Source organism: Mesorhizobium alhagi CCNWXJ12-2, assembly GCF_000236565.1.
Lineage (GTDB): Bacteria > Pseudomonadota > Alphaproteobacteria > Rhizobiales > Rhizobiaceae > Allomesorhizobium > Allomesorhizobium alhagi.
The window spans coordinates 1-87,657 of sequence record NZ_AHAM01000149.1 but is presented as its reverse complement, the minus strand read 5'-3'; the positions used below and the strand labels follow the sequence as shown (position 1 = coordinate 87,657).

The window sequence follows — 87,657 nt, the reverse complement described above, 5'->3', positions numbered from 1 at the left end:
CCCCCCCAGCCGCTCGCCGTCGGCCGTCACGACGTCGGCGGCGAGGAGGTTGTCGACCGCGAGGCCATGCTTGCGCATCAGCCAGCCGATGCCACCGCCGAGGGTGAGTCCGGCGACTCCGGTATGGCTCACGATTCCGCCGGTGGTGGCAAGGCCGTGCGCCTGCGTCTCGCGGTCGACGTCGCCCCACAGCCCGCCACCCTGCACCCACGCCCTGAGGCCGGCGGGATCGACCCGCACGCCCCGCATCGCCGAGAGGTCGATGACGATCCCGTCGTCGCAAACGGCGGTGCCCGCCACGCCGTGGCCTCCGCCCCGTATGGCGATCTCCAGATCGTGGTCGCGAGCGAAACGCACGGCCGCGACCACGTCGGCGGTCCCGATACATCGGGCGATCAGATGCGGGCGCCGGTCAATGGCGCCGTTCCAGATTGCACGGGCGACATCGTAGTCGGCGTGGCTGGCATTGATCAGCCGGCCTCGGAACCCGTCGATCTCCACGACGGTTGGCTGCATGCTCCCGTGGTGGGCTTCTGCGTAAGTTGTTGTCGTCACAGGTGTCGTCATCGTGTCCTCCTCTCATCGAGAGAGGCCACATCGGACCACGGCGGGCAGCTGCCGTATAGTCAACAATCTGGACTCCACAATCGGAGGCGGATGCGCAACACTGCTGTTGTGAGGACGTCTGTCATGAGGACATACGGCCAGTACTGCCCCATCGCCCGTGGCGCCGAGATTTTCGCCGAGCGCTGGACGCCGCTGATCGTCCGAAACCTGCACCTTGGCTGCGGAAGCTTCAGCGAGATCCTGGAGGGCGCGCCCGGGCTCTCCCGTACCCTGCTCTCAGAGCGGCTCAAGCAGCTCGAATGGGTCGGTGTCGTCGAGTCGAATCCCAAGCCCGACGGGCGCGGGCGCCATTACGAGCTCACGTCCGCGGGCCACGACCTCTTCACGGTCTGCCAGTCGCTCGGCGAGTGGGGCGCGCATTGGCTCGAGATCGCCCCCCAGCACCTAGACCCCTTTGTGGCCCTGTGGTCGATGTGCAAGGCGCTCCGCCGGGACCGGCTCCCGGACCGACGCGTCGTCATCCGCTTCGACTTTACCGGCCGCCCACACCGGGAGCGCTATTGGCTACTCATCGAGCTCGGAGACACAGAGATCTGCAAGACTTACCCTGGCTTCGACGAGGATCTCTACATCACGGCGGAAGCCGAAGCTTTCGTCAAATGGCACGCTGGCCAGCTCAGTTGGGCCCAAGCCACCCGCGATGACCGCATCCAACTCGATGGCGACCTGTCGCTCGCAAGAGCCTTCCCGACCTGGAACGCCCGCAGCATGTTCGCCCACAACATGCCGGTCTCCCGCACCGCCACTAGTCATGCAGATTGACATTCCGGATGCGGCCTCCCGATGCGGCACCGCACCGCCGACGTGTGACGCGAACAAGCTCCCATGTCTCAGATGCTATCCGGAATGGAAGCCGCCGGATTGCCGATCGAACCACTCGCCTGAAATTCACATAGTTCGACGCACTGATGCCGAGAGCGGGCGTATTACCAAGGTCCGAAGACCTCCAGTGTTTTGCCATTGGCTCCACGATTGCGAATGACAGAAACGGGTCGACTAAAGCCGTAGCGCGAACGGCGGCTCTGGAGAAGCGCCAGGAAGGTCGGCAATTGGCGCATTGCGTTCGAGTGGCACTAACAGGTGACATCCATTCCTCCACGAAAGACATGGACGGGGACGCAGCCATTTCACATGATGGCGCGGCTAGGCGAATCCGGCGTTAGAACCTTTGAAAGCTCTCCGACCATCGGGTCAGGGAACTATGCCCCGGCAGGCCCAGGCGACGTTCGCAAAAGACCTCGGGCCGTCCGGCCGGCCGGCCTCGTACGCGTCGCGCACGGCGGCGTCGGTGCGCGCCCGCTCCGCGGCATCGAGCGTGGCCACATATTTGCCGAGCGGCCCTTCGCCCGCGGCAATTGGCGTCCAGTAGTCTTCGAAGTCTTGGTAGTCCATGCGGATCATCAGCTGGGTTTCGGTGACCTCCACGAGACCCTCCTCGACGAAAGTTCGCTTCATTTCGCCCGGCTGCATCATCGGCTGGAAGCAATAGCGGCCGCGCAGCTGGCGTCCGCCTTCGCTGAGGGCCGCCACGGTGTCGACCGTCATGCGCATGCCGGGCATGCCACCGAGATGGTCCCACACGGCCGCCGCGACCACGCCGCCCGGCCGCACGACGCGGCGCATCTCGGCGACTGCCTTACTGGCCTCGGGCACGAAGTGAAGCACGAGCAGCGCCAAGGCGCGGTCGAATGTGCCGTCCTCGAAAGGCAAAGAGCAGGCATCCGCCTGCCGGATTTTTATGCGCGGGTCGGTGTTGCGCCGGATCGCCTCCTCGACAAAGACGGGCGAATAGTCGATCGCGGCGATCTCTTCGAGATCCGCGGTCCTGGCGAGCGCAAACGTCAGGCTGCCGGTGCCGCAACCAACGTCGAGAATCTTTTCGCCGCCGGCAACTCCCGCGAAGTCGATGAACAGGGGCGCGAGCTTTCGGCTCCAGCGGCCCATGAGCTGCTCATAGCCGGCCGCATCGTGGACGTTGAAGCTTGAGGTCATCGAAGTCTCCATGCGTTGGGCGTATGCTAGACCTCGACAGGGTGCCTGCCAAGGCGCGAGAACGATCCCCACTTGGGATAACCGCTGACGAAAGGAGGGTGGAAAGCGGAAAGTCGCGGCCAATGGAGGCGCGTTCTGCCGCTCGCCGAAAGCCACCCCTTTTGCGGGAAAGGCCACGGCGGGTCACTCCGAGACGGTTTCCAGATACACGCGGCGCGTGACGTCCAACGGCACAAGCCCTGCACCGGGATCCCGGGTCTCGAACTACAACAGTGATCCAAAGTTCGCCTGAACTTCCGCTTCCGGTCGAGTCGGACTTTCGTGGTCGTGTTCGCGAGCGTCCGGACATGGCGCAATCTTCCTGTTCAAAAACCGGAGGGATTGACTCTTTCGCGACCGTGGCGCCGGCGTGACTTCTACCTACGCTGGCAGGCGGCGCCGTGCATTCTCAAATGCGGCTCGATCGATCAGGCCCGTCCGCGATATGTCTTTGAGCGTTCATTGGGTCGGCTGGGTGAAATAAAGCGCTGCAAGTGGGACAAAAACATTGAAAAACATTGGAACAGATTTGAAAGCTGCGCGGTCCCACCGTTCCCTAACCAATTGATCTTGCGTGCTTTCCAAACATCCTCCGGGCCCACCATGTTTGTACGAAGAAGCGCAAAGTTTTCCGGTATCTTTCGACTGGCTGGTCATCTCGACGACGCAGTCACATCAGTTGCAAGGTGATCAGGAAGACACCTACGCTCTGGCGCTGTTCAAACTTGGCGCACGCCAGGCTGCAGGCTAACTGGCGACGGCGTTCAGGCAGCGATGAAGATGGCCAGGCGCCACCTCACGCAATTCGGGACGAACCTGTCGGCATTCCTGGGTGGCGATGGGGCAGCGGGGGTGGAAGTGACACCCGCTCGGCGGCGCGAGGTGCGAGGGAATTTCGCCCTGGATCGGCAGAAATTCCCGCCGCTTTAGTGAAATCCTGGGCATCCCCTCCAACAGCATGCGGGTATAGGGATGGGTTGGGGCGGCGAACAGGTCCTCGGTTTTGGCGAGTTCCACCACACGCCCCAGATACATTACCGCAACCCGGTCGCAAAGGTGCCGGATCACGCCCAAATCGTGGCTTATGAACACCATGGTCAGCCCGCTGTCGCGCTTGATATCCATGAGCAGGTTGATGACCTGAGCCTGCACCGAAACGTCGAGAGCGGCCACCGCCTCGTCGCAGATCAGCATTTCGGGCCTGACCGCCAATGCACGGGCGATGCCCACTCGCTGGCGCTGGCCGCCCGAGAATTGGTGCGGATAGCGGCCGGCCGCTTCGGGAGGCAGGCCGACGCGGGCGAGAAGGTCGGAGACGTAATCGCGAATTTTCGATCGCGGCACGATGCCGTGCACGACCGCAGCCTCACCGATAATGTCACGAACCTTCAGCCTCGGATTGAGCGAGGAGAGCGGGTCTTGGAACACCATCTGGATCTTGAGCGCATCGCGTTTGCGCGACAGCAGGCTCTCGTAGGATTCGCCGCGGAACCGCATCCGTCCCGAAGAGATCGGCAGAATACCGGCAATCATGCGGGCGAGCGTGGACTTGCCGCAGCCGGATTCGCCGACGATTCCCAGCGTCTCTCCCGGGCTGATGCTGAGCGTGACATCCTCGACTGCCCGCACAGTGGGCGGCTCGATGCCGGAAAGCCAGTCCGCCAGGCGATGAAGCGGGTCGCGTCCGCTACGAAAGCTGCGCGACAGGTCCTGAACCTCAAGGATGGTCTGTTGCAAGGCTCAATCCTCGAACGGGTGATTGCACCAGATGCGATGCGTGTCCGACAGTTGCATCGGCGCAACCGTCTCGTTGCAGATCGCCGTGGCGCGCTCGCATCGACTGGCGAAAGGACATCCCTGCCCCAGAGAAAGGAGCGAGGGCATATTGCCCGGTATCTGCTGCAGCTTCTCCCCGGGCTTGTTGCGAGAAGGGACGGATTCGAGCAGCCGACGCGTATAGGGATGGCGCGCGAGCCCGATGACCTCCCCGGTGGTTCCGATCTCCATCGTGGCTCCGGCATACATGACCATGATGCGGCCGGCGAGTTCTGATAGTGTGGACAGGTCGTGCGAAATCCAGATCATGCCGAGCCCGCGCTGGTCGATCTGCCGGCGCATCTGGTAGATGATCTGGGCCTGTATGGTAACGTCGAGCGCGGTCGTGGGTTCGTCCGCGATGATCATGTCGGGCCCGAGCAGCAGGGCCGTGGCGATCACCACGCGCTGGCGCATGCCGCCGGACAATTCGTGCGGATAGGCGTTGAGGCGTTCCTCGGGTGACGGGATGCCGACCGCCGACAGCGCATCTACGCAGCGGCGGTGTATTTCCTTTCGCGGGATGTTTTCGTGCTCGCCGATGGCCTCGGACATCTGGTCGCTAATGCGCATGACCGGGTTGAGCGTCATCAGCGGGTTCTGGAAGACCATGGCGATACGCTTGCCGCGATAATGACGCATCTGGGTGAAACTGAGGGTGGTTAGCTCCTCGCCGGCGAGTTTGATCGAGCCCGAGACGATCCGGCCCGGCTCATCGATCTGCCCCATGATGGACATGCCGGTGACCGATTTTCCCGATCCGGATTCCCCGACTATCCCCAAGACCTCGCCGCGGCGAAGATCGAAGGAAACGTCCCGCACGGATTTGACGATGCCTTTGCGGGTATAGAACCAGGTGTTGAGTTTTTCCACATCGAGGAGTGCTTCCGTCATCGCACACCTCACCGTGCCAGCCGCGGGTTGTTGAGGTCTCGCAGCCTGTCGCCGAGCAGGTTCACGGCCACGATCATCACCAGCAGCACGATGCCGGGATAGAGGCTGATCCAGTACTTCTGCGAGAAGATGAATTCGTAGCCGTTGGCGATCAGCATGCCGAGCGAAGGCTGCGTGAGGGGCAGCCCAACACCCAGGAAGCTGAGCGAGGATTCAAGCGATATTGCCGAGGCGATGTTGAGCGTGAACAGGACGATGACTTGCGGCAGACAGTTAGGCAGGACGTGGCGCAGCATGATACGCACGGGCGACAAGCGAAGGGTCTTGGCCGCTTCCACATATTCCTTGCCCAGTTCCGCCATCGCCACCGACCGGGTCGTGCGCGCGTAATAGGACCACTGCACGATAATGATGGCAAAGACGACCTTGTCGACTCCGTTGCCCAGGATGGCAAGCACGGCCAGCCCAACGAGCAAAGCCGGAAAGCCGAGCATGAAATCGACCGCGCGCATGATGACGGCATCTACTGTCCCGCCCATCCAGGCCGCCAGCAGGCCAAGGCCGATCCCCAGGACCATGGCCGTACCGGCCGCGACAAGGCCGACGATGACGCTGATCCGGATGCCGTAGAGAATGGCCGAGAGCATATCGCGGCCAAAACTGTCCGTACCCAGGCTGAAGACAAACCCGGTCTCCTGCGGCGCGGATTTGACGATTGCGAGAAAGCTGAAATCCGAAGGCAGGGCGCCTTCGGCAAGGATTCTAGCTTTGCCGTCGTCAGGAGCCGCAATGGTCCACCAGGGCTGGACCGGGTGCTTGCTCGCACCTTCCACGCTTAGCCCCGGCGGCAGACCACGAATCTGCAGGCTTTCGAGGGCGACATCGGCGGGCTTGACGCCGACGTCGAGACATTTTTCTCCGCAAGCTTCCGCAGCGATGGCCTTGATTGCGCTGGCTTCGGGCAAATCCTCGAAGGTGGCGGCGCCGTTCGCAACTGTTACCCTTACCCGCAATTCCTCGCCGGGCACGACCTTCGGCGAGCCGACGGGTTTCAAGGCATCGGCAAGCTGGAGTTGGGAAAGATCGTAGGGATTCGTCGGCGCGATCACCGGGACAAAAATGGCGCAGAACAGGAAGGTGAGGCTCACCAGCAGGCTCACCACCGCGACACGGCTTTCGGCGAAGTGGCGGCCGAATTCGTCCATCGTGGCCAAACTCATGTCGCCTGCCGCCCCATGACCGATTTCACGCGCGGGTCGATGACCGTGTAGAGAACATCGACGACAAAGTTGATGAAGATGAAGAGCAGCGCCGTGTAGGTCAGTTGCGCCACGATGAGGGGACGGTCGAGCATCTTGATCGAATTGATCAGAAGCTTGCCGAGCCCCGGCCAGGAGAAGACCGTCTCGGTGATCACGCCATAGGCGAGCAGGTTGCCCAGCTCGATGCCGATGACGGTGACCAACGGGATGAGCGCGTTGCGCAGGATGTGCCTTATTACGACCTTCCAGGTCCGTACGCCCTTGGCATGGGCGAACGTGACAAAATCAAGATGCGACACCTCGACCGTCGCGGCGCGGGTGACACGGATCAGCAGCGACATCTTGAGAAGCGCGAGGCTGAAGGCCGGCAACACGACATGCGACCACCCGTCGAGCGTCCACAGGCTGCTCGTGATGCCGAAATGGGTGGCGACGTCGCCGCGGTCGCCGACCGGTAGGATGGGTATCGCGATGCCGAAGGCGATGATCAGCAACATACCCTGCCAGAAGGTCGGGATGCTGACGCCGACGAGCGAGAACGCCATGATTGCGCGCGCCGGTGCTGAATCGGGCCGCAGGCCTGCATATAGCCCGGCGGGGATGGAGACGGTGATCGCGATGACGAAGGCCACCGCCGCCAGTTCGACGCTGGCCGGAAGGCGCTGGAGCAGGATGGTGGTGACCGGCTCCTTGTAGACGAAGGACGTACCCCAGTCTCCCTGGACGGCATTGCCCAGGAAGATGAGATATTGTTGCCATAAGGGCTTATCGAGTCCGAGAGCCCTTATCGCTGCGAGCCGGTCGGCTTCGGTCGCCTCGGAAGAGATCAACACGTCGGCCGGATTGCCGATCAGCCACACGCCCACGAAGATGACGATCGAGAGCAAGAGCATCACGATCACGCTTTGCAGCAAGCGCTTCAAGACGAAGGACAGCATTTACGGTTCGGCCTTGAGAAAGGCGTTTATCCGGCGCTCCCCGATTGCAGGCAAGGAATTCATCGTCATGTCCTCGACCAGCGAACCGAAATAAATGGCATATTCGGCGCATATTCCGTTGGCGCCATTGCCCTCCAGCCTGTGTTTGATCTCCGCCCTCAGCGAGGGCCCGCCGGGTAGATGCAGGATTTCGTCGAGGAATGACACGCCCCTGGTTTGAGCCGCTATGGCCGCCTCATGGACCAGTTCGTGGCCGGTATGCTTGCCTAGCGTTTCGCCCAGCCGCATCATCGCCATCTCGCCGAAGATGGCGCCCTGCGACAGGTCGAGATTGTGGCGCATCCTGACCGTGTCGACGTCGAGGTCCCTGACCAGCAATTCGGTCCGGACCAGTATCTCGCCGACGGTCTGGACAACCTCCGCCAGGCTGTCCTCGAAAAGCTGGTTGGTGCTGCCGTCCGACTCGAAGGGTCGATGGGCGCTGGCCATCAGCATCCCGGCAAGAGCATAAAGCTTGTTGCTTCCGCAAATGATGCCGTAGCCCAGGATCGGATTGATCTTCTGGGGCATTGTAGACGAGCCGATCGACCCTTCGACCCGCCGTTCGTGGAGTTCGCCATATTCTTCCGAGCCGCTTTGATAGATCTCCTCGGCAATCTTGTGACATGCGGCGGCCAGCAGGCTCAATGCGTTTACATATTCGCAGATATGACTGCGAATAGCCCGCGACGGGATGGCCATCTCCTCCATGCCGAGCAATTCCGCGACCCGCGACTGGAAAGCCGGCCCTTTTCTTCCCAAGGCCGAAAAGCAGCCCACCGCGCCACCCGTCATGACGGCGAAGGTGCGCTTTTGCGCTTCGTGCAGGCGGTCGATAGCCTGCAGGAATTCCTCGATCCAGACGGCGACCTTGAAACCGAAGGTGATCGGCACCGCATGACGGTAATGGGTCCGGCCAGCCATGGCCGTCGTCGCATGCGTCCGGGCGTGTCGCCCCAGATGCCGCAGGATGTCAGCTACGATTCCGTCCAGCGTTTCCTGCGCGCGCTTGGCCAGCAGCAGGAGCCCTGTCTGAACGACATTCTGCGTAGTGATGCCCCAATGCACATAACCGCCATGCGTCGGCCCGCAAAGCCGGACGAGCTCGTTGATGAGCGGCATCAACGGATGGCGGGTGGTGCTGTAGCCTTTGGCCAGCCGGTCCATGTCGAGCCGCTCGTACCGGCAGTTCTGGGCGATCACTTCGGCCGACGCCGCAGGGATCATGCCTAGTTCGGCTTGCGCCGATGCGACAGCTTTTTCGACATTGAGAAATGCCTGGTATGTCGACGCAGGCGAGAAGGCTTCGCGCAGACCCCGGTAGTCATATTGCGACGACAGTGCGTCGTTGAATTCAGTGCCCATTTGGCTTGAAGCTTTCATGAAAGGGAAGGCGGGACAACCGGTAGGCCCGCCTTCCCAAAGCGTCTCATTCGGGACGCGCGGTGTAGAAGATGTTGATGAGGTTAGCGTTGGCTTCGTATTGGATGCCGTTGCGGACCGCCCAGACGCCGAGCTCGTGGTAGAGCGGTACGTAGCCGTCGTCTTCGTAAACCTGCTTCGAGGCGGCCTGGATCAGCTTTTCGCGTTCGGCATCGTCGAGCGTGGCCTGCGCCTGCGCCAGATGCTTGTCGGTGACCTCGCTCGAATACCGGCCACGGTTAGCCCCACCCCACCCGCGATCCGGATCGCGGGTGCCGGCCAGATTGATCATCTGGCTCAACCCTTCGCCCGTGTCGGCCGCCGCACCGGCGAGATAGAGGCTGAATTCGTAGTCACTGGCCTTGGTGAAGTAGATGCTGCGCGGGAACGTCTCGAGCGTCACCTGGAGGCCGATCTGTGAGAGCATCGCGGCCACCGCCTGCGCAACCTGGGCCCCATTTACATACCGATCGCTGGGCGCACTCAGTACTAGAGAGAAGCCGTTGGGATAGCCGGCTTCGGCGAGCAGCGCCTTGGCCTTGGCCGGATCGTAGGGATACGGCGCCAGATCCGGATTGTGCCCGAACACGCCGTCCAGAATGATCTGGCTGGCTGGCTGAGCCATGCCGCCCATTACCGTTTCGGCAATTTCATTACGGTTGATCGCCAGATTGAGCGCCTTGCGCACACGCGGATCGAGGAACGGGTTCTTGCCGTCGGTGCCGGAAACCTTGGGCGTGGGCTCCTGATTCTGGTCAGCCAGCAGGAATATCAGCAGGGTCGAAGGCGTCGAGGCAAGATGGAACTTGCCCGCGGACTGGACGCTTTCCACGGCGTTGATCGGCACGGAATTGATTACGTCCACCGCATCGCCGAGCAGAGCCGCGATGCGGGCGCTGTTGTCGGGCAACGCCTTGATCACCACCGTGTCATAGTGCGCCGGCTTGCCGTAATACTGATCGTTGCGCTGGAGCACTATTTCCACGTCGGGCGTGAATTTGGCGACGCGATAATGGCCGATGCCTGCCGAGACCGCGCCATTGTTGAACCCGTTGGTGTCGAGCCAATTGTCATTGCCGCAGGTCTTGTCGTCATAGGCAAGCGTGCGGCCGGTCGGGTTTTCGACGATGCCGATATTGCTGAGGTTGCGCAGAAGGTTGGGGTCCGGCTCCCGACTTTCGATCATTATCTTGCCGTTGCCCGCGTCGGTGACATTGGCGACCGTCTCGATGAAGCCGCTGTAAAGGCCAGGACTGTTGGGGACGTTCCGCACCCGGCAGAGCGAATATATGACGTCATCTGCTCCCAGCGGATTGCCGTTGTCGAACTTCGCCTTGGGTTCGAGGATCACCAGCCAATTCGTATCGCTGGTGATTTCCCAGGATGCTGCCAACCGCGGCTCCACTTCTCCCGTGACCCCGTTCGCATAGACAAGTGCGTCGGAAATGTTTTCACGAAGATCGAAATTGTATCCTGCGCGATGAAAATGCGGATCCACCGACGTTGCAATCGCCGCAAGTCCGACGCGCAATTCCTCGGCCCCGGCAGAAATCGGTGCAAGCGACAGGGCGGCGGCGAGAGCCAGCCCGAACATTGTCTTTTCCATACTGTCCTCCCAATCAACCGTCGGAGGCCAACGGTCGCGCCAGACGATAGGAAGCCCGCAGGCTGGCGAAAATCGAAATTTTTTGCGTTCAATTGAGTTTTACTCAATGATCGCCTACTTTCTGCCGGGAGAATTCTTACGGGTTCAATGTGGGGCGGCAGCAGGCGGTACTTGTTGAATCGAAAGCCGATCAGGACCCTGCCGCCGATGACATCGCTTCCGGTATTCGAAGCGGTCGGGCGGCATCTGAGCGTCGCCAAAGCGGCGGAAGAGTTGTGCCTGACGCCCGGCGCGGTCAGCCGCCAGGTGCGCAATCTCGAATCGTTTTTGGCCTGCCCGCTTTTCAAGCGCGCCCACCGCCGTATTGTTTTCACCAAAGCCGGCGAGCAGTATTGGTCGAAAATACATGCCACTTTGGGCGAAATCCGCTTCGTCACTCAGGATATTTCGGCCACCTCCGACAGCCGGCCGCTCGTCATCGGTTCTCCGCGGGTCTTTCTCCAGAAATGCGTCTTGCCGGTGCTCGGGACGCTCTACACGAACCATCCGGAAATTGCGGTGAAGTTCGTCGTCGGCGGAGAGGACGATGACGTCATGGACGGGGCGATCCGGGTCGGGACCGGCGCCGCGCCCAAGGGTTACGTGTCAGAAATCCTGGCCGACGGAGTCTTTGCCCGGTTTGCAGCCCATCCTATCTACGCAAGGCTCCGCCGCTTGCCGATCCCGACGATCTGGAGCACCACGTCCTTCTGCGCTCAGCCGAATTCACCAAGAACTGGGAGCGCTGGCTCGGCCCGCGCGCCGCCAGGATATTCTCCAACACACGCTTCATAGATTTTGAAAGTTCCGGGTTGGAACTGCCGGCCGCAATCGAGGGGCTCGGCATCGCTATCGTAAGGCTGACGCTGGTCAAGCAGGAACTCATGAACAAGCAACTGGTCGTGCTGTTTGAAAGCGACGTGGTGCGCGATCATTATTCGTTCGTCTTCCACGAATCAAAACTGCGATCGAACGGCTTCCGGAGTTTTCGCAACTGGCTTCGAGAGGCCGTGGCCCAATAAAGGTCAAGGAATCACCCACATCACAAGTTCAACCAAGATATTCCAACCGTATCGATCGACGCTTTTTGACCGGATGGGAGCGCTGCATGAAAAAGCACGTATCGGCCGATCCGCGGTCACGATCGGACGAGCTCATGAGAAATGGGAAGCAGCATCCTTGGCATCGGCAAGGATTCGCCGCGTCGCCAGAACCGTTCTGCGGAATGGGCGTGCAGCTCAATCGGCAAGGTCACCACATCAAGGAGGGGCAGCCACCTGCCGCTCGCCTAGCGCCAACGCGGTCAGCTTGGCCGAAGGCGGATGCGTTCCGGCGCGGCCGTGAGCATGCGCAGCTACGGCTATGGCAGTTTGCACAGAAAGTCGCCCAGCTTGAGTGCAAGCGCGACGGCCGGAAGCGTGGGATTGGCTTGCCCGGCGGTCGGGAACACCGAACTGCCGGCAACAAAGAGGTTGGCTGTGCCATGCACCCGGCAGTCGCGATCGACGACGCCGTCCGTCGGGTCTTCGGACATTCGGGTAAGCCCGATCTGATGATAACCGTCGAGCGCCTGGTTGAGAACGATCTGGCTGCGGTCTTCCGGGTCCGCCAGAAAGTCGAGACGCCCGATACCTTGCTCCTGCAGCCAACTGTCCAGGATCTCGTGTGACCTGACCACCGACTCGATGTCCTGCGGGTGAATCCTGAAGTCCACACGCAGGCCAGGCGGCGATCCCACCTGCCACTCGCCCAGTTGGACCCTGCTGTCCGGATTCGGCGCTTGCTCGGCGTGGTAGCGCAGGAGGTGACGGTTCCCCGGATTGAACAGTGCAAACATTTTTTGTCCGAGGCGATTGCGCACAAGCTGCGACAGCACGTGCAGCATACCTGTAATCAGCTTCGGGTCGCTGCGCACATTCGACAGATGCAGCCCGTAGCTGCGGGATTGCGGCTCGGTCGGCGAAGGCGCCATGCCGCTGCCGAGCCGGGGGTGAAGCCCCAGCATCGAGAGCCCGACATAGAGCAGGGACAGGGCGCCGCTGCCATGCGCGGGATCGGCTACGGAAAAGCTGTCCAACCAGAACGCCGCGTTCAGGAGCCTGTGTTCCAGCTGCGCGTGGTGGCTGAGCGCCAGCCGGCGTCTCAGATGGGAGCCGTTACGATTTCGCTTGTACCACAAATCTCTCGCGAAACTCTGATCTTTGAATCGGACCGCCGCCAGATAGCCGGTCAAATGTCCACAATAGAAGCGCCCGAGAGGGCCATCCGGTCCGCCAAACTTCTGAGGCCAATCCCGCTGCGCAGCCAGAAGCAGCCGTGCGTTCTCCAGACCGCCCGCGGCCAGTACAAACGATTTGGCTTCCACTTCCACGGAGTGGCCGCTACGGGATTTGACAGTCAGCGCCGTCGCCCGCTCGCCTTCGGCGTTCAGCCTGATCCCGGCCACCGTGCGGTCAGCATAGATCCTGACATTTGGCGATGCGCGCAGGCTCGCCCCGTGGAGGCGCCTTATATCCGGTGCGGCGCTCCATCGTTCCAGCATGGCGGTGTCGATGTCGCCTCCCGCTTTCGAAGGTTCGTCCGGCCACATTCCGGCGCTGGCGCCGCATCCCAGAAACGTCAGCGCTTCATCATAATATGCGGCGATCTCTGCATGCGGAATCGGCCAACCTGAAAACGGCACATGGTCCCGCCGTTCGAAGTCGATGTCGTCGAGCGCCACGCAGCGGCCGCCCCACAAACGCGAAGTGCCGCCGATCCCTTGAGCCCTGATGAGTTCCGCCGCGGCATGATGCGGCGTTACGATCTCGACTGCGCCAAGGCCGGTTTCTTTGCGACTGGCTCCTTCGCTGCTTCCGGATTCGAGAACAACCGCCGAAAGTCCTCGGCTTGCGCATTTCATAGCGAGCGCCAACCCCACGGGTCCCGCGCCCACAATGCAGACATCCGCATTGGATGGGACGTCCACGTCGGGTTTTTCAAAAATCATGTCAAGAAAATGTCAGGTTGGCCTCGGCGACCTATCGCCTAACGTCATAAACAACGCAATGACGTACTACGGCACAATCGTGACCTCGCGTGTGCTAAGTTGGGTGGCCATTGCTGCGCGGTTTGACCATCGAGAACCGAGACAGTGGTCCGGAACAAGGTCGCGCAGGAAACATTATTGCCCGCTTGATCCTCTTACCAATACTGCGGAAGATCAGGCTACCTCTGAAAGGGAGCGACGTGGCGCCCGCTGAAATGATCGTAAGGCACGGACCAACGCCGCGTGAGTTCTGGATTGGTCTTGGCCGCGCCTTCGCCGGAGCATTGATCTTCGCCGTACCGGTGCTGATGACTATGGAAGCTTGGGCGCTGGGCTTTAACCTTCACCCGTGGCGGCTCGCCCTTCTGCTGGCTGTCACTTTGCCAATGCTGGTGTTGCTGCATAAATATGGAGGCTTTCGCCAAACGGTGGCGCTCCAAGACCGGGTCGCCGACGCTTTTGTGGCCATTCTTGTGGCCGCCGTAGCGGCTACTGCGGTGCTCTTTATTTTCGGCATCGTGACCGTCGAAATGCCGCTGCGGGAGGTGATTGGCAAGATTGCCGTGCAGGTCGTCCCAGGCAGCCTCGGAGCATCTTTGGCCCGGGCCCAGCTTGGCTCCAGTTCGCTGGAGGAGGAGGAGATTCCGGAGCCCGGCTATGCCGGAGAGCTGTTCCTGATGGTGGTCGGAGCGCTGTTTCTATCGGTGAACATCGCACCAACGGAAGAGGTCGTCCTTATCGCTTACAAGATGCACCCTTGGCAGGAAATCGCTCTGGTGGTGGGAACCCTCGCTCTCATGCACGCCTTCGTCTATGAATTCGAATTCCGCGGCTCGCACAGCCCGGAACCAGGCGCCGGGTTTCTCAGTATCTTCTTTCGCTATGCGATCGTTGGTTATGTCCTGGTGATGCTTGTGAACCTCTACATTCTTTGGACCTTCGGCAGGACCGATGGCGCCGGGTTTTCGGAGACACTCAGCGCAGTCGTGGTTCTCTCGTTTCCAGGCGCGCTCGGTGCGGCCGTCGCGAGGCTCATCCTGTGACAAAGAATTCCGCAAAGGGCGACAAGCAACAAAAGCAGTCTGACAATAAAGGAATAACCCGGAAACCGGGGACTTCGGTCCTGGAGTGGATCGTGGCGGGGATAAGCTGCGTAGCTCTGCTTGCAGTGCTCAGCTATCTTGTCATCGATGGTTTGAGCGGGCGCAACGGGATCGCCCGGATCGTTGTACTGCCGCTCGAGGTCGCCGCCACCGAGGGCGGCTACGTGGTCGAGTTCGCCGCCGCGAACAGCGCGGGACAGTCAATTGCTGCTGTCGAGATCGAAGGCGAACTCCGCAGTGGCGATGAGGTCGTCGAGGAGAGCAGTGCTACGCTCGACTATATCCCACAGAAATCCCGACGGAAGGGCGCGCTGATCTTTCGTCGCAATCCCGAGGCTTATGACCTGCGCCTCTTCGCCAGCGGATACAGTGAGCCGTGATCGGCGGGTGGCTCCAATTCTCGGCAGCCTCGGCGAATGGGCACGGCACCTACGCACTGTGCGGATATGCGCAGCGGGGGCGGCGGCGCTGAAGGCGTGAAAGAGAAGGTGGAGCATTGGGCTGCCGGGGCAGCCACATGAGACAATCTCGTGCTGCCGCGCCGGGCAAAGAGAATGTCGGAAGCTGATTTGTTGCGCCTCAATCTCTCTTGGCGCATGCCGTCCCGATGCCCAGTTTAGTTCTTGCTCTTGGCACGCCTCTTCAGTTCCACCGGCTCTTGCTTGTCCCCACGGGCCCTGTCCGGGAGAGAGTCGGCTACGAAGAGCACCACCGCGGTGACTATGCCGACGACGAGCCCGAGCCCCCAGTAGGAGGTCCCGATCGCAAGCCCGAGTGCGCCGGTGATCCAAACGGCCGCCGCTGCCTTGATGCCCTTTACGTCGAAGCCGCTCTTGAATATTACGGCCCCACCCAGAAAACCGATGCCAGAGAGAAAACCTTGAAGGGTGCGGCTGAGGGAGCTTGGATCGGTCTCGGCCAAATGGCGGCCGAGCAGCATGTAGGTCGTCGAGCCGATCGCGATCAGCATCATGCCAGCGATGCCAATCGCCTTGTGGTGCACACGGCGCTCGAAGCCGATAGCCGCGCCGAGCGCGGCGGCGACTCCCAGCCTAAGCAGTATGTCGAGCGCTTCCGCCGGCAGCTCGGTCATGCCGATACTCCTTCACAAGGACCCATCCAGCTTCATTGCAGCGCTCAGGCGAAATTTGCCGCGACTGCAAAGGTTCCGTCGCAAACTTTCCGTCAAGACGGCATCAGGCGAAGCGATCGGGTTCTACCTACCCGTCAGTTTTGCCTTGAGGCGGGGGGTCGCAAAATCAAGGAAGGTGCGGAGCTTCAAAGGCAACGGTCCCTGGCCAGTGTGGACAAGACTTACAGGCCAGGGTTTCAGCTCGAATGTTTCGAGGCACGTGACGAGTGTCCCTGCGGCGACAGCGTCGGCAATCTGGTAGGAAAGAACGCGCGTGATTCCGCCACCCGCAATTGCAGCGTCGATCGCGGCTTCCGCCGTGTTGACGACAAGCCGCGAACTGACGGGGACGGAGACCTCTGATTGGCCGTCCCGGAACGTCCAGATTGTCGACGATGCGAGGTTCTCGAAGGTGACGCAGTCGTGGTTGCTGAGATCCTCCGGTCGCTTCGGACCACTGCGTTGCGCGAAATAGGCTGGACTGGCGCATAGCACCCGCCGGATCTCACCGACCCGGCGGGCAACCAGGCTGCTATCCGGCAATTCGGCGATCCGTACCGCGAGATCAACATGCTCTTCCAGCAGGTTAATGACGCGATCCATCTGCGCAATGCGGATCGAAATCTCCGGATACAATTTAAGAAATTCGACTACGACCGGAAGAACATGAAGACGCCCGAACACGACCGGCGTCGTGATGACCAGATGGCCTCTGGGAACGCGGAATTCGCCTTGGGCCGCCTGTTCAGCCTCCGTGACCTGCTCCAGGATGCGCCGGCATGACTCCACGTAGGACTGCCCAGCCTCGGTCAAGGCGATCCTTCGGCTCGAGCGGTTAATGAGGCGCGTCCTGAGATAGCCCTCGAGTTCGGAAATCCTGCGAGAAACAGTCGCGAGCGGCATTCCGATCTGGCGGGAGGCCGCGGATAAGCTGCCGGTTTCGACTACGGCCAGCAAGACCGACATGGCATCGAGGCGATCCACAGCACCCTTCCAGAAATTGAGAACCTCGTTCCCAAGTGTGGCAGGTTTTCACGAATGTTGGAAGCAACTAGCTTTTCACCAGCCACAATGGCAGCGTCAGAAAGGAAGCTTTGATGTCTCGCATTCCTATCCCATCTACAATTGAATCCGCACCCGCTGCCTCGCAGCCGGTGCTTGCGGCAGTGAAACAGCAACTCGGCGTCGCGCCGAATCTCTTCCGGCTGATTGCCAACAGCCCCGCAGCGCTCGAAGGCTACGTCGGTTTGTCCGCTGCTTTGAACAAAGGTGCGCTCCCGGCACCAACGCGTGAGCGCATCGCGCTCGCCGTCGCCGAGATTAACGGTTGCGATTACTGCCTGTCGGCTCATACCTATCTCGGCAAGAACATTGCCAAGCTGGATGACGCAGAGATCGCGGCCAATCGCGCTGGATCGTCCACGGACCCGCGCGCCGATGCCGCCGTACGCTTCGCCGACAAGGTCGTGCGCCAACGCGGTCACGTCAGCGAGGACGATGTCGGCGCTGTCAAAGCCGCAGGCTACGACGATGCGCAGGTCATCGAGATCGTGCTCCACGTCGCACTCAACACATTGACCAACTACGTCAACGAGGTGGCCAAGACCGATATCGATTTTCCTGTCGTTACCGCTCGGAAAGCAGCATAGGCGCGACCCAAACCAGGCAACCCGAGTCTGAACCAGTTCAAGGAGCCACACCAATGACCACGTTCACACGTCGCGGCTTTGCCACCACCATGCTGGCAGCGCCGCTCATGGCGGCGCTGCCGAGCCCCAGCCTTGCCCGGGCCCCGCAAGGTGCCGTGGAGAGTCTAACGCCGCTCGCCCGCATCAATGTCGGGCGGTTCGAGATTACGTTTCTCTCGGACGGTTTCATCGATTTTCCCTTCAACTTGTTCACCGGCATGCCGGCCGACGAGGTGGAACAACTGTCAGCGGCACACTTTGTCGCTCGCCCGAACGGAGTGCGCCGGGGCTTTACCGTGTGGCTGATCCGCGATGGAGACCAGCTGATCCTTGTAGATTCCGGTCCGGCCGGCACTGTTAGCAAGACCTCCGGGCGGCTCCCCGCAGCGCTTGCTGCTGTCGGCGTAGATCCGGAGATGATCGACGCCGTTATCGTGACCCATATGCACGTCGACCACATCGCGGGTCTTGTCGCTGGCGGGCGGACGAATTTCCCGAACGCCGAAATATATATCGACCGGCGGGATGTCGCCCATTTCACCGATCCGGCCAAGGCGGCGGGCGCGCCGGATTTGCTCAAGAGCAGCTTCGCAACGGCCGAGCAACTGGTGAAACTTTATCCAAGGCTTCAGCGGATCGACGGTGAGCGGCAGATTGCCCGGGGGATCTCGACGGTTGATCTGTCCGGCCATACCCCGGGCCAGATCGGGGTGCGCATCGAGGACGGCGGCCGCAGCCTGTTGCTCGTGGCTGACATGATCTTTCATCCGGCGCATCCGGGTTTTCCGGAACTTGGCCTCCTGTTTGAAGCAGACAAGGCTGCTGCCGATGCCGCACGCCTGCGGTTCTTTCCCCGCGTCGCCGACGAAAAGGCACTTGTGGCGGCGACGCATATGCCGTTCCCGGGGCTGGGCCGAATCGTGAAGGACGCAGGCAGCCTGCGCTGGGTAGCTGCGGATTGGGAATACGCTGAGTGAAAGCTTCGAGGATCGGGTGCGCGAGCACCCGATCCGCCGTTTCCAACTTGGCAGGACACCGACGGAGGTCGCAATTCATGTCCCTAGATGTTTCATTGGTCGAGACCAGACCGCCCTTGCCACCGTTCACCGCTGAGACGGCGGCGCAGAAGGTTCGCATGGCGGAAGATGCCTGGAATACGCGCGATCCGGCGCGGGTCGCGCTCGCCTATTCGAGCGACAGTCGCTGGCGCAACCGCGCGGAGTTCCTGCAGGGCCGTGACGCCATCGAGGCGTTCCTGACGCGCAAATGGAACCGCGAACTTGACTATCGTCTCATCAAGGAACTTTGGGCGTTTCGCGAAAATCGGATCGCCGTGCGCTTCGCCTATGAGTGGCACGACGACAGCGGCCAATGGTTTCGGTCTTACGGCAATGAGAACTGGGAATTCGATCAGGCCGGGCTAATGCGCCTGCGGATCGCCAGTATCAACGACGTGCCGATCGTGGAGAGCGAGCGCAAGTATCACTGGCCGCTTGGTCGTCGTCCCGATCACCACTCCTCGCTCAGCGAGCTTGGTCTGTGAGAAAGTGATGCCGCACCGTCCCTCGATCTACGCAAGTGATGTAGCTTTCTCACCTCCCGTCAAGGCGGCGCAGGCTATCAAAGAATCCAGGAGGACAACGTGAACGAACCCACGTCCCTGCGGCATTCCGCTACGGCGGGTGCACTCGGCACAGGCCTATTGGCGGCCGCGGATATCGAACGCATCGTCAAGGCTGTGGAGGCCCGCTTCGATGAGCAGATTGAATTTTTGACACAGCTCGTTCGTGCTGACTCGCTTCGGGGGAATGAAGCTGCTGTTCAGAAGATTGTCTCCACCGCTCTCGCAAGTCGCGGCTATGATGTTCGCAGCTTCGCAATCGATCCAACTCGCATCGGCGAGGACCCGGCTTTCTCTCCCACCAAATTTGACCTCAAGGATTCCAGCGTTGTTGTTGGTTTGAAGCCGGCATCGGGAGAAGGCGGTCGGTCTCTGGCGCTCAATGCACATGTTGATGTGGTGCCAGTTGGCACAAGCGCCCGTTGGAAATACGAGCCCTTCTCAGCTACTCGTGACGGTGATTGGCTGTACGGCCGTGGTGCGGGCGACATGAAAGCCGGCTTGGCCGCGAATCTCTTCGCCCTTGACGCATTGTCAGCAGCAGGTCTCGATCTGCTGGGGGAGGTTCAATTCCAGTCGGTCATCGAAGAAGAGATCACAGGCAATGGAGCGGCAATGGTTCTCGCCGAGGGCTTCCGCGCCGATGCTGTTCTGATACCTGAACCTACCGGCGAACAGCTCGTCAGCGCGAATACCGGCATAATGAAGTTTACTATCACAGTCCAAGGCGTCCCCGCTCACCCATTCCAAGTCGACAGGGGTAGAAGCGCAATCGACATCGCATTCCGAACCATCGAAAATCTGCGTCAGCTCGAACAAGAGTGGATTGCCCAGCGTCCACCAGATTTCGCTAGCGTCGACAACCCCATAGCTTTGACAATCGGTACGATATCGGGAGGTGAATGGATTGCATCGGTGCCGAGCGAGTGCCGCTTTGAAGGCCGCATCGGCTTCTACCCCGGCGACACGGTAGAGGCGCGCGTAGAACGCTTTGAGAGCTTTCTCAGAGAGGCGTTTCTTAATGACCCGCAGCTGGAAGGATGCCCCGAGCCGAACGTTGAGTGGCTCGGCGTCAAGCAGGGAGGATATGTCCTGGCGCAAGGAAGCGAAGCAGAAGCACTCCTGGCAAAGGCACACTCATTTGCAGACGGTTCAGGGAAGGACCTTCAGCGCTTCATAATGCCTTGTTATCTCGACGCCGCTATCTTTGCCTTGCACGGCGACATGACTAGCCTCGTCTACGGACCAGTTGCCGAGAACATTCATGCCATTGATGAGCGTGTAAGCCTTCCGTCGTTGTTGCGGGTGACCAAGGCTATTGCTCTGTTCGCTGCAGCCTGGTGCGGAGTAAAGGACCGAGCGGAGCAAGGGTAATCCAGAATGTGGAATATGCTTCCGGCCAGTCTACGGCTTCTGCCGTAGCTGCTCGGCATTGGGCAGCGGACGTGGGAACAGTTCCTGGAAGAGCGCGCAAACTTGGCATCATCGCTTTAGGTGAACCGCGCGAGCGTCGGCGATGCGTCCGCTCTTTCACCGCAACGAAAGCGGACGGACCGGATTCGGCCCCAGGCGGGACAAGCTGTTGGCGTCAACTGGTGCTACGTTGCCGTTGCCGGAGCTACGCTTCTTCCTCAACTTCTATGGTAATGTGTGACAGGGTAGCGATTTGCGCCAGCTTCTCGCGATAGTGCGAGGGGGCCTTGGGCTCGGGGGCCACGAGCGAGACGATGGCGCCGTGATGGCCGGGGCCGAGCTGCCAGACATGCAGGTCGGTGATGCTGGCTCCTTCCGTTTGGACCACTGCGCGGATCGCGTTCGGCAGATCCTCGCCGGGCGGAATGTAATCGAGCAGGACGCCGCCGGCGTCGCGGATCAGGCCCCACGACCAGCGGGCGATGATGAGCGCGCCGACGATGCCCATGGCCGGGTCGAGCCAGATCCAGCCGTAGACACTGCCGGCGAGCAGCGCCACGATCGCAAGTACAGAGGTCAAGGCGTCGGCCAGCACGTGCAGGTAGGCGGCCTGCAGATTGTGGTCCCGGGTCGTGCGACCGTGATGATGAATGTGGCCGTGGTGATGATGGCTGTGGTGATCGTGACCGCGGTGATCATGCGCATGGCCATGGCCGTGATGGTGATGATCATGATCGTCGCGCAACAACCAGGCGCTCGCCAGATTGACGGCGAGCCCGATCGCGGCCACCCAGATCGCTTGGGTGAAATCGATCGGGACGGGCGCGCTGAAACGCAGGGCGCTTTCCCAGCCGATAAGGATGGCGATCAGCGCCAGCACGATTGCGCTGGCGAAGCCCGCCAGGTCACCCATCTTGCCGGTGCCGAAGGTAAAGCGCGGGTTGCGCGCGTTCCTGCGGGCGTAGAGATAGGCAAGCGCCGCGATAAGCATCGCGGCGGCGTGAGTGGCCATGTGCCAGCCATCCGCGACGAGGGCCATCGAGCCGAACAGCGTTCCCGCGACGATCTCCGCAACCATCATCGTCGTAGTGAGCGCGATGACCAGCCATGTGCGGCGTTCGTTGCGCTCGTGGCGATCGCCAAGAAAGACATGGTCATGGCCGCCAGCCGGGGCGACGCCGGGGGAAAAGCTCATTTCAGATAGCTCCTCACGACTTCGATCAGTTCGTCCGCGCCTTGCCTGCGCGCGCGCGCGTCGGCCGCCTCCACGACATGCTCGCGCACATGGTCCTCGATCAGTTCCGCGGTGAGGCCGCTCACCGCACCGCGGATGGAGGCGACGAGGTTCAACACCTCGGCGCAGGAAGCCCCGGTGTCCAGCGCGCGCTCGACAGCTTCCATCTGGCCCTTCAAACGCCGAACCCGGGCCAGCAGTTTCGCCTTATTCCTGATCGTATGGGTCATAGGGTAGGGGGGTATCCTATCCGAAAGCCAGTGTCTACGGTCTTCGCCGGGTGAGGGGTTTGCGAGTCTGGACCAGGCACCCGGCGAGAAGGAGGCATCGCGAATGAAATTTCGTTCCGCTTTCATGCTAGTTTTGGATTATATCCCATTGCCCATACGAAATTCGCATGATTAACTTATGAGATGGAGCTAAAGCAGCTGGAAGCGTTTCTTGCCGTTTTGTCCGCCGGCAGCATCACTGCGGCAGCCCGCTTGCTCGACCGCTCCCAGCCGGCTGTGAGCCGGCTGATCCAGGAACTGGAAAGCGACATCGGCTTCGAACTGCTGCACCGCAACGGCCCGCGTATAACTCCGACGGAGCGTGGCATCCGCTTCCACGCGGAGGCCGAGCGCCTCGTCACCGGGATCGGCCGGCTGCATGAGCGCGCCAAAGCTATTGCGGCCGAGGAAGCGCTGCCGATCGAGATCGTCGCCATCCCGGCCTTCGCCGCCGGATTCGTGCCGAAGGCGCTGTCGCGCATGCCGCAGCAGGCGTTGCCTTCCCGGCTTCACCTGCGCAGTGCGCCGGCGGAGTCCGGCATCCAGTCCGTTCTGGCCCGCACCGCCGATCTCTGCGTCGTCTCGCTGCCGGCCGAACAGCCGGGATTGGAGACCCATGTGCTTGCCCAAGCGCCTTGCGTGGCTGCCGTGGCTACCTCCGATCCCCTGGCCCGGAAGGAAGTCGTCTCCATCGCCGATCTGATGGGGCGGAGCCTGATTACCATGGCTAATCCTTTCCGGCTTCGGCGCCGTGTCGACCAGGCGCTCGAGGCGCATGGCATCCAGGCGTCGAAGGTGATCGACACCAATGCCGCGATGATTGCCCTGCAACTGACCGCCTGCGGCGCAGGCGTCGCCATCATCGAGCCGGTGACGGCCTACGGGGTCGCGCTGAAGGGGGTCGAAATCCGCCCGCTCGACGTCAATATTCCGTTCCTGTGGGGCGTTTTTTCCGCGGTTTCGCGCCCACTTCCGGAAACCGCGCGGGCCTTCATCCATCAGTTCATCGAGACGACCGCTTCGGCGATACCCGGACTGGTCGAGCACGACCCGCGCAGGGCGGACCTGGTGACCGACGCAATCTTCGGCGCCGGTGCCCACAACCGGGCAGGAGCGGCCTAATGAGTGTCGTGGCCATGGACGGAACCGCCGGTCTGGCCGCATTGCGCGAGCGGCTTCATCACGATCTCAGCCTGTTGGAACTGCCGGCCAAGGCGTGGGTGCCTCCCCGCGCGGTAAACGGCGAACACGTACACGACATCGCGATCGTCGGCGGCGGCATGTGCGGACTGGTCGCCTATTTCGCGCTCCAGTGCGGCGGCATGCGCAATGTGCGCATCTTCGACCGCAATCCGGCAGGGCGGGAAGGACCATGGGTCACCTACGCCAGGATGGAAACGCTGCGCTCGCCGAAGCAGCTGGCCGGTCCCGCCTTCGGCATCGGAGCTCTGACCTTCCGGGCATGGTTCACCGCCCAGTTCGGCGACGCGGCCTGGAATGCGCTCGACAAGATCCCACGCCCGATGTGGATGGACTATCTCCGATGGTACCGCAAGGCGCTCGGCATTCCGGTCGAGAACGAAGTGCAGGTCGACTCGATCCTGCCGGAAGGCGAATATCTGCGCCTGGCACTTTCCGGCAGCGGCGCGAGGGAGGCGTCGATCCTCGCCCGCAAGGTGATCATGGCTACCGGCCGGGACGGAACCGGCATCCCCAACATTCCCAATTTTGTCACCGGCTTGCCGAAATCGTGCTGGGCGCATTCGTCCGAAGACATCGATTTCGGCGCGCTCAAGGGCAGACGCGTCGTGGTGGTGGGAGTCGGGGCCTCCGCCGTCGACAATGCGGCCGAGGCGCTCGATGCGGGCGCGGCGGAGGTCCGTCATCTCATCCGACGCAAGGAGATGCCGACCGTCAACAAGATGATGGGCATCGGTTCGTTCGGTTTCATCAGCGGTTTCCCCGAATTGCCGGACGAATGGCGGTGGCGCTTCATGCACTATTCCTTCGTCACGCAGACGCCCTCGCCGCGCGGGTCGACGCTGCGCGTCAGCCGCTACAGGAACGCCTATTTCCACTTCGGCAAGGCGATCGAACGGGTCGAGAGATCGGGCGGCGAACTCTTGATCGAGACGAAAGACGGGAGCCGCCTGGCGACCGATTTCCTCATCCTCGGCACGGGCTTCACCGTCGATCCGCTCGCGCGCGCCGAGATGCCCGGCTATGCCGGCGAGATCCTTCTGTGGAAGGATCGCTACACGCCGCCGGAAGATATGCAAAACCGCGAGCTGGCGAATTTTCCCTATCTAGACGCGGATTTCGCCTTCCAGGAAAGGACGCCGGGAGCGGCCCCGTGGCTCAGGCACATCCACTGCTTCAACTACGGAGCGACCGCCAGCCTTGGCAAGGTCAGCGGCGACATTCCTGGCATCAGCGAAGGCGCTCAATGGCTTGCTCGCTCGCTGGCGGCCAGGCTCTATGCCGAAGACGTCGCCATCCATTGGCAGGGGATGCTCGACTATGACAAGCCCGAGCTCCTGGGCGACGAATGGACGGCCTCGAAAATCGAGGAAACGGCCGACGGCGGCGCTCTGCAGGCCGCAGGGAAAGGAGGCTGAACGGGAAGATGTCAGGGATTGCAGGAAACGATGTGGTGACCAGACAGGCCGGCGTGCTTCCGGGCGAGGCCGCCCATGATGCGCTGGCCGCTCGCGCCGAGATTGTCGCCATGACCCAGGCCACGCATGACGCCGCGCTCAAGCCAAGGCATCCAGGCGGCTTGTCGCACGCCGAACGGGCCGCGCTGGCAAGCCGCATAGCCAGGCTGAATGCCGATCCCGCTCTTGCCGAGCATTACGACGCGCTCATGCGCGAAGCATCCGCATCCGCCGAAGTGGAACGCATCGCCGATCCGGCCTTCAAGGGCAGCGGTCGCATCGCCGCGCTGATCGCCTACACCGACCTTGCATCGACGAGGCCGAAGGACGCCGGGCCGGGGGACATCGATGCGCTGAAGCAGGCGGGCATCGGCGATGCCGATATCGTGCGCCTCGCCGAACTGAATGCCTTTCTGGCCTACCAGATCAGGCTGATCGCCGGTCTGAAGTTGATGAGGGAGCAGGGATGAGCGAAGCCTTGCACGCGTTTACAACGCAGGTGCCCGAATGGCGGCCGAGGGTGAAGCCGATCGAGCTCGCGGAGGCGACGCCCGAGCAGCTCGAAGCGTTGCAGGTGACGCCGTCCAACACCAAGGTTTCCGACTATGTTCTGGTACTCGCCAACGACGTCGAGACACTCAAGGTAAGATCACCGCTCTTCAATGCCATCATGTACGGACGCGGCGGGCTTTCGCGCGCGGAGCGCGAACTCGGGGCGGTCGGCGCCTCCATCGTCAACCGCTGCATCTACTGCGCCGCCGTCCACGCCAGCCGCTACAACCAGCTGACGAAGGACGAGACCGTCATCGCGAAAATATTCGCCGATGGCGAGGAAGCCGAACTGGACGAGCGACAGGCGGCAATACTGAACTTCGCGACTAGGCTGTCGCGCGCACCGAGCGAAGCCCGCCCCGAAGACATGCGGAGACTGCGGGATGCCGGGCTTTCGGAAGAGGAAGTCCTCGACCTGATCCTGTCGGCGTCACTGTTCGGCTGGGCGAACCGGCTGATGCACACGCTCGGCGATCCGATTGCGAAGGATGGATTCGACAGCGGGAACGGACGATAGATGGCAGGCGCAAGCGAGATGGATGTGAACGACAAGGGCGTGGCGGTCGGCATCGCCGGCGCGGGCGCCATCGCGTTCGGCGCTGCCGCTTTTCTCGAGAGCGCCGGCCATAGGCCGATCCTGTGGTCGCCTTCGGGCGAGGGGACGAAGCGGCTGGCTGCCGGCGAGAAGCTGGTCGCCAAAGGTGCGGTCGAGGGCACCTTCCGGCCTGGCGTGGCGTCGTCTGCGAAGGATCTTGCCGAGCGCACGGACGTTCTGATGATCGCCTTGCCGGCCTATGGCCACAAGAGCGTGATGGATGCCGTAGCGCCGCATATCCGGTCCGATCACGTTGTGCTCATCAGTTCGCATGCCTCGTTCGGCGCGCTTTATCTTTCCAGGCTGCTGGCCAGGCGCGGCATCGTCGTCCCGATCGTCGCCTGGGGTACGACAGTCACGACCGGACGCCGGCCAAGCCCGGTCGAGGCCAGCGTCAACACGGTGCGCAGCAAGGTTGACATCTGCACCGTGCCGGCCGCGCGCAGCGCCGAAGGCCTTGCGGTCTGCCGAAAGCTTTTCGGCGACCGCTTCGTGGAGCGCGAAGGACTTCTGGCGCTCGCGCTCAGCAACCTCAACCCCCAGAACCATCTCGGTATTGCCCTCTGCAACATGACCCGCATGGAGCACGGCGAAAGCTGGGGGCAGGGGCTCAACGTTACCCCCAACGTAGGGCGGCTTCTCGAAGCCCTGGACCGGGAGAGGCTGGCCATCGCCGAGGTGCTGGGGCTGTCGGTGCGGACGATTTTCGAGCACTTCCATCTGTCCTTCCATGTGCCGGTGGACAATATTTCGAACATGAACCAGCAGATGCACCGCGAGGGACGCGGCGGCGTCGGCCCCGCTACGGCGGATTCGCGTTACGTGACCGAGGACGTGCCTTACGGTCTGCTCGCCACTGTCAAGCTCGGGGCGCTGACCGGCAGGCCAGCCAAACTGCACAGGGCCGGAATCGAGATCTTTTCGGCTTTGTATGGGCGGGATTTCTTTTCCGAGAACCAGCTTCTCGGCGCGCTCGACCTGGACTCGATGTCGCTCGACGAACTGAAAATGCTGTCGCGCGATGGATACGCCGCTGCCGCCAGGCGGCCGGCGGAAACATAATTCGATGCAATGGGAGAAACGGAAATGACAAGAATTACCGCCAATAGACGCGCATTCATCAAGACGAGCGCAGCCGGCGCCGCCGTGCTTGCGGCCCCTGCCATATTTCGCGGCACGCCGGCCCGCGCCGCCGGCGTCGTCAACGTCTGGACCTATGCGAACTTTCTTCCGAAGGAGTTCAAGGAAGAGTTCCAGAAGGAGACCGGCATCCAGGTCCAGGAACGCCTGGTGGACGACCAGGGCAAACAGTTCAACCTGTTGACGGCCGAGCAGCCCAACCCGACGGTCGATATCGTCACCGTCGCGGGCCACCGCTTCCTCCAATTCATCGATGCGGGCCTGCTTGCGCCGATGGATACAGGCCGGCTGAAGAACTGGGGCAACATCAACCCGGTGTTCTCGGAAAGCGACTGGGCCATCATCAAGGACCAGAAATGGGGTGCGCCGATCCTCTCGGGCGCGGAGGTTCTGGCATACAACACCGAGATCGTGACGCCCGAGGAAGCCAAGAGCTGGGATGTCATGTTCGACAAGAAGTATGAAGGCCAGACGGCCTACATAATCCAGGACATGATGTCCGTCATGATGCTCTACAAGGGCTATGACGGCAACATGATCGAATACATCGACAATCCTGAAAAGGCTGCCGAGATCGTCAAGGAAACCCGCGACTTCATGATCGCGAACAAGTCGATGGTGCGCAAATTCTACGATTCCGGCGCCGAGATCCAGCAGATGTTCGTTAATCAGGACGTCGTTCTGGCGCATGCCTGGAACGGCCCGATCTCGAAGCTCATCATGGACGGCCTGCCGGTCGCCATGACGATCCCGAAGGAAGGCTCCTACGGCTTTGTCTACACCTTCAACATTCCGGCGAACGCGCCGAACGCCGACAACGCCTATACGCTGCTCGACGCGTTGCTGGCCCGGCCCGAAATCGGCGCTAACATGACACGGACCTCCGGCTTCATCTCGACCATCAACGGCGCCGAGCAGCATCTGACCGATCTGGAAAAGAAGGCATCCTCCTTCACGGAAGTAGAACTGGCGGGCTTGCAATTCTTCCGCGCCGAAGCGAACGACATGAAATACAAGCTCGTCGACCCGGCGGTCGAAGAGATCAAGGCCGCGTGATCGAACTTCGTCGGCCTGGCCCGGCGTCCGGCCGACTGTCTCCCGATTGGCCATGCACGTGCATGGCCGGTCTCGCTTGAAGTTAGCTTCCGGCAGCCAGCAGCCGGGGGCGGACGGGAATGTTTGCGATGACACAGACTGATACGCAGCGCGCCGGCGGGCGAGACGCGGTCCCGCGTTCGATGCGGCGCAGCTTCTGGGGCGCGGTGATGACCAACGGCGCCTACGGCTCCGTCACCGGCTTCCTGTTCAAAAGCCAGCGCAGGCAATTCCTCCTTCTGGCAAGCCTTCCAATCTTCTGGATCCTGTTCGCCAATATCGGCCCCATCCTGCAGATGGTCAGGATCAGCTTTCTCGATTCCTACCCACCGACGGCCGGCTACCAACCGCAGCTTACGTTGCGCAACTGGAACAATTTCTTCGCCGAACGCATCTTCATCGTTCCCTATTTCCGGACGCTGGCCTACTCCGTCGTATTCACGGTCGCGACGCTGATCATCACCTATCCGGTCGCCTATTTCCTGGCCAAGCATGTGAAGCGCAGCAGCCAATTGCTGTTCCTGCTTCTGCTCCTGATCCCGTTCTGGGTCGGAGAAATCGTGCGCACCTACGCGATCATGATCCTGCTCGGCAACAATGGTGCTGTGAACCTCATCCTGAAGTCGCTGGGACTGATCGAACGGCCGATCCCGTTCATGTATACCAGCTTCTCGCTCGGCGTCGGCATCGTCTATCTGACCGCGCTCTACATGCTGCTGCCGCTCTATTCGGCGCTGGAAAAAATCCCCAACACCTATCTGGAGGCCGCGGCTGACCTCGGCGCCGGGGCGTGGACGCGCTTCAGAAGGGTCACGCTGCCGCTCTCCAAGGAAGGCATCGCTTCCGGCTGCACGCTGGTCTTCTTGATTTCGACTGGCTACTACGCCGCGCCTGTGCTGCTTGGCGGGCCGAGCACGACCGTCTTTGCCGAAACCATTGCCGGCTTCTTCCACGTTGCCGGCGACCAGTGGCCGACGGGCGCGGCCTTCTCCACGATCATGCTGATCAGCGCGCTGGTTATCGCCGGGCTCTTTCTCAAGCTGATGGGCCGCAGCGGCAAGGGATTGATGCAATGACCAGAAACACCCGCATCCTGATGTCGGTGATCTATTGGGCGTTCGTCGTCTATCTGTTCGTGCCGCTGGTGCTGATGGTTACCATGGGCTTCAAGGATTCCAAATTCATCGGCTTTCCGATCCGTGGCTGGACGCTCGACTGGTATTCGGAAATCTTCCGCAGCGACGAGGTGCTGGGCGCCTTCGGCTATACGATGGCGATCGCGCTTTCGACGACACTCCTTTCTCTGGTCATCGGCACCTGGATCGCCGCATTCCTCGGCCCACACAAGTTCCGCGGCAAGCTCATCGTCTTTGCCCTAGCCTGCATGCCGGCCGTCATTCCAGGCATCATCTCCGCCATTTCGCTGCGTATCTACATTCAGTTCCTGCAGCTTGACACCGGCATGGCAGCGATCATCCTCGGTCACACCATCCACAACGTGCCCTTTGTCGCGCTCGTGGTGATGGCGAGACTGGCCACGTTGCCGCAAAGCCATATCGAAGCGGCCCGCGATCTCGGCGCTGACCAGTTCGTCGCGTTTTCGCGCGTCACGCTGCCCTACCTCAAGCCGGCGCTGATCGGGGCCGGCGTCTTCTGCATGCTGCTGAGCTTCGATGATTTCGTCCGCTCCTTCTTCCTCGGCAGCTATCAGCCGACCCTTCCGGTGCTGATCTTCGCCAAGTTGCGCTCGGGCATGTCGCCGGAAATCAACGCCATTTCGACCGTCGTGCTTGTCATCACGGCCATTCTGGGCATTTGGGCGGAGCGCTCGATGCGTCGGATGAACAAGGGAACCTCGGTATGAGCAACGACGCGCAAACCATCGTCCACATCGACAACATGACGAAAAGATTCGGCAATGTGGCAGCGGTCGACCATCTGGACCTCAAAATCAGGGCCGGCGAATTCGTGACGTTCCTGGGCCCGTCGGGCTGCGGCAAGACAACGACGCTTCGCGTGCTTGGCGGGTTCGAGATGCCGACTGAAGGCCGCGTCATCCTCGACGGCGCAGATGTCACCCGCCTGCCGCCGAACCGGCGCAACGTCAATATGGTGTTTCAGGACTACGCGCTCTTCCCGCACATGACCGTCGGCCAAAACATTGCCTTCGGCCTGGAACTCAAGGGCAAGACCAAGGCCGACATTGACGACCGTACCGGGGAATTGCTGGATTTTCTTCAGCTCGGAGGTTTTCGCGACCGCACGCCGGATCAGCTTTCCGGCGGCCAGCGCCAGCGCGTGGCTCTGGCGCGGGCGCTTGCGCCCGATCCGAAACTCCTGCTGCTCGACGAGCCGCTCGGCGCACTCGACGCCAAGCTCCGGGGGCAGGTCCAGGTTGAGCTCAAGGACATCCAGAAGCGCACCGGAAAGACCTTCGTCTTCGTCACCCACGACCAGGAGGAGGCGCTGACCATGTCCGACCGGATCATCGTCATGAACCGCGGCAAGGTCGAGCAGGACGGTACGCCCGAAGATCTCTATTTTCGCCCGCAGAGCCGCTTCGTCGCCGAATTCATCGGCGATACCAACCTGATTGGCGGGACCGTGCGCGGCATGGAAAACGGCTCCGTCCTGATCGACTGGAACGGCATCGATGTTCGCGGCGCCGCGCACGGACACCGGCCCGCCGACGGCTCTGAAGTGACGGCGTCACTGCGTCTGGAGAACGTGCTCTGCCATCCGCAAAAGCCGTCTGACAAGAATGCGATCGAGGGCCGGATCGTAAACCGGCTCTTCAAGGGCAGCCGCACTTCCGTCGATATTCGCGTTGGCGGCGAGGGCGCGCTGCTCAAGGCATATCTCGATCCTGAGGATGCGGGCCGTATCCAGGACGATCGCCTCTGGGTGAGCTGGGACGCCCTCCATCTTTCGGTGCTCCAAGCCTAAAATCACTCGTTCCAGTTGGTATTTTCACCTGCCTGCTCGTAGACTCTAAATAGCTCGCGACACTTTCGCGGTCAGTTCCGGCGCCTGAATTCGATGCCGACACATTCTGGCTGTCCGGCTTCCAAATGCCGACGTCCCGCCAGCAATCGAACGGCTTGCTTGGAGCGGATTGAGTGTGAAGCGTTCTGGCTGAGAGGCCTATGCCTTGCAGATGAACTCATAGGGTGTGAGGCCTTTGAGGCCGCTTTGCGCAAGCGGATTTCCCGATCTGATGCAGATGGGCGGCGGACACTTACAGGGGGCGAAGCGGAGTGACTTCGGCCAGTAGGGAGTCTAGGCTCGAATGCCATTCTGCCAGCACGAAGAGCGCGCCGCATGCCCCGCTTTCTCGCCGTCTACACCATGAAACCCGAAGACCTTGCCCGCTTTCGCAGCCTGCCCAAGCCGGAGCAGGACGCGATCGACACCGTCGGTTTGAAGCAGTGGGCGGACTGGGAGGAGAGGAATGCCGCATCGTTCCCCGATCGTGGCGGCATGGTCGGCAAGACGACGCGCGTGACCAAGGACGGCGTCGCCGACGCCGTGAACCCCTTCTGCGGCTACATCATCGTTGAGGCCCAGTCCATCGAAGCCGCCGCCCGCCTCTTCGAGAACCACCCGCATTTCTCTGTCTTTCCAGGAGACGGCGTGGACATCATGCCCTTCCTCACCGACCCTACGCCCAAGCCCTCCGCCTGAGTCGCATACGCCACAACCCATCGACTGTCCGCTACTGCTTCACACCGTGCCGGAGACGTAGCTCGATGACTTCCGCTTCGCGCCTCATCTACGACATCTAACGCCCTGGGTGTCGCCGCCCTTGTTGTCGCGGTCGATGGCCAGCCGGGGTGGTTGCTCTGCTGGCGCGCACGATACCGAATGAAGCCGCCTTGATCGACATTGGAACGGGGGACGGTGAAGTTCCGGTTTCGAGGTCGCAGGCGCTTGCCACCTGGACAGGTATAGCTATGCCGTAAGCGGCACTGCGCCTCGTCAGCGGTCCTGTCTGATGGCCTCGATGTGCCGGGCAAAGTCCGGCTTCTCCATCAGCGCCTTGCATCGTGCGAAGCGGGTGTCGGCATAGGCGCGGAAATCATCGGCCGGATTGCCATTCGCGAGCTGGATGAGTCCCCAGAGCGTCCACAGGAGATCGCACAGGGCCTTGTAAATGACGATGCGGCCGAACTCCGAGGCGCTCGGTTCGCCGCCGAAATAGGCAAGGATCATTTCCTCATCCTGGGCAGCATCGAAGCCGGCTTCTACCGAGAGGTCGCCGAGATCCCACATCGGGTCGTTCATCCCGGAGTATTCCCAGTCGACGATCCACATACGCTCGCCGGTGTCGAGGAAATTCTCGCACAGCGGGTCGCAATGGCAGGCAGTGAGTGGCGCAGGGTGAGTTGCGAGCGCGCTGCGCACGCTCTGCGCCTCGCGGACCACGTCATGGTAGCCCGCCGGCAGCGCGACATCCTTGCTGGACAGAATGCCAAGATAGCCGTCGATCATTGTGAAGAGCTCGAACCGAAACGGAAATACCGCTCCGGAGGTGTGGAGCTTCCGGAACGCCATTCCGGCACGCCCCGGTGCGCCCTCGACCGACCTGAACGTTTCCGGCGTCATAGTCTTGACCGCGGGCAGGAACCGCGTGACCATGACACCGCTCCGGTCGTCGAAATGCAGCACCTCGGGGCTGACGCCGGCCCTTGCCGCCTCGCTCGCGGCTATCTTCTCGTTTGCCCGGTTGATATATTCTTCCGTGCCTTTGCCTGGAATGCGCAGGCAGTGGTCGCCGACCCGAAAGACCAGGTTTGTGAGCCCGCCCAGCCGTTCGACAGGCCCGTCATATCCTCTCAGGAACGGAACGGCCTCGAGCGCCGCGCGTAGTTCGGGCTTGTCGAGCATGGCATCCCCTTCGATCAACATCACCCGAACGGTTCCACATTTTCACCTGTTTGGCTATGGTGCCGGAGCATTGAGCAGGGAGAAGCCGCGGCATGGGAGAGGGACGTAACGACAGCGCTTTGGCGGCTGTGTATGAAGCCAAGCGGCCAAAGGAAGTTGCCGCGCTCTACGACCGCTGGGCGGAGACCTACGAGTCCGACATGGCTACGGCAGGCTATCGTCACCCAACCATCTGCCTCGCCCTTCTTACCCGCCACCTCCCTCGTGGCGCATCGCCCATCCTCGACGCCGGCGCCGGTACCGGATTGATCGGCGAGTGGCTGAAGATCGTCGGCTATCCCCGTGTGGAAGCACTCGACATTTCAGAGGGAATGCTGGCGCAGGCCGCCCGCAAGGGATGCTACGACGCCCTCCACCATCTGGCGCTGGGCGGCGCGTTGCCTTTCGCCGACGATCGGTTCGCCGGCATCGTTTCAGCCGGCGTCTTCACGTCAGGCCACGTGGGGGCGGAGGGAATGGATGAGCTGATCCGCATTTGCCGCCCCGGCGGAGTGCTGGTGCTCACGGTGAAGAACACGATCTGGGAAGAGGGTTTTGCAGCGCGGGTCGCCGAGCTTGAAAGCGCTCTCGTGGTCGCCCGCCTCGAGGAAACCGAGCCCTACGTATCCATGCCCGGCGAGACGGGCACCATTCCGAGCAGGGGCCTGGTGCTGCAGGTTCTATGAGGCTGCGCTGACAGCGACCGCCTGCAGCGGCGTGCGGAAATCCGGAGGGGCATCACACCAGCCCCATCCTGCGCTTCGCCCGCATCGCCCCCGCCGAGATCAGCCGATCGGCGATGATGGCAATGAACGCGACCGCAAGCCCCGCAACGATGCCGCGTCCGGTGTCCGCCTTGGTCAGCGCGATGTAGACCTCCTGTCCCAGGTCGCGCGTGCCGACCAGCGCGGTGATGACCAGCATGGAGAGCGCGAACATGATCGTCTGGTTGATGCCGAGCAGGATCTCGGGCAAGGCCAGCTTGAGCTTGATCTTCGTCAGCAGCTGCCAGCGCGTGCAACCCATTGCGCGACCGGCCTCGATAAGGCCGGCGTCCACCTTCTGCAGGCCCAGCGCCGTGTAGCGGACCGCCGGAACGAGCGAATAGGCGACCACCGCAATCATCGCCGTGAAATCGCCGACCCGGAACAGCATGACGGCCGGCATCAGGTAGACGAATGACGGCAGCGTCTGCAGCGTGTCGCTGACGACCTGCACCCATCGCCACAGCCGATCCCTCTCGGCAGCCGCGATGCCGATCGGGATGCCGATCAAGGCGGCCGCAACCGCGGAGACGCCGCAGAGATAGACGGTGATCATCGCCTTCTCCCACTGCCCCGTGGCGGCGATCAGGGCCGACAGGACTCCGGCCAGCATCGCGAGCCGCCACCCGCCGAGGCGCCATCCTAAAAAGGCGAGGAGGCCGACCACACCCAGCCATGGAAGCTCGCCGAGGAAACGCTTGAAGGGAACGAGCATGTTGAGAAGCACGGCGTTCTTCAGCGCCTCGAGCGTGTCGAAGAAGTTGATGTTGATCCATTTGACGCCCTCTTCCCAGAACGTCCCGGTCGAGATCTCCAGGGCTGGCGGATAGGCCTGCACGGCGGGAACGGCCAAGCCCACAAGCCCCGTCGCCAGTATGAGAACCAGAGCGGCCAGGGTGAAGGGATGACGCGCCACCAAACCCCTTTGCTCCGAGGCGGGGCTGCGCTGGCTAAGCTTCCGCGCAAAACCCTGGCTGAGCCGATCAAGCGCCACAGCCAGCGCCACGATCGCCAGCCCTGCCTCGAGCCCTGCGCCGATCTGCAGGCGGCGGAGCGCAGCGAGCACATCGAAGCCGAGGCCGCCGGCGCCGATCATGGAGGCGATGATGACCATGTTGAGCGACAACATGATCACCTGGTTGACGCCTACCATCAGGCTTTCTCGCGCGGAAGGCACCAGCACCCGCCATGTCATCTGCCGGCGTGTGCAGCCGATCATGCGACCGAGGTCGATGATCTCCTGGGCGACACCGCGGAGCGAGAGCGTGGTGATGCGCACCATCGGCGGCATGGCATAAATCAGCGTGGCGATCACCGCGGCGGTCGGCCCGAAGCCGAACAGCACAAGGATAGGGACCAGGTAGGCGAAGACTGGAATGGTCTGCATTAGGTCCAGCAGCGGCGTGATGGCTTCCTCGAAGCGCGGCCACCGATAGGCGGCGATTCCGATGAGCAGGCCTCCCATGACGCCTATCGGCACGGCGACCAGGATCGAGGCGAGCGTCACCATGGCGCTGTCCCACTGCCCGAAGACCGCCAGCAACAGGAAGCATCCGCCGGCCAGCAGCGCCAGCTTCACACCTCCCGCATAAAGCCCAAGAAGCGATACGACGCCCACAACTGCGATCCAGGACAGCGGCGGGAGCACCTGCGTAGCGCTCGACCCCCTTCCGGACAGCAGGCCGCTCGACAGCAGGCTGCGGGCCGCTGTGTACGGCGTATCCACAAGCGCGGCGAGGAAGCGGGTCAGGTCGGTGAAGGTGAACAGACCGAAGCTCGCTTCGTTGACGAGCCACTTCATGAAGGCGCTGACCCAGCGAGCGGCTGGCACCATCCACGTCTTCGGATACTCCTGCGCCCAAGACGCATAGAGTTCTGCCGTCTGCCAGACGATCCCGAAGGCAAGGAGTGCAACCACCCACGCCACCAGCGTTCCCGTGCCTGTTGCGAGGCCCATCCGGCGGAGGCGGGAGGATCCCGCGCCGATCGTCGGGGCCGGAGAGGCCATGCCTCAGCCTCGCATCATCATGTCGACCACATCCGAACGGTACAGCGCCCCCGCCGTTTTTCCTGCGTCATCCTGGACGCGCAGGACATCATTCCCCTCGGCGAACAGTGGCGCGGCCTCGGCGACCGTGGCTTTCGCATTGATGGCGATGCCGTTCAGCCCGGCACCCGCCGGTTTCATGAGCGAAGCGACCTTGACGACCTTCGCCTTCGACACGTTCCGTGTGAACTCGGCGACGTAGTCCGTCGCGGGGCTGAGCACCAGTTCGTCCGGAGTGCCCGACTGGACGACGGCGCCGTCCTTCATGATGGCGATACGGTCGGCCAGCCGGATCGCTTCGTCGAAATCGTGAGTGATGAAGACGATCGTCTTTTTGAGCACGGATTGCAGGCGGATGAACTCGTCCTGCATCTCGCGACGGATCAGGGGGTCCAGCGCCGAGAACGGCTCGTCCAGGAACCAAAGCTCCGGCTCCACCGCGAGCGAGCGCGCGATCCCTACTCGCTGCTGCTGGCCGCCCGAAAGCTGGCGGGGGAAGAAGTCCTCCTTGCCCGAAAGTCCGACGAGTTCGATCATCTGGCGTGCGCGCGCTTCGCGCGAGGTACGGTCGATGCCTTGGACCTCCAGCGGGAACGCGACATTCGCCACCACTGTCATGTGCGGCAGGAGCGCGAAGTTCTGGAAGACCATGCCCATCTGGTGGCGGCGGATCTCGATCATGCGCGCTTCGCTCGCCGCGAGCAGGTTCTCCCCATTGAAAAGGATTTCGCCCGAGGTGGGCTCGATCAGGCGTGAAAGACAGCGGACCAGCGTCGACTTGCCGGATCCGGACAGACCCATGATGACGAATATCTCGCCGGCGCGGACGTCGAGATTGACGTCCCGCACGGCGCCGACGAGGCCCGCCGCGGACAGCTCTTCGAGGGTCGGCGCGGGATGCGAGGCCATGAACTCCTGCGCTCCCGAGCCGAACAACTTCCAGACGTTCCGGCAAATGAGTTTCGGCTGCGGCAAACTCATTCCTGTCTCAGAGCAGCAAGCGGGTGAGTTGTTGATCGAGAGGTCTACTTCTTGATCCACTCCGACCAGCGCGCCTCGTTCTCGGCCATCCAGGCCTGCACGACCTCACTGACCGACTTTCCCTCCAGGTCGACCTGAGTGATCATCTTACCCATTTCACTATTATCGACGGTGAAGGCCCTGACCGCCTTGTAGGCGCCTGGCCACTTGTCCTTGACGCCGACCCAGCCGACTTTCCAGATCTCGCCGAAGGGCTTGCCGCAGTCGTAGAGCGCGTCGGGATTGCTGCCCCAGGCGGGGTCCGTGTAGCATTCCTTCGTAAATTCGGGGAATTCGACCCACTCGCCCTCGTACTTCGCCGGCGCCCAATGCGGTGCGTAGATCCAGAGCAGGATCGGCGCCTGCCGCTGGTAGGCGCTCTCGAGTTCTGCAAAGAGCGCGGCGTCCGTGCCGGCATGGATGACCTCGAATGGCAGGTTCAGCGCCTCGACCCGTTCGTCGTCGAAGCCGCCCCAGGTGACCGGTCCGCCCAGATAGCGTCCTTTCGGAGCGGTTTCGGCCGTGGAGAACGCCTCTGCGCAGGCCTCGTCCTTCAGAGCCTCCCAGTTCGGCAGGCCTGGGCATTTCTCCTTCATGTAAGCTGGGTACCACCACTCTTCCTTGGCCTTCATGCCGGTCGGCCCGAACACTTCCGTCTTGCCGGTGGCAGTGGAAGCATCCATGGCGTCGCGGCCGGTTGTCTCCCACATCTCCATGGCTACGTGAAGGTCCCCGGTTTCCAGACCGGCAAATTGCGCGAGATAGTCGGCTTGCACGTATTCGACGCTGTAGCCTGCCTTCTTCAGGACTTCCCCCATCAACTCCGTGGTGATCAGCTGGCCCGTCCAGTCGTGCAGCGTCAGCTTGATGGGATCGCTGGACTCCTGCGCGAGGGCAGGGGCGGCACAGATACCAGCTGATAATAATAACGCCGCCGTGGCGTAGCGTAGACCGGGCATGGGTGAACGCATCTGAAACCTCCTGCTGCTCGGGCGAGTGATCCCGCCGGTTCCGTCGTCCGGCTGTTCTTTGTTCCCGCCGTCACTCTCACGCTGCGGCAACAGGCTTGTCAACGATCAGCTGTGGCTTTTTATGCGTTTTTGACCGCATCCGATCGCAGTTGGCCGAATAACAGGAAACCAGTCCGAGAAAGCGGGCAAATGGACCAGCTCGCATCTGATCGACGCTCGGTCACAGCCGGGCAATTTGTAGCCAACCGCCAGCCCATCCTGCCCGAACCTAAACCAGCATTCTTTCAAGGCTTCCACACTTCGCCGATGCCGGGCAGGCGCGCGTCCCCGATTCATGCGTGACCCTTAAGACGCAGCTCTTTGCGATCGCCGGGGCGAGATCCACGCTACCGGGTGGAGAGAAACGATTGCCCCCACATTCGGGGGCGGGGCGTGCTCCTGATGCGACGTGCCGCGCTCCTTTAGAGCAGCTTGTCCGGCGTGACGGGCAACTCGCGGATGCGTTTTCCGGTGGCGTGGAAGATTGCGTTCGTGATTGCCGGGGCGACGCCGACCATGGCGATCTCGCCGAGGCCCTTCACGCCGAGGGGGTTCACGTGAGGGTCGTGCTCCTCGGCGAAGATCACGTCCATCACCGGCGGCGCGTCGGCATGCACCGGAACCGCGTATTCGGCGAAGTTGGCGTTCGGAACCCGCCCGTTGCGGGCGTCTACTATCGAATGCTCCATGAGCGCCATGCCGATGCCGCCGATCATGCCGCCGACACACTGGCTGCGGGCGGTCTTCGGGTTGACGATGCGTCCGGCTCCATAAGCGCCGACGATGCGGCGCACGCGTGTCTCGCCGAGATCCGGATCGACTGCCACTTCCGTGAACACGGCGCCGAACGAGTGCATGGAAAAGCGCTTGCTCGCATCACCTGGCGCCGAGTCCGCCGTAGCCTCGACCGCCTGGCCAATACGGCGCATCGCTGCCGCGAGGTCGTTTGCTCCCCCGCGGGCAAGCGCATCCTCCCTCGCTTTGCGGCAGGCTGCCTGCACGGCGCTGCCGACGCTCGCCATTGTCATCGAGCCGCCATGCGGAGGCGTCTTCGGCAGCCGGCTATCGCCGAGGCTGAACTTAACCTGCTCAATGGGCAAACCGAGAGCCTCGGCTGCCACCTGCGTCATCGATGTCCAGGTACCCGGACCCATGTCGCTTGCGGCACTCGCCACCTCGGCGGTGCCATCCGGCAACAGGCGCGCCATGGCGGATGCGGGCGCGAAATTCATCGGATAGGTAGCGGTCGCCATACCCCAGCCAATCAGCAACCGGCCGTCCCGCATGGAGCGCGGTTCGGGGCTGCGCCGGTCCCAGCCGAAGCGCCCGGCGGCGAGCCGATAGCATTCTCTGGTCGAGCGGCTCGAGAAAGGCAGATTTTTGAACTCGTCCTGCTCCGGCTCGTTGCGCAGCCGGAGTTCGACCGGGTCGATGTTCAACGCCACGGCCAGCTCGTCCATGGCGGCTTCGAGGGCGAACACGCCGCTCGCCTCACCTGGCGCGCGCATATAGGTCGGAGTGTGCACGTTCATGGGCGCGATACGATGGCGCGTAAAGACGTTCGGGCAGGAATGGAGAAACTGGCTTGCACTCAGGAGCGCCTCGGAGAATTCCTCGTAGTTGGACGTCTCCTCGTATCCATCGTGCAGGATGGCCGTGAGGCGGCCATCGCGCGAGGCGCCGAGCGCCACCCGCTGGACCGTGTGCGGGCGATAGCCGACGCCGTAATACATTTCACGCCGGGACAGCATCAGCTTTACCGGCCGGCCGGCTGCGCGCGCGCCGAGCGCCGCCAGGGTGACGTGCGGCCAGGTGCGCAGCGCCGAACCAAAGGCGCCGCCGACAAATGGCGAGACGACATGGATGTTCTCGGCCGGAATGCCGAACACGGCGCCGATCTCATCGGCCACGCCATGCACCCACTGCGACTTGTCCCACAGCGTCAGGTGGTCGCCCTCCCAAGCCGCGATGGTGGCGTGCATCTCGATCGGGTTGTGGTTCTCGCGCGGGATCACATAGGTCTCATCGACATTCACTTCGGCGCCGGCCAGCGCTTTTTCATGGTCGCCGCGCCGCGTCTCGGGCGGCTGGGTCGAGCCTTGGTCGGTCTTCTGTTGCGTGGGCAGTACCGGCTCGACCCGGGTAACATCGGTGGTTCCGGTTTCGGGCGCGTAGGTGACCCGTACCAGCGTCGCTGCGTGGCCGGCCTGCTCGAGAGTGTCGGCGACCACGAGTGCGACTGGCTGGCCTTGATGGTTCACCCGGTCGTCCTGGAGTACGTGCAGACGCTCACCGACCACTGGGTCTGTAAATCCCTTGTGCGGAGCGTAGGCCAGCTTGGGCGCATTGTGATGGGTGAGGACGGCGATGATGCCCGGCGCCTGCTCTGATTCCGCCGTTTCGATCGAGGCGATGCGGCCGGCTGCGACCGTGCTACGTACGACCGCTGCATAGGCCTGGTTTGGTTGATCGAACTCGGCCGCATAGGTCGCCTGGCCCGTCACCTTCTGTCGCCCATCGACGCGGCTGAGAGGCTTTCCGATGATGGCGGTGGTCATGCGCGAGCCGCGGTTTCGACAGCGCGGACGATGGCGCGCTGCATCAGTTCGATCTTGAAATCGTTGTGGCCACGTCCCTGTGCACCCTCGGCGGCAAGCGCCGCCGCCTGCTGGAGCGCCGTCGAATCGAGACTGGCGCCCGCCAGCGCCGCTTCGACCTGCGGGACACGCCAAGGCTTCGTGCCGACGCCGCCGAGGGCGACGCGCGCTTGGCGGATGCGGCTGCCGTCCATCTCGATTGCCCCCGCCGCCGAGACCACCGCGAACTCAAACGAGGCACGATCACGCACCTTGAGGTAGTGCGAGCGCCGCGCCGCCGGATTTGCCGGAACCGTGATTGCGGTGATCACTTCGCCCGGTTCAAGGATTGTTTCGAAATGCGGCGTGTCCCCGGGGAGACGGTGGAGATCGGCGAGCGGCACAGTCCGTTGCCCGCCGACGCCGCGAATCTCCACTTCGGCGTCCAGCGCCACCAGCGCCACCGCCAGGTCGGAGGGATGGGCGGCAATGCAGTTATCGCTCGTGCCGAGCACGGCATGCCAACGGTTTTCGCCGCCGATAGCAGCGCAGCCGGAGCCCGGTGCGCGCTTGTTGCAAGCCTCGTAGCCGACGTCGCGAAAATACGGACACCGCGTGCGCTGCAGGAGGTTGCCGCCCATGGTCGCTTGATTACGGACCTGCGGGCTCGCCGACTCAAGGAGCGCCTCGGAAATGACGGGGAACTGTTCGATCACGCCAGGGTGAGCCGCCACCTCCGCCATCGTGGCTCCGCCGCCAAGCCTGAGACCCTGCGGGCCGACTTCGATGCGGTTGTCCAGGAGGCCGGCAAGACTGACCAGCCGCTCGGGCCGGCGGGCATACTCCTGCAGAAGCTGCACCATATCGGTGCCGCCGGCGATATATTCGACAGGCGCGTCGTTTCGCCCGGCTTGGGCGCGTAAGGCCAGGGCGGCTTCGAGATCGCGCGGACGTTCGAGGATAAACGGATGCATGACTCAGCCTCCTCCCACCGAGCTGGACACGGCCGCCGCATCCTGGATGGCCGCGACGATATGGTCATACGCGCCGCAGCGACACAGATTGCCGCTCATCCATTGCCGGATTTCCTGCGGCGAGCCGGCATGGCCCTCGGCGATGCAGGCGACGCCGGCCATGATCTGCCCGGGCGTGCAATAGCCGCACTGGAATGCATCGCGCTCGATGAAAGCCGCCTGCAGCGGGTGAAGCTCTTCGCTCTGGGCCAGCCCCTCGATCGTCGTAATCTCACGCCCCTCCGCTAGGGCAGCAAGCGAGAGGCACGATTTCACGCGTTTGCCGTCCATCAGCACCGTGCACGCGCCGCACTGTCCAAGGCCGCAGCCCTTCTTCGAGCCAGTGAGGTGCAGGTGCTCGCGCAACGCATCGAGCAGCGTCGTTCGCGGGTCGAGGGTCAGCCTTTGCTCGGTTCCGTTGACACGCAGCACGATATCGAGCGGAGCCGCTGCCGGCGCCGCATCTTGCGCCGCCGCCAGCGACGTGAATTCAGGCATGAGATTTACTCCCGCAAGAGCGACGCCAGCCACCGCGGTGCCTGCCAGCAGCTCTCGCCTCGTCACATCATAACTGGTCATGTCTGGCTCCTTGCTAGAGCGGGATTCATCCGCGACAGAGCATGCGAACCGGGGGAGGATCGGATGGAGTGGAGGTCGCCGCTACAGGCGGGACCCAGCCCTCGCGTCCCAACAATGGCCGCAGGCCGATGTTCCCAGCCGCGGAGATTTTTCTCCGTGGAACCCTGATTTGGGAGTCTCCCGTCGCTGATGAGCCTTTTTATGCGCGATGAGGCCGTCATCTGTCTCCTTCAGACCAGATCGCGACTGACCGTTGCCTTCCGCGTACCGTGCGCGTCCGCTTGGGCCGGAGACCTTGGATGATGGTGGTCAGCTCATGGCCGCGTGATTGCACGGCTCGAACCAGTTCGTCGCCGAGCATCAGCCTTGTGCCGGTATGGCGGGTCAGGCGTTCGAGCCGGCTGGCTATGTTGACTGCATCGCCCTGCACCGTGAACTCGAGGCGCTGGGCATGGCCGACGTTGCCGACGACCACCTCGCCGTAATGCAGACCGATGCCGATCTCGATCGGCTCCTGGTCCTCGCGAGCCCCGCCCGACCGTCGGCGTCGCATGCCGCCGATGACAACGAACCGGCTTCTAGGCAGCTTATGTACTGGACGGGCTAACATGTGTGGCAAATATCACAGACTATCGGAGACTGTGGTCGTACATGTTCGGCATGCGCCGAGCTCGGGCATAGTAATTTTTCCGCTCCCGAACCCTCGCATTCTCGTTACTTCAGGTAGCGAGGCCATGTGCACCTTCACGGGAGGCCAGCATGAAACTGTTCAAAGCTCTTCTGGTTTTTGGATTCCTATCCGCGCTGATCGGCTCGGTAACCCTTCTTGAGGCAATACCCGAAGCGTATGCACAGCAGTGCCCGAACGGCGTTTGTCCTTAGGGAGCGAGGGGGAAAATGCCATGGACCTGCTTCACTCTACCGAGTTCTGGGCCGGCGCTGCTCTGCTCGGCGCCTATCAGTTCGCAAAGTTCAACGAGCTCAGATCGCCAGATCAGGATTTCGCCGCCCGCTCCGCCCTCATTCCAAATTTGCGGGCGATCGACTTTGCCGGGCGGCTGACCTATTCCGCCACGCTCGCGGCTTTCCTCGCCGCGACATTCGTCATCTATTTTATCCTGTGCAAAATTTCTCCCACGATTCTATCCGGTTGGGCCCAAATATCCGGAGCAACTCCGAGCGATGAACTTAAAAAATTCGTCGATACGATCAATTATCCTCTTTACATTGTTGCCGTATACATGGGCCTTGCGCAGCAGAGCATTCCGATGCTCTCCAACATCGGGAATGTGCAGCGGAATTTGTTCCATGCCTGGATGGGCATCCCAACCAGAGTCTTGAGAGCGTCCAGCTTTTTCGCCAATCAGATATTCACGCGCAGCCCGAACGCCGAGAAATTGGCCAAGGAGGTTGAGGTGTTGAGAAGCGACGCATGGGTGGGACGGATCGACGCCTATGCCGACGCGGAACTCTACGCGACTCATCTCGCGCGGCTGAAGCTCGATGACGAACCCGAGCTTCACAAGGCGACACGGCGGGAACTGAAGATTCTCACGCGACAGCTCGTTGACGTGGCGGCTGTCGCGACCGTGCGGGAAAGCGGCGTGGCGTCGCTTTCGCGCCTGGCCGACGACCTTCGCGTTTCCATGCTTCCGAATTCCGGCTGGCCGAAGGCCTTCCTTGCGGGCGGCATTCTGTTTCTTGTCGGAATGACATTCCTGTGGAACCTCATTCCGGCGTTTGACGGTCTGGCAGCGCAGTTCCTGGGCGCCGTACCTGACTTCTGGCCAAACAATCTCGAGTTCTCGGGCCAGTACCTCATATCGCAGGCCGGGCCGATCTTTCTGGCCACCGGCATTGCCTTGGGGACATGGGTGAGCGCTTTTGGCCGAAGACAAATCGCCAAGCTCGACGAATCTCAGCGCTTCGAAGGAACGACAGCCCTTTTTAGCCGCTATGCGGGCCTGTTCGCGTTCGTCCTGATCGGCACCGTCCTTTTCGACACTTGCCAGGCGTTCTTTCAATACGGAGCCTACGGGCCTGGAAAAACCACAGAATTCATGGCCTTGGTTAAGCTCAGCCTGCCCATCTACCTGCTACACTCTTTCATAGCGCTGTTCGTCTGCTTCATGCTGCTGCGCTATATGGACGACGGCATGGAGCGGATGTGGTGGAAAACCATATCCACGATCCTGATCCTGGCGGTAGGGGTGGCCTTGGCAGCGCTTTTTTATGCAGCGGCACAAGTGCAGCATCAGTTGCGACTGTCTTTCGGCACCAACGGCGTAGACCTGGCCGCGCTGATGATCATCATCAACGTATCGGCAGCATCGACGGCGTTCGCGTGTGCGGCCCTCTGCAAGCGCCAGGCCGAAATATCGTCCAACCGTGCGCAGCCGCCTGCGCGACGGGATCCGCCTCGAACTCATGCAAGGGCGGCCACAGTAGCTCCTGTGAATGCTCCGCTGGCTCCGGCTACTCCAGCCGGCGAGTGAGCCGAAGCGTGCGTCAACAGCCCCGAGGTCTGGCTGGGGCCAGCACCTCGGCAATCGCAACCCAATTTTCTGCGAGGAAGAGCCATGAGCCCCCTTATCGCAATTGCTGCAACTCTGTTTCCTGAAATAATAAAGGCAATCGCAGGTGATCGCGCCGGGACGGTAGCAGATCGCGTCACCAGAGCGGTGACCGATTCCGTCAAGACCAAAGATCCCGTCCAGGCACAACAGCAGTTGACCCAAAACCCGCAGACTGCGGAGAGCCTGCGCGAGAAACTGGCGCAGATCGCCCTCGAGGAGACCAAAGTTCGGCTCGACGACGAGCAGCGCCAGCGCGAAGCCGCGCTCGCGGATCTAAAGGTTCGCGCCGAGTTCGAGGGGCAAAGGCGTCAAACGGAGCTCGACAGCCGTCGGGTCGACGGGGAGGACCGCAGCGGAGCGCGAATTCTGCAAAGAGACCTGAGTTCTGGGCAATCGCCTGTGGCGTGGGTTGCCCCAACCCTTTCCATGATAGTGACGGTCGGCTTCTTTGTCGTACTGGGCCTGTTCATATTCAACAAAAACAGTCTTGAATTGACCTCGCTGCCTGTAGTTCCCGCCGGTATGGGGCTTGCCAATTTAACCGAAGCTCAATTTTCAACGGCTGCTCCGATACGCAGTGATTTTGTTCTTCAGATAATAAATATCTGTGTTGGAACGCTGACGGCAGCATTTGCGACAGTCATGAGCTTCTGGCTCGGGTCCTCCCAGGGTTCTCGTTCGAAGGATGAGCTCGTCGCCCAAATTCAGACCAGACAGTCCGCTCAGGCCTCGGAAGTCCTCGACAGGGCGACGGACGTTGTCGTTCGGCGCTCCTCCACCGTTGATCTACCACCGCCTTCAAAGCCGGTCATTCCGGAGAAAGAGCCTGACAGCGAACCGGCCGGAGATCCCGTCAAGCCGGCTGCTCCTGGCCTGTTGGACGAACTTCTCCCGGGTCTGTTGAAGCCTCACCGCCATTTTCCTGACGGCGTAAGCTGGGCGCTTTCACCGAGGGGTGTCTCGATCGATGGAGCGCCGGCCCAGGGAACGCCCGGGAAGCCTACGACCGTTCGAACCATCTGGCAGCGTTATGGAGCGCTTTGCGCTGCGGCTGCAAAGCAATACGGCGTTCCCGTGGAGTTGATCGTCGCCACAATCGCGACCGAGAGTTCGGGCGATTCAAATGCACGACGGCCGGAACCGAAGATCAATGACGAGAGCGTCGGCTTGATGCAGACACTCGTGGCCACGGCCCGCAGCGCTACCGGAAGAAAGAATTTGCGCAGCGACGACTTGCTCGACCCCCGGACCTCTATCGAAGCAGGAACGGCCTACATCGCCCAGCAGAGAGGCTCGACATGGTTCGATCCTCCTCTGGTTGCAGCCGCATACAACGCCGGATCGCTGCGTCGTGACGAAGCAGACGCCAATCGGTGGAAGCTTGTTTGCCATCCTCGCGGGACTGGCAAGCACATAGACAAGTTCGTAGCCTGGTTCTCGGATTGCATGGTCGTGGCGATGGAAGATGGTTGGGCGACCGACCCGGCCGTGCCCAGTTTTGCGTCCGCGATGGGCGGTCGGAGCCCCAATGTGGAACTGGCCGGCTCTGCACCGCGCTCCAACCTTTCTCCGCTCGTTGGCACTGCGGAACGTCAAAGACTTTTTGGTACCTTCACGTTTGTTGCCGATCCGAAGCCGGGAAACAAAGAAAACATTCGGATCACAAACGATTGGCCGGAGAAGAACATCGCCAAGGTCAGCATCCCGGTTAAGTCCGTCCTTGGCCGGAACGGTCCGCTTGAGTTCGAATTCCACAAATTGGCTGCCGATCAACTGATCGCAATGTGGCTGCAGTGGGAGAAAGAGGGGCTTCTGGACCGCATCCTGACCTTTGACGGCTCATTTGTGCCGCGCTTTATCCGGGGAAGCACGAGAACCCTGAGCAATCATGCGTTTGGAACGGCCTTCGACATCAACGCTCAGTTCAATCCGCTCGGCCGGGAGCCGGCGGAGATTGGAGCGAAAGGCTGTGTGCGAGAATTGGTTCCCATAGCAAGCCGGTTCGGATTCGCCTGGGGCGGCCATTTCAACAAGCGGCCGGACGGTATGCACTTCGAAGTGGCCAGGATCATCCGGCCCGGCGAAATGGAATAGTCAATCGCGCCGGATTCGGGAGGCTGGCGTTCCAGCCTGAAGATATCGAGGATTGGAACGCCAGCCGTAGGGCTGCTCGGCGAGGATGCGATGCCAAGAAACATTGTTGTTTTCGCGGACGGAACGGGACAGCGCGGCGGAATCTTTTTCGACGAGAACCGGAGCAACATCTACAAGCTCTACCGGGCGACCCGATGCGGGCCAGAGTATTCGGTCAATCCCGCTGAACAGCTGGCCTTCTACGACCCCGGCGTCGGCACCGAACCCATCGAAGGCAATGTCTTCCTCAAGCTGTTCCGCCGTCTCCACAACCTCGTCAGCCAGGCAACCGGGCTCGGTCTGACCTTGAACATGATCCAGTGCTACGCGGCCATCATAAGGATGTGGAGGCCGGGAGACAGGATCTTCCTGTTCGGGTTCAGCCGCGGGGCGTATACGGTCAGGGCGCTAGGCGGGGTACTCACCTATTGCGGGGTGCCGACCCGAATGCCGGACGGTACGCCGCTCCTGCGCGATGAAAACTCGACCATCCGTATCGCAAAGGAGGCGGTGAAGGACGTCTACCAGTTCACAAGTTCAAGATATCGGGACAAAGCCACTCCCGAACAGCTGATGCGCCTGGAACAGCGGGACCTGCTGGCCGCGCAATTCAGGGGGAAGTACGGATCGGGCGACGGCGATATGTCGAACACCGTTCCATATTTCATCGGGGTGTTCGACACTATCGCTTCGCTGGCCAATCCGCAGGCGCTCGGCATGCTTATGGCCTTGCTGGCCGCCATCCTCATGGCTGCGGCCTGGGTACTGTCGTTCTTTGCCTTCTCGTTTCTTTGGTGGACGGGAGTTCTGGGCGGCCTTGCCATTGTCCTCGCCGCGATATGGTACGCAGGCGAACACCTGAAGGCTCCCGGCCCCTTGCCGGGCTACAGCGCCCGCCAGACCAGGCACTGGACCGAATTCCGCATGAGATTTCACGATTTCAGGCTGTCGTCGCGAGTCCCCTATGCCCGACACGCGATCTCGATCGACGAGAACCGTGCCGAATTCAACCCGGTTCGGTGGATGGGCGACGAGGGAGCTGATGACAACGGTCTCAAGAGATTTGAGCAGGTCTGGTTCGCCGGGAACCATTCCGATGTCGGGGGCAGCTATTCGGAAAACGATTCACGCCTTTCGGACACGGCGCTCAAATGGATGCTGGACGCCGCGGCGGCCGTCGGACTGATCCACGACCAGGCCTGGTTGAGCCTTTTCCCCGATGCAGCCGGCCCGCAGCATGACGAGAAAAGGACCGGCATCTACAGGCACACCCGAACTCGGGTCCGCAAGATTCGTCCCGATGCGGCGTTGCACCAATCCGTTATCGACCGCTTCGAGCTGCCCGAAGTGCTGCAGTACAACATACTTAAGCCTTACCGGCCCGAAGCCTTGCGGGACCATGAGCTGGTGAAGCATCATTACAAAGCTTCCGTCGCCTCATGAGGCGACGGCGGCTGCAGCGCAGCCTCGCCTCGCTGTCTACCCTTGGCGTGAGTCGCGCTCCCCATAGTCCGTTCAGGCGCAAGGTGCCGCGAGCTTGGGGCGTTCGGCCGCCGAAAAGACCAAGGACTTTGGTCGTATGGACATCCTCGGATTTCGACCGTCCGTTCGGATACTGCCCGATCTGGTCCAGCAGTGCGATCTGGCTTTCGATGGAGGGCCGAGGATCGGTCACGGCTGTTCGTCGTGGTAGTCGCCGGGGCCACCGTCGAGCCAGGCGGAGAGTTATTCAGCGTGGCGTAGCAACAAAAGGCAGCGCTCCAGAGCGCGCCAAACGCGGCAATTGAAATGTCCGCGGGCCAGATACCGTCGACCAGCGGCTGGATCAGTTTAGCGCATGAACCAGCCAGAATGAGAGGACGGGGAAGGCAGTCACAACGACAAGCCGGACGATGTCGGCGGCTATGAAGGGCAGTACGCCGCGATAGGTCTGGGTCAGCGGTACGTCCGACGCGATCTTGTTGATGACGAAAACGTTGAGCCCGATCGGCGGGGCGGTGAGCCCGATGGCCACCACCACAAGGATCAGCATGCCGAACCAGATTGCCACATCCTCCGCGCCCATTCCAAAGTCGAGCGACAGGACGATTGGGATAAAGATCGGCAAGGTGAGCAGGATCATCGCGAGTTCATCCATGATCGCGCCGAGCACAATATAGCTCAGCAACATCAGGCTCAGTATCAGCCAGGCAGACAGGCCCGATCCGGCAATCATCTGGGCGAGTGTTGTTGGCATCTGCGACAGGGCGAGGAACGCGCCAAACACTTCCGCCCCCAGAAGGACGAGGAAAATCATGGCCGTCGTCTCCGCGGTTTGCCGCAAGGCTTCGACGATCTTCACCCGACCGAGACGTCGCTGCAGCAATCCCTGGATCAGCATGATCACGACGCCGACGGCAGCGCCCTCGGTCGGTGTGAAGATGCCGCCATAGATGCCGCCGACTACGGTGATCGCGATTCCCGCCGCGGGCAGGATTTCCGGGTCGGCGAATATGAGGAGCAGACCGATCAGAGCCATGAGAATTGCGCCGGCGATGGTCGCCCAACCCAAAAAGTACAACACCAGGGCCGCAACGATAACCGCGGCGCCAGCCGGTGCGGTCCAGGCCGCCGGCAGTGTCGGCGCGAATACCTCGTTGGAAACCACCGGCGGAGCGAGTTCGGGCCGGCGGTGGACCACGATGGCGATGGCGATGCAATAGAACACAGCCGCCAAAAGCCCCGGGACCAGCGCCGCCTGGAACAGCTTCGCGATGTTCTGTTCGGCCGTGATGGCATAGACGACCAGGATGACCGACGGAGGAATGAGGATGCCGAGCGAGCCGCCGGCGGCAATCGTGCCCGTGGCAAAGCCCGCATCCACCTTGGCGCGGCGCATCTCGGGCAGCGCAGCACGCCCGAAAGTCGCGGTCGTTGCCACCGACGAACCGCAGATCGCGCCGAACGCCGTGCAGGCCAGGATTACCGCCATCGGCAACCCGCCACGGAAGCCCGCGGCACGGCGCTCGGCGGCCTTGAATAGCGTCGCGGCCATGCCGGAGCGTTCTGCCAAGGCGCCCATCATAATAAAGAGGGGGATGACCGACAGCGTGTAGCTGGCAAACTGGTGATAGCTGTTCGTCTGAAGGTAGTAGAAAAGGGCGCTGGGGCTGGACAGCCAGGCATAACCGGCCGCGCCCACGACCAGCATGGACAGCGCGATCGGCATGCGCAGCGTGATCAGCGCCAACATGGCGACGAAACCCCAGCAGGCAATGGCGAAGCCGCTCATTGGGGTCGACCCAGGCGAAGAAAGGCGGTGGCGAGCGCCATCAGGCAGGCGAAGCCGCAGAGCACCGCGCAGACCATATAGACGGGCCAAATTGGCCAAGTGAGCTGCACAAGGGTCTCGCTGGCGTCGCGCGCTTCAATGCCCCCGCTGACAAGCCCCCAAGTGAAAAAACCGAGAAACGCCGCGAGCACAAGGCTCCAGAGGGCGTCAATCGCCGCGTTGACGGCCCGTGGCAGACGGCTGGTGAAGGTATCGACCATGATGTGGCCGTTCCGAAGCTGAGCGTAAGACAGATAGGCGAAAACCGAGACGGCAACGCTGATCTCTACCAGTTCGTAGTCGGCGGGCACCGTCGCGTTGAACTGCCAGCGGCCAATCACGCTCAGCGTCACCAGCACCGCGGAAGAAAGTGTCACGATGCCCCCGGCTATGGCCAGCGCGCCGGCAAACCGCCAAAGCAGCCGCTCTATCCGGCGGCCGCTTCCAGATTCATTCATCGCCTGCCTCCTTCGGATTTGAACGGGCGGGCCTGCCACGGAGCCGCCCCGTGGGGTCAAGCGTCAACCATTGGCGTGTTTGGCCACAAGCGTGCGCACTTCATCGACAAGCGCTGCGCCGTCAATGCCCTTTGCCTTCATTTCCTCGACCCATTTGTCCTGGGCCGGCTTGGTGGCATCGATCCACTTCTTCTTTTCGTCTTCCGAAATGGTTGCGACTTGGCTCGAGCCATCGGACTGGATCTTGGAGAGCACATCCGCGCCGACATCGTCCCACATCTTGCCAGCCAAGGCGGCAAAGCTCTTGCCGGAATTGTTGTCAATGACTGCTTTCAGATCGTCGGGTAAACCGTTGTAGCGATTGAGGTTCATTGCCAGGAAAAAGGTGGCCGTGTAGAGGGTGGGCGAGCCGGGGATCTGGGTGTGTATCCTGGTCAGCTGGTCGATCTTGAGGCTCGGAACAACCTCCCATGGAATAACGCAGCCGTCGATCGCCTTTTGCGCCAGCGCTTCGGGCACTTGCGGCAGCGGCATGCCGACAGGCGTGGCGCCAAGCGCCGCAAGGGCCTCGCCCGCGAGGCGCGTTGGGCTGCGCAACTTCAGGCCCTTGAGGTCGTCCATGGACGAGATGGCGGCGTTGGTGTGAATAACTCCGGCATCGTGCGCCCAGCAGGAAAGCAGCTTCACGTCGGCGGTTTCCTTGGTGAGATGTTTGTCTGCAAATTCCTGGCAGGCGAGCGCATTTTGAATGCCTTTCGCGCCCGCCACGAACGGCAGTTCGAAAGGCTCGATCGACGGGAAACGGCCAGGCGTTGCTCCCGGCAGAGTCCAGACGATGTCGACCACACCATGCTTGGCCTGATCGTAAAGCTGCGGCAGCTTTCCGCCCAGTTGCAGGGCGGGAAACAGTTCGACCTTCAGCTTCTGCCCGCTCTCTTCCTCGATCTTTTTCGCCCAGGGCGCGAGCACGAGCGAAGGGAAGTTGGCGGCCGGCGGCAGATAGTGATGCAGTCGCAGCACGGTAGCCTCCTGCGCTCGCGCCCCACTCACGCGGAGTACAGCTGGAGCCGCCATGGCGACGGCCGAATACGTCATGAATTTGCGACGTGTCAGTTCCATGATTCCTCCCTTTGGAATGCGTGTCCTATGTGTTCCGCCCGGATGTCGCGGCGAAAAGCCGGTCGAATATTTAAGCTCTGCGCGCGTCAGCCGAAATTGCGCCGGCGCCTGCAACGAAGAGCGCCAGGAAGCCTCCCGCCATTGACAGGTTCTTCATGAAGTGGATCATCTGGTTGCGGTCCGCGAAGTCGGTGTGAAATATCAAGGCTGACACGACGCAGAATGCCGCCAGTATAAGTGCCACCTCGCGCGTGCGCCAGCCAATGAGAAGCAAGAGACCGCCGACCAGCTCCAACGCAATTGCCGCCGGAAGAATTGCGCCCGGGACGCCGAAATTTTCCATGTAGCCGGTGGTTCCCGCATAGGCCATGACCTTTCCGAAGCCGGACCACAGAAATATGGCTGCGAGAAGGGTGCGCCCTATCAGAAGCACCCATCCATTATTGCTGCTCATCATCTGACATTTCTCCATTGGACATCATTTCCAGGCATTGTGGGGGCGTCGACGATTACGCCGCGGCATTCGCCAAAGCCGATGCTTGCAAATCCGCTCTTGACGGCGCGGGCGCGCAGCAGAATTTCGTCGCCGTCAAGCAGGAATGTCCGTTCTTCGCCTGTAGGTAGACGAATCGGATCACGGCCTCCCTCCGTGGCTTCGAGCAGACTTCCGCGCTGGTCATTGGCCGGCCCGGAGATTGTGCCGGACCCCATTAAATCGCCCGCCCGAAGATTGCAGCCGTTGCTCGTGTGATGGGCGACCATCTGCGCCACCGTCCAGTACATGTTGCGCGTATTCGACAGGCCGAGCTTATGTGGGGGCAGCCCGTCCTCTCTCATCTTTGTCGTCGTCAGCAGCACTTCCAGTTCGATGGCCATCCCGCCGCACCGTTGATCCTCGGCGTTGAACAGATAGGGCAGGGGCGCCGGATCTCCGGCGGGTCGCTCCGGCTGTGGAATTCGAAATGGGGCGAGCGCCTCGGGCGTGACGATCCAGTTCGAGATGGTCGTCGCGAAATTCTTCGCGAGGAACGGACCGAGCGGCTGATATTCCCATGCCTGGATATCGCGCGCCGACCAATCATTGAGCAGGCAGAAGCCGGCGATGTGCTCGCTTGCCCTGTCAATGCCGATCGGGTCTCCAGGCCCGTTGCCAGTGCCGATCCAGACCCCCAGCTCAAGCTCATAATCAAGCCGTGCGGTGGGCGCGAATTTCGGCTCCTTGTCCGCAGGCTTGGATTGTCCGAAGGGACGGCGAACAGGCGTTCCAGAGGAGACGATCGAGGACGCTCTGCCGTGATAGGCGATTGGAACGTATTTGTAGTTCGGCAATAGTGGATTGTCGGGCCGGAACAGCTTGCCTACCTGCCTCGCATGGTGGATGCCGACATAAAAATCCGTGTAGTCGCCGATCTGGGCCGGCAGGCCCAAGACGCAATCGGCAGCCCGGTGCAGAAGGCCGCTGCGGCCGCCGAGCGTGGCATTTTCTTCGGACAGCAGCGCCGATAACCGTGCGCGCAAGGCGCGGCGCGGTCCTGCTCCAAGCTGGAGAAATGCGTTGAGGGACGGCGCGGCGGCACAAACTGCCACGGCCTCGGTCTCCTCATCGAAGAGGCCGGCGCGAACCGCCTGCACAAGATCAAATATTTCGTCGCCGATGGCGACCCCGCCGCGTGGAGGCTCGTTAGGAGGGGTGAATACGCCGAACGGCAGGTTCTGTATCGGGAAATCCGCGTGCCCATTGGCCGAAGCGACCCAGCTTCGCAATTCGGGGTTATGCGTGTGATCGATTCCAGTCATGGCAAGCTCGCCGGAAAGGCCCCAGATCGGAATTTGCGGCTTCGGCAAACTGCCATCGTCAGATTCCTCCCATGTCCGTACTTTGCATGCGAACTTGCATGCGGTCAAGTATGCCGATATCTTCCGTTCCTGTGACCACTGCGCTATTGTTCGAAAATGGTACGAACAAAATCAAAAGATACTCTGCCCGACGTCGAACTACGCCTGTCGACGGCGCAGGAAAGCGCCCGCCGCAGCCAAGGCGCCGCGTCGGAGGTATACAAACGGCTCCGACGCGCCATTGTGGAAGGGGAGATTCGCCCGAACGAGCCGCTGATCGAGGCGGATCTGGCGCAGGCGCTACAGGTTTCCCGCACGCCCATACGCGAGAGTCTTCAGCGCCTGGCGGCTGATCAGCTCATCACGCCCCGCAAGCGCGGCTGGGCGGTTCGTGAATATAGCCTGGAGGAAATTCGCGAGCGCTCCGAGGTTCGCGCCGCACTTGAGGGCTATGCGGCGCGGCTGGCCGCAACCCGGGCGACAGACGCGGAGATCGCAGCGATTGTCGCCATCCAGGACGAGCGCGACCGCACCGCCGATCTCACGCCTGCCTACCGTGTCGAGGCCAACCGCCGGTTCCACGATGCGATCATCGCCGCTGCGCGAAACACGCGTCTCGCTGACGATATTTTCAGGGTAGGCCAGTTCTACTTCAACAAGCACATCGCGAAGCTGACAACGGACGAGGAGCGCCGGCTGAACCAGCAAGACCACCGCGAGATCATCAATGCGATTCAGGCGCGTGACGGGCGTCGAGCAGAAGACGCCATGCGCTCGCACATAATGCAGACATTTACCGTGTTCCAACGTATCAGCGGCAACTAGGTCGTGGCGCCGCGAGCCCAATTCCGTTCAGCCGTATGACAGTGATTTCTTCGTATTGGCCGTCTGGCGATCGAGCCGGCTGGACGACGCGGTTACGAGCATACGCCTCCACCGACTAGGCGATGATGATCTTTCCGCCACGCTGCTTGTCCTTGCCAATTCGCTCGAAGCGACCGCGAATCCTTGTTCCAATCTCTTCCACGATAGCGCGTTGAGAGGCCGCCAATTCGCCTTCGCGATCGTCAACGAGTCCTTTCGGCACCGAGGCTCCGGCATGTGTTTCGGCGTCCAAAAGGGACCCCTGTAACGCAGGGGCTTCTGCCTCCGTCGCTTCCGCGCCTCGATGGTCGAAAGCTGACAGTCTGCAATCCCCATGCAGCCGTTGTGGCTTGCATCAGCAAAGGGTGAACCCTCCCTGAATGGCCGGTTCAGCGAAGGTTCCGACGGTCTCTGTCAGGGTCGGGTCGTTCTCAAGCGGAAATGAACCCACTGCAAACCCAGGAGGAGCAAATGACTCCCAAGCTCATCATCACCAGCGCCGTTGCCGCGATCATCGGCTTCACCTCCATGCCCGCCATGGCCAACAGCATCTGGATCGAGCAGCACGGCTGGTCGCATTCGGTCGGCGGATCCCAGGACGGCCGCCGCAACGAGATCGGCATATACCAGAACGGCGCCCGCAACAGCGCCATCGCCAAGCAGCGCGGCCGGGGCAACGTCGCCGCAGTTGGCCAGGAAGGGCGGCGCAACCGCGGCCAGGCCGAACAGCGCGGCCGCAACAACGCCGCCGGCATCGGCCAGTTCGGCTCCAGCCACAACAGCATCATGGTCCAGGACGGCAACGGCAACATCGCGGCCGGCGTTCAGGTCGGCCATGGCTGCGACGCGGCAACGTCGCAGTCCGGCCGCGGCAACGTCGCAGCGATCGTTCAGACCTGCCGCTGACCAGCAGCCCGGATCGCATGCCGGCCGGGATTTCCAAAGCCCGGCCGGCCCAATGCTCAGAGGAGATCATCATGTCGAAGCGAGTCATCCATAGAGCCCTCGGCGTCATGCCGCTCATCGCCGTGCTCGGCGTAGCCGCCGCGCTTGCAGGCCAGGCCGCGTCCGCCGACGGCCTGCTCGCCTGTGAGTTCCGCGCCGGTGCGGCAGACGGTATGACGACGATCGAGGGCATCGTTCACGCGACCGATGCGGTCGAGGGAAGCTACCGACTGTCCGTGGACGGCGGCGGCGGCGCGGGAAGCGTGCGCATCAACCAGGCCGGCGCATTCTACGCAACGCCGGACGCGCCGGCCACGCTCGGCCAAGTCATGCTGGACAGCGGCGGAACCTACGACGCCCATCTCGAGGTCAGCGGCGCCGGCTCGACCGTCATCTGCGAAGAGCTGATCGGCGGCCGGATTTGACCGTCTAAGCTCTGACCTTCGAAAAAGGCGCCCTGATCCGGGCGCCTTTTTCGTTCCGCCTGCTCCGCCGCTGCAATCGGCCCTCGTTTCTAAACGAAATCTGAACGCGCCGTTCCGGGCCGGTTCAGCCCGCCTGGTTCATGATCCACTCCAACGGCCGGGAGAGACCGGCTGTATCCGAGACACCAAGAAGGAGAACACCGATGACCCGCAAGCCCATCAAAAAACTCGCCGCCGGTCTCGTGGCGGCGATCGTCGGGCTGAGCGCGCTTTCAGCTCCCGCCGCTGCCGGTGGCTCGTTGAGCGTGCATATCGCACCCAGCAGCGCCGATTCCGGGCGCGCGCTGCGTACCGGCCTTCAACTGTACTCGTTCTACAACGCTATCAAGGGCGGCGCGAGCATCCGCCAGCGTGGCCGCAACAATTCCGCCGGCATCGGTCAGGACGGCCGCGGCAACTTCGGTGTCGTGCATCAGGAAGGCAGTGGCCACCGCGGCACGCTCCAGCAGAACGGCAACGGAAACGCCTACGGCCTGTTCCAATTCGGCCGTAACACCGACGGCCATGTGGTGCAGAACGGTTATGGCCGCGCCGGCGCGAGCTTTCAGATGGGCTGGTAGTTCGAGCGGTAGTTCCATGATGCCGTGAAGATTCAAGCGACCGAGTGTCAGCTTGCGTCCCGGATTCAGAAATTCTGAGCACGATTGTCGATGCGCCATCGCGGACGCCACGCTTCCCACATGACAAGGGCGGAAAGGTAAGGGCGAGGACCGTCAGGTCTGACTATCCACGCCTGATCATCTCTGCCGAAACGCGCCGTTGAACGAAGCCGTGAGCGGGCCGAGCAGATAGTCGAGCGCGGTGCGCTCCTGGGTTGTTATCATCACCGTCGCTGGCATCCCGGGATAAAGCTGGATCTCTGGGCTGGCCGCCAATTCCCCGGTATCCACCGCGACCATAGCGTTGTAATAGGCGAACCCTTGACGCTCGTCCGTCAGGCGGTCGGCGGAAACCTCAACCACGGTTCCGTTGATGGTCGGCGTGATGCGTTGCTTGTAGGACGTGAAATGAATCTCGGCCGGCATTCCGGGCCTCACCTCGGAAATATCCTCGACCCTGACCCGCGCTTCGACAACCAGCGAGGTTGCGTGCGGCACGATGTCCAGGATGCGCTCGCCTGGCTGAATGACGCCGTTGACCGAGAAGAAGCTTTGGTCGACGATCTTGCCCGAATAGGGGGAGCGGATCGCGTTTCGCTCGAGCGCATTATCCGCGTTGCGCAGGCGCGGCTCCACGTCCAGAAGCCGTGATTGCACGTCGTGCAAAGCGGCAGTCACTTTCATGGACTGCTCCTTCTGAAGCTGGGTGATCTGTTCGGAGAGCTCTCCCAATGCCTCCCGGCCTGAAGCGATTGCTGCTGCAGTGCTCGCTATTTCTCCCTCGAGACTTGCCGCCGCCCGGTCGAGCTGCAGAATTCTCGGCTTGGTGACGAGCCCCTTCTTGAGCAGGTCGGCGAGGCTCTCCGTCTCGTCCCGGACGGAAGTCAGTTGCTTTTGCTGCGCCTCCAGCCGGGCCTTATGCCCGACAATCTGTTCCTGCAACTGGGCCGCGCGCTGCTTGAGCATAAGCTCCTGCCCACCAATCGCCTGCCTGCGGCTTTCGAATTCCTGCCGCTGCCCTTCCATGGCCGCGTCGACGTACGGCTCAGTGCGAACGAGGAGGTCGGGCGGGAAGTCTATATGCGGGCTGCGGCTGAATTCGGCGTACAGGCGTGCCTCAGTGGCGCGCAGCACCGCATATTGCTGCGAGAGCACGTCATGTTCGGCGCGTGTTCGGCTGTCGTCGAGAACGACTAGAACATCGCCGGCCTCGACCAGATCGCCTTCACGCACCCTGATCTCCCTGACGATGCCGCCTTCGAGATGCTGCACGCTCTTGCGGTTGCCTTCCACCTTGACGACCGCTTCGCCGACGACGGCTCCGTTCAGCGGCGCCGTCGCCGCCCACGTGCCAAAGCCACCGAAAAAGAGAAGCAAGGTGATCCAGCCGGCGAAAACAGCGCCGCGCGCCGAGTCACTCGGTGGCATCGCCGCATGGCCTTCATCATTGACGGCAAGGGCTCGGGCACCCGAATATTCCCTCGGAAGTTCGGTGACGCCCCGCCGCCGGCGCTGGCGGTATAGACTGGCAAGGACGAGGAGAAGGAGGCCAGTCAGACAGACCAGAAGCCAGACCGGAATGGCTTGTACCACGTCGCCCAACCAGCGCCAGCTTTCGAGGGCATCGGAAGGGGCGGCCAACAACCACTCGACCGTCTCGTTGGAAGGCAGCACCTGAGCCCGCGCCAGAAGAGAATCGCGCAGGGCGGTGATTGGCTCGAGCGGGAGCCAACTGACGAGTTCCGCGGCGGTTCCTTTGCCGTGTTTGCCGATCTGATAAGAAGCCCACAATGCCGGCGCCGCCAGCAGCACCAGGCCGAAGATCCTTAAGACCCTCGAGGAGGGGGCGAGCGTTCGATCAGGTGGTCGCAGCATCGTCCGTAGTCCTGATTTCGTCTCCCGAAACGGCTGCTAGCGCCCGCTGCTTGACGGCTTCGGCATGGCTGGCTTTGGCCGGCACGGGGCGGGTGAGGGTGGCGACGACCTCGTCGCGCGGTCCGAAGGCGAGGACCGCTCCGTCTTTGAGGGCCAATATCTTGTCGACCGTGCCGAAAGTGGCCATGCGGTGTGAGATCACCACAACCGTGACGCCCTGATCCTTCAAACGGCCCAGGCACTCGGCCAAGGCGTTCTCGCCCTCGGCATCGAGATTGGAATTGGGCTCGTCGAGCACCACCAGGCTTGGATTGCCGAAAACAGCCCGGGCCAAAGCGATCCGTTGGCGCACGCCGCCCGAGAGCACCGCGCCGCCGTCCCCGACCTGGGTGTCGTAGCCGTCTGGCAGTCGCAGGATCTTGTCGTGCACGCCGGCCATTTGCGCGGCCAGAATGATCTCCGCATCGACATTGTCCTGGAAGCGGCCGATATTGGCGGCGATCGTGTCGGCAAAGATTTCAATGTCCTGCGGCAGATATCCGACATGGCGACCGAGCAGTTCGCGCGGCCATCGCGCGACGTCGGCGCTGTCGAGCCTCACCACGCCCGCCGTCGGCCGCTGCACGCCGACGAGTTGGCGCGCCAGGGTCGACTTGCCGGCGCCCGATGGGCCGATGACGCCTACGATTTCGCCCGGCTCCAGGCGGAAGCTAACATTGAGCAGGATAGGTTTCAGGCTACCTGGCGTAGCGCAAGTCAACCCCTCGACCGAAAGACATCCCAGCGGCTGCGGCAGGGAGAGTGGCCTCTCCCTGAGAGGGTTCGCGGCCAGAAGGTCGCGAACGCGCAGCCAGGCGGCGCGCGCCGAGACGAGATTGCGCCAGTTGCCGACCACCTGTTCCACCGGCTGCAGAGCGCGCCCCAGCAAAAGCATTGCGGCGAACATGATTCCCGCCGTCGCCATGTGCTCGATGACCAGATAGGCGCCGACGCCGAGGATCAGCGATTGCATCGCCATGCGCAGGAACTTGATCAGGCTGATCATCGCCCCGGCGCGGTCACTAGCCTCCAAATACCGGGTGAGGTACCTGTTTCGATCGCGGCTCCAGCGCTTGAGCAGCCCGCTGCTCATACCCATCGCCTGCACGACCTCTGCGTTGCGCAGGCTCATCTCGGTAAAACTGTAATTGCGGGCGGCGGCCGCATTGGCATCCTTCTGCGGTTGCCGCACCAGCCATTCGTTGAGCAGCGCCATCAGTCCAAGGATGACGGCCGAAGCCAGCGCAAAAAGTCCGAGCATCGGATGCAGCACATAGAGGACAAGAATATAGACCGGCGCCCAGGGAAGGTCGAAGATGGCGCTGATGCCGGAGCCGCTCATGAACTGACGGAAGGTGTCGAAATCGCGCAAGGGTTGGCTGCTGGCGCCATTGGCGCGCTCAAGCGTGGCAGCGACCACGCGCCCCGCGAGCAGGCCGTCGAGGCGGAGTCCAGCGCGGGCAAGCACCCTGCCACGCACTATATCCAGTGCTGCGAGCGCGGCCAAGGCCATGAGCAGCACGACCGTAAGCATCACAAGCGTGGTCAGGCTGCCGGAGGAGACCACGCGGTCGTAGACCTGCAGCATGTAGAGCGGCGCAGCGAGATAGAGCAGGTTCATGCCGAAGCTGAACAGTCCAGCCGTCAAGAAATAGCTGAGACAGGCGTCGAAGACGCGCTGGATTTCATCTGATTTTATCTTTTCTGCCACAACTACCTCAGCGTACGCAAACTAAACTACTAACTTGAATTTGCTAGCTTGACTGCCGCCGACGACTCAAAAGCCGGTATTACTACAGACTTCAAGTCGGCGACCGGGCAGTGCAAGTCAAACCGAGGTTAGCCAGCGCGGGAACCACGCTTACCGACCCGGAGGGCTGCGTAGCCTCGAGGCCTTCGATCGCCGCTCTTGAGGCAGAGAACCCCGGCGGCACCTGCTGCCGGGGTTCTCTATGCGCGCGAGCTATCCGCATTAGCGGACGCTGGCGTATCAGCCGAGGTAATCCTGACCCGACCAGGCCGTGCCTACCTGGAACGTTGTTCCATCGTAGGAGATCACCGCGTTGTACGCCCCAAGACCGTGGCCGCCGAAACCAACCGGGTTGTCCACGAGGATCCCATGAGTTGGCAAGGGATCGACGTCATTGGGATTGCCATCCAGTTCGTAGAACACTTTCGCTTCTTGGCTTCCACCCTTGATGGCGACGCCCAGAAGCACGGCGTTCTGCAAATCGTTGCCGACGCCATCCCCCGTCAGATCGGCGCTCTTGATGAAGTTCAGCGCCGTTTGGTACCAAGTATCCAGATCATCATTGACAGCAGCCGACGTGTTTACCCGGACATAGACGTCGACGTCACCGTCGCCATCCTTGTCCATATAGAAATCGACATGGGAGATATCCTGGGTCCGCGGCGGGAAATGATCGATTGGCGGCGGCGGGGGCGGCAGTTCCACGACGTCGGCGAGCTTCAGGCTGCCTTGGCCGTCAGCTCCGGTGCTGGTCGCACGGATGCCCAGTTGGGCTCCGTCTAACTGAGCGAGGGACGTTATTCCAGCTATCGTGAAGGACTTTTCCGTGTTTGGGGTTGTATAGTTGGCATCGCTGCCACCAACTGTACCCAACGCCGTACCATAGTCCCAACCGTCCAGTTTCGTTCCATCGTTGGACGAGCCGTTCATGTTGTTTGACTTCGATCCGACAGACGTGATGGCTCCGCCGTCGTTACCAAGGTCCACGAAGAAACCCTGGATGTCGGCGTTTCCAGTGATGTGCTTGATCGTAAATACGACCTGCCCGCCCACCTCTTCTGCGTATATTTCGAACTTCACGCCGGACGCAGCGTCTTCCATTGTACTGATTAGAACAGTGGCCATTTGAATTTACTCCCTACCCCATTTGTGAGCCATCAAGGCTCGATCCCCGCAGCACAAAACAAACCATGATGGCTGCTTGCCATATCCATGCTCGCAATGCAGCGAGCCGTCTATATATCCGAGGATATACATCCTTTGTTTACCTTAACTACGGGAACCAGCGGGCGAGCCCGAGCGGCGTGGGACTGTGAAGCCACTGTTTTTGGGACTTGCAGGTTTCTGCGACCGTTCCAGCGCTTTCGCTCCAGGTAAAAACGCCCCATGCGCCAGTATTCTTAACCAAATATTAGGAAATGCTTCTAACCCGTCGTCGAAACGCGCTATGCTCTTGCCGGGTAGTGGGAGCAGGGCAGCTGACATACGATCGGCGAGAGGGACGGATTCTCCGGCTCGGGACGGCGCGAGCCATTGTCCATGTGGGCAACCGGTTTCGCGATGTCCGGCCGTGGCAGATGGTGGCCATTTCGCGCTTTGCGCTCTCCGTGTTCGCACTTTTGGCGATCTATGCCGACCCGTCACAGCCGGCTCGAAGCAGCGAACTCGCCTATTACTTTCTGACCGCCTATGTGCTCTATGCCGGTGCGCTGGCGCTGCAGACAATGCGGGTTTCGCCTGGCGGGATTGCTGCGTTAGTGGTCCACGCGGTGGACATCGCCGTTTTCAGCGTCCTCATTTACTTGACGGAAGGGCCGACCAGCCCGTTCTTCGTGTTCTTCACTTTCGCTCTTTTCTCGGCGACCCTGCGGTGGAGCTGGCATGGTGTGATTGCGACCGCGATCCTGATCGTGGTCATCTACGGTGTTCTTGCTGCGACAGCGGATATCGAGCACGGCGAGGACACAACCAGGACCATTCTGCGCAGTGCCTATCTCATCGTGGCGGGCGTCCTTTTCCTGTATTTTGTGGCGATCCTGGAGCGAGAGCGCCTCCGCTATGCGCGGTTGGCGGCGTGGCCTGCTGGAACCACTACGGACGAGCGGTTTCCGGACCTTGATCCGATATTCGCCCACCTGTCTGAAACGACCAATGTCCCGCGTGTTCTGGTCGTCTGGGAGGATCACTATGAACCGCATCGGTATATCGCGGAGTTCGTGGGCGGCTCCACCCGATATTCCATGGAAGATGCGGTTGACGCCGAAGCGGTCGACCCTGCTCCCGGCAAGGTCAAATCGCGCGTGCGTGCAGCCCCCCGGGTCGGCGTCCATAACGAGATTCCGAACCAGATCCTGACCGACCACGAGATATTGCATTCGGCCATGGCTCCCTTCGACGGCGCGTCCCACAGCGGTTGGCTCTTTCTTGTCGGAGAAAGGCATCTCGGGGACGATCTGTTGCCGTTGGCCGCCATCGCGGCGCTCCGGATCGGCGCGGAGATAGAGCATCACTATCTCAGGGCGAAGCTGGTGGAGGCGGCGGTGCGGGAAGGCAGGAGCAAGCTTGCAAGGGATATTCACGACAGCCTGCTGCAATCCTTGGCGGCGATCGGGCTGCAGCTGAAAGCCCTGGAGCAGGGACTTTCCCTGACCGAAAGCCGCCAAGTCGTCGAGATCAGGAACTCGATAGCGGAACAGCAGAACCGGCTTCGCCATTTCGTCTCCGAAGCTCGCGGCGACGACCGCCGACATGCAGTGGACGCGCTTGTCGAAGCCACCGTGGCGAAAGTGTTGAAAGAAATGGAGGCGCAGTGGAACTGCAAGATATCGCAGTCTGTATATCCGGCCGGCCTCCTCGCCAGGAGGGAAACCGCCGAGGGCCTGTCGCTGTTCATAGCCGAGGCAGTTGCCAACGGGGTTCGGCATGGGGGAGCAACGAGATTTCAACTAGACGTGGTTGCGTCTGAAAAGGCGTTGTCCGTCGCCCTGCGGGACAATGGCAGCGGCCTTCCCGGGTGGTCCGGCGCCGCTCCCCACGAAATCGTGTTCGGGCAAAACCTCGGTTCTGCTTCCCTAAGGCGCAGAGCCAGAGACCTTGGCGCGGTGATGAATTTCTTCAGCTCGCCGGACGGTCTGGACATCAATTTAACGGTCCCGCTCAAATGAGCCTCTGCCCCACGCCTACGACAATATTAGTCGCCGATGATCATCCACTTATTCTGCGCGGCTTGTCGGATTTGATACGAGGCGATCCGAACCTGGAGGTCCTTGCCACTTGCACCGATGGACTCACCGCGTTTGAGCAGATCCGAAAATACAGACCTGCCATCGCTGTCGTGGACCAGAACATGCCAGAGATGAGCGGGCTCGACATATTGATGGAAACCAAAGCGGCCGGTCTGCCGACGCGCGTCGTGCTTCTGACAGCCGACATCGGGGACGCGGATATCGTGAGTGCCGTATTCGGCGGCGTTGATGGTCTCGTTATGAAAAATGCCGCACCCGACACGCTCGTGGATTGCCTGCGCGAAGTGGCCTCTGGCCGGCGATGGCTCCCCTCATATACGGTCGCAGTAGCCATTGACCGGGAGACCGAACGACGCAATCGGGCCTGCGATCTATTCCGGCTGCTCACGCATCGGGAGCGGGAGATCGTGGCGCTGGCTAGCCGCGGCCTGTCCAACAAGGAGATCGCACGAAGCCTCGGGATAGCAGAAGGCACCGCCAAGATTCACCTGAATAGCATATATTCCAAGCTGAACGTAGCGAGCCGAGCGTCATTGCTGGCAGCAGTGGGCGAATACTTGGATCTGCTAATTCTAAAATCCTGATGGCATCTGCGAAAAGTCGAAAATGCCGGACTAACGCAGGCGGAGCCATAGCCGTCCGCCCAGCTGACAGTGCCCAGAAGATTGTGTGACCGCTTTTCCGGTCAATCCTGACCTTCAAAATTACAAAAGGAACAGCCGCTCATGGCGCAACCTTCCTGTTCGGGAACCGGAAGAATTGACCCCCTTGAGCGCATTTACGGCAGTCAATCAACGGGGCAGTGAATCACATCCGAGCGCCAGCGGCTCGGCGATGGCCATTCCCTCGTGTGCGGAGCGCTGTGCCGCCATACCCATGACCACGGCCCGCCAGCCATCGTCGGCCGTGACCTCGATCGGGCCCTCTCCGCGTATGGCCGCGCAGAAACGCTTGTGCTGGAAAAAGGTCGAGCCGTTGTGATCGCCGGCGGCAAGCAGGGTTGGATCGACCGGCAGCTCGATGGTGTAAGGGCTTTCGGGCCGGCGCGGGGTGGCGATCAGTTGCGGCGTGGGCAGCGGCCCCAGGTTCTCCGGCCAGAAGCGGCTCGGCCCGGGAACAAGGCATTCGATCTTGCCCTTTTCCCCGACTGCAATGATTTCCTCCTGGTAGCGGCTGCCATCGGCGAACATGCAGAGCTCCAGCATGGCGCGCGCACCGCTGGCGAAATCGACCAGCACATAGCCGTTGTCCCAGATGTCGGGAGTCTCTCCGCCATAGTTTTCGTGGAGATGGTTCACCGCCTGGCCCGCCGAGGCCATGACGCGCACCGGCTCCGACTTCAAAATGAGCCGCATCAGATCGAAGAAATGGCAGCATTTTTCCACGAAAGTGCCGCCGGAAGTCCGGTTGAAGCGGTTCCAGGCGCCGATCTTGTCGAGGAAGGGATAGCGGTGCTCGCGGATGGTCAGCATTCGGATGCCGCCGGTCACCGCCTGCGCCTCGCGGATGAAGCGGGCCACTGGCGGCATGTAGCGATACTCCATCGCCACCCAAATCGGCGCCGGATAGGTTTGCGCGAAGGCTTTCACCGCGCTGGCCTCGGCGGCGTCGATGAAAAGCGGCTTTTCGACCAGGACCGGGAGGGCGCGCGTTGCGGCGACCTCGCGCAACTGTTCGAAATGACAATGATTGGGGCTGGCTATCAGCAGGCAGTCGATGGCCGGATGCGATATGACCTCGGCGGCGGCGTCGACAAGAGCGGCCCCCGGCGCGAGGGTTCCGGCGATTCTGCGCATCTCGGGGTCGGGCTCGAAGATCGCCGCAACGCCGGCATCGGGCAGCAATGCGATGTTTCTCAGATGCTCCTGGCCCATCATGCCGCAGCCGATGACGCCATACATAACGGGCTTGTTCATGCGGGTCCCTATCTTAGCCGCGCGACGTAGCGCGCGATCGTGTGATCAAACCAGGTGCGGGAGAACTCCGCACTCGTCCCGTCCTGCGTCCAGCCGATGCGCTCGATGAAGCCGGCGGCCGCACCGGCCGGCCGGCCGAATTCGCGCGGCGCCCAGCCGGGCACCTCGCCGACGCTGACGCGATCCTCCGCGCGGGCGATCCAGAAACCAAGCGCCTTGCGATAGTAAAGATAGAGCGAGTCCGACAGATCCTCCGGGGCGATAATGTTCGCATAGGAGCCGTCGAGCCATATCTCCTCAATGGCCGCCGGCTTGCCGCCGAGGCTGCGCAGCCGGCGGATGCGGTGGCCTTCGGCGTTCGATCCGAATTGCGGCATGTCGGCGGTCTTCGGCAGCCGGTCGACCGAGAGCACCCGCGCTGTCGGCAGTCCACCGCCCTCGATGAGCTCCAGCCGGAACATGGAGTAGATGCTGTCGACGTTCGGCTTCGCGCGGACGTAATTGCCGGAGCCCTGGATGCGCTCCAGCAGGCCCTTGCGGTCGAGGTCTGCGAGCGCCTTGCGCAACGTGCCCACCGCGATACTGAGGCTGGTTGCCATCTCGCGCTCCGGCGGCAGCTTCTCGCCATCTATCATGCGGCCGGCCGCGATCTCACGGATCAGCATTTCGCTGATCTGCTGATGCATGGGAAGCGAATAGCGGGCTGTCACGGTCCTGGCACGAAGGAAAATTGATACACTATTGATCTACACCAACGCAGATGTTATTCAAGCGAAAAGTGCAGCCGCCTCCAACCGCTGCAGCATGAGGTCAAGCATGACGGTCGTGCCTATTACGTCCGCCGATCTGGACGCAGCCGAAGTCGCGTGGTTCTCTGCGCTCTGCTCCGACGATTTCCGCTATCTCGGTGTGCCTGACGGCAGCCTGCGCTCGAGCTGGGAGCACTGTTCCGACATCGTAAAGACGGCGGAGGAGATGGGCTTCCGCAACGTCCTGTGCCCGTCCTCCTATCAGGTGGGGCAGGACACGCTGTCCTTCGTGGCGGGCTGTGCGCCGATCACTTCGAAGATCAACCTGCTGGCGGCGGTTCGCTGCGGTGAGATGCAGCCGATCATGCTGGCGCGCACTGTGGCCACACTCGACCACATGCTGAAGGGCCGGTTGACGATCAACATCATCTCTTCCGACTTTCCGGGCGAGACCGCGGACAGTACGTTCCGCTACCGCCGCTCGCACGAGGTGGTGGAGATCCTGCGCCAGGCCTGGACGCGGGACGAGATCGACCACCAGGGCGAGATTTACCAGTTCAAGAAAGTGTCGGCCGATCCGGCGAAACCCTACCAGCAGAACGGCGGACCGCTGCTCTATTTCGGCGGCTACTCGCCGGACGCGCTGGAGCTCTGCGGCGCGCAATGCGACGTCTACCTGATGTGGCCGGAGACCAAGGAAATGCTGGCGCAGCGCATGCGCGACGTCAACGAGCGCGCCGCCGCCCATGGACGCACGCTCGACTACGGACTGCGCGTGCACATGATCGTGCGCGACACCGAAGCAGAGGCGCGCGAATATGCCCGCGAACTCGTGTCGAAACTCGACGACGAGAAGGGCAGGGCGATCCGCGAGCGGGCGCTCGATTCCACTTCCCTCGGCGTGGCGCACCAGGCGAAGAACCGCGACCTCGCCGACGAGGAAGGCTATGTCGAGCGGCATCTGTGGACCGGCGTCGGCCGCGCGCGCTCGGGTTGCGGGGCCGCAATCGTGGGCTCGGCCGACCAGGTCCTTTCCAAGATCGAGGAATACAAGAAGATGGGCATCCGCGCCTTCATCTTCTCCGGCTATCCGCATATCGACGAATGCCTTTCCTTCGGCAAGCGCGTGCTGCCGGAGCTGAAAACCTGCTCGCTTCCGCATGTATATGGCAGGGTGCCCGCCAGCACCCCGGCGACACCCCTCGGCACAGGGGAGCGTCGCTGATGCAACGGGGTCGGGCTGGCCACATCGAGTTCCGTGTTGCCATGCCTGGACAGGAGACAGCCTGATGTACCACTTTGCCGATCGCGCCATGCCTATGAAAAGCTTCGTCCCCGGTCCGGAAAGGAAGCGCGAGTTCCGTGACGCGCTAGGCCGATTTGCCACCGGCGTCACCATCATCACCACCGTCACACAAGCCGGGCCGGTAGGCATCACCGCCAACAGCTTCGCGTCCGTCTCGCTCGATCCGCCCATCGTGCTCTGGTCGATCGGCCGCCATTCCAAGCGCTTCGACGCGTTCGCCGATTGCGAGAACTTCGCCGTCCACGTGCTCGGCGCCGAGCAGCTCGACCTCGGCCGGCGCTTCGCACGGTCGGGCGATGCGTTTGCAGGGCTTGCCTTCGGCGAAAACGAGGCCGGCGTGCCGCTGCTCGCGGAGTGCCTGTCGCGCTTCGAATGCAGCCGGGTGGCTGCGCATGACGGCGGCGACCATCTGATCATGCTAGGGCAGGTGACGGCGGCGACTCTGCGCGACGGGGAGCCGCTGCTTTTCGCGCGCGGCGAATATGGCCGCTTTGACGGGTTTTCTCGGCCCGACCGGCTGGAGACGTGAGCGCCGAACCTCGATCAGGCGCGGGCCGGCCCGGTCGACTGTCGTTCTACAATGTGACAGGCGAGCTCGACGCGGCGGGGCGGCAGGTCCATGCCGCCGAGGTCGTCGAGCAAAAGGTCGAGCGAGGCTGCTCCGATCTCGCGCATAGGAATGTGCATGGTGGTGAGCGGCGGATTCTGGAAAGCCGCCTGCGGCAGGTCGTCCATGCCCATCACAGACACGTCGGCAGGGACATGGTAGCCCGCGCGTTCGATGCCCATCATGGCGCCGACGGCGAGACTGTCGCCAGCGGCAAGCACGGCGGTAAAATCGAGCCCGCGGGTTGCGATGCGGCTCGCCACCGCTTCCGCCGCAAGCTCGGGCAGCCAGTCCTCCACCTCGATTGCGGCAGCGGGGTTGATGCCGCGCGCCTTCAGGGCGTCCTGCCAGCCTTCGAAGCGACGCTCGATGGTGCGGCGACCGCGGCGCATGAGGAAGAGAATGCGCTTGTGGCCGAGGTCGAGCAGATGCTCGGCCGCGAGCCGCGCGGCGGAGCGGTTGCAGGGCGTTACCGAGGAGTGTCGCATCGCCGGATCGTCTCCATTGACGAGCACGATCGGCTTGCCGAAGCCGCTGGTGAGCGTGAGCACGGTCTCGTCGTCGAGCGTGAGGAACAGGCACCCGGCGACGCTTTCGTCCGCTTCGGCTTCTTCGAGCAGCGCAACCTCCTCGTCTGCTCTGGCGATCGCACGCGTGACGAGCTCTACGCCGAGCGTGCGGGCGCGCTCGTTCAGCCCTTCGAGCACATAGGAGGTGAACTGACTGCGCAGGTGGTCGATCATCGCCGCGCTACTGGCAGCAAGGTAGACCTTACGGCCGGCAATCGAAGTGGGGATCTTGTAGTTGAGGCTCTTGGCCGTCTCGATGATCTTTTCGCGCAGGTCGGCGCGCACGCCCTTGCCACCGGCAAGCGCGCGCGAGGCGGTGCTGATCGAAACCCGGCAGCGCGCCGCGATATCCTCCAGCCGCACCCGACGGCTCGGCCTACCGCGCTTTCCGCTATTCAGCATCGCGCCTGTTCTCCCGAAGAGGACTGCAAGGTGCAAAAAATTTTCAGATTGCGCAAGAAAAACCGTTGTGGAACTTTCCGGTCGGGCATCGCAGGCTTTTGGGAGGAGTTATGGCGCCATCGGCAGCACAGATGCGTTCGCAGCTCGAGCTACTGGTCAATGGCTTTACGCGGCTGCGCCATGATGGACGCTTCGACGAGCCAAATCTCGACGGTACGGCGGGCGACTATATCAGCTTCGATTCGTGGGAATGGCCGCAAGGCGTCGGGCTGTACGGGCTGGTGCGGCTGTGGCAGCACACCGGCGACGAAGCGCTGAAGAAGACGGTCGACGACTGGTATTCCCGCCACCTAGCCGCCGGCCTGCCGCCGATGAACATCAACACGACCGCCCCGATGCTGGCGCTATCGTTGCTGTGGAGTGAAACGCGCGATCCGCGTTGGGAAAAGCCGCTGGCCGACTGGGCCGACAGGCTGATGCGCGAGATGCCTCGCACGCCGGAGGGCGGCTTCCAGCACAACGTCTCCGACAAGATCAACGACGACGAGTTGTGGGACGACACGCTGTTCATGGCGGGCCTGTTTCTCGCCGCCTACGGGCGCGCCGCCGGCAATCAGAACTATGTCGACGAGGCGGTGCGGCAGTTTCTCGTGCATGCGCGCTATCTCGCCGGCCCGCATTCGGGGCTGTGGTTCCACGGCTGGACCTTTGCCGGCCGGCACAATTTCGCCCGCGCCTTGTGGGCGCGGGGAAACGCCTGGATCACGGTCGGCATACTCGACCTCGTCGAGATCGGCGGCATCGGCAAGCCGGTGGAGGCCTATCTGCTCGGCGTGCTGGAGGCGCAGATCGAGGCGCTGCTCGAGCTGCAGACACCTTCGGGGGCATGGCGCACGCTGCTCGATGACCCGACTTCCTACGAAGAAATGTCGGCGACCGCGGGCTTCGGCTACGGGCTGCTCAAGGCGGCACGCATCGGCGTGGGACCGAAAGGATGCCGCGCGGCGGGGCTGAAGGCGCTGGAAGCGGTGATGGCCAACATCGATGCCGACGGCGTGCTCGGCAACGTCTCCTATGGCACGCGCATGGGCCACGACCTGCAGCACTATCGCGACATTCCGCTCCAGCCGACCGGCTACGGGCAGGCGCTGGCGATCCTGTGCCTCACCGAGGGCATGATCCACGCCGAAGGCGCGGAGAAGGCGGCATGACAATGCGTGTTGTCTACGGCGCCGGGCCTGGCGATATCGATAGCTACGGCACGGAGCGGCTACGGTCGGAGTTCCTGGTCGAAAATCTGTTCCGGCCGGGCCGGATCGAGTTCGCTTACACGCATGTCGACCGCTTGATCGTCGGCGGGGCGGTCCCGACAGACAAGCCGCTCGCCTTCGGCGACGGGGCAGATGTCGGCACGCCGCATTTGTTCACCGCGCGGGAGATGGGCATCGCCAATCTCGGCGGTGGCGGAACGATCATCGTTGACGGGAAAAGCTTCGCGCTCGCCAATCGCGACATCCTCTATGTCGGGCGTGGAGCGAAGGAGATAACGCTCGCCAGCGACGATGCGGCCGAGCCCGCCCGGTTCTACATGAACTCTGTGCCGGCAGGCGCGGACATTCCGCACCGGCTGATCAGCCGGGCGGAATCGAAGCCGCTCGATCTCGGCGAGGAGCGGCGCGCCAACAGGCGGACGCTGCGCATGTACATCCATCCCGAGGTCACGCCGTCCTGCCTGCTCCTGATGGGCATCACCGATTTCGCGCCCGGCAGCGTCTGGAATACCATGCCGCCGCACCTGCATGAGCGGCGGATGGAGGCGTATCTCTATTTCGACCTGGCAGCCGAGGATCGGGTGGTCCACCTGATGGGCCGGCCGGAAAACACGCGCCATCTGATGGTCGCCAACGGCGACTGCGTCATCTCGCCGGCCTGGTCGATCCATATGGGCAGCGGCACCGGCCCATATGCCTTCGTCTGGGGCATGACCGGCGAGAACCAGGCCTACAACGACGTGTCGCCCGTGCCCCTGGAGAGCCTGCGATGAGCGCGGCAGGGCTCATCGAGGCCGATTTTGCGCTGCGGCGACCGCTGGAGGCGGGCAGGCAGGTGGTCTACTGGGGACTGGGTGCGACGTCGGAGCATCGCTACGACGTTCCAGACCAACCGATGAAGGGGGAAATGGACCCCTTCTTCTTCCTGACCAAGCACAAGAACTTCATTCCGCACGAATATCCCTGCCGCACCTGGTTCGCCGCCGAGCGGCGCGGCAAGCGGCCGGCGCCGCAAGGCGCGTTCGAGCCGGAACGCGTCTGGCTGCCCTTCGGCTCACCGCGCGTCGATCTCTCAGGCTTCTGGTTCCGCCCGACGGTGCTCGGGACATGGGCGCGAACGGTGATCGTGGCGAAAGCCGCAGGTTCCGCGCGCCTGAAGTTGCGCGCCTGCGGCGGTGCGGTGCTGTTCATCAACGGCGCCGAGATCGGCTGGATGGCGCCGTATGGACGCAATCTGGAAACGGCGCAGGAGTTCGATGCCGAACTCGTCGCGGGCACAAACGACATCCGCATCTGGTTCGACGATCTGGCCGAGCGGGACGTGCGCTATTATTTCCAACTCGACTACCTCTCGGGCCCGGCGGCCGAGCAGGCGCTGCCGGCGAGCGCGCCGGGCGGTCTGGCCGCAGCGATCGAAACCGCGCTGGAAGCCATGCATTTCGAAAAGCCGGCCTATTCGGGCGGCGAGGTCGCGCTCGTCACTCATTCCCAGCTGCCGGTCGCGGTCGATGTCGCGATCGAGGTCGAAGGCGACTTCATGTCGATCGAGGAGCCGGTCTCGTTCAGGAGGCGGCTCGAAATTGGCGAGACCCGGTTGCCAATCGCCGCGACGGAGCAACTGCCGGCCGATTTCAGACATTTCAAGGTGTCACTCACCGCGTCGAGCTTCACCGCTTCGCGCGTGTTCGGCGTCGAAATATGCCACGCCGACCGGCAGGGTCTGGCTCCGGCGACGCTGGAACAGCGCATTACGGAAGCGTTGGACGAGATTTCCAACCACGCCGAGAGCGATACGGTGCGGGCGCTGGCGCAGCTCGCGACCGGGCGCGGCGGACCGGAAACGAACGCGATGATCCTTGGCGCGTTGCCGGCGATCGAGGACTGCCACGACTGCGCCGATTTCATCCTCGTGCCGCTGCTCTGGTGCCGGCGCCGTTTTGTCGACGCAATAGGGGCGGAGGTGCGCGAGCGCATCGATGCCGCCATCCTGAACTACCGCTACTGGATGGACGAGCCCGGCAACGATGTGCAGTGGTATTTTTCAGAGAACCACGCGCTGCTGTTTCATACGGCCGCCTACCTCGCTGGCCACATGTTCCCGCAGGAGCGATTCGTGCGCTCGGGACGCCTCGGGAGCGAGCATTCAGCCGCCGGCCTTGCTCGCGTGCGCGCCTGGCTCGACCATTTCGAGGAATGGGAAATGGCCGAGTTCAACTCCGCGCCGTATTTCCCGATTGATCTCAAGGGCCTCACCGCGCTCTTCGCGCTGGCGCCGGACGCGGATGTCCGCATCCGGGCCGGTGCGGCGATCGTCCGGCTGCTCGATATCGTCGCCCGCTCGGCGCACCACGGCGTGCTGACTGGCGCACAGGGACGGTCGTATGAGCATACGCTGCGGCCGGCGCGTTCGCTCGAACTGTCGGGTGTGGCGCGGCTCGTCTGGGGTAAAGGTTTCTATGGCAAGCGCTTCCACGCGCTGCCGCAGCTTGCCCTTTGCCTTCGCGACCACGGGCTGGAATTGCCCTCGTCGCAGGCCGAGATTGCTTCCTTCCGGCGCGAAGGAGGGCAGGAATGGTGTTTTGCGCAGGGCCAGAACCGGATCGCGAAGCTCTATCACTATAAGACGCGCGACTACGCGATGGGTAGTGCGGCCGCCTACCGCTGGAACGAGTGGGGCTATCAGGAAACGGTGCTGCATTTACGCCTGGGCGACGATCCGGACGCACAGGTGTGGATCAACCATCCCGGCGAGGTCATCCATTCGGGTTACGGCAGACCGTCCTACTGGGGCGGTTCCGGCACGCTGCCGCGCGTGCACCAATATCGCGGGCTCGCAGTTGTCATCTTCGATTGCGCGGCCGAGCAGCCGGACTTCACGCATGCCTGGTTTCCGCAGAGTGCGTTCATGAAGTCGCGGATCGACGGAAACCGCGCTTTCGCGCAAAGCGCAGGCGGGCTTTTGCTGCTGAAGGCGGACAGGGATTTCGAACCGGTCGAGCGGGGTCCGACCGCCGGCAACGAATTACGGGCGCCAGGCCATAAGGCGGTCTGGATCGTCAGACTTGGACAGGCTGATATCCAGGGACCGCTCGAGGCTTTCGCCTCGTTATTTGCGAATCTGGACGTCAGACGCGGGGAGGGCGACGGACTGTCGATCGACGATCCGGAATACGGCGAGGTGGTTTTCCACGCAGACGGACGCATTGAGGCAGAGGACCGCATTGTCGATCCCACCCTATGGACGGTCGCGGGCGAGGCGGTCATCCTGCCGTGCGGTCCGCTGAGGAGGAGATAGCCGGTAGCGCCGGCGGGAGCATACAACCAAGCGGATCGGGAGCCGCGCAACGGAGGAGACTGCAATGAAGAAGACGAAGACACTGCTTGTGGCCCTGGCTGTGGGGCTGATGTCATCGACCGCGGCGATCGCCGGCGATGTGCGCGTGATGTGGTACTCGGACGGCGTCGAGGGCGAGGTCATCAAGGACCTGCTCGACCGCTTCATGAAGGAAAACCCCGGCATCAACGTCATCCTCGACGATGTCGGCTACAAGGTCGTGCAAGAGCAGCTTCCGGTCGAGCTCGAAGCCGGACGCGGGCCGGACATCGCCCGTGTCACCAATCTGAAGACGCTGGCGGACCATTGGCTCGATCTGACCCCGCATATCGCCGATCCCGCCTATTGGCAGGCCAATTTCGGCGATCAATTCGACTGGATGCGTCCGGACGGTTCCAAGATCATTCCGGGCTTCATGACCCAGCTGACGCTAACCGGCGGCTTTGCCAACAAGACGTTGTTCGAACAGGCGGGCGTAGAAATCCCCGGCGCGGACGCCACCTGGGACGAGTGGGTCGAGGCGGCTGGAAAAGTTCAGGAGAGCCAGCAACTGAACGCGGCGATCGCTATCGATCGCTCCGGTCACCGCATCTCGGCGCCGATCGTCTCCTATGGCGGCAACTATATCGGACCGGATCGCATGCCGGCGCCGATCGACGAAGGCGTCAAGACCTTTGCTCGCAAGCTGGTCGAATGGACAGAAACCGGCCGCATGAACAAGGAGACCTGGGTCTCCGCGGCGGGCACGACCTACCGGGCGGGCATCGATGATTTCATCAATGCCCAGGTCGCCTATTACTATTCGGGAAGTTGGCAGATCGCAGCGCTGTCGAGCAAGATCGGCGACGCCTTCGACTGGGTGGCGACTGGCTCGCCCTGCGGCACCGAGGCCTGTACCGGCCTGCCCGGCGGCGCTGCGCTCGTGGGAATCAAATACACGCAGAACCCGGAAGAGGTAGGCAAGGTGATGGACTACCTGGCCAGCGAGGCGGTGGTTAAGGAGTTCACCGAGCGCACCCTGTTCTTGCCTGCCCACAAGAGTGTCGCGGCCGGCGCGCTCGACTTCAAGACGGACGATGCCAATGTGAAGGGTGCACTCGACGTGTTCGTCAAGGCGACCGGCCAGGTGCATCCGAACGCGAACGCCCTGCCGGCCTGGAAGTGGGCGACGCCGATTTACGGCGTGCTGGTGACCCGCATCAGCCAGGTGATGGCCGGCGAGTTGTCGATCGACGATGCGTTCGTCCGCATCGACGAGGACATCAAGGCTCAAGTCGAAGCAGCGCAGTGAGCGGCCGCGTGCGGAAGGGGGGCTCGTGACGGTTTCCAGCCCACGCCGCGTGCTCAGCGGCGCCGGCGCCATCCTGATGGCGCCGGTCGCCCTCGTGGCGCGCCTGCTCGACCCGCCGCTTTCGGCGCTCCAGCGCGTCGGCGGCACCAACGGCATGGCCGCCTTCTTTCTGCTGCCGAACATGGCCGTGTTCGGCATCTTCGTGCTCTTCCCGCTAGTCATCAACATCATCTATTCGATGACCGGCGGAACGGCGCTGTTTCTCACCGACCGCACCTTTGTGGGCGCGGCTCAGTACCAACGCCTGTTCGACTGCCGCAGCTATGTCGACCCGAAAAGCTGCACCGACGATCTGTTCTGGACTGCCGTTTGGAATACCGCCGGCTTCGTCGTCGTGCAGGTGGTCTTCATGGTCGTTGTCGCGCTTGTCACCGCCTTGGTGCTCAACCGCGACCTCAAGGCGCGCAGTTTCTGGCGCGCGGTTTTCTTCTTTCCAGTGCTGCTTTCGCCGGTCGTTGTAGGCCTGGTCTGGCGCTGGATCCTGCAAAGACAGGGGCTGCTGAACTTCGGGCTCTACGAGCTCGGCCTGACCCCGGTGAACTGGCTAGTAGAGCGCAATTGGGCCTTCGCCGCCGCCGTTGGGGTCTCTATCTGGGCGCATGTCGGCTTCTATGCGCTGATCCTGCTCGCCGGACTGCAGGCGATCCCGAAGGATCTTTACGAGGCGGCCGAAATGGACGGCACACGGCCGGCACGCGTCTTCTGGCGCATCACGCTGCCGCTGCTCGCGCCCAACCTGCTCGTCGTGCTGGTGCTTGTGCTCATCCGTGCGGTGCAGATATTCGACGAGGTCTACGTGCTCACCGGCGGCGGACCCGGCACGGCGACGCTCTACCTGACGCAGTACATCTACGAGGTCGGCTTCGCATCATTCCTGCGCAATCCGGGCCTGGCCTCCGCCGCGTCGATCCTCATGGGGGCGGTGCTGATCGTGCTGACGCTCTTCCAGCTCGGAATCGCGCGGCGCAACGAGATGCGAGGCAAGAGATGAGCCGCGTCACCGAGTTCATCTTCCGCAGGCGAGGCGGTCGCGGCTGGCACTGGACGGACGCGTTCACCTGGTTCTGGCTAATCGGCGGCTTCGTGATGATGTTCGGCCCGGCGATCTGGCTCGTGAACTCTTCCTTCAAGTCGCCGGCGGCACTGGCGGAGTTCCCGCCCACCATTTTGCCCTATGTCACCGCCGCGGCGACAGTCGAGGGCCACGAAAAACCGCTGCCGCTCTACGAGGTTACCCAGCCGGACGGCTCGACCAAGGTGCTGGCCGAGGTGCGGCGCGTCGGAACGGTCGCCCAGATGGTGGATCCTGCGGTTCCCGGCGAGACCGTCCGCGTTAATATCCAGGATCGCAAACCGGTGCGCGAGGTGGCTTTCGCCGTCACGAACTACGTTCAGCCATTCCTGTCCTTCGATTTTTTCCGCTACCTGAGGAATTCCGTCTTCGTGACGGTGATGGCGACCATCATCACACTGCTGACGAACTCGATGGCCGCCTTCGCCCTTTCGAAATACAATTTCCGGGGCCGCTCATTCGTAATGCTAATCATCATCGCGACACTGATGGTGCCGCTGTCGGTCATCCTGGTGCCGCTCTATTCGGCCATTACGGCCATGGGGCTGTCCAATTCGCTCTGGGGTGTGATCCTGCCGACGGTCGCCACACCGACTGGTGTGTTCATGTTGCGGCAGTACATGCTCACCATCCCCGACGAGCTGATCGACGCGGCGCGCATGGACAAGGCGTCGGAGTGGCAGATCTACTGGCGCATCATCCTGCCGCTGACGGCTCCGGCGCTCGCGGTGCTCGCGATCTTCTCGGTAGTCTGGCGCTGGAATGACTTTCTCTGGCCGCTGATCGTGCTGACGCGCCGGGAACTCTTCACACTGCAGATCGCGCTCAACACCTACGCCGGCGAAACCAACATCCAGTGGCATTTCCTCCTCGCCATGACGGTGGTGACGATGATCCCGGTGGTGCTGGTCTTCGTCTTCCTGCAGCGCTTCATCACTACCGGCATCGCCGGCGCCGGTTTGAAATAGGAGCGTTCATGAGCCGTATAACACTCACGGATGTCTCCAGGGCCTACGGACAGGTCAAGGTCCTGCACGACATCAATCTGGACATCCAGGACGGCGAGCTGATCGTGTTCGTCGGGCCTTCCGGCTGCGGGAAGTCCACGCTGCTGCGGCTGATCGCAGGGCTTGACCGGCCGACCCGTGGAAAGATTGCGATCAACGGCCAGGATGTGACCAGGGTGGCGGCTGCCGACCGCGGGCTGGCCATGGTGTTCCAATCCTATGCGCTCTACCCCCATATGAGTGTGCGCCAGAACCTCGCCTTCGGGCTTGAGAACGCGCGAATGCCAAAGCCGGAAATCGAGCAGCGGATCGCCGAAGCAGCCCGGATGCTCGAGATCGAACCCTATCTCGACCGGCGGCCGGGGCAGCTTTCGGGTGGGCAGCGGCAGCGCGTGGCGATCGGGCGGGCGATCGTGCGCAACCCGACCGCCTTCCTGCTCGACGAGCCGCTTTCCAATCTCGATGCGGAACTACGCATCTCGACGCGGGCGGAGCTCGCGGCGCTGCACGAGCGGCTGTCGGCGACGATGATCTATGTCACGCATGACCAGATCGAGGCGATGACGCTGGCGGACCGCATCGTGGTGCTGCGCGCCGGGCGCATCGAGCAGGTGGGGACGCCGCTCGATCTCTACAACAAGCCGGCCAACCTGTTTGTCGCCGGCTTCATCGGCGCGCCACGCATGAATTTTCTGCCAGCAGCTGTTTTCCCGGGCAGCGCCGGCGCGACCATCGGCATCAGACCACAGCATCTGCGGCGCGCGGACGATGGCGAATCGACGCTGAAAGCGAAGGTCATGCTGATCGAGCAACTCGGGTCGGAGACCGTCGTGCACGGCGACGCCGACGGTCATCGGCTGCTTGCCGTCCTGCCCGGCCAGCAGGGATTGGAAACGGGTGAGGAGGTGATGCTCGCCTATGACGAGGAGAACCTGCACATTTTTGATGAGAACGGTCTGCGAGCGGATTAGCCCTGGGTGCCCGGGCTTGTGCAATAGACTGCTGCACGAATGGATCAGGCCGCTTTGCGGTTCTGCCCCTTGCTGAGTAGTAGGGGGATGCACTGGGGCATCGGGGCATTCGAGCCGCTGATCCCGTTGTCATAATACCGTCTCGAATATCGGTTATTGTGGATATATGGATAAGAAGCTCGCATTGGCCGCCCTGGCATCGCTTGGGCAGGAAACCCGCCTCGACATCTTCCGGCTTCTCGTCAAGGCGGGCGCGCAGGGCGTGCCTGCAGGGGAGATCGCATCGCGGCTGGGGGCAGTCCAGAATACTACTTCCGCTCATCTGAAAATCCTCCATCACGCAGGCCTGGTCCGTGCCGAGCGGGACGGGCGCGTCGTGCGCTACGTCGCCGACATGACCGGCTTCCGCGACTTGCTCGCCTACCTCATGGAAGACTGCTGCAACGGCTCGCCGGAGCTGTGCCGTCCCGTCATCGATGCCATCACATGCGAATGCTAGAAGGAGTCTGCCGATGAGCGATCAACCTTTCAACGTGTTGTTCCTGTGCACGGGCAACTCGGCGCGATCGATTCTTGCCGAGGCAATACTGAACCGGGTCGGCCAGGGCCGGTTCCAGGCGTTCTCAGCTGGATCGCAGCCGAAGGGTGAGGTGCACCCTTACGCGCTGCAGCTGCTCGAGAGCCTCAATTTAGATACCTCCTTCGCACGCTCTAAAAGCTGGGAGGAGTTTGCAGCGCCGGGCGCGCCCGAGTTGAATTTCATCTTTACCGTGTGCGACAACGCGGCGAAAGAATCCTGTCCGGTCTGGCCGGGGCAGCCGATGACGGCGCACTGGGGCATTCCTGACCCCGCGGCCGTCGAGGGTAGCGAGGCCGAGAAGCACCTCGCATTCGCCGATGCCTACCGGATGCTCAACAGCCGCATTTCGATCTTTACCAGCCTCCCGATGGCTTCAATCGACAAGCTCGCGCTGCAACGACGGCTGGATGAGATTGGCCACAACCTTCCGGAGGCGGGGTGAGTGTGGTTGTAGATCTGCCGCGCCGTCTTACGGCTGAGGCGCTGGGCACGGGCATCCTCGTAGCAACGGTCATCGGCTCCGGCATTATGGCGGATCGGCTGACGGACGATGTGGCGCTCGCGCTGCTCGGCAACACACTGCCGACCGGCGCGATTTTGGTGGTGCTGATTACTATCCTTGGTCCACTTTCTGGTGCGCATTTCAATCCTGCTGTCACGCTGGTCTTTTCCCTTCGACGGGAAATTGCCACCGGCATGGCGCTTGCCTACTGCGCGGCACAAGTGGCGGGCGGCATCGCTGGCGCGCTGCTCGCGAACGCTATGTTCGAACTGCCGATCTGGCAGGCCTCGATCACGGTGCGAAGCGGCGGCGCGCAGTGGCTGGCGGAAGGGGTAGCGGCATTCGGCCTCGTCTTCACCATTCTGGCAGGCCTGCGCTTCCGCTCCGAGGCGATCCCCTGGTTGGTCGGCCTCTATATCACCGCCGCTTATTGGTTCACGGCCTCAACCTCCTTCGCCAACCCTGCGGTCGCCATCGCCCGCGCCTTCTCTGACACATTCGCGGGCATTCGCCCGATCGACGTGCCGGGGTTTGTCCTTGCCGAACTTCTCGGCGCGGTTCTGGCGCTCGCGCTGGCCAGCTGGATGCTTGCCGAACCGAAACCCGTCCGACAGACAAGGCCTGCGGAATGACAGTGACGATCTATCACAACCCGGAATGCGGAACGTCGCGCAACACGCTCGCCATGATCCGCCAGTCCGGCGAGGAACCGGAGGTGATCGAATATCTGAAGACGCCGCCTTCGCGTGAGAAGCTGGTCGAGCTCATCGCGGCGATGGGCATCACCCCGCGCCAGCTGCTGCGAGAAAAGGGCACGCCCTATGCCGAACTCGGGCTCGGCGACCCGAAATGGAGCGACGACGAGTTGATCGATTTCATGCTGGCGCACCCGATCCTCATCAACAGGCCGATCGTCGTCACGCCCAAGGGCACGAGGCTGTGCCGGCCGTCGGAAGCTGTCCTCGACATCCTGCCCAATCCGGACATCGGTCCTTTCACCAAAGACGATGGCGAGGTCGTGATCGACTCTTCGGGCGAGCGCGTGCGCTGACACTATTTCGATTTGTTCGAAGCAGGATTGACGTGAGCTTGGTGCCATCTATATTTCCAAGTATATCGAAATTATGCCGAGTGGCTTCGCGTGCCACGAGTCCTGGAGTTCGCCAATGACCGACGCCGCACGTCCCATCGACACCTTCCCGAACCTCGTCGAGGATCAGTTCCGGCCCGTTGACACGGTTGCGCTCTTCGACGCGCCGCACACCGCACACCCGCCACGAATCCTGATGCTCTACGGCTCCCTGCGGGAACGCTCCTATTCGAGGCTGGCGACCGAGGAAGCGGCGCGAATTCTTCGCCGGCTGGGTGCCGAAGTGCGGATCTTCAACCCTTCCGGACTGCCGCTTCCGGATTCGACGTCGGCCGATCATCCCAAGGTCAAGGAACTGCGCGATCTGTCGTTGTGGTCGGAGGGACAGGTCTGGTGCTCGCCAGAGCGCCACGGCTCCATGACGGGCATTATGAAGGCCCAGATCGATTGGCTGCCGCTGTCGCTCGGAGGCGTCCGCCCCACCCAAGGCCGCACGCTGGCGGTCATGCAGGTTTGCGGCGGCTCCCAAAGCTTCAACGCCGTGAACCAACTTCGGGTCCTCGGCCGCTGGATGCGAATGTTCACGATCCCCAACCAGAGCTCGGTCGCCAAGGCGTTCAACGAGTTCGACGAGGCCGGGCGGATGAAGCCGTCGTCCTATTACAACCGCATCGTCGACGTAATGGAAGAGCTCACGAAGTTCACCCTGCTGCTGCGCGACCGGACGGACTACCTGACGGACCGCTATTCCGAGCGCGTGGAAAGTGCGGAGGAAGTCTCCAGACGGGTCGGCCAGCGCTCACAGTGAGGCCGCCATTTCCAACCCATCAAATTTGAGTTGACGACGGCGACCCGGTTGCGAATCCTGAAAAAGCCGCATCCCCCTACGCGAAGCCATGGCCCAATAAGGGCAATCTCCCGTGTTGCGTCGGCACAGGCGGTTCTCGTCGTCGATCAGAATCAGGCGGGCCGGGGCCGCATTGCCCCAGTTCCAGAGCGCGACGTGAATCCGGTCAAGCCTACTCCAGTATTGAGCAAACTCTTTGGGGGCCAGGTCCCATCCCATCGGTCGACTCCAACCCTAGCTCGACGTCAGCTTCGGATAGCGCTGGAACGCCAACAAGATGGCGGACACCCGCTCGCGCAGCCGAAGCGTAGAAGAGTGCATGTCGGCACCGGCGCCGCCGGTGCCGACATCCGGCTGCATTCTTCTACCGGTGCTTCTTGGGCATGGGATCAGCCCTGCGACGGTTTCCAGTCAGCCGATGGAATGACGTTGACCATCCACGGGACGCCGAATCTGTCGATCAGGGAGCCGAAGCCGGGCGACCAGAAGGTCTCGCCGAATGGCATGACAGCCTTTCCGCCTTCGGACAATTGATCGAACCAGCGTTGGGCTTCGGCCTTGTCCTCGGTGTGCAGGGTGACGTCGAAGCCGTTCTTGGGTTTGTCGATGTTGGGCGCCCATCCGACGTCCATGTCGGCGCCCATCAGCGCCTGATCCCCAACATCGAGCCAGCAGTGCATCAGCCAGGTCTTGTACTTCTCATCGGTGATCGGCATGCCGGGGGGCGCATCGCCATAGGGCATGGCGGCGGTGATCTCTCCGCCCAGGACCTTGGCGTAGAACTCGAATGCCTCGCGGCATTGGCCCTGGAAGCTCAGGCTGGTCACGATCTTCATGGTCGTCTCCTTTTGATTGGTGCTGCGACGCGTCAGGAGAGATTGAGCTGCCACGCCGAAGCGGCCGGTGACCCAGGCGAAGCGCTTGACCCTTCCTTGTCTATGTTGATATCAACGTAAAGAGTCTATGGATGTCAACCTTTCAGATGCACGCTCCTGCCAACCTTGCCTTCGAAACCACCCTTCTGGTGCGTGACACCTGCCTGTGCCTGCATACGCAGAGGGCGGCACGTGCGCTCGCACGCCGTTTCGATGTCGCGCTGAAGCCCGCCGGCATCACCAGCGGGCAGTTCTCTCTCCTCATGTCGCTCAATCGGCCGAAACCGCCGAACCTCGGCAGCGTGGCGGCGCTGCTGGCGATGGACAGGACGACCTTGACTGCCAATCTCAAGCCGCTGGAGCGTCGCGGCTTCGTCGATACGGCGCCCGATCCGACGGACAGGCGCGCCCGACTGCTGCGGCTGACGCCAGCCGGCCGGGCGGTTCTGGCCGAGGCGGCGCCGATCTGGCGGCGTCTCCATGCGGCGATCGAAACGGCGCTGTCCGACCCGAAGCATCTGCGCTCCGAATTGAACCTCCTTTCGAGATCTGACGGTCAGGACGGCGTCACCGGGTATGCCGGGAACGACGCGTAGACCGCCGATAACCGCATTTGCGGCAATTATCTGAGCGTTTCCTTCGGGTTAGTGTCTTCTGTCATGGCTCAATCGGCAGGGCTACGGCGTACGTCGGAGCGGGCGGCAATCTCCACCGCTGCGAAGAAGTTCGGCGCGCCCGCAGCGAAGAAGCCGGTCTCCTCGTCTTTGCGGCAACCGAAAATGTCACCTCTACCTGCCGACGGCATATGCCTGCATGAGACGCGGAGTGGCAGCGGCGCGCATCAGCCCGTCCGCGTCGCGCCGCGCGGCGGTGAGCCGTCCGACTGACCAGGCCTCAGCTTCCGTGATCTCGTGGCCGCGCGCCCTGAGTTCGGCGAGCGTCTCGTGACCGATGGTCTCTTCGACCATGATGTGTCCGGGCTGGCGCGAACGGGGATAGAAGGAACTCGGGAAATGAGTGGTATGGAACAGCGGCAAGTCGATCGCCTCTTGAAGGTTCAGTCCGTGATGGACATGGCGCAGGAAGAAGGCGAGCTGCCACTGGTCCTGCTGGTCGCCGCCGGGTGTCCCGAAGGCCATCGCCGGCCGACCTTCGTGCAACGCCAAGGACGGCGAAAGCGTGGTGCGCGGGCGCTTGCCCGGAGCGAGCGATGCGGGCAGCCCCTCTTCCAGCCAGAACATCTGGGCGCGCGAATTGAGGCAGAAGCCGAGGCCGGGGATCGTTGGAGAGGACTGTAGCCAGCCGCCTGACGGGGTCACCGATATCATGTTGCCTTCGGCATCGATGACGTCGATGTGGACGGTGTCGCCACGCCGCTCCGACAGGTGTGCCATCGTCGGCTCGTAGACGGCATCGCCCGCCGAGCTCAGCCTGTCGAGGAGGCTCAGCGTCGCGGCGCGCTGCTGCTCGAAGCCGGTCACGGTTCCGGGGCGCAACTCGCGGCTGGCCTGCTGACCGATCAGCGCGCGCCGTTCGTGATTGTAGGAGTCGGACAGCAACCGATCGAGCGGAACCTCTATGAAGGCCGGATCGCCGTAATAGACTTCGCGGTCGGCGTAAGAGAGTTTCATCGCCTCAACGACGTGATGGACGAAATCAGGGCCGTTCGGGTCCATCGCGCCAATGTCGACCTCCTTCAGGATAGCCAGCGACTGCAGCAGAACGGGACCTTGCCCCCACGGCCCCGTCTTGGCCAATGTGTAGCCGTGGTAATGCAACGTCGACGGCTCCTCGAGCGTCGCCTGCCAGCCCGCCAGATCCTGCGCCGAAAGCACGCCTTTGTGGCGCTCACCGCTGGCGTCCATCACCGCATTCCCGGAGACGAATTCTTCGATGCGCTCGGCGACGAAACCCTTGTAGAAGGCGCGCCGCGCCGCCTCGATCTGCTCCTCGCGGTCGGTCTTGGTCTCCGCTTCGGCGAGAATGCGCCGCCAGGTCTGGGCAAGTACGGGATTGCGCACATTGGCATGCGGCTCGGGCGCGCGGCCTGCAGGCAGCCAAGTCTCGTAGGAACTCGGCCACTCCGCCTGGAAGAAATCTTTCAGTTCGGCGATCGTGGCCGCCACGCGCGGCAGCACGGGGTGCCCCTTTTCGCAATAATGGATCGCCGGCTCCAGCACGTCGCGCAACCTCATCCGGCCATAGTCGCGCAGCATCAGCATCCAGCCATCGAAGGAGCCGGGGATGACGGTGGCCAGCAGTCCATTGCCCGGAATCATCTCGAGGCCTTCGCTCCTGTAGCGTTCGATGGTGGCTGCGGCGGGGGCCGGCCCCTGTGCGCAAATCACCTCGACGCGGTCCTTCGCCTTCGAATAGAGGATCGCGGGCAAGTCGCCACCCGGCCCGTTCAGATGCGGCTCTACTACCTGCAGCGTGAAGCCTGTCGCCACCGCCGCGTCGAAGGCGTTGCCGCCCTTCTCCAACATGCTCATTCCGACTGAGGAAGCTATCCAGTGCGTCGAGGCGACCACGCCGAATGTGCCCAATATCTCCGGCCGGGTGGTAAAACTTGGCATTTAGCAGAATCCTCTATGTTAGCTTTCGCGCGGGTCGAGCGCGTCGCGCAGCCCGTCGCCCGTTAAGTTGAAACCAATGACGACCAGGAAGATTGCGATCCCGGGCCAGAGCGCCATCCAAGGCGCCTGACTCAGGAAATTCTTGGCGACATTTAGCATTGAGCCCCAACTCGGCGCCGGGGGCTGCTGGCCCAGCCCGAGGAAGGAGAGGCTCGCCTCGGCGATGATCGCCGTCGCCACGGTCAGCGTCGCTTGCACCAGGATCGGCGGAAACACGTTGGGCAGGATGTAACGTGTTATTATGCGGAAGTGATCGAGGCCGATGGCGCGGGCGCCCTCGACAAAGTCTTCGGTTTTGACGGCCAGCACCTGACCTCGCGTTAGTCGGATAAAGATCGGCATCGCCGAAAGGCCGATGGCGATCATCGCGTTGGTGAGGCTGGGGCCCAGGAACGCCGCCAGCGCAATCGCCAGGATCAGGAACGGCATGGCTAGCAGAGCGTCGGTCATGCGCGAAATGACCTGGTCGGTCCAGCCGCCGAAATAGCCGGAGACGAGGCCGAAAGGTACTCCGATCGCCACAGCGATAAGCACCGACACCACGCCGGCAAGCAGCGATGCCTGTGCGCCCCAGATCATGCGCGAAAGCACGTCGCGCCCGATTTCGTCGGTGCCGAGCCAATGCACCGCCGACGGCGCCTTGCGAATGGCGCTCCAATCGGTGGCATTGGGATCGGCTATGGGCAGCAGCGGCGCCAGCAGCGCTAGTGCGATGAAGAACAACACGATGCCACCGCCGACCAGCGCGCCCTTGTTCGCCTTGAGCTTCTTCCAGGCGCGGCTTTCCAGCGCCGCAATCTGGCCGGCGTCCGTATCGGTGATGACGGTCACAACGCGCCCCTCATGCGCGGGTTGAGGACGACATAGAGGACGTCGGCGATCAGGTTCATGATAATGAAGCCGACGGCGGTGCACAGCACAACGCCCTGGACGACCGCGTAGTCCCGGTTGAACACCGCATCGACGATCAGCTTGCCGAAGCCGGGAATCGTGAAGATCTGCTCCGTCAGTACCGCGCCGGCGAGCAACTCACCGAATAGCAGGGCGCTCAGGGTCACGATCGGCAGCACCGCGTTGCGGAAGGTGTGCTTCATGATCACGACGCGCTCGGACATGCCCTTGGCACGGGCCGTGCGCACATAGTCCGCCTGCAAAACGCCGAGCATCGCGGAGCGGGTGTGGCGCATCAGCGTCGCGGCCAGCGCCGTGCCGAGCACGAAGGCGGGCATGATCATCGTCTCCAGCGAACGGACGGGGTCGTCGAACAGGGACTCGTAGCCTGAAGCCGGCAGCCAGCCGAGATTCACCGAGACGAGCAGGATCAGCATTATGCCGAGCCAGAAATTCGGAATAGAGAGGCCGGACAGCGCCACGATGTTGGCGACGAAGTCGAGCGTCGTGCCTTTCCTGACTGCGGCCATGATGCCCATCGGAATGCCGATGGCGACGGCGAAGATCATCGACATTATGGCAAGCTGGATCGTCACCGGCAGCTTCTGGGCGATCAAGGTCGCCACGGGCAGATTGGTCCGCAGCGACAGGCCGAGATCGCCCTGAAGCACCGAGCCGAGCCAATAGAAATACTGGAAGATCACGGGATCATTGAGCCGGTACTTCTCGCGAAGATATTCAAGTGTCTCGGGATTGCGCTCCTCGCCGGCCATAACGAGCACAGGATCGCCCGGCAGTAGCTTCTGCAACGCGAAAACGAAGACCGACACAATCAGCAACGTCGGTATCGCGACCAGGATTCGGCGACCGATATAGGCGAGCATTGGCGCGTCCTCGGAGACTGCGAATTTATGCCGGAAGCGCCGCGTGGCAGCGCCTCCGGCGGCGGGAGCCTACTCCTTCGTCACTTTCGCCAAGCGGATCATTCCGTCCGGATACGGGACGAAACCCTTGATCTTGTTGCTCAGCGCCCAGATCCAGCTCGGATGGTAGAGATAGATGATGGGCAGTTCCTCGCTCAATATGTCCTGAGCGGCGGCGTATTTCTCCTTGCGCACCGCGACGTCGTTAGTCTGACGCGCCTCGTTGAGGAGCTTGTCGACCGCCTCGTTGCAGTATTTGGAGTCGTTGATTCCGCCCTCGCAGGTCACGAACTGGTGGATGTTGCCGTCGGGATCGGTGCGGCCCGACCAGCCGACCTGGCTGAGCTGATAATTCCCGGCGGTCTGCTCGGACAGCATGCTGGCAAACTCCATCGCCTTCAGGCTGACGTCGAAGCCGGCTTCCGCCACCATCGACTGCACGACCTGCATGAGCTGCGCCTGGACCGGATTGTTGGCTACCTGGACCTCGACTTCGATCCGGTCGACACCGGCCTCGGACATCAGCGCCTTGGCCGCTTCGATGTCTCGCTCCTGCACAGGGTGGGCCTGTACGTACCATGGGCTCGACGGCGGTACATGCTGATTGCCGGGCGACGCGGTGCCCTGGAAGACGACCTCGTTGATGGCGTTGCGGTCGATCGCCAGTGACAAAGCCTGGCGCAGTTTCGCCTCTTTGCCCATCGGATTGTCGGCGCGCGCGCCATTGCCGATGTTGACCGTGATGCCCTGATAGCCGAGGCCGACGATCTGTTCGTAGATCAGGTTGCTGTCAGCCTTGACGGCCGCGGCATCGGTCGGCGCTAGCCGTTCCAGCATATCGATGTCGCCCGCCTGCAGGTTGGCGAGCCGTACTGTAGTGTCGGGGATCGGCAGGAACGTCACCTTCTCGAATTGGAATTGGTCGGCGTTCCAGTGCTCGGCGAATTTCTCCAGCACTATACGGTCCTGCTGGATGCGTTCGACGAATTTGTACGGACCGGAACAGACCGGATTATTGGCGAAGTCGAGGCCCATCTCTTTCTGGGCCTTGGGCGATTCCATCATGCCGGCGCGGTCGGAAAGCTGGGCAAGCAACGTCGCATCCGGCGCAGACAGTTTGAACTTGACCTCGAATTCGCTCGTTGCCTCGATGCCGGCGACCGAAGCCAGCTCGCTCTTGCGACGCGATTCCGGCAGGTTCTGCGAGCGTTCGATGTTGGCGACGACCGCTTCGGCGTTGAACGGCGTTCCGTCATGAAAGGTCGCGCCCTCGCGCAATTTCATCGTCAGCTCAAGCCCGTCGTCCGACCAGGTCCACTCGGTGGCTAGCTGCGGCACGTAATCGAGCTCCGGCGTGATGTCGACGAGTTTGTCGCATAGGGATGTGTA

83 protein-coding genes and 2 pseudogenes are annotated in these 87,657 nt (G+C 62.4%); 45 read left to right on the top strand and 40 right to left on the bottom strand.

The features are described 5' to 3' along the window. Nucleotides 1-516: FAD-binding oxidoreductase (locus MAXJ12_RS18070; protein WP_008837381.1), on the bottom strand; the 516-nt coding region annotated here is incomplete at its 3' end. A gap of 174 nt (nt 517-690) precedes the next feature. On the opposite strand from MAXJ12_RS18070, the gene MAXJ12_RS18065 reads away from it, so the two are divergent. After that, nucleotides 691-1,389: a winged helix-turn-helix transcriptional regulator gene (locus tag MAXJ12_RS18065; RefSeq protein ID WP_040586687.1), complete on the top strand. Its 699-nt coding sequence runs from the start codon at nt 691-693 to the stop codon at nt 1,387-1,389. A gap of 429 nt (nt 1,390-1,818) precedes the next feature. Here MAXJ12_RS18065 and MAXJ12_RS18060 read toward each other — a convergent pair whose 3' ends face one another. From MAXJ12_RS18060 to MAXJ12_RS18030, 7 genes are all read right to left on the bottom strand, one after another. Further along, the gene (locus MAXJ12_RS18060) at nt 1,819-2,619 is read right to left on the bottom strand and encodes a class I SAM-dependent methyltransferase (RefSeq protein WP_008837379.1); all 801 of its coding nucleotides are present in this window, start codon (nt 2,617-2,619) and stop codon (nt 1,819-1,821) included. 786 nt (nt 2,620-3,405) lie between these two features. Then, a complete protein-coding gene (locus MAXJ12_RS18055) occupies nt 3,406-4,395 on the bottom strand; it encodes an ABC transporter ATP-binding protein (protein WP_008837377.1) in 990 nt (329 codons plus the stop codon). A gap of 3 nt (nt 4,396-4,398) precedes the next feature. Continuing rightward, nucleotides 4,399-5,367, bottom strand: coding sequence for an ABC transporter ATP-binding protein (locus MAXJ12_RS18050; protein ID WP_008837376.1), 969 nt, complete (start codon nt 5,365-5,367; stop codon nt 4,399-4,401). Nucleotides 5,368-5,375: 8 nt separating this feature from the next. Further along, complete coding sequence (locus tag MAXJ12_RS18045) at nt 5,376-6,587, bottom strand: ABC transporter permease (protein ID WP_008837375.1); 1,212 nt, start codon at nt 6,585-6,587, stop codon at nt 5,376-5,378. Further along, nucleotides 6,584-7,567 (bottom strand): ABC transporter permease, encoded by a 984-nt coding sequence (locus MAXJ12_RS18040; RefSeq protein ID WP_008837374.1) that lies wholly within the window; start codon nt 7,565-7,567, stop codon nt 6,584-6,586. Before MAXJ12_RS18040 ends, MAXJ12_RS18045 begins: the two co-directional genes overlap by 4 nt. Beyond that, nucleotides 7,568-8,971, bottom strand: coding sequence for a class-II fumarase/aspartase family protein (locus MAXJ12_RS18035; protein WP_008837373.1), 1,404 nt, complete (start codon nt 8,969-8,971; stop codon nt 7,568-7,570). A 64-nt stretch (nt 8,972-9,035) separates the two neighbouring features. Further along, a complete protein-coding gene (locus tag MAXJ12_RS18030; RefSeq protein ID WP_008837372.1) occupies nt 9,036-10,634 on the bottom strand; it encodes an ABC transporter substrate-binding protein in 1,599 nt (532 codons plus the stop codon). 147 nt (nt 10,635-10,781) lie between these two features. Here MAXJ12_RS18030 and MAXJ12_RS38875 point away from each other — a divergent pair. Together MAXJ12_RS38875 and MAXJ12_RS38870 are read left to right on the top strand one after the other, a co-directional pair. Further along, nucleotides 10,782-11,009, top strand: a pseudogene (locus MAXJ12_RS38875) (LysR family transcriptional regulator); the annotation flags it as partial. A 305-nt stretch (nt 11,010-11,314) separates the two neighbouring features. Further along, a pseudogene (locus MAXJ12_RS38870) lies at nt 11,315-11,695 on the top strand (LysR substrate-binding domain-containing protein); the annotation flags it as partial. Nucleotides 11,696-12,033: 338 nt separating this feature from the next. Here the strand turns inward: MAXJ12_RS38870 and MAXJ12_RS18015 are convergent. Further along, nucleotides 12,034-13,662, bottom strand: a complete 1,629-nt coding sequence (locus MAXJ12_RS18015; RefSeq protein WP_050898839.1) for an FAD-dependent oxidoreductase — start codon at nt 13,660-13,662, stop codon at nt 12,034-12,036. Nucleotides 13,663-13,901: 239 nt separating this feature from the next. Between MAXJ12_RS18015 and MAXJ12_RS18010 the strand changes: the two genes are divergently transcribed. Together MAXJ12_RS18010 and MAXJ12_RS18005 are read left to right on the top strand one after the other, a co-directional pair. Beyond that, a complete protein-coding gene (locus MAXJ12_RS18010; protein ID WP_040586685.1) occupies nt 13,902-14,744 on the top strand; it encodes a TIGR02587 family membrane protein in 843 nt (280 codons plus the stop codon). Continuing rightward, entirely contained in the window at nt 14,741-15,184 is a 444-nt protein-coding gene (locus MAXJ12_RS18005) for a TIGR02588 family protein (RefSeq protein ID WP_040586684.1), read from the top strand. Before MAXJ12_RS18010 ends, MAXJ12_RS18005 begins: the two co-directional genes overlap by 4 nt. Nucleotides 15,185-15,420: 236 nt before the next feature. Here the strand turns inward: MAXJ12_RS18005 and MAXJ12_RS18000 are convergent, their stop codons facing one another. Together MAXJ12_RS18000 and MAXJ12_RS17995 are read right to left on the bottom strand one after the other, a co-directional pair. Further along, complete coding sequence (locus MAXJ12_RS18000) at nt 15,421-15,897, bottom strand: MgtC/SapB family protein (protein WP_008837366.1); 477 nt, start codon at nt 15,895-15,897, stop codon at nt 15,421-15,423. 123 nt (nt 15,898-16,020) lie between these two features. After that, nucleotides 16,021-16,920 (bottom strand): LysR family transcriptional regulator, encoded by a 900-nt coding sequence (locus MAXJ12_RS17995; protein WP_008837365.1) that lies wholly within the window; start codon nt 16,918-16,920, stop codon nt 16,021-16,023. Nucleotides 16,921-17,033: 113 nt separating this feature from the next. On the opposite strand from MAXJ12_RS17995, the gene MAXJ12_RS17990 reads away from it, so the two are divergent. The 4 genes from MAXJ12_RS17990 (at nt 17,034) to MAXJ12_RS17975 (ending at nt 20,619) form a co-directional block, all read left to right on the top strand. Continuing rightward, nucleotides 17,034-17,585, top strand: coding sequence for a carboxymuconolactone decarboxylase family protein (locus MAXJ12_RS17990; protein WP_040586682.1), 552 nt, complete (start codon nt 17,034-17,036; stop codon nt 17,583-17,585). A gap of 53 nt (nt 17,586-17,638) precedes the next feature. After that, a complete protein-coding gene (locus tag MAXJ12_RS17985; RefSeq protein ID WP_008837363.1) occupies nt 17,639-18,601 on the top strand; it encodes an MBL fold metallo-hydrolase in 963 nt (320 codons plus the stop codon). Between the two features lie 95 nt (nt 18,602-18,696). Beyond that, the gene (locus MAXJ12_RS17980) at nt 18,697-19,167 is read left to right on the top strand and encodes a nuclear transport factor 2 family protein (RefSeq protein ID WP_040586680.1); all 471 of its coding nucleotides are present in this window, start codon (nt 18,697-18,699) and stop codon (nt 19,165-19,167) included. Nucleotides 19,168-19,266: 99 nt separating this feature from the next. Further along, the gene (locus MAXJ12_RS17975; protein ID WP_008837361.1) at nt 19,267-20,619 is read left to right on the top strand and encodes an ArgE/DapE family deacylase; all 1,353 of its coding nucleotides are present in this window, start codon (nt 19,267-19,269) and stop codon (nt 20,617-20,619) included. 244 nt (nt 20,620-20,863) lie between these two features. Here the strand turns inward: MAXJ12_RS17975 and dmeF are convergent, their stop codons facing one another. Together dmeF and MAXJ12_RS17965 are read right to left on the bottom strand one after the other, a co-directional pair. Beyond that, nucleotides 20,864-21,853 carry a CDF family Co(II)/Ni(II) efflux transporter DmeF gene (dmeF, locus tag MAXJ12_RS17970; RefSeq protein WP_008837360.1) on the bottom strand — a complete coding sequence of 330 codons (990 nt, stop codon included), beginning with the start codon at nt 21,851-21,853 and terminating at the stop codon, nt 20,864-20,866. Then, nucleotides 21,850-22,122 carry a metal/formaldehyde-sensitive transcriptional repressor gene (locus MAXJ12_RS17965; RefSeq protein WP_008837359.1) on the bottom strand — a complete coding sequence of 91 codons (273 nt, stop codon included), beginning with the start codon at nt 22,120-22,122 and terminating at the stop codon, nt 21,850-21,852. Before MAXJ12_RS17965 ends, dmeF begins: the two co-directional genes overlap by 4 nt. A 183-nt stretch (nt 22,123-22,305) precedes the next feature. On the opposite strand from MAXJ12_RS17965, the gene MAXJ12_RS17960 reads away from it, so the two are divergent. The 10 genes from MAXJ12_RS17960 to MAXJ12_RS17915 all read left to right on the top strand — a co-directional run bounded on the left by MAXJ12_RS17960 (nt 22,306) and on the right by MAXJ12_RS17915 (nt 31,884). Continuing rightward, nucleotides 22,306-23,283 carry a LysR family transcriptional regulator gene (locus MAXJ12_RS17960; RefSeq protein ID WP_008837358.1) on the top strand — a complete coding sequence of 326 codons (978 nt, stop codon included), beginning with the start codon at nt 22,306-22,308 and terminating at the stop codon, nt 23,281-23,283. Next, nucleotides 23,283-24,779: an NAD(P)-binding domain-containing protein gene (locus MAXJ12_RS17955; RefSeq protein ID WP_008837357.1), complete on the top strand. Its 1,497-nt coding sequence runs from the start codon at nt 23,283-23,285 to the stop codon at nt 24,777-24,779. Before MAXJ12_RS17960 ends, MAXJ12_RS17955 begins: the two co-directional genes overlap by 1 nt. Nucleotides 24,780-24,814: 35 nt before the next feature. Next, nucleotides 24,815-25,288, top strand: coding sequence for a CMD domain-containing protein (locus MAXJ12_RS17950; protein WP_244421514.1), 474 nt, complete (start codon nt 24,815-24,817; stop codon nt 25,286-25,288). After that, a complete protein-coding gene (locus tag MAXJ12_RS17945; RefSeq protein WP_008837355.1) occupies nt 25,285-25,887 on the top strand; it encodes a peroxidase-related enzyme in 603 nt (200 codons plus the stop codon). The genes MAXJ12_RS17950 and MAXJ12_RS17945 overlap by 4 nt, the downstream gene beginning before the upstream one ends. A 39-nt stretch (nt 25,888-25,926) precedes the next feature. Then, entirely contained in the window at nt 25,927-27,027 is a 1,101-nt protein-coding gene (locus MAXJ12_RS17940) for an NAD/NADP octopine/nopaline dehydrogenase family protein (protein ID WP_202946690.1), read from the top strand. A gap of 24 nt (nt 27,028-27,051) precedes the next feature. Beyond that, nucleotides 27,052-28,161, top strand: a complete 1,110-nt coding sequence (locus MAXJ12_RS17935; RefSeq protein WP_008837353.1) for an ABC transporter substrate-binding protein — start codon at nt 27,052-27,054, stop codon at nt 28,159-28,161. A gap of 128 nt (nt 28,162-28,289) precedes the next feature. Next, complete coding sequence (locus MAXJ12_RS17930) at nt 28,290-29,276, top strand: ABC transporter permease (protein ID WP_040586729.1); 987 nt, start codon at nt 28,290-28,292, stop codon at nt 29,274-29,276. Beyond that, complete coding sequence (locus MAXJ12_RS17925) at nt 29,273-30,064, top strand: ABC transporter permease (protein ID WP_008837351.1); 792 nt, start codon at nt 29,273-29,275, stop codon at nt 30,062-30,064. The genes MAXJ12_RS17930 and MAXJ12_RS17925 overlap by 4 nt, the downstream gene beginning before the upstream one ends. Continuing rightward, nucleotides 30,061-31,146 (top strand): ABC transporter ATP-binding protein, encoded by a 1,086-nt coding sequence (locus MAXJ12_RS17920; RefSeq protein WP_008837350.1) that lies wholly within the window; start codon nt 30,061-30,063, stop codon nt 31,144-31,146. The genes MAXJ12_RS17925 and MAXJ12_RS17920 overlap by 4 nt, the downstream gene beginning before the upstream one ends. 375 nt (nt 31,147-31,521) lie before the next feature. Then, nucleotides 31,522-31,884, top strand: coding sequence for a hypothetical protein (locus MAXJ12_RS17915; RefSeq protein ID WP_008837349.1), 363 nt, complete (start codon nt 31,522-31,524; stop codon nt 31,882-31,884). Between the two features lie 294 nt (nt 31,885-32,178). On the opposite strand, the gene MAXJ12_RS17910 is transcribed toward MAXJ12_RS17915, so the two are convergent. Then, entirely contained in the window at nt 32,179-33,108 is a 930-nt protein-coding gene (locus tag MAXJ12_RS17910) for a phosphotransferase family protein (RefSeq protein WP_008837348.1), read from the bottom strand. A 71-nt stretch (nt 33,109-33,179) separates the two neighbouring features. On the opposite strand from MAXJ12_RS17910, the gene MAXJ12_RS17905 reads away from it, so the two are divergent. Next, a complete protein-coding gene (locus MAXJ12_RS17905; protein ID WP_008837347.1) occupies nt 33,180-33,812 on the top strand; it encodes a class I SAM-dependent DNA methyltransferase in 633 nt (210 codons plus the stop codon). Nucleotides 33,813-33,864: 52 nt separating this feature from the next. Here the strand turns inward: MAXJ12_RS17905 and MAXJ12_RS17900 are convergent, their stop codons facing one another. The 7 genes from MAXJ12_RS17900 to MAXJ12_RS17870 form a co-directional block, all read right to left on the bottom strand. Further along, nucleotides 33,865-35,898 carry an ABC transporter permease gene (locus tag MAXJ12_RS17900; protein ID WP_008837346.1) on the bottom strand — a complete coding sequence of 678 codons (2,034 nt, stop codon included), beginning with the start codon at nt 35,896-35,898 and terminating at the stop codon, nt 33,865-33,867. A gap of 3 nt (nt 35,899-35,901) precedes the next feature. After that, nucleotides 35,902-36,918 carry a quaternary amine ABC transporter ATP-binding protein gene (locus MAXJ12_RS17895; protein ID WP_008837345.1) on the bottom strand — a complete coding sequence of 339 codons (1,017 nt, stop codon included), beginning with the start codon at nt 36,916-36,918 and terminating at the stop codon, nt 35,902-35,904. Between the two features lie 44 nt (nt 36,919-36,962). Beyond that, nucleotides 36,963-37,928 (bottom strand): ABC transporter substrate-binding protein, encoded by a 966-nt coding sequence (locus tag MAXJ12_RS17890; RefSeq protein WP_040586677.1) that lies wholly within the window; start codon nt 37,926-37,928, stop codon nt 36,963-36,965. Between the two features lie 461 nt (nt 37,929-38,389). Beyond that, complete coding sequence (locus MAXJ12_RS17885) at nt 38,390-40,525, bottom strand: xanthine dehydrogenase family protein molybdopterin-binding subunit (RefSeq protein WP_008837343.1); 2,136 nt, start codon at nt 40,523-40,525, stop codon at nt 38,390-38,392. Beyond that, a complete protein-coding gene (locus MAXJ12_RS17880; protein ID WP_008837342.1) occupies nt 40,522-41,517 on the bottom strand; it encodes an FAD binding domain-containing protein in 996 nt (331 codons plus the stop codon). The genes MAXJ12_RS17885 and MAXJ12_RS17880 overlap by 4 nt, the downstream gene beginning before the upstream one ends. Nucleotides 41,518-41,520: 3 nt before the next feature. Beyond that, entirely contained in the window at nt 41,521-42,135 is a 615-nt protein-coding gene (locus MAXJ12_RS17875; RefSeq protein ID WP_008837341.1) for a (2Fe-2S)-binding protein, read from the bottom strand. Between the two features lie 217 nt (nt 42,136-42,352). Then, nucleotides 42,353-42,688: an adenylate/guanylate cyclase domain-containing protein gene (locus MAXJ12_RS17870; RefSeq protein ID WP_008837340.1), complete on the bottom strand. Its 336-nt coding sequence runs from the start codon at nt 42,686-42,688 to the stop codon at nt 42,353-42,355. 206 nt (nt 42,689-42,894) lie between these two features. Between MAXJ12_RS17870 and MAXJ12_RS39655 the strand changes: the two genes are divergently transcribed. The 4 genes from MAXJ12_RS39655 to MAXJ12_RS17850 all read left to right on the top strand — a co-directional run bounded on the left by MAXJ12_RS39655 (nt 42,895) and on the right by MAXJ12_RS17850 (nt 48,287). Next, nucleotides 42,895-43,017, top strand: a complete 123-nt coding sequence (locus tag MAXJ12_RS39655) for a hypothetical protein (protein WP_280113335.1) — start codon at nt 42,895-42,897, stop codon at nt 43,015-43,017. Continuing rightward, the gene (locus MAXJ12_RS17865) at nt 42,993-44,630 is read left to right on the top strand and encodes a hypothetical protein (RefSeq protein WP_139043922.1); all 1,638 of its coding nucleotides are present in this window, start codon (nt 42,993-42,995) and stop codon (nt 44,628-44,630) included. Before MAXJ12_RS39655 ends, MAXJ12_RS17865 begins: the two co-directional genes overlap by 25 nt. An 84-nt stretch (nt 44,631-44,714) precedes the next feature. Next, nucleotides 44,715-46,805, top strand: a complete 2,091-nt coding sequence (locus MAXJ12_RS34480; protein ID WP_050898837.1) for a transglycosylase SLT domain-containing protein — start codon at nt 44,715-44,717, stop codon at nt 46,803-46,805. A gap of 90 nt (nt 46,806-46,895) precedes the next feature. Continuing rightward, the gene (locus MAXJ12_RS17850; RefSeq protein ID WP_008837337.1) at nt 46,896-48,287 is read left to right on the top strand and encodes a DUF2235 domain-containing protein; all 1,392 of its coding nucleotides are present in this window, start codon (nt 46,896-46,898) and stop codon (nt 48,285-48,287) included. 382 nt (nt 48,288-48,669) lie between these two features. Here MAXJ12_RS17850 and MAXJ12_RS17845 read toward each other — a convergent pair whose 3' ends face one another. From MAXJ12_RS17845 to fahA, 5 genes are all read right to left on the bottom strand, one after another. After that, nucleotides 48,670-50,115, bottom strand: coding sequence for a TRAP transporter large permease (locus MAXJ12_RS17845; RefSeq protein WP_008837336.1), 1,446 nt, complete (start codon nt 50,113-50,115; stop codon nt 48,670-48,672). After that, the gene (locus MAXJ12_RS17840; RefSeq protein ID WP_008837335.1) at nt 50,112-50,612 is read right to left on the bottom strand and encodes a TRAP transporter small permease; all 501 of its coding nucleotides are present in this window, start codon (nt 50,610-50,612) and stop codon (nt 50,112-50,114) included. The genes MAXJ12_RS17845 and MAXJ12_RS17840 overlap by 4 nt, the downstream gene beginning before the upstream one ends. A 63-nt stretch (nt 50,613-50,675) precedes the next feature. After that, nucleotides 50,676-51,731 carry a TRAP transporter substrate-binding protein gene (locus MAXJ12_RS17835; protein WP_008837334.1) on the bottom strand — a complete coding sequence of 352 codons (1,056 nt, stop codon included), beginning with the start codon at nt 51,729-51,731 and terminating at the stop codon, nt 50,676-50,678. Between the two features lie 70 nt (nt 51,732-51,801). Then, the gene (locus MAXJ12_RS17830; protein ID WP_008837333.1) at nt 51,802-52,188 is read right to left on the bottom strand and encodes a DoxX family protein; all 387 of its coding nucleotides are present in this window, start codon (nt 52,186-52,188) and stop codon (nt 51,802-51,804) included. Further along, the gene (gene fahA / locus MAXJ12_RS17825; protein ID WP_050898845.1) at nt 52,185-53,528 is read right to left on the bottom strand and encodes a fumarylacetoacetase; all 1,344 of its coding nucleotides are present in this window, start codon (nt 53,526-53,528) and stop codon (nt 52,185-52,187) included. Before fahA ends, MAXJ12_RS17830 begins: the two co-directional genes overlap by 4 nt. A 156-nt stretch (nt 53,529-53,684) precedes the next feature. Between fahA and MAXJ12_RS17820 the strand changes: the two genes are divergently transcribed. Beyond that, entirely contained in the window at nt 53,685-54,392 is a 708-nt protein-coding gene (locus MAXJ12_RS17820; RefSeq protein ID WP_008837331.1) for a GntR family transcriptional regulator, read from the top strand. 115 nt (nt 54,393-54,507) lie between these two features. On the opposite strand, the gene MAXJ12_RS37675 is transcribed toward MAXJ12_RS17820, so the two are convergent. Continuing rightward, nucleotides 54,508-54,684 carry an NUDIX hydrolase gene (locus MAXJ12_RS37675; protein WP_008837330.1) on the bottom strand — a complete coding sequence of 59 codons (177 nt, stop codon included), beginning with the start codon at nt 54,682-54,684 and terminating at the stop codon, nt 54,508-54,510. A 218-nt stretch (nt 54,685-54,902) separates the two neighbouring features. Here MAXJ12_RS37675 and MAXJ12_RS17810 point away from each other — a divergent pair, with 218 nt between their 5' ends. From MAXJ12_RS17810 to MAXJ12_RS17800, 3 genes are all read left to right on the top strand, one after another. After that, nucleotides 54,903-55,337, top strand: coding sequence for a curlin (locus tag MAXJ12_RS17810; protein WP_008837329.1), 435 nt, complete (start codon nt 54,903-54,905; stop codon nt 55,335-55,337). A 71-nt stretch (nt 55,338-55,408) separates the two neighbouring features. Further along, nucleotides 55,409-55,801, top strand: a complete 393-nt coding sequence (gene csgH, locus MAXJ12_RS34475; protein ID WP_008837328.1) for a curli-like amyloid fiber formation chaperone CsgH — start codon at nt 55,409-55,411, stop codon at nt 55,799-55,801. A gap of 203 nt (nt 55,802-56,004) precedes the next feature. Continuing rightward, nucleotides 56,005-56,421 (top strand): hypothetical protein, encoded by a 417-nt coding sequence (locus MAXJ12_RS17800; RefSeq protein WP_008837327.1) that lies wholly within the window; start codon nt 56,005-56,007, stop codon nt 56,419-56,421. A 177-nt stretch (nt 56,422-56,598) separates the two neighbouring features. On the opposite strand, the gene MAXJ12_RS17795 is transcribed toward MAXJ12_RS17800, so the two are convergent. The 3 genes from MAXJ12_RS17795 to MAXJ12_RS17785 form a co-directional block, all read right to left on the bottom strand. Continuing rightward, entirely contained in the window at nt 56,599-58,272 is a 1,674-nt protein-coding gene (locus tag MAXJ12_RS17795; protein ID WP_008837326.1) for an HlyD family type I secretion periplasmic adaptor subunit, read from the bottom strand. 46 nt (nt 58,273-58,318) lie between these two features. After that, entirely contained in the window at nt 58,319-60,085 is a 1,767-nt protein-coding gene (locus MAXJ12_RS17790; protein ID WP_008837325.1) for a type I secretion system permease/ATPase, read from the bottom strand. Between the two features lie 279 nt (nt 60,086-60,364). Continuing rightward, complete coding sequence (locus MAXJ12_RS17785; RefSeq protein ID WP_008837324.1) at nt 60,365-61,249, bottom strand: hypothetical protein; 885 nt, start codon at nt 61,247-61,249, stop codon at nt 60,365-60,367. 452 nt (nt 61,250-61,701) lie between these two features. Here MAXJ12_RS17785 and MAXJ12_RS17780 point away from each other — a divergent pair, with 452 nt between their 5' ends. Both MAXJ12_RS17780 and MAXJ12_RS17775 read left to right on the top strand, forming a co-directional pair. Beyond that, nucleotides 61,702-63,288 carry a sensor histidine kinase gene (locus MAXJ12_RS17780; protein WP_040586672.1) on the top strand — a complete coding sequence of 529 codons (1,587 nt, stop codon included), beginning with the start codon at nt 61,702-61,704 and terminating at the stop codon, nt 63,286-63,288. Continuing rightward, a complete protein-coding gene (locus MAXJ12_RS17775; RefSeq protein ID WP_008837322.1) occupies nt 63,285-63,953 on the top strand; it encodes a response regulator in 669 nt (222 codons plus the stop codon). The genes MAXJ12_RS17780 and MAXJ12_RS17775 overlap by 4 nt, the downstream gene beginning before the upstream one ends. Nucleotides 63,954-64,160: 207 nt before the next feature. Here the strand turns inward: MAXJ12_RS17775 and MAXJ12_RS17770 are convergent, their stop codons facing one another. Both MAXJ12_RS17770 and MAXJ12_RS17765 read right to left on the bottom strand, forming a co-directional pair. Continuing rightward, complete coding sequence (locus tag MAXJ12_RS17770; RefSeq protein ID WP_040586670.1) at nt 64,161-65,285, bottom strand: Gfo/Idh/MocA family protein; 1,125 nt, start codon at nt 65,283-65,285, stop codon at nt 64,161-64,163. An 8-nt stretch (nt 65,286-65,293) separates the two neighbouring features. Further along, nucleotides 65,294-65,971, bottom strand: a complete 678-nt coding sequence (locus tag MAXJ12_RS17765) for a GntR family transcriptional regulator (protein ID WP_008837320.1) — start codon at nt 65,969-65,971, stop codon at nt 65,294-65,296. Nucleotides 65,972-66,101: 130 nt separating this feature from the next. Between MAXJ12_RS17765 and MAXJ12_RS17760 the strand changes: the two genes are divergently transcribed. Then, entirely contained in the window at nt 66,102-67,259 is a 1,158-nt protein-coding gene (locus MAXJ12_RS17760; RefSeq protein ID WP_008837319.1) for an LLM class flavin-dependent oxidoreductase, read from the top strand. 64 nt (nt 67,260-67,323) lie between these two features. Beyond that, nucleotides 67,324-67,869, top strand: a complete 546-nt coding sequence (locus tag MAXJ12_RS17755; protein ID WP_008837318.1) for a flavin reductase family protein — start codon at nt 67,324-67,326, stop codon at nt 67,867-67,869. A gap of 14 nt (nt 67,870-67,883) precedes the next feature. Here MAXJ12_RS17755 and MAXJ12_RS17750 read toward each other — a convergent pair whose 3' ends face one another. Beyond that, nucleotides 67,884-68,918, bottom strand: a complete 1,035-nt coding sequence (locus MAXJ12_RS17750; protein ID WP_008837317.1) for a LacI family DNA-binding transcriptional regulator — start codon at nt 68,916-68,918, stop codon at nt 67,884-67,886. Between the two features lie 110 nt (nt 68,919-69,028). Between MAXJ12_RS17750 and bglB the strand changes: the two genes are divergently transcribed. The 12 genes from bglB (at nt 69,029) to arsH (ending at nt 80,904) form a co-directional block, all read left to right on the top strand. Further along, nucleotides 69,029-70,129: a beta-galactosidase BglB gene (gene bglB / locus MAXJ12_RS17745; protein WP_008837316.1), complete on the top strand. Its 1,101-nt coding sequence runs from the start codon at nt 69,029-69,031 to the stop codon at nt 70,127-70,129. Then, complete coding sequence (gene kduI / locus MAXJ12_RS17740; RefSeq protein WP_008837315.1) at nt 70,126-70,962, top strand: 5-dehydro-4-deoxy-D-glucuronate isomerase; 837 nt, start codon at nt 70,126-70,128, stop codon at nt 70,960-70,962. The genes bglB and kduI overlap by 4 nt, the downstream gene beginning before the upstream one ends. Beyond that, on the top strand, nt 70,959-73,484 hold the full coding sequence (locus tag MAXJ12_RS17735; RefSeq protein WP_008837314.1) for a hypothetical protein: 2,526 nt from the start codon (nt 70,959-70,961) through the stop codon (nt 73,482-73,484). Before kduI ends, MAXJ12_RS17735 begins: the two co-directional genes overlap by 4 nt. A 64-nt stretch (nt 73,485-73,548) precedes the next feature. Beyond that, nucleotides 73,549-74,814 carry an ABC transporter substrate-binding protein gene (locus tag MAXJ12_RS17730; protein ID WP_008837313.1) on the top strand — a complete coding sequence of 422 codons (1,266 nt, stop codon included), beginning with the start codon at nt 73,549-73,551 and terminating at the stop codon, nt 74,812-74,814. A 76-nt stretch (nt 74,815-74,890) separates the two neighbouring features. Then, the gene (locus MAXJ12_RS17725; protein WP_050898841.1) at nt 74,891-75,865 is read left to right on the top strand and encodes a carbohydrate ABC transporter permease; all 975 of its coding nucleotides are present in this window, start codon (nt 74,891-74,893) and stop codon (nt 75,863-75,865) included. Continuing rightward, nucleotides 75,862-76,914, top strand: coding sequence for a carbohydrate ABC transporter permease (locus MAXJ12_RS17720; RefSeq protein ID WP_008837311.1), 1,053 nt, complete (start codon nt 75,862-75,864; stop codon nt 76,912-76,914). Before MAXJ12_RS17725 ends, MAXJ12_RS17720 begins: the two co-directional genes overlap by 4 nt. A gap of 8 nt (nt 76,915-76,922) precedes the next feature. Then, the gene (locus MAXJ12_RS17715) at nt 76,923-77,924 is read left to right on the top strand and encodes an ABC transporter ATP-binding protein (RefSeq protein ID WP_008837310.1); all 1,002 of its coding nucleotides are present in this window, start codon (nt 76,923-76,925) and stop codon (nt 77,922-77,924) included. A gap of 166 nt (nt 77,925-78,090) precedes the next feature. After that, entirely contained in the window at nt 78,091-78,423 is a 333-nt protein-coding gene (locus tag MAXJ12_RS17710) for an ArsR/SmtB family transcription factor (protein WP_008837309.1), read from the top strand. A 13-nt stretch (nt 78,424-78,436) separates the two neighbouring features. Then, nucleotides 78,437-78,946 carry an arsenate reductase ArsC gene (locus tag MAXJ12_RS17705; RefSeq protein WP_008837308.1) on the top strand — a complete coding sequence of 170 codons (510 nt, stop codon included), beginning with the start codon at nt 78,437-78,439 and terminating at the stop codon, nt 78,944-78,946. Nucleotides 78,947-78,948: 2 nt separating this feature from the next. Then, a complete protein-coding gene (locus MAXJ12_RS17700) occupies nt 78,949-79,638 on the top strand; it encodes an aquaporin (RefSeq protein ID WP_008837307.1) in 690 nt (229 codons plus the stop codon). After that, complete coding sequence (gene arsC, locus MAXJ12_RS17695; RefSeq protein WP_008837306.1) at nt 79,635-80,057, top strand: arsenate reductase (glutaredoxin); 423 nt, start codon at nt 79,635-79,637, stop codon at nt 80,055-80,057. Before MAXJ12_RS17700 ends, arsC begins: the two co-directional genes overlap by 4 nt. A 115-nt stretch (nt 80,058-80,172) precedes the next feature. Beyond that, entirely contained in the window at nt 80,173-80,904 is a 732-nt protein-coding gene (gene arsH / locus MAXJ12_RS17690) for an arsenical resistance protein ArsH (protein WP_008837305.1), read from the top strand. Here the strand turns inward: arsH and MAXJ12_RS17685 are convergent. Genes MAXJ12_RS17685 through MAXJ12_RS17680 form a run of 3 tightly spaced genes read right to left on the bottom strand, consistent with a single transcriptional unit; the run spans nt 80,896 to nt 81,779 of the window. Further along, the gene (locus MAXJ12_RS17685) at nt 80,896-81,162 is read right to left on the bottom strand and encodes a hypothetical protein (RefSeq protein ID WP_008837304.1); all 267 of its coding nucleotides are present in this window, start codon (nt 81,160-81,162) and stop codon (nt 80,896-80,898) included. The two genes, arsH and MAXJ12_RS17685, sit on opposite strands and share 9 nt — an antisense overlap. Nucleotides 81,163-81,177: 15 nt before the next feature. Then, the gene (locus MAXJ12_RS39650; RefSeq protein WP_008837303.1) at nt 81,178-81,303 is read right to left on the bottom strand and encodes a hypothetical protein; all 126 of its coding nucleotides are present in this window, start codon (nt 81,301-81,303) and stop codon (nt 81,178-81,180) included. A gap of 29 nt (nt 81,304-81,332) precedes the next feature. Further along, nucleotides 81,333-81,779 (bottom strand): VOC family protein, encoded by a 447-nt coding sequence (locus MAXJ12_RS17680; RefSeq protein WP_008837302.1) that lies wholly within the window; start codon nt 81,777-81,779, stop codon nt 81,333-81,335. Nucleotides 81,780-81,925: 146 nt separating this feature from the next. Between MAXJ12_RS17680 and MAXJ12_RS17675 the strand changes: the two genes are divergently transcribed. Continuing rightward, a complete protein-coding gene (locus MAXJ12_RS17675) occupies nt 81,926-82,414 on the top strand; it encodes a MarR family winged helix-turn-helix transcriptional regulator (protein ID WP_040586694.1) in 489 nt (162 codons plus the stop codon). A 192-nt stretch (nt 82,415-82,606) separates the two neighbouring features. On the opposite strand, the gene MAXJ12_RS17670 is transcribed toward MAXJ12_RS17675, so the two are convergent. From MAXJ12_RS17670 to MAXJ12_RS17655, 4 genes are all read right to left on the bottom strand, one after another. After that, nucleotides 82,607-84,394 carry a gamma-glutamyltransferase family protein gene (locus tag MAXJ12_RS17670; RefSeq protein ID WP_008837300.1) on the bottom strand — a complete coding sequence of 596 codons (1,788 nt, stop codon included), beginning with the start codon at nt 84,392-84,394 and terminating at the stop codon, nt 82,607-82,609. 18 nt (nt 84,395-84,412) lie between these two features. After that, nucleotides 84,413-85,285: an ABC transporter permease gene (locus MAXJ12_RS17665; RefSeq protein WP_008837299.1), complete on the bottom strand. Its 873-nt coding sequence runs from the start codon at nt 85,283-85,285 to the stop codon at nt 84,413-84,415. Continuing rightward, the gene (locus MAXJ12_RS17660; RefSeq protein WP_008837298.1) at nt 85,282-86,229 is read right to left on the bottom strand and encodes an ABC transporter permease; all 948 of its coding nucleotides are present in this window, start codon (nt 86,227-86,229) and stop codon (nt 85,282-85,284) included. Before MAXJ12_RS17660 ends, MAXJ12_RS17665 begins: the two co-directional genes overlap by 4 nt. A gap of 69 nt (nt 86,230-86,298) precedes the next feature. Further along, nucleotides 86,299-87,657, bottom strand: a 1,359-nt coding sequence (locus MAXJ12_RS17655; RefSeq protein ID WP_008837297.1) for an ABC transporter substrate-binding protein, incomplete at its 5' end; no start/stop codon positions are given.

Excerpts from the sequence above, each read along its gene's own strand:
- MAXJ12_RS17890 (WP_040586677.1), bottom strand. The coding sequence starts at position 37,928 with ATGCGTTCACCCATGCCCGGTCTACGCTACGCCACGGCGGCGTTATTA.
- MAXJ12_RS17935 (WP_008837353.1), top strand. The coding sequence starts at position 27,052 with ATGACAAGAATTACCGCCAATAGACGCGCATTCATCAAGACGAGCGCA.
- MAXJ12_RS17680 (WP_008837302.1), bottom strand. The coding sequence starts at position 81,779 with ATGAAGATCGTGACCAGCCTGAGCTTCCAGGGCCAATGCCGCGAGGCA.
- MAXJ12_RS17910 (WP_008837348.1), bottom strand. The coding sequence starts at position 33,108 with ATGTTGATCGAAGGGGATGCCATGCTCGACAAGCCCGAACTACGCGCG.
- MAXJ12_RS17900 (WP_008837346.1), bottom strand. The coding sequence starts at position 35,898 with ATGGCCTCTCCGGCCCCGACGATCGGCGCGGGATCCTCCCGCCTCCGC.
- MAXJ12_RS17685 (WP_008837304.1), bottom strand. The coding sequence starts at position 81,162 with ATGGGATGGGACCTGGCCCCCAAAGAGTTTGCTCAATACTGGAGTAGG.
- MAXJ12_RS34480 (WP_050898837.1), top strand. The coding sequence starts at position 44,715 with ATGAGCCCCCTTATCGCAATTGCTGCAACTCTGTTTCCTGAAATAATA.
- MAXJ12_RS17870 (WP_008837340.1), bottom strand. The coding sequence starts at position 42,688 with ATGCGACGCCGACGGTCGGGCGGGGCTCGCGAGGACCAGGAGCCGATC.
- MAXJ12_RS17905 (WP_008837347.1), top strand. The coding sequence starts at position 33,180 with ATGGGAGAGGGACGTAACGACAGCGCTTTGGCGGCTGTGTATGAAGCC.
- MAXJ12_RS17670 (WP_008837300.1), bottom strand. The coding sequence starts at position 84,394 with ATGCCAAGTTTTACCACCCGGCCGGAGATATTGGGCACATTCGGCGTG.
- MAXJ12_RS17875 (WP_008837341.1), bottom strand. The coding sequence starts at position 42,135 with ATGACCAGTTATGATGTGACGAGGCGAGAGCTGCTGGCAGGCACCGCG.
- MAXJ12_RS17915 (WP_008837349.1), top strand. The coding sequence starts at position 31,522 with ATGCCCCGCTTTCTCGCCGTCTACACCATGAAACCCGAAGACCTTGCC.
- MAXJ12_RS17955 (WP_008837357.1), top strand. The coding sequence starts at position 23,283 with ATGAGTGTCGTGGCCATGGACGGAACCGCCGGTCTGGCCGCATTGCGC.
- MAXJ12_RS17965 (WP_008837359.1), bottom strand. The coding sequence starts at position 22,122 with ATGACCCATACGATCAGGAATAAGGCGAAACTGCTGGCCCGGGTTCGG.
- MAXJ12_RS17880 (WP_008837342.1), bottom strand. The coding sequence starts at position 41,517 with ATGCATCCGTTTATCCTCGAACGTCCGCGCGATCTCGAAGCCGCCCTG.
- MAXJ12_RS17885 (WP_008837343.1), bottom strand. The coding sequence starts at position 40,525 with ATGACCACCGCCATCATCGGAAAGCCTCTCAGCCGCGTCGATGGGCGA.
- bglB (WP_008837316.1), top strand. The coding sequence starts at position 69,029 with ATGGCGCCATCGGCAGCACAGATGCGTTCGCAGCTCGAGCTACTGGTC.
- MAXJ12_RS17755 (WP_008837318.1), top strand. The coding sequence starts at position 67,324 with ATGTACCACTTTGCCGATCGCGCCATGCCTATGAAAAGCTTCGTCCCC.
- MAXJ12_RS18045 (WP_008837375.1), bottom strand. The coding sequence starts at position 6,587 with ATGAGTTTGGCCACGATGGACGAATTCGGCCGCCACTTCGCCGAAAGC.
- MAXJ12_RS17730 (WP_008837313.1), top strand. The coding sequence starts at position 73,549 with ATGAAGAAGACGAAGACACTGCTTGTGGCCCTGGCTGTGGGGCTGATG.
- MAXJ12_RS17780 (WP_040586672.1), top strand. The coding sequence starts at position 61,702 with ATGGTGGCCATTTCGCGCTTTGCGCTCTCCGTGTTCGCACTTTTGGCG.
- MAXJ12_RS39650 (WP_008837303.1), bottom strand. The coding sequence starts at position 81,303 with ATGCAGCCGGATGTCGGCACCGGCGGCGCCGGTGCCGACATGCACTCT.
- MAXJ12_RS17750 (WP_008837317.1), bottom strand. The coding sequence starts at position 68,918 with ATGCTGAATAGCGGAAAGCGCGGTAGGCCGAGCCGTCGGGTGCGGCTG.
- MAXJ12_RS18040 (WP_008837374.1), bottom strand. The coding sequence starts at position 7,567 with ATGCTGTCCTTCGTCTTGAAGCGCTTGCTGCAAAGCGTGATCGTGATG.
- MAXJ12_RS18030 (WP_008837372.1), bottom strand. The coding sequence starts at position 10,634 with ATGGAAAAGACAATGTTCGGGCTGGCTCTCGCCGCCGCCCTGTCGCTT.
- MAXJ12_RS17765 (WP_008837320.1), bottom strand. The coding sequence starts at position 65,971 with ATGCATCAGCAGATCAGCGAAATGCTGATCCGTGAGATCGCGGCCGGC.
- MAXJ12_RS17800 (WP_008837327.1), top strand. The coding sequence starts at position 56,005 with ATGACCCGCAAGCCCATCAAAAAACTCGCCGCCGGTCTCGTGGCGGCG.
- MAXJ12_RS17930 (WP_040586729.1), top strand. The coding sequence starts at position 28,290 with ATGACACAGACTGATACGCAGCGCGCCGGCGGGCGAGACGCGGTCCCG.
- MAXJ12_RS18035 (WP_008837373.1), bottom strand. The coding sequence starts at position 8,971 with ATGGGCACTGAATTCAACGACGCACTGTCGTCGCAATATGACTACCGG.
- MAXJ12_RS18060 (WP_008837379.1), bottom strand. The coding sequence starts at position 2,619 with ATGACCTCAAGCTTCAACGTCCACGATGCGGCCGGCTATGAGCAGCTC.
- MAXJ12_RS17760 (WP_008837319.1), top strand. The coding sequence starts at position 66,102 with ATGACGGTCGTGCCTATTACGTCCGCCGATCTGGACGCAGCCGAAGTC.
- MAXJ12_RS39655 (WP_280113335.1), top strand. The coding sequence starts at position 42,895 with ATGAAACTGTTCAAAGCTCTTCTGGTTTTTGGATTCCTATCCGCGCTG.
- MAXJ12_RS17820 (WP_008837331.1), top strand. The coding sequence starts at position 53,685 with ATGGTACGAACAAAATCAAAAGATACTCTGCCCGACGTCGAACTACGC.
- MAXJ12_RS18065 (WP_040586687.1), top strand. The coding sequence starts at position 691 with ATGAGGACATACGGCCAGTACTGCCCCATCGCCCGTGGCGCCGAGATT.
- MAXJ12_RS17660 (WP_008837298.1), bottom strand. The coding sequence starts at position 86,229 with ATGCTCGCCTATATCGGTCGCCGAATCCTGGTCGCGATACCGACGTTG.
- MAXJ12_RS17710 (WP_008837309.1), top strand. The coding sequence starts at position 78,091 with ATGGATAAGAAGCTCGCATTGGCCGCCCTGGCATCGCTTGGGCAGGAA.
- fahA (WP_050898845.1), bottom strand. The coding sequence starts at position 53,528 with ATGACTGGAATCGATCACACGCATAACCCCGAATTGCGAAGCTGGGTC.
- dmeF (WP_008837360.1), bottom strand. The coding sequence starts at position 21,853 with ATGAGCTTTTCCCCCGGCGTCGCCCCGGCTGGCGGCCATGACCATGTC.
- MAXJ12_RS17705 (WP_008837308.1), top strand. The coding sequence starts at position 78,437 with ATGAGCGATCAACCTTTCAACGTGTTGTTCCTGTGCACGGGCAACTCG.
- arsH (WP_008837305.1), top strand. The coding sequence starts at position 80,173 with ATGACCGACGCCGCACGTCCCATCGACACCTTCCCGAACCTCGTCGAG.
- MAXJ12_RS18050 (WP_008837376.1), bottom strand. The coding sequence starts at position 5,367 with ATGACGGAAGCACTCCTCGATGTGGAAAAACTCAACACCTGGTTCTAT.
- MAXJ12_RS17725 (WP_050898841.1), top strand. The coding sequence starts at position 74,891 with ATGGCGCCGGTCGCCCTCGTGGCGCGCCTGCTCGACCCGCCGCTTTCG.
- MAXJ12_RS17675 (WP_040586694.1), top strand. The coding sequence starts at position 81,926 with ATGCACGCTCCTGCCAACCTTGCCTTCGAAACCACCCTTCTGGTGCGT.
- MAXJ12_RS17785 (WP_008837324.1), bottom strand. The coding sequence starts at position 61,249 with ATGGCCACTGTTCTAATCAGTACAATGGAAGACGCTGCGTCCGGCGTG.
- MAXJ12_RS17770 (WP_040586670.1), bottom strand. The coding sequence starts at position 65,285 with ATGAACAAGCCCGTTATGTATGGCGTCATCGGCTGCGGCATGATGGGC.
- MAXJ12_RS17945 (WP_008837355.1), top strand. The coding sequence starts at position 25,285 with ATGAGCGAAGCCTTGCACGCGTTTACAACGCAGGTGCCCGAATGGCGG.
- MAXJ12_RS17985 (WP_008837363.1), top strand. The coding sequence starts at position 17,639 with ATGACCACGTTCACACGTCGCGGCTTTGCCACCACCATGCTGGCAGCG.
- MAXJ12_RS17895 (WP_008837345.1), bottom strand. The coding sequence starts at position 36,918 with ATGAGTTTGCCGCAGCCGAAACTCATTTGCCGGAACGTCTGGAAGTTG.
- MAXJ12_RS17960 (WP_008837358.1), top strand. The coding sequence starts at position 22,306 with ATGGAGCTAAAGCAGCTGGAAGCGTTTCTTGCCGTTTTGTCCGCCGGC.
- csgH (WP_008837328.1), top strand. The coding sequence starts at position 55,409 with ATGTCGAAGCGAGTCATCCATAGAGCCCTCGGCGTCATGCCGCTCATC.
- MAXJ12_RS17775 (WP_008837322.1), top strand. The coding sequence starts at position 63,285 with ATGAGCCTCTGCCCCACGCCTACGACAATATTAGTCGCCGATGATCAT.
- MAXJ12_RS17735 (WP_008837314.1), top strand. The coding sequence starts at position 70,959 with ATGAGCGCGGCAGGGCTCATCGAGGCCGATTTTGCGCTGCGGCGACCG.
- MAXJ12_RS18000 (WP_008837366.1), bottom strand. The coding sequence starts at position 15,897 with ATGACCGAGCTGCCGGCGGAAGCGCTCGACATACTGCTTAGGCTGGGA.
- MAXJ12_RS17810 (WP_008837329.1), top strand. The coding sequence starts at position 54,903 with ATGACTCCCAAGCTCATCATCACCAGCGCCGTTGCCGCGATCATCGGC.
- MAXJ12_RS18015 (WP_050898839.1), bottom strand. The coding sequence starts at position 13,662 with ATGATTTTTGAAAAACCCGACGTGGACGTCCCATCCAATGCGGATGTC.
- kduI (WP_008837315.1), top strand. The coding sequence starts at position 70,126 with ATGACAATGCGTGTTGTCTACGGCGCCGGGCCTGGCGATATCGATAGC.
- MAXJ12_RS17715 (WP_008837310.1), top strand. The coding sequence starts at position 76,923 with ATGAGCCGTATAACACTCACGGATGTCTCCAGGGCCTACGGACAGGTC.
- MAXJ12_RS17830 (WP_008837333.1), bottom strand. The coding sequence starts at position 52,188 with ATGATGAGCAGCAATAATGGATGGGTGCTTCTGATAGGGCGCACCCTT.
- arsC (WP_008837306.1), top strand. The coding sequence starts at position 79,635 with ATGACAGTGACGATCTATCACAACCCGGAATGCGGAACGTCGCGCAAC.
- MAXJ12_RS17990 (WP_040586682.1), top strand. The coding sequence starts at position 17,034 with ATGTCTCGCATTCCTATCCCATCTACAATTGAATCCGCACCCGCTGCC.
- MAXJ12_RS17835 (WP_008837334.1), bottom strand. The coding sequence starts at position 51,731 with ATGGAACTGACACGTCGCAAATTCATGACGTATTCGGCCGTCGCCATG.
- MAXJ12_RS17845 (WP_008837336.1), bottom strand. The coding sequence starts at position 50,115 with ATGAGCGGCTTCGCCATTGCCTGCTGGGGTTTCGTCGCCATGTTGGCG.
- MAXJ12_RS17840 (WP_008837335.1), bottom strand. The coding sequence starts at position 50,612 with ATGAATGAATCTGGAAGCGGCCGCCGGATAGAGCGGCTGCTTTGGCGG.
- MAXJ12_RS17850 (WP_008837337.1), top strand. The coding sequence starts at position 46,896 with ATGCCAAGAAACATTGTTGTTTTCGCGGACGGAACGGGACAGCGCGGC.
- MAXJ12_RS17920 (WP_008837350.1), top strand. The coding sequence starts at position 30,061 with ATGAGCAACGACGCGCAAACCATCGTCCACATCGACAACATGACGAAA.
- MAXJ12_RS17925 (WP_008837351.1), top strand. The coding sequence starts at position 29,273 with ATGACCAGAAACACCCGCATCCTGATGTCGGTGATCTATTGGGCGTTC.
- MAXJ12_RS17720 (WP_008837311.1), top strand. The coding sequence starts at position 75,862 with ATGAGCCGCGTCACCGAGTTCATCTTCCGCAGGCGAGGCGGTCGCGGC.